The 115,343-nt window shown below is 46.8% G+C and carries 110 protein-coding genes (2 of these 110 cut by a window edge); 46 read left to right on the forward strand and 64 right to left on the reverse strand.

Features of this window, described 5'->3' with window-relative positions:
- The 10 genes from J2W69_RS10780 to glyA all read right to left on the reverse strand — a co-directional run.
- A protein-coding gene (locus J2W69_RS10780) for a ligand-binding sensor domain-containing protein (protein ID WP_310278016.1) crosses the window boundary here: on the reverse strand, positions 1–1,028 show its 5' portion. 2,008 nt of this gene lie to the left of the window's left edge; the window shows 1,028 of its 3,036 coding nt (coding positions 1–1,028); the start codon lies at positions 1,026–1,028; its stop codon lies beyond the left edge, outside the window.
- Between the two features lie 32 nt (positions 1,029–1,060).
- On the reverse strand, positions 1,061–1,555 hold the full coding sequence (locus J2W69_RS10785; RefSeq protein WP_310278019.1) for a phosphatidylglycerophosphatase A family protein: 495 nt from the start codon (positions 1,553–1,555) through the stop codon (positions 1,061–1,063).
- Positions 1,555–2,514 (reverse strand): thiamine-phosphate kinase, encoded by a 960-nt coding sequence (thiL, locus tag J2W69_RS10790; RefSeq protein ID WP_310278022.1) that lies wholly within the window; start codon positions 2,512–2,514, stop codon positions 1,555–1,557. Before thiL ends, J2W69_RS10785 begins: the two co-directional genes overlap by 1 nt.
- A gap of 32 nt (positions 2,515–2,546) precedes the next feature.
- Positions 2,547–2,960, reverse strand: coding sequence for a transcription antitermination factor NusB (gene nusB, locus J2W69_RS10795; RefSeq protein ID WP_008898294.1), 414 nt, complete (start codon positions 2,958–2,960; stop codon positions 2,547–2,549).
- Between the two features lie 9 nt (positions 2,961–2,969).
- Positions 2,970–3,434, reverse strand: coding sequence for a 6,7-dimethyl-8-ribityllumazine synthase (gene ribH / locus J2W69_RS10800; RefSeq protein ID WP_008898293.1), 465 nt, complete (start codon positions 3,432–3,434; stop codon positions 2,970–2,972).
- Positions 3,435–3,571: 137 nt separating this feature from the next.
- Entirely contained in the window at positions 3,572–4,681 is a 1,110-nt protein-coding gene (ribBA, locus tag J2W69_RS10805) for a bifunctional 3,4-dihydroxy-2-butanone-4-phosphate synthase/GTP cyclohydrolase II (RefSeq protein ID WP_310278034.1), read from the reverse strand.
- 30 nt (positions 4,682–4,711) lie between these two features.
- Positions 4,712–5,362 (reverse strand): riboflavin synthase, encoded by a 651-nt coding sequence (locus tag J2W69_RS10810; protein WP_310278037.1) that lies wholly within the window; start codon positions 5,360–5,362, stop codon positions 4,712–4,714.
- Positions 5,347–6,471 (reverse strand): bifunctional diaminohydroxyphosphoribosylaminopyrimidine deaminase/5-amino-6-(5-phosphoribosylamino)uracil reductase RibD, encoded by a 1,125-nt coding sequence (ribD, locus tag J2W69_RS10815; protein ID WP_310278040.1) that lies wholly within the window; start codon positions 6,469–6,471, stop codon positions 5,347–5,349. The genes J2W69_RS10810 and ribD overlap by 16 nt, the downstream gene beginning before the upstream one ends.
- Positions 6,472–6,924, reverse strand: a complete 453-nt coding sequence (gene nrdR, locus J2W69_RS10820) for a transcriptional regulator NrdR (protein ID WP_310278043.1) — start codon at positions 6,922–6,924, stop codon at positions 6,472–6,474.
- 76 nt (positions 6,925–7,000) lie between these two features.
- Positions 7,001–8,254: a serine hydroxymethyltransferase gene (gene glyA / locus J2W69_RS10825; protein ID WP_310278046.1), complete on the reverse strand. Its 1,254-nt coding sequence runs from the start codon at positions 8,252–8,254 to the stop codon at positions 7,001–7,003.
- A gap of 234 nt (positions 8,255–8,488) precedes the next feature.
- Here glyA and dinB point away from each other — a divergent pair, with 234 nt between their 5' ends.
- On the forward strand, positions 8,489–9,541 hold the full coding sequence (gene dinB, locus J2W69_RS10830) for a DNA polymerase IV (protein WP_310278049.1): 1,053 nt from the start codon (positions 8,489–8,491) through the stop codon (positions 9,539–9,541).
- A gap of 117 nt (positions 9,542–9,658) precedes the next feature.
- On the opposite strand, the gene J2W69_RS10835 is transcribed toward dinB, so the two are convergent.
- Positions 9,659–9,871, reverse strand: coding sequence for a cold-shock protein (locus J2W69_RS10835; protein WP_008898286.1), 213 nt, complete (start codon positions 9,869–9,871; stop codon positions 9,659–9,661).
- Positions 9,872–10,160: 289 nt separating this feature from the next.
- Positions 10,161–11,477: a DEAD/DEAH box helicase gene (locus tag J2W69_RS10840; RefSeq protein WP_310278060.1), complete on the reverse strand. Its 1,317-nt coding sequence runs from the start codon at positions 11,475–11,477 to the stop codon at positions 10,161–10,163.
- A gap of 138 nt (positions 11,478–11,615) precedes the next feature.
- Between J2W69_RS10840 and J2W69_RS10845 the strand changes: the two genes are divergently transcribed.
- Genes J2W69_RS10845 through J2W69_RS10865 form a run of 5 tightly spaced genes read left to right on the forward strand, consistent with a single transcriptional unit; the run spans position 11,616 to position 14,425 of the window.
- Positions 11,616–12,158, forward strand: coding sequence for a DUF2058 domain-containing protein (locus tag J2W69_RS10845; protein ID WP_310278063.1), 543 nt, complete (start codon positions 11,616–11,618; stop codon positions 12,156–12,158).
- Positions 12,152–12,580 (forward strand): alternative ribosome rescue aminoacyl-tRNA hydrolase ArfB, encoded by a 429-nt coding sequence (arfB, locus tag J2W69_RS10850; RefSeq protein WP_310278066.1) that lies wholly within the window; start codon positions 12,152–12,154, stop codon positions 12,578–12,580. Before J2W69_RS10845 ends, arfB begins: the two co-directional genes overlap by 7 nt.
- A 30-nt stretch (positions 12,581–12,610) precedes the next feature.
- Positions 12,611–13,471 (forward strand): TraB/GumN family protein, encoded by an 861-nt coding sequence (locus J2W69_RS10855; RefSeq protein WP_310278069.1) that lies wholly within the window; start codon positions 12,611–12,613, stop codon positions 13,469–13,471.
- Positions 13,468–13,986 carry a GNAT family N-acetyltransferase gene (locus tag J2W69_RS10860; protein ID WP_310278072.1) on the forward strand — a complete coding sequence of 173 codons (519 nt, stop codon included), beginning with the start codon at positions 13,468–13,470 and terminating at the stop codon, positions 13,984–13,986. The genes J2W69_RS10855 and J2W69_RS10860 overlap by 4 nt, the downstream gene beginning before the upstream one ends.
- Positions 13,970–14,425 carry a YaiI/YqxD family protein gene (locus J2W69_RS10865; protein WP_310278075.1) on the forward strand — a complete coding sequence of 152 codons (456 nt, stop codon included), beginning with the start codon at positions 13,970–13,972 and terminating at the stop codon, positions 14,423–14,425. Before J2W69_RS10860 ends, J2W69_RS10865 begins: the two co-directional genes overlap by 17 nt.
- Here the strand turns inward: J2W69_RS10865 and J2W69_RS10870 are convergent.
- Entirely contained in the window at positions 14,422–15,162 is a 741-nt protein-coding gene (locus J2W69_RS10870) for a class I SAM-dependent methyltransferase (RefSeq protein ID WP_310278078.1), read from the reverse strand. The genes J2W69_RS10865 and J2W69_RS10870 overlap by 4 nt on opposite strands.
- Before the next feature lie 45 nt (positions 15,163–15,207).
- Here J2W69_RS10870 and gloB point away from each other — a divergent pair, with 45 nt between their 5' ends.
- The 3 genes from gloB (at position 15,208) to J2W69_RS10885 (ending at position 18,138) form a co-directional block, all read left to right on the forward strand.
- Positions 15,208–15,963: a hydroxyacylglutathione hydrolase gene (gloB, locus tag J2W69_RS10875; RefSeq protein WP_310278082.1), complete on the forward strand. Its 756-nt coding sequence runs from the start codon at positions 15,208–15,210 to the stop codon at positions 15,961–15,963.
- 67 nt (positions 15,964–16,030) lie between these two features.
- Positions 16,031–17,614, forward strand: a complete 1,584-nt coding sequence (locus J2W69_RS10880) for a lytic transglycosylase (protein ID WP_310278085.1) — start codon at positions 16,031–16,033, stop codon at positions 17,612–17,614.
- Between the two features lie 35 nt (positions 17,615–17,649).
- Complete coding sequence (locus tag J2W69_RS10885) at positions 17,650–18,138, forward strand: hypothetical protein (RefSeq protein WP_310278087.1); 489 nt, start codon at positions 17,650–17,652, stop codon at positions 18,136–18,138.
- A gap of 4 nt (positions 18,139–18,142) precedes the next feature.
- On the opposite strand, the gene J2W69_RS10890 is transcribed toward J2W69_RS10885, so the two are convergent.
- From J2W69_RS10890 to pspA, 14 genes are all read right to left on the reverse strand, one after another.
- Positions 18,143–18,358, reverse strand: coding sequence for a hypothetical protein (locus J2W69_RS10890; protein ID WP_310278090.1), 216 nt, complete (start codon positions 18,356–18,358; stop codon positions 18,143–18,145).
- Positions 18,359–18,421: 63 nt separating this feature from the next.
- Positions 18,422–19,060, reverse strand: a complete 639-nt coding sequence (gene maiA / locus J2W69_RS10895; RefSeq protein ID WP_310278092.1) for a maleylacetoacetate isomerase — start codon at positions 19,058–19,060, stop codon at positions 18,422–18,424.
- Between the two features lie 84 nt (positions 19,061–19,144).
- Positions 19,145–20,161, reverse strand: coding sequence for a fumarylacetoacetate hydrolase family protein (locus J2W69_RS10900; RefSeq protein ID WP_310278094.1), 1,017 nt, complete (start codon positions 20,159–20,161; stop codon positions 19,145–19,147).
- Between the two features lie 9 nt (positions 20,162–20,170).
- A complete protein-coding gene (locus J2W69_RS10905; RefSeq protein ID WP_310278096.1) occupies positions 20,171–21,313 on the reverse strand; it encodes a homogentisate 1,2-dioxygenase in 1,143 nt (380 codons plus the stop codon).
- 2 nt (positions 21,314–21,315) lie between these two features.
- Complete coding sequence (hppD, locus tag J2W69_RS10910) at positions 21,316–22,380, reverse strand: 4-hydroxyphenylpyruvate dioxygenase (protein ID WP_310278098.1); 1,065 nt, start codon at positions 22,378–22,380, stop codon at positions 21,316–21,318.
- Positions 22,381–22,596: 216 nt separating this feature from the next.
- Positions 22,597–24,159: a transcriptional regulator TyrR gene (gene tyrR / locus J2W69_RS10915; protein WP_310278102.1), complete on the reverse strand. Its 1,563-nt coding sequence runs from the start codon at positions 24,157–24,159 to the stop codon at positions 22,597–22,599.
- A gap of 209 nt (positions 24,160–24,368) precedes the next feature.
- A complete protein-coding gene (locus J2W69_RS10920) occupies positions 24,369–24,710 on the reverse strand; it encodes a 4a-hydroxytetrahydrobiopterin dehydratase (RefSeq protein WP_310278105.1) in 342 nt (113 codons plus the stop codon).
- Between the two features lie 27 nt (positions 24,711–24,737).
- Positions 24,738–25,538 (reverse strand): phenylalanine 4-monooxygenase, encoded by an 801-nt coding sequence (phhA, locus tag J2W69_RS10925; RefSeq protein WP_310278108.1) that lies wholly within the window; start codon positions 25,536–25,538, stop codon positions 24,738–24,740.
- A 132-nt stretch (positions 25,539–25,670) separates the two neighbouring features.
- The gene (gene megL / locus J2W69_RS10930) at positions 25,671–26,891 is read right to left on the reverse strand and encodes a methionine gamma-lyase (RefSeq protein ID WP_310278111.1); all 1,221 of its coding nucleotides are present in this window, start codon (positions 26,889–26,891) and stop codon (positions 25,671–25,673) included.
- 139 nt (positions 26,892–27,030) lie between these two features.
- Positions 27,031–28,044, reverse strand: coding sequence for a TIGR01620 family protein (locus tag J2W69_RS10935; protein WP_310278114.1), 1,014 nt, complete (start codon positions 28,042–28,044; stop codon positions 27,031–27,033).
- Positions 28,041–29,420 carry a YcjX family protein gene (locus J2W69_RS10940; protein ID WP_310278116.1) on the reverse strand — a complete coding sequence of 460 codons (1,380 nt, stop codon included), beginning with the start codon at positions 29,418–29,420 and terminating at the stop codon, positions 28,041–28,043. The genes J2W69_RS10935 and J2W69_RS10940 overlap by 4 nt, the downstream gene beginning before the upstream one ends.
- 35 nt (positions 29,421–29,455) lie before the next feature.
- Entirely contained in the window at positions 29,456–29,866 is a 411-nt protein-coding gene (pspC, locus tag J2W69_RS10945; protein ID WP_300930076.1) for an envelope stress response membrane protein PspC, read from the reverse strand.
- A complete protein-coding gene (pspB, locus tag J2W69_RS10950; protein ID WP_127024275.1) occupies positions 29,859–30,095 on the reverse strand; it encodes an envelope stress response membrane protein PspB in 237 nt (78 codons plus the stop codon). The genes pspC and pspB overlap by 8 nt, the downstream gene beginning before the upstream one ends.
- Before the next feature lie 25 nt (positions 30,096–30,120).
- Entirely contained in the window at positions 30,121–30,789 is a 669-nt protein-coding gene (gene pspA, locus J2W69_RS10955) for a phage shock protein PspA (RefSeq protein ID WP_310278122.1), read from the reverse strand.
- Between the two features lie 182 nt (positions 30,790–30,971).
- On the opposite strand from pspA, the gene pspF reads away from it, so the two are divergent.
- Genes pspF through J2W69_RS10985 form a run of 6 tightly spaced genes read left to right on the forward strand, consistent with a single transcriptional unit; the run spans position 30,972 to position 37,337 of the window.
- Positions 30,972–32,054 carry a phage shock protein operon transcriptional activator gene (pspF, locus tag J2W69_RS10960; RefSeq protein WP_310278125.1) on the forward strand — a complete coding sequence of 361 codons (1,083 nt, stop codon included), beginning with the start codon at positions 30,972–30,974 and terminating at the stop codon, positions 32,052–32,054.
- A complete protein-coding gene (sapA, locus tag J2W69_RS10965) occupies positions 32,051–33,667 on the forward strand; it encodes an ABC transporter substrate-binding protein SapA (RefSeq protein ID WP_310278128.1) in 1,617 nt (538 codons plus the stop codon). The genes pspF and sapA overlap by 4 nt, the downstream gene beginning before the upstream one ends.
- Positions 33,664–34,683 carry an ABC transporter permease gene (locus J2W69_RS10970; RefSeq protein ID WP_310278133.1) on the forward strand — a complete coding sequence of 340 codons (1,020 nt, stop codon included), beginning with the start codon at positions 33,664–33,666 and terminating at the stop codon, positions 34,681–34,683. Before sapA ends, J2W69_RS10970 begins: the two co-directional genes overlap by 4 nt.
- Position 34,684: 1 nt before the next feature.
- On the forward strand, positions 34,685–35,578 hold the full coding sequence (locus tag J2W69_RS10975; protein WP_310278136.1) for an ABC transporter permease subunit: 894 nt from the start codon (positions 34,685–34,687) through the stop codon (positions 35,576–35,578).
- Positions 35,578–36,570, forward strand: a complete 993-nt coding sequence (locus J2W69_RS10980) for a peptide ABC transporter ATP-binding protein (RefSeq protein WP_310278139.1) — start codon at positions 35,578–35,580, stop codon at positions 36,568–36,570. Before J2W69_RS10975 ends, J2W69_RS10980 begins: the two co-directional genes overlap by 1 nt.
- Positions 36,567–37,337: an ATP-binding cassette domain-containing protein gene (locus tag J2W69_RS10985; protein WP_310278142.1), complete on the forward strand. Its 771-nt coding sequence runs from the start codon at positions 36,567–36,569 to the stop codon at positions 37,335–37,337. Before J2W69_RS10980 ends, J2W69_RS10985 begins: the two co-directional genes overlap by 4 nt.
- A gap of 73 nt (positions 37,338–37,410) precedes the next feature.
- On the opposite strand, the gene J2W69_RS10990 is transcribed toward J2W69_RS10985, so the two are convergent.
- The 6 genes from J2W69_RS10990 to tig form a co-directional block, all read right to left on the reverse strand.
- Positions 37,411–39,324, reverse strand: a complete 1,914-nt coding sequence (locus J2W69_RS10990) for a SurA N-terminal domain-containing protein (RefSeq protein WP_310278145.1) — start codon at positions 39,322–39,324, stop codon at positions 37,411–37,413.
- A gap of 190 nt (positions 39,325–39,514) precedes the next feature.
- Positions 39,515–39,787 carry a nucleoid-associated protein HU-beta gene (hupB, locus tag J2W69_RS10995; RefSeq protein ID WP_008898812.1) on the reverse strand — a complete coding sequence of 91 codons (273 nt, stop codon included), beginning with the start codon at positions 39,785–39,787 and terminating at the stop codon, positions 39,515–39,517.
- 209 nt (positions 39,788–39,996) lie between these two features.
- Positions 39,997–42,393: an endopeptidase La gene (gene lon / locus J2W69_RS11000; RefSeq protein WP_310278148.1), complete on the reverse strand. Its 2,397-nt coding sequence runs from the start codon at positions 42,391–42,393 to the stop codon at positions 39,997–39,999.
- Between the two features lie 151 nt (positions 42,394–42,544).
- Positions 42,545–43,819 carry an ATP-dependent protease ATP-binding subunit ClpX gene (clpX, locus tag J2W69_RS11005; protein WP_127024302.1) on the reverse strand — a complete coding sequence of 425 codons (1,275 nt, stop codon included), beginning with the start codon at positions 43,817–43,819 and terminating at the stop codon, positions 42,545–42,547.
- 65 nt (positions 43,820–43,884) lie between these two features.
- The gene (gene clpP / locus J2W69_RS11010) at positions 43,885–44,508 is read right to left on the reverse strand and encodes an ATP-dependent Clp endopeptidase proteolytic subunit ClpP (protein ID WP_008898815.1); all 624 of its coding nucleotides are present in this window, start codon (positions 44,506–44,508) and stop codon (positions 43,885–43,887) included.
- Positions 44,509–44,735: 227 nt separating this feature from the next.
- Positions 44,736–46,046, reverse strand: coding sequence for a trigger factor (tig, locus tag J2W69_RS11015; RefSeq protein ID WP_310278154.1), 1,311 nt, complete (start codon positions 46,044–46,046; stop codon positions 44,736–44,738).
- Positions 46,047–46,379: 333 nt separating this feature from the next.
- On the opposite strand from tig, the gene J2W69_RS11020 reads away from it, so the two are divergent.
- The 4 genes from J2W69_RS11020 to sugE all read left to right on the forward strand — a co-directional run bounded on the left by J2W69_RS11020 (position 46,380) and on the right by sugE (position 49,152).
- Positions 46,380–47,102, forward strand: coding sequence for a DUF969 domain-containing protein (locus J2W69_RS11020; RefSeq protein WP_310278157.1), 723 nt, complete (start codon positions 46,380–46,382; stop codon positions 47,100–47,102).
- Complete coding sequence (locus J2W69_RS11025; protein ID WP_310278160.1) at positions 47,095–48,033, forward strand: DUF979 domain-containing protein; 939 nt, start codon at positions 47,095–47,097, stop codon at positions 48,031–48,033. The genes J2W69_RS11020 and J2W69_RS11025 overlap by 8 nt, the downstream gene beginning before the upstream one ends.
- Positions 48,034–48,043: 10 nt before the next feature.
- The gene (gene pcp, locus J2W69_RS11030; protein WP_310278162.1) at positions 48,044–48,688 is read left to right on the forward strand and encodes a pyroglutamyl-peptidase I; all 645 of its coding nucleotides are present in this window, start codon (positions 48,044–48,046) and stop codon (positions 48,686–48,688) included.
- A 149-nt stretch (positions 48,689–48,837) separates the two neighbouring features.
- Positions 48,838–49,152 (forward strand): quaternary ammonium compound efflux SMR transporter SugE, encoded by a 315-nt coding sequence (gene sugE, locus J2W69_RS11035; RefSeq protein WP_310278165.1) that lies wholly within the window; start codon positions 48,838–48,840, stop codon positions 49,150–49,152.
- A 66-nt stretch (positions 49,153–49,218) separates the two neighbouring features.
- Here sugE and J2W69_RS11040 read toward each other — a convergent pair whose 3' ends face one another.
- The 3 genes from J2W69_RS11040 to J2W69_RS11050 are packed head-to-tail and all read right to left on the reverse strand — an operon-like array spanning position 49,219 to position 51,594.
- Positions 49,219–50,760 (reverse strand): cation:proton antiporter domain-containing protein, encoded by a 1,542-nt coding sequence (locus J2W69_RS11040; protein ID WP_310278168.1) that lies wholly within the window; start codon positions 50,758–50,760, stop codon positions 49,219–49,221.
- A gap of 16 nt (positions 50,761–50,776) precedes the next feature.
- Positions 50,777–51,346, reverse strand: coding sequence for an MgtC/SapB family protein (locus J2W69_RS11045; RefSeq protein WP_310278171.1), 570 nt, complete (start codon positions 51,344–51,346; stop codon positions 50,777–50,779).
- On the reverse strand, positions 51,343–51,594 hold the full coding sequence (locus J2W69_RS11050) for a DUF1289 domain-containing protein (protein ID WP_310278174.1): 252 nt from the start codon (positions 51,592–51,594) through the stop codon (positions 51,343–51,345). Before J2W69_RS11050 ends, J2W69_RS11045 begins: the two co-directional genes overlap by 4 nt.
- Before the next feature lie 184 nt (positions 51,595–51,778).
- On the opposite strand from J2W69_RS11050, the gene J2W69_RS11055 reads away from it, so the two are divergent.
- Together J2W69_RS11055 and J2W69_RS11060 are read left to right on the forward strand one after the other, a co-directional pair.
- Complete coding sequence (locus J2W69_RS11055) at positions 51,779–54,955, forward strand: amidohydrolase family protein (protein ID WP_310278177.1); 3,177 nt, start codon at positions 51,779–51,781, stop codon at positions 54,953–54,955.
- A gap of 324 nt (positions 54,956–55,279) precedes the next feature.
- Positions 55,280–58,252 carry a ligand-binding sensor domain-containing diguanylate cyclase gene (locus J2W69_RS11060; RefSeq protein WP_310278180.1) on the forward strand — a complete coding sequence of 991 codons (2,973 nt, stop codon included), beginning with the start codon at positions 55,280–55,282 and terminating at the stop codon, positions 58,250–58,252.
- A 58-nt stretch (positions 58,253–58,310) separates the two neighbouring features.
- On the opposite strand, the gene J2W69_RS11065 is transcribed toward J2W69_RS11060, so the two are convergent.
- From J2W69_RS11065 to J2W69_RS11095, 7 genes are all read right to left on the reverse strand, one after another.
- Complete coding sequence (locus J2W69_RS11065; protein WP_310278182.1) at positions 58,311–58,544, reverse strand: hypothetical protein; 234 nt, start codon at positions 58,542–58,544, stop codon at positions 58,311–58,313.
- Positions 58,529–59,164, reverse strand: coding sequence for a hypothetical protein (locus J2W69_RS11070; protein WP_310278184.1), 636 nt, complete (start codon positions 59,162–59,164; stop codon positions 58,529–58,531). Before J2W69_RS11070 ends, J2W69_RS11065 begins: the two co-directional genes overlap by 16 nt.
- Positions 59,165–59,227: 63 nt before the next feature.
- Positions 59,228–59,746, reverse strand: a complete 519-nt coding sequence (locus tag J2W69_RS11075) for a GNAT family N-acetyltransferase (RefSeq protein WP_310278187.1) — start codon at positions 59,744–59,746, stop codon at positions 59,228–59,230.
- A 4-nt stretch (positions 59,747–59,750) separates the two neighbouring features.
- Complete coding sequence (locus tag J2W69_RS11080) at positions 59,751–61,958, reverse strand: YgiQ family radical SAM protein (RefSeq protein ID WP_310278426.1); 2,208 nt, start codon at positions 61,956–61,958, stop codon at positions 59,751–59,753.
- A gap of 256 nt (positions 61,959–62,214) precedes the next feature.
- Complete coding sequence (locus J2W69_RS11085; protein WP_310278188.1) at positions 62,215–62,778, reverse strand: TMEM165/GDT1 family protein; 564 nt, start codon at positions 62,776–62,778, stop codon at positions 62,215–62,217.
- Positions 62,779–63,037: 259 nt separating this feature from the next.
- Positions 63,038–63,874, reverse strand: coding sequence for an S-formylglutathione hydrolase (fghA, locus tag J2W69_RS11090; RefSeq protein ID WP_310278191.1), 837 nt, complete (start codon positions 63,872–63,874; stop codon positions 63,038–63,040).
- Between the two features lie 60 nt (positions 63,875–63,934).
- The gene (locus tag J2W69_RS11095; protein WP_473091926.1) at positions 63,935–65,044 is read right to left on the reverse strand and encodes an S-(hydroxymethyl)glutathione dehydrogenase/class III alcohol dehydrogenase; all 1,110 of its coding nucleotides are present in this window, start codon (positions 65,042–65,044) and stop codon (positions 63,935–63,937) included.
- A gap of 106 nt (positions 65,045–65,150) precedes the next feature.
- On the opposite strand from J2W69_RS11095, the gene J2W69_RS11100 reads away from it, so the two are divergent.
- The 4 genes from J2W69_RS11100 to mntA all read left to right on the forward strand — a co-directional run bounded on the left by J2W69_RS11100 (position 65,151) and on the right by mntA (position 68,576).
- Positions 65,151–66,050 (forward strand): LysR substrate-binding domain-containing protein, encoded by a 900-nt coding sequence (locus J2W69_RS11100; RefSeq protein ID WP_310278195.1) that lies wholly within the window; start codon positions 65,151–65,153, stop codon positions 66,048–66,050.
- Positions 66,051–66,293: 243 nt separating this feature from the next.
- On the forward strand, positions 66,294–66,731 hold the full coding sequence (locus J2W69_RS11105) for a substrate-binding domain-containing protein (RefSeq protein WP_310278198.1): 438 nt from the start codon (positions 66,294–66,296) through the stop codon (positions 66,729–66,731).
- A gap of 11 nt (positions 66,732–66,742) precedes the next feature.
- Entirely contained in the window at positions 66,743–67,879 is a 1,137-nt protein-coding gene (locus tag J2W69_RS11110) for a porin (protein WP_310278201.1), read from the forward strand.
- A 295-nt stretch (positions 67,880–68,174) separates the two neighbouring features.
- Positions 68,175–68,576, forward strand: a complete 402-nt coding sequence (mntA, locus tag J2W69_RS11115; protein WP_310278204.1) for a type VII toxin-antitoxin system MntA family adenylyltransferase antitoxin — start codon at positions 68,175–68,177, stop codon at positions 68,574–68,576.
- Positions 68,577–68,678: 102 nt separating this feature from the next.
- Here mntA and J2W69_RS11120 read toward each other — a convergent pair whose 3' ends face one another.
- The 4 genes from J2W69_RS11120 to J2W69_RS11135 all read right to left on the reverse strand — a co-directional run bounded on the left by J2W69_RS11120 (position 68,679) and on the right by J2W69_RS11135 (position 71,056).
- Complete coding sequence (locus tag J2W69_RS11120; RefSeq protein WP_310278206.1) at positions 68,679–68,918, reverse strand: hypothetical protein; 240 nt, start codon at positions 68,916–68,918, stop codon at positions 68,679–68,681.
- Between the two features lie 200 nt (positions 68,919–69,118).
- The gene (locus J2W69_RS11125) at positions 69,119–69,397 is read right to left on the reverse strand and encodes a superinfection immunity protein (RefSeq protein ID WP_310278208.1); all 279 of its coding nucleotides are present in this window, start codon (positions 69,395–69,397) and stop codon (positions 69,119–69,121) included.
- Positions 69,398–69,400: 3 nt separating this feature from the next.
- Positions 69,401–69,541 carry a hypothetical protein gene (locus J2W69_RS11130; RefSeq protein WP_310278211.1) on the reverse strand — a complete coding sequence of 47 codons (141 nt, stop codon included), beginning with the start codon at positions 69,539–69,541 and terminating at the stop codon, positions 69,401–69,403.
- A gap of 48 nt (positions 69,542–69,589) precedes the next feature.
- A complete protein-coding gene (locus J2W69_RS11135; protein WP_310278429.1) occupies positions 69,590–71,056 on the reverse strand; it encodes an amidohydrolase family protein in 1,467 nt (488 codons plus the stop codon).
- A 196-nt stretch (positions 71,057–71,252) separates the two neighbouring features.
- Between J2W69_RS11135 and J2W69_RS11140 the strand changes: the two genes are divergently transcribed.
- From J2W69_RS11140 to J2W69_RS11150, 3 genes are all read left to right on the forward strand, one after another.
- On the forward strand, positions 71,253–71,777 hold the full coding sequence (locus J2W69_RS11140) for an RNA polymerase sigma factor (RefSeq protein ID WP_310278214.1): 525 nt from the start codon (positions 71,253–71,255) through the stop codon (positions 71,775–71,777).
- Positions 71,767–72,360 carry a hypothetical protein gene (locus J2W69_RS11145; RefSeq protein ID WP_310278218.1) on the forward strand — a complete coding sequence of 198 codons (594 nt, stop codon included), beginning with the start codon at positions 71,767–71,769 and terminating at the stop codon, positions 72,358–72,360. The genes J2W69_RS11140 and J2W69_RS11145 overlap by 11 nt, the downstream gene beginning before the upstream one ends.
- A gap of 133 nt (positions 72,361–72,493) precedes the next feature.
- Positions 72,494–72,895 (forward strand): hypothetical protein, encoded by a 402-nt coding sequence (locus J2W69_RS11150; RefSeq protein ID WP_310278221.1) that lies wholly within the window; start codon positions 72,494–72,496, stop codon positions 72,893–72,895.
- 126 nt (positions 72,896–73,021) lie between these two features.
- Here the strand turns inward: J2W69_RS11150 and J2W69_RS11155 are convergent, their stop codons facing one another.
- The 5 genes from J2W69_RS11155 to J2W69_RS11175 form a co-directional block, all read right to left on the reverse strand.
- Positions 73,022–74,803: a cupredoxin domain-containing protein gene (locus J2W69_RS11155; protein ID WP_310278224.1), complete on the reverse strand. Its 1,782-nt coding sequence runs from the start codon at positions 74,801–74,803 to the stop codon at positions 73,022–73,024.
- Between the two features lie 35 nt (positions 74,804–74,838).
- Entirely contained in the window at positions 74,839–76,563 is a 1,725-nt protein-coding gene (locus J2W69_RS11160; protein ID WP_310278227.1) for a methyl-accepting chemotaxis protein, read from the reverse strand.
- Between the two features lie 11 nt (positions 76,564–76,574).
- Entirely contained in the window at positions 76,575–77,312 is a 738-nt protein-coding gene (locus J2W69_RS11165) for a Tll0287-like domain-containing protein (RefSeq protein WP_310278230.1), read from the reverse strand.
- Between the two features lie 219 nt (positions 77,313–77,531).
- A complete protein-coding gene (locus J2W69_RS11170) occupies positions 77,532–78,725 on the reverse strand; it encodes an alginate export family protein (RefSeq protein ID WP_310278232.1) in 1,194 nt (397 codons plus the stop codon).
- 441 nt (positions 78,726–79,166) lie between these two features.
- Positions 79,167–79,703, reverse strand: a complete 537-nt coding sequence (locus tag J2W69_RS11175) for a hypothetical protein (protein WP_310278235.1) — start codon at positions 79,701–79,703, stop codon at positions 79,167–79,169.
- Positions 79,704–79,974: 271 nt separating this feature from the next.
- On the opposite strand from J2W69_RS11175, the gene J2W69_RS11180 reads away from it, so the two are divergent.
- Positions 79,975–81,231 carry a multidrug effflux MFS transporter gene (locus J2W69_RS11180; protein ID WP_310278238.1) on the forward strand — a complete coding sequence of 419 codons (1,257 nt, stop codon included), beginning with the start codon at positions 79,975–79,977 and terminating at the stop codon, positions 81,229–81,231.
- A gap of 106 nt (positions 81,232–81,337) precedes the next feature.
- On the opposite strand, the gene J2W69_RS11185 is transcribed toward J2W69_RS11180, so the two are convergent.
- On the reverse strand, positions 81,338–82,165 hold the full coding sequence (locus tag J2W69_RS11185; RefSeq protein ID WP_310278240.1) for an AraC family transcriptional regulator: 828 nt from the start codon (positions 82,163–82,165) through the stop codon (positions 81,338–81,340).
- A 215-nt stretch (positions 82,166–82,380) separates the two neighbouring features.
- Between J2W69_RS11185 and J2W69_RS11190 the strand changes: the two genes are divergently transcribed.
- From J2W69_RS11190 to J2W69_RS20640, 9 genes are all read left to right on the forward strand, one after another.
- Positions 82,381–83,172: an alpha/beta fold hydrolase gene (locus J2W69_RS11190; protein WP_310278243.1), complete on the forward strand. Its 792-nt coding sequence runs from the start codon at positions 82,381–82,383 to the stop codon at positions 83,170–83,172.
- Positions 83,173–83,316: 144 nt separating this feature from the next.
- Positions 83,317–83,619 carry an ArsR/SmtB family transcription factor gene (locus J2W69_RS11195; protein WP_310278246.1) on the forward strand — a complete coding sequence of 101 codons (303 nt, stop codon included), beginning with the start codon at positions 83,317–83,319 and terminating at the stop codon, positions 83,617–83,619.
- 60 nt (positions 83,620–83,679) lie between these two features.
- Positions 83,680–84,654 carry a zinc-dependent alcohol dehydrogenase family protein gene (locus tag J2W69_RS11200; RefSeq protein WP_310278249.1) on the forward strand — a complete coding sequence of 325 codons (975 nt, stop codon included), beginning with the start codon at positions 83,680–83,682 and terminating at the stop codon, positions 84,652–84,654.
- Positions 84,655–84,701: 47 nt separating this feature from the next.
- A complete protein-coding gene (locus tag J2W69_RS11205; RefSeq protein ID WP_310278250.1) occupies positions 84,702–85,052 on the forward strand; it encodes an antibiotic biosynthesis monooxygenase family protein in 351 nt (116 codons plus the stop codon).
- Positions 85,053–85,180: 128 nt separating this feature from the next.
- Positions 85,181–86,710, forward strand: coding sequence for a Re/Si-specific NAD(P)(+) transhydrogenase subunit alpha (locus tag J2W69_RS11210; protein ID WP_310278254.1), 1,530 nt, complete (start codon positions 85,181–85,183; stop codon positions 86,708–86,710).
- Between the two features lie 5 nt (positions 86,711–86,715).
- Complete coding sequence (gene pntB, locus J2W69_RS11215) at positions 86,716–88,095, forward strand: Re/Si-specific NAD(P)(+) transhydrogenase subunit beta (RefSeq protein ID WP_310278257.1); 1,380 nt, start codon at positions 86,716–86,718, stop codon at positions 88,093–88,095.
- 73 nt (positions 88,096–88,168) lie between these two features.
- Positions 88,169–88,348, forward strand: a complete 180-nt coding sequence (locus tag J2W69_RS11220; protein WP_310278260.1) for a DUF6435 family protein — start codon at positions 88,169–88,171, stop codon at positions 88,346–88,348.
- Between the two features lie 102 nt (positions 88,349–88,450).
- On the forward strand, positions 88,451–88,708 hold the full coding sequence (locus J2W69_RS11225) for a type II toxin-antitoxin system ParD family antitoxin (protein WP_310278263.1): 258 nt from the start codon (positions 88,451–88,453) through the stop codon (positions 88,706–88,708).
- An 81-nt stretch (positions 88,709–88,789) separates the two neighbouring features.
- Positions 88,790–89,011: a type II toxin-antitoxin system RelE/ParE family toxin gene (locus J2W69_RS20640; protein WP_405047883.1), complete on the forward strand. Its 222-nt coding sequence runs from the start codon at positions 88,790–88,792 to the stop codon at positions 89,009–89,011.
- A gap of 169 nt (positions 89,012–89,180) precedes the next feature.
- Here J2W69_RS20640 and J2W69_RS11230 read toward each other — a convergent pair whose 3' ends face one another.
- The 5 genes from J2W69_RS11230 to J2W69_RS11250 form a co-directional block, all read right to left on the reverse strand.
- Positions 89,181–89,630, reverse strand: a complete 450-nt coding sequence (locus tag J2W69_RS11230; protein ID WP_310278266.1) for a YybH family protein — start codon at positions 89,628–89,630, stop codon at positions 89,181–89,183.
- 356 nt (positions 89,631–89,986) lie between these two features.
- On the reverse strand, positions 89,987–90,385 hold the full coding sequence (locus tag J2W69_RS11235) for a hypothetical protein (protein WP_310278269.1): 399 nt from the start codon (positions 90,383–90,385) through the stop codon (positions 89,987–89,989).
- 64 nt (positions 90,386–90,449) lie between these two features.
- The gene (locus tag J2W69_RS11240; protein WP_310278272.1) at positions 90,450–93,515 is read right to left on the reverse strand and encodes an efflux RND transporter permease subunit; all 3,066 of its coding nucleotides are present in this window, start codon (positions 93,513–93,515) and stop codon (positions 90,450–90,452) included.
- Between the two features lie 4 nt (positions 93,516–93,519).
- The gene (locus J2W69_RS11245; protein ID WP_310278275.1) at positions 93,520–96,759 is read right to left on the reverse strand and encodes an efflux RND transporter permease subunit; all 3,240 of its coding nucleotides are present in this window, start codon (positions 96,757–96,759) and stop codon (positions 93,520–93,522) included.
- Positions 96,760–96,830: 71 nt separating this feature from the next.
- Positions 96,831–97,898, reverse strand: coding sequence for an efflux RND transporter periplasmic adaptor subunit (locus J2W69_RS11250; protein WP_310278277.1), 1,068 nt, complete (start codon positions 97,896–97,898; stop codon positions 96,831–96,833).
- 346 nt (positions 97,899–98,244) lie between these two features.
- Here J2W69_RS11250 and J2W69_RS11255 point away from each other — a divergent pair, with 346 nt between their 5' ends.
- From J2W69_RS11255 to J2W69_RS11265, 3 genes are all read left to right on the forward strand, one after another.
- A complete protein-coding gene (locus tag J2W69_RS11255) occupies positions 98,245–99,666 on the forward strand; it encodes an OmpP1/FadL family transporter (protein ID WP_310278280.1) in 1,422 nt (473 codons plus the stop codon).
- 335 nt (positions 99,667–100,001) lie between these two features.
- Complete coding sequence (locus J2W69_RS11260) at positions 100,002–101,810, forward strand: flavin monoamine oxidase family protein (protein WP_310278283.1); 1,809 nt, start codon at positions 100,002–100,004, stop codon at positions 101,808–101,810.
- Positions 101,797–103,530, forward strand: coding sequence for an alpha-keto acid decarboxylase family protein (locus tag J2W69_RS11265; RefSeq protein ID WP_310278286.1), 1,734 nt, complete (start codon positions 101,797–101,799; stop codon positions 103,528–103,530). Before J2W69_RS11260 ends, J2W69_RS11265 begins: the two co-directional genes overlap by 14 nt.
- A 71-nt stretch (positions 103,531–103,601) precedes the next feature.
- On the opposite strand, the gene J2W69_RS11270 is transcribed toward J2W69_RS11265, so the two are convergent.
- From J2W69_RS11270 to J2W69_RS11285, 4 genes are all read right to left on the reverse strand, one after another.
- A complete protein-coding gene (locus tag J2W69_RS11270; protein WP_310278289.1) occupies positions 103,602–104,933 on the reverse strand; it encodes a DUF4397 domain-containing protein in 1,332 nt (443 codons plus the stop codon).
- Positions 104,934–105,137: 204 nt separating this feature from the next.
- Entirely contained in the window at positions 105,138–106,103 is a 966-nt protein-coding gene (locus J2W69_RS11275; RefSeq protein ID WP_310278291.1) for a DUF4097 family beta strand repeat-containing protein, read from the reverse strand.
- An 11-nt stretch (positions 106,104–106,114) separates the two neighbouring features.
- The gene (locus tag J2W69_RS11280) at positions 106,115–106,633 is read right to left on the reverse strand and encodes a hypothetical protein (protein ID WP_310278293.1); all 519 of its coding nucleotides are present in this window, start codon (positions 106,631–106,633) and stop codon (positions 106,115–106,117) included.
- Complete coding sequence (locus J2W69_RS11285) at positions 106,623–107,159, reverse strand: RNA polymerase sigma factor (protein WP_310278295.1); 537 nt, start codon at positions 107,157–107,159, stop codon at positions 106,623–106,625. The genes J2W69_RS11280 and J2W69_RS11285 overlap by 11 nt, the downstream gene beginning before the upstream one ends.
- A 212-nt stretch (positions 107,160–107,371) precedes the next feature.
- On the opposite strand from J2W69_RS11285, the gene J2W69_RS11290 reads away from it, so the two are divergent.
- From J2W69_RS11290 to J2W69_RS11310, 5 genes are all read left to right on the forward strand, one after another.
- A complete protein-coding gene (locus tag J2W69_RS11290; RefSeq protein ID WP_310278299.1) occupies positions 107,372–109,117 on the forward strand; it encodes an esterase/lipase family protein in 1,746 nt (581 codons plus the stop codon).
- Positions 109,118–109,155: 38 nt separating this feature from the next.
- Entirely contained in the window at positions 109,156–110,460 is a 1,305-nt protein-coding gene (yegD, locus tag J2W69_RS11295) for a molecular chaperone (RefSeq protein ID WP_310278303.1), read from the forward strand.
- A 156-nt stretch (positions 110,461–110,616) separates the two neighbouring features.
- Positions 110,617–112,068 (forward strand): DEAD/DEAH box helicase, encoded by a 1,452-nt coding sequence (locus J2W69_RS11300; protein WP_310278306.1) that lies wholly within the window; start codon positions 110,617–110,619, stop codon positions 112,066–112,068.
- 29 nt (positions 112,069–112,097) lie between these two features.
- A complete protein-coding gene (locus J2W69_RS11305) occupies positions 112,098–112,784 on the forward strand; it encodes a pseudouridine synthase (RefSeq protein ID WP_310278311.1) in 687 nt (228 codons plus the stop codon).
- Between the two features lie 70 nt (positions 112,785–112,854).
- Positions 112,855–113,268 carry a hypothetical protein gene (locus J2W69_RS11310; RefSeq protein WP_310278314.1) on the forward strand — a complete coding sequence of 138 codons (414 nt, stop codon included), beginning with the start codon at positions 112,855–112,857 and terminating at the stop codon, positions 113,266–113,268.
- A 36-nt stretch (positions 113,269–113,304) separates the two neighbouring features.
- On the opposite strand, the gene J2W69_RS11315 is transcribed toward J2W69_RS11310, so the two are convergent.
- Both J2W69_RS11315 and J2W69_RS11320 read right to left on the reverse strand, forming a co-directional pair.
- Entirely contained in the window at positions 113,305–114,885 is a 1,581-nt protein-coding gene (locus tag J2W69_RS11315) for an ATP-binding cassette domain-containing protein (protein ID WP_310278316.1), read from the reverse strand.
- Between the two features lie 196 nt (positions 114,886–115,081).
- On the reverse strand, positions 115,082–115,343 hold the 3' portion of the coding sequence (locus tag J2W69_RS11320) for an MFS transporter (RefSeq protein ID WP_310278319.1). It continues 923 nt past the right edge of the window; 262 of the gene's 1,185 nt are visible here — the last part of the coding sequence; its start codon lies beyond the right edge, outside the window; it ends in the stop codon at positions 115,082–115,084.

The raw sequence follows: 115,343 nt of genomic DNA on the forward strand, positions 1-115,343 counted from the left end.
GTTTGGGTTGCCACCAAAAGGCTATTTAAGCGCGCTGAATAACGCACACTGCGCACTACCATGTCCTGCTGGCCAACACCGACCACACGGCGCATTTTGCCGGGAGAAGCACGGTATAGGCCCTCGCTGAAACTCGCCAGCCAGATGTTATGGTCTCTGTCTTCAAAAATATCACTGAACCAGGGCGAGCTGCCCAGTTCTTCAGCACTGATATGTTGCCACTCTTGTCCGGCATGGCGGTGATACAACTTGTTGTAACCAGAGATCCAGTCGTTGCCTGAGCCGTCTTTGAACAACTTATAAATAGCTGAATTATCCACACCGTGAATATCACAACGAACCACCTGCTGCGTTTTATCCAGATGGAAATAACCAGACTCACTGGCGAAATGCAAAGTATCGTTAAACCAGCTTAGATCGTACAAAGGATGTTGTTGTAGCTCATCAGGTAAGGGTATTTGTTGAATTTCGCCCTCTGAGCTTAATTTATATAAATATTTAGTGGTGCTGATTAATACTGAGTCTCCCGCCATTTCAATCTGTACTACAGATTCTTTAATGCTTTGCACCCGGCTGACTTTACCTTGTTTTACCTTAAATAAATTTTCCGCCGCGACCCATATTTCATCCGGCGCCACCTGCACTATCGAGGTCACTTCAGCCAAAATAGGGTAACGATCGAACTTCAGAGTTTGGGGGTTAAAACCAGAAAGGCCGGCTTTGGTGCCCACCCACATATAGCCTTGTTGATCCAACAAGAGTTTATTAATGGAGTTGCTGGCAAGCTGGCGGCTGGTTTTGGTACTGAACTGGGTAAAATGATGGCCGTCAAAACGATTTAGACCATATACAGTGCCAACCCATACATAACCCAATTGGTCCTGACTGATCGCCCGAACAGAATTTGATGACAAACCATCAGCACTGTTCCAGTGCTTAATATCAAAATCATAAATGGAACCAGATGGGCCCTGACTTAAGCTGGCATTAGAGAAAAAGGCTAAAAAAATCAAGAGCGAAAAACGCACACAGATCACCAGGTTGCAGGGAAAAATTTATATTAACTAAAAGCTTGCCACTGCACCAGCGCGAAGAGGATCAGCCAGCTAAAGAAACCAGCCAGCATATCGTCAATCATAATGCCAAAACCACCGTGGATTGTTTTATCCAGCAAGCGAATGGGCCAGGGTTTAACGATATCAAAAAAGCGGAAGAGTAAAAAACCGATCAACAGATACTGCCATTCGAACGGAATGCACCACATGGCCAGGCTATAACCTGCAACTTCATCCCAGACAATAGCGCCGTGATCATGTTCGCCTATATCTTTGGCTGTTTGTCCACAGACATAACAACCCAATACAAAAGCAAACAAAATCCAAACCATGGCCCATTGAGGATTTAATAAGGATTGCAGAAAAATCAGAGGGAGGGCCGCTAGAGTACCAAAAGTACCAGGAGCTTTAGGTGCCAGACCTGAACCAAAACCCAAAGCAAGAAAATGAGTCCATTTTCTTAAGTCAAATTTAGGGGTGGATTTTTGTCTGGATGTCATTAAAAGTGCTCAAAGCCCTGATGCTGATACACAAAGGGCAATTCCCCCTGCTTAAAGTCCAGCTTACCCACAGCACCTGTTATACGACCAATGCAAGTCACAGGCACACCATAAGGAGACAGTAATACTTCTAATGAGCCCCGGCGATTTTCCGGCACAGTGAACAAGAGTTCATAATCCTCACCACCAGACAAGGCATAGTTCAAGGCTTGCTCTGCACTACAGCTGTCTTTTAAAGCTTGCGACATCGGCAGTTTGCAAACATCCACCACAGCCCCTACTTTGGAGCGACGTAAAATATGAGGTAAATCACCGGCAAGGCCATCAGAGATATCCATAGCTGAACTTGCGATGTTCCGCAGCGCCTGACCTAAAGCAACACGGGCTGTTGGATAGTGAAAACGCTGCAGTATATGGGCCCGGTGTTTTTTGCTGATCTCGACTTTGTTTTGCACCAGTTGTAAACCCAAAGCGGCATCACCCAAAGTGCCTGTCACATACAGATAGTCACCGTTCTGAGCTCCTGCACGGGTAATAGCTTTGCCCTTAGGCACTAAACCTTTGGCAATCATGGTTAAACTCAAAGGTCCACGGGTGGTATCACCACCAATCAGCTGGCAATTGTAGTAATCCGCTGTTTCACTTAAACCTTCGGCAAAAGCAAGCAGCCAGTCTTCATCCACTTTAGGTAAAGTTAAAGCTAAAGATAACCAGCAGGGTTCTGCGCCCATAGCGGCTAAATCGCTGACATTCACTGCCACCAATTTATGCCCAAGCGAGCGCGGATCGACGTCCGGAAAAAAATGGATGCCTTGGACCATGCTGTCGGTGGTGATCACCAGATCACAGCCCTCACGCACCTGCAACACAGCTCCGTCGTCACCAATACCAATGGCAACGTCAGTGCGTTTACGGCCCGCTTCGGCAAAACAACGTTGAATTAACTCAAATTCACCCATAAAAAAGCCGACTTACGCCGGCTCTCCATTTTTTATTCGGTTCGCAGGCGTTTAACGGCTTTATCAAGTATGCCGTTGACAAACTTGTGGCTATCATCGGCCGCAAAGGCTTTTGCCAGTTCGATGGCCTCGTTGATCACCACCTTGTAAGGCACATCCAGACGGTATTTCAGCTCGTAAGCCGAGACCCGTAATATGGCTTTTTCGACCAGGTCAATTTCTTCAAAAGGACGGTCTAAAAACGGCTTTACGGCTTCATCCAATACCGGATGATTTACGGCCACACCACGCAAAATATCCTGGAAATAGCCCACGTCCAGATGCTTGGTGTTTTGTTCCAGCAATAGCTGCTGCTCAATATCACCAATAGGGTTCTTGCTGACCTGCCAGCTATAAACTCCCTGAACGGCCAAAGAACGGGCCAAACGACGTGCATTAGGTTTCATCAACAAATCCTACAACTGAGAGAGAACGTTTACCATTTCCAGCGAGGACATCGCTGCTTCCGCGCCTTTATTGCCCATTTTGGTACCAGCACGCTCAACAGCCTGCTCGATACTGTCTACAGTCAATACGCCAAAAGCAACAGGAATACTGTGCTGCATCATCACCTGAGCCAGGCCTTTGGTGCATTCGCCCGCTACGTATTCAAAATGAGGTGTACCACCACGGATCACAGCACCTAAGGCGATGATCGCGTCGTATTTACCGCTGGCTGCTACTTTTTGCACTGCTAATGGCATTTCAAAAGCACCAGGGATACGAACCACAGTGATGTCTTGATCAGCGATGTCACCTACACGCTTTAAAGTATCTACGGCACCGTCTAATAAACTTTCGACAATAAAGCTGTTGAATCTGGCCACAACGATGGCAAATTTTTTACCTTTAGCGGTTAACCCTGCTTCAATCACCTGCATTGGAGGTCCTTATTGCAATTGAGCTGCAAAAAAATGGTTTTAAAAACCAGAATTCAAAAAAACGGGCGCCATGATAACACAAGATTGCCAAATCTCAGCTAGTAAATCTTGGGCTGTGATGGCGCCTGTATACCGCACTATTCAGAAACGTAATCCACTACTTCCAGGCCAAAGCCGGAGAGTGCGTGGTATTTTTTCGGTGCACTTAATAAACGCATTTTTTTTACACCTAAACTGGCCAGAATTTGTGAACCCACCCCAACATTACGTGAGGTACCCTTCCAGGCCGGAGTCTTCGCTTTTTCGCCTTTATCTTCGGCTTCAAAATTCTGCACCATCTGCACCAGCTCTTCACTGCTTTCATTTTTACCTAAAAGCACCAGCACCCCACCTTCGTCGGCAATCCGCTTCATTGCACAGTGCAAAGAGAAGCTGCGATTGGCGCCGCGGTCGGATAACAATAAATCGCTGAAGGTGTTGTGCAGATGCACCCTGACTAAGGTGGCTTGTTCGGCTTCAATTTCACCTTTGACCAAAGCAAAGTGAATTTGATTGTCGATAGTGTCACGGAAAGTGACCAGATTAAATTCGCCAAATTCAGTAGGTAACTGGCAACTCGCCACCTGCTCTATGGTGGTTTCATGCAGGTTACGGTATTCGATTAGATCGGCGATGGTGCCAATTTTAATACTGTGTTTTTTACCAAAAATTTCTAAATCCGGACGACGCGCCATGGTGCCGTCTTCATTTAAAATTTCAACAATCACAGCTGCTGGCTCTAAACCCGCCATCCGGGCTAAATCACAACCCGCTTCGGTATGACCGGCACGCACCAAGACACCGCCGTCCTGTGCCATCAAAGGGAAAATATGACCCGGATACACAATATCAGTCGGCTTGGCATCACGAGCGACTGCAGCTTTTACTGTACGGGCACGATCGGCCGCTGAAATACCGGTAGTCACGCCTTCAGCAGCTTCAATGGATAAGGTAAAAGCAGTAGAAAATGGCGATAAGTTTTTATCCACCATCAGAGGCAGTTTTAATTGTTCACAGCGTTTTTTGGTCAGCGTTAAACAAATTAAACCACGGCCATGAGTAGCCATAAAGTTGACAGCATCAGGCGTGACGTATTCAGCTGCCATCACTAAATCGCCTTCATTTTCGCGGTCTTCGTCATCCATCAGAATAACCATTTTACCCTGACGAATATCTTCAATAATTTCTGCTGGTGTATTCAGTTGCATACTTTACCTCAGGCCCCGGGCCTTACTGCGTTATAAAAAACCACGTTGTTGCAATAAATCCATAGTCACGCCTTTACTGCCCGCCCCTTCGCGGCCTTGCAGCAAACGTTCTAAATAACGCGCTATTAAATCCACTTCCAGATGCACCTGACTGCCCGCTTTGAGGCTCATCAAGGTGGTTTCCCGTGCCGTATGAGGCACTATGGTTAAACGAAAAGCACTAGCACTTAATTCATTGACGGTCAGGCTGATGCCATCCACCGTAATAGAGCCTTTTTCAGCGATGTAATGCGCCAGCTCTTTGGGCATTTTGATCCAGACTTGCCAGGCTTCGCCAAATTTCTCAATTTTTTCAACGCTGCTGATACCATCCACATGACCGCTGACCAAATGTCCACCTAAGCGACCTGTCGCCAACAAGGCTTTTTCCAGGTTTAGTAACTGCCCTGCTTTGTACTTTCCAAATAAAGTGCGTTTGACGGTTTCACCTGACACATCGGCATTAAAACTTTTACCATTGAGTGCAGTGACGGTCAGACAAACGCCATTACTGGCAATACTGTCGCCGAGTTTGACATCAGAAAAATCCAGACTGTCGGATTCAATGGTCAACTTTAAATCCACACCTGACGCTTTAATAGCGCTTACCCGACCTGTCGCTTCGATTATTCCGGTAAACATGGCTTTAACCTTGCTGTTAATTTTAAATCAGGCCCCAGTGTTTCGACTGAAGTCCATACAAAATGCTGGGCTTCTGTGAGCTCAGAGTAGTCAGGTAACTGCAGCATGGCTTTGGCTTTGTCACCTAACAGCACAGGCGCCTGATAGACAATCAATTCATCCACCAACCCCGCTTGCCATAAAGCTCCTGCAAGCACAGCACCGGCTTCAACCCACAGGTCGTTGATATGTTCTTCGGCTAACAGGCTCAGTAAGTCGTTTAAATTCAGTCCTGACTCATCGGCATCCAGTGCAATAAAACGAAGCTGTGGATGCTCAAATGCGGGTTTGAATTGCTTGTCATGCACCAGCACTATGGGGCCATTTTGTGAAAATAAAAGCTCCTGACCTGTTAATTTAAGGCAACGGTCCAAAATCACCCGAATTGGCTGACGCACTGAGCCATCGTCCAAAGACGGTATGGAAAGTCCTTCAGAGCGCACTGTTAAACGAGCATTGTCCGAAAGCACAGTGGTAGCAGTCGATAAAATGGCATGAGCCTGAGCCCGCATCAGCTGCACATCAGAGCGGGATTCAGCCGAGCTTATCCACTGACTTTTGCCGTTCGAGAGCGCTATACGACCATCCAGACTGGTAGCAAGTTTAAGCCGGATATAAGGTTTTTTCCGCTCCATCCGGCTTAAAAAACCTGGATTTAAAGCGCGGGCTTTGTCTTCTAAAAGACCTATCTGCACGTCAATGCCTGCGTCTTTTAACAGTTGAATGCCCTTGCCGGCGACTAAGGGATTGGGGTCAAGCATAGCCACTATAACTTTTTTTACACCAGCGTTTACCAGCGCTAAAGCACAAGGACCAGTGCGGCCATAATGACTGCAGGGTTCTAAAGTGACATAACAGGTAGCACCTGAAGCAAGATGCCCGGCCTGACGCAAGGCAAGCACCTCGGCATGAGGGCCACCGGCCTGACGATGATAACCTTCCCCTATTATCTCTCCATCCCGGACTATGACAGAGCCGACATTAGGATTAGGCGCAGTGGTAAAACGGCCTTTAGAGGCGAGCTCTATGGCTCGGGCCATATAGTGATGATCGAGTTCAGTAAAACTCACTTAGGTGTCTCCAAGCCGGGCAATTTCTTCACCAAACTCACGGATATCTTTAAAAGAGCGGTAAACCGATGCAAAGCGGACATAAGCCACTTTATCCAGTTTCACCAGCTCATCCATAATCAGAGTGCCCAGCAGCTGGCTTGGCACCTCCCGCTCGCCTGTGGCACGTAATAAGCTTTCTACTTTGCTGATCAAAGATTCAATCTGTTCTGTAGGTACTGGGCGTTTTTCCAGTGAACGCATTACGCCACTGCGTAGCTTGGCCTCGTTATAAGGTTCGCGGGAACCGTCACGTTTCACAATACGGGGCATCACCAGTTCGGCAGCTTCAAAAGTAGTAAAACGTTCATGGCAGGCACCACATTCACGTCGCCTTTTTACTTGAGACCCCTCCGCCACTAAGCGGGAGTCTATAACTTTGGTATCGTCGGCACGACAAAAAGGACAAAACACGGAATTTCTCCGAAAAAAATGGCCGCATCAGGCGGCCATCATAACACTCTATCTTTGTTCAGTCATAGCGGGCAAATCAGGCATAGACTGGTAAACGGCCACAGACTTCAGACACCTGAGCACGTACTTTATCAATGACGCCAGCGTCACCGCGGCTGTCCAGCACATCACAGATCAGGCTGGCGACTAAACGGGCTTCTGCTTCTTTAAAACCACGACGGGTAATAGCAGGAGTACCGATACGTAGGCCACTGGTCACAAATGGAGAACGAGGATCATTTGGCACTGAGTTTTTATTTACAGTGATATGAGCCAGACCTAACCAGGCGTCCGCTTCTTTACCCGTGATGTTTTTATCAATTAAATCCATCAGGAATAAATGGTTTTGTGTGCCACCAGATACAATTTTGTAGCCACGTTTGATCATTTCATCACACATAGCCACAGCGTTTTTCAGCACTTGTTGCTGATAGACTTTAAATTCCGGCTCTAATGCTTCTTTGAACGCAACGGCTTTAGCAGCAATAACATGCATCAAAGGACCACCCTGACCACCTGGGAAAACGGCAGAGTTCAGTTTCTTTTCGATCTCTTCGTTTTTGCGGGCCAGAATTAAACCACCACGAGGGCCAGCTAAAGTTTTATGAGTGGTAGTAGTCACTACATCAGCCACTGACACAGGGTTTGGATACAAACCAGCAGCCACTAAACCAGCCACGTGCGCCATATCTACCATCAGGTAAGCGCCCACTTTGTCAGCAATTTCACGGAATTTCTGCCAGTCGATAATGCCTGAATAAGCAGAGAAACCAGCGATGATCAGTTTTGGTTTGTGTTCCAAAGCTAAAGCTTCAGCCTGAGCGTAGTCAATTACACCAGTTTCAGGGTGCAGGCCGTATTGCACAGCTTTGTACAACTTACCAGAAGAGCTGACAGAAGCACCGTGCGTTAAGTGACCACCGTGCGCCAGACTCATACCTAAAATAGTATCGCCTGCGTTTAATAAAGCTAAAAACACCGCTGAGTTGGCCTGAGAGCCTGAGTGCGGCTGCACGTTTGCATAATCAGCACCAAATAATTCTTTGGCACGGGCGATAGCTAAATCTTCAGCCACGTCCACGTACTCACAACCACCGTAATAACGTTTATGCGGGTAACCTTCAGCGTATTTGTTGGTTAACTGAGAACCCTGAGCCTGCAATACACGTGGGCTGGCATAGTTTTCAGAAGCGATCAGCTCGATGTGATCTTCCTGACGTTGGGTTTCGTTGGTAATGGATTGCCATAATTCCGGATCAAAATCGGCAATGTTCATTTCGCGCTTTAACATGCTTGCTCCCAGTGGGCCAAAAGGGCCAGACTATTTACAAAAAACTGCGCAGCATTCTACATGGAATCTACTAAAGATGCAGCTATTAAATAGCCATCTAAACATCCAAACATCAATATCTAGATAGTGGTCGGTTGAGTCAGATGGTCAACTGTAAATATAAACAGTATCCAGCTTTACAAAATGAGAAAACTGGTCAATTATGTAACTGTATAAACCAACAGTGCTTTGTAAATGAAAAAAATCATTCATATCGACATGGACTGTTTTTTCGCTGCAGTAGAAATGCGGGACAGACCAGACTGGCGTACCATTCCGCTGGCGATAGGTGGTAGTCGCACCGAACGAGGCGTGATCAGCACTTGCAACTACCCTGCCCGCGTTTATGGTGTACGTTCTGCTATGCCCACAGGACAAGCCCTAAAGCTCTGCCCTCATCTGCTGTTATTGCCTGGCAATATGGAAAAATACAAAGAAGCCAGTTTGCAAATTCAGGCCATTTTTCATCGGTATACTGACAAAGTCGAGCCACTGTCTTTAGATGAAGCTTATCTGGATGTCAGTGACAGCGCCTTGTTTTCAGGCAGCGCAACCCTTATAGCGGAAGAAATTCGCCGTGTCATTTTTGCAGAAACTGGTTTAACAGCTTCAGCTGGCGTGGCGCCGAATAAGTTTCTCGCAAAAATTGCCAGTGACGAAAATAAGCCTGATGGTTTATTTGTGTTGCCACCAGACAAAGTCAGCGATTTCGTCAAATTCCTGCCTTTGCATAAAATCCCTGGTGTAGGCAAAAAAACCGCTGAACGACTTGCCACTTTAGGCTTGTATAAATGTGTCGATATCCAAAACGCGCCTTTGCATACGCTGGTTAAACACTTCGGCAGTTTTGCAGAAACCTTGATAGAACGCAGTTTTGGCCGCGACAGCCGTGATGTACAAAACGACTACCCACGGAAGTCTGTCGCTGTTGAGCATACTTATACAGAAGATTTACCGGATCTGGACGCCGGTCGGCAAAGTTTATCCGAGTTACTACCAAAACTCCGCCGCCGTATTGAACGCTGTGAAGCTAGTGCTCATATTCAGAAAATTGGCATTAAACTCAAATTTGCCGATTTTCAGCAAACCACAGTAGAGAAACAACAACCCGAATTAGATATGGCCAGTTTAAAGCAATTGCTGGAGCAAGCCTGGCACAGAGGTCATGGCAAAAAAGTGCGGCTAGTGGGAATTCATGTTGGATTAAAAGCGCAGGAAGCTCAGGCTCAGTTGTCGTTAGAACTCTGATCATCACTTCATAACGAAATTAAAATTTCTCAATAAGAACAATTAGTTACAATAAAACCTTCTGGATTTCAGATATAAAAAAAGCCAACTTAAAGTTGGCTCTTTTTCAGAAAACTATTAACCGGTAACAGTTACGTTCTCAGCCTGAGGACCTTTTTGGCCTTCAGTAACTTCGAAAGTTACGCGTTGACCTTCAACTAAAGTTCTGCGGCCTGTGCCATTGATAGCGCGGAAATGTACGAATACGTCTTTGCCGCCTTCACGCTCGATGAAACCAAAACCTTTATCTTCGTTGAACCACTTAACGGTACCGGAAATTAATTGTGACATAACATTCTCTTACTTTAACTAAATTTGCCAATTGTTTGGCGACTTAAATATTACCGGCCGTATTCGAGCTAGTACATATTACGACCCCATTATCAGTGAACCTGACAAAGTGGTCAATAGCTATTACTAATCCAACAGAAAAATAGTTTTTCTGGTTTTGGCCGTTCCAGTTACTCTAAATAATTCTTCAGCAAAAACAATTGCTTGCAATAAAAACTGTCGAACAAATCTACAAAGTAACGACTTGAGTGTAGCACTATTTTTCGAATAAAAAACATACTACTGTAAATTATTTGATCTTTTTCTTCACTGGTGTCATGCCGTCATCGCCAGCCTGATAAAAATTAGGTTTAGGTGCGACCTTTACTGCCGATGTGGTATCCGTTGATTTTGGTTTAGCTTTTCTCACCACTGGCTTGGTTTTCTTCACTGCTTTTACCGGTGCATGCATATCCACACCTTTAAATTTGGCAGGTAAAGATTCTACTTTTTCCATAGGCAAAGGACGGCGTAAGAAACTTTCAATGGCACAAAAAGCGACCCAGTCTTTTGGGCCGACCAGGGAGATAGCTATACCTTTGGCCCCAGCCCTGCCAGTACGACCTATACGGTGTACATACTCTTCAGCATGTTTAGGTAAATCAAAGTTAACTACATGACTGACCTGCAATAAATCCAGTCCACGAGACGCGACATCTGTGGTGACCAGCACCTGATGTTTATTGGCAGAAAAGCCCTGCATTACTGCATTACGCTGGCCTTGGGTTAACTTGCCACTTAAACCTACAGCCGGATAACCTAAAGAGTCACATATTTTGGCCAGACGATCGGTATCTTCACGAGTCGCAGTAAAAATAATCAGCTGGCTGATTTGTTCCTGCTTTAACAAATAAGCCAATAAGGCCTCTTTGTGGGACAAATGATCGGCAAAATAACAACGCTGTTCTATATCTTCATGCTGTTGATAAGACGCGCCCACTGAAACTCTGTGTGGCGATTTTAATAATGACATCGCCAGTTCATTGACTTCAGCGTGATCTAAAGTCGCGGAAAACATCAGGGTTTGGCGCAAGCGGTGATCAGCGGCTTTATTGATTTCATTCAGTTGTGGCATAAAGCCTAAATCCAGCATCCGGTCTGCTTCATCTAAAATCAGCATTTCCAAACCCTGAATAAAGAAGGTCTTGTGCTGCAGGTGATCAATAAAACGGCCAGGTGTTGCCACTATAATAGTTGGCTGACGCTTCAGGATTTTTTCCTGCTCGTTAAAGTTTTCACCACCAACAATCAAAGCGCTGGTTAAAGGCGTATTAGCGACAAACAAACGTAATTTGGCATACACCTGATGCGCCAGTTCACGGGTTGGCACCAGAATTAAAGCCCGGGCATCTTGTTTGGATAAAGGTCTGCTGCGTAATAGGCGCTGCATCATCGGCAGCAAATAAGCCAGAGTTTTTCCTGAACCGGTTTGCGAAGAAACCATTAAGTCTTTGCCAGTCATAGCTGCAGGCACAGCTTCCTGCTGAATTGGCGTTGGTTGTGCAAAGCCAAGGTGCTGGATAGAACGGACTAAACGAGGGTCTAACGCAAGATCGTGAAATAACAAGATAAGGTCCCGGAGAAATTCAATAAAAGTGCCTTATCATAACGCATTTTTGACATAGGCAGTTAGTCTGGCTTTCAGCTCTTTGCAGCGTGGCCGGAACATGAAACAATAGCCTCATCAGATCGACAGGACTTTTTTATGAGTAAATCACTGCAGGAACAATTGCTCAAAGCCGGTTTAGGCAATGAGAAAAAATTAAAAGCCATTAAAAAAGAAAAGCATAAAGAGCGGGTGCAAGCTGGAAAAAATGGCTCAGTCGTCAATGAAGCCTCAGTGCTCGCTGAGCAAAGCCGACAGCAACAACTGCAACGCGATCAGGAATTAAACCGTCAGCGTAAAGCCGAACAGGATAAAAAAGCATTAGCAGCACAGGTTAAACAGCTGGTAGAACTCAATACCATCACGCATAAAGGTGAAACCGCCTTTAACTTTACCGATGGCAGTTTGGTCAAACGTTTGTACGTCAGCAACCGTATTCATGCAGAGCTGACCAAAGGCCAGGCGGCCATAGCAAAACTTGCAGACCAGTATTATGTGATCCCGGTGAAAGTGGCGGAAAAAATCCAGCAACGTTTGGCTGAAACTATCGTAGTACTGCATAACACAGGTCAAAGTGCCGAAGTGCAGGCGGAAGATGATCCGTACGCAGCCTATCAAATTCCGGACGATTTAATGTGGTAACTTTAGTGGAAATCAAAGCGGATCTTGAGCTTGATCTGGATGAACTGGAATTCAGTTTTGTCCGGGCTCAGGGCAGCGGCGGTCAACATGTAAATAAAGTATCTACTGCAGTACAGCTGCGTTTTGATATAGAGCGCAGCAGTTTGCCGGATGAGTTTAAACAAAAACTGCTGCAGTATCCGGATGACAGGATCAGTAAAAGTGGCGTCATAGTGATTAAAGCTCAGGCGCATCGCAGTCAGGATATGAACAAAGAAGATGCGGTGGCTAAATTAATGCAACTGCTGCAAAGTGCCAGTTTTGAAGCCAAAAAGCGGCGTGCAACTAAACCCACTTTTGGTGCTCGAATGGACAGGCTGAAGCAAAAAACTCAGCACAAAGAACGTAAAAAACTGCGGGGCAAAGTAGGCTCTTTTGATTAGTCAGATGTTTTACACCAGAGGTTTTGTGTAGTGACCCGTATTTTTTTCTCTTTTATTCTACTGCTGCTTAGCAGTACTGTATTCGCCGATGGCGTATGGAAAGTAAGTAAAGGCAAACAGCTTTTTTATCTGGCCGGCTCTGTTCATATGCTAAGTGCCAAGGACTATCCTTTACCACCTGAATACCTGCTGGCACTGCAGCAGAGTGAGACTTTGGTGCTGGAAACGGATTTAGAGCAGTTATCAAGCCCCGCGAGCATACAACAGATGATCGCTTTAAACTCTTATCCTTCAGGTGAAAACTTGTTGCAACACCTCTCTGCGCCTTTAGCAAAACAACTGGCTGACTACTGCAGAGTACATAAGATCCCGCTGGAGCAGATCACCCGCTTTAAACCTGCGTTTGCCGCCATTATGCTGACAACAACTCAACTGCAGGCCCAGGGAGCCACCGCGCCGGGAGTCGACGCCTTTTTGCAGGATGAAGCCCAAAAATCCGGCAAAAAGATAGCAGGCCTTGAAACTATGCAACAGCATTTGGATGTGATTACAGAGCTGAATAACAGCGGTGCTGAAACACTGATCAAAAGCACCATGGATGATTTAAAAGACAGTAGCGAAGACTTTGATGCAATGCGAAAAGCCTGGCGCAGCGGCGATCTCGAGCAGTTAGACCACTTATACCTGGACGACTTAAAGAACTACCCAGCTATTTATCAGACCCTGATTGTTAAAAGGAACAATGCATGGGTGAAACAGCTGGTCGCTGAACCTAAGACTAAGCCATTTTTTGTTGTGGTCGGCGCTTTGCATCTGGCCGGGGATCAGGGCTTAATTAAACAATTGACTCAACAGGGATACCAGATCACGCCGCTGAAGGATAAGTTATGAAACATGCCCCTTACCAGTTAAGCCCGGTCACACCTGAGCAATCCGCTTATCTGCATAACTGGTTTGAATCACAACAAAGTCTGGATCAGTGGGGTGGTGAAGGCTTTCAGTTTCCCATCAGAGCCTTACAATTTTTACAGCAGCTGTATTTACCGGGCACACAAAGTTATTGGCTCTATCAGCACAGACAACGAGTTGCCTTTGGTCAGCTTTGTGATCGTTTTGACTGCAATCATCTGGCCCGTTTACTGGTGCATCCGGACAGCAGAGGTCGGGGCCATAGCAAAACGCTGATCAAAGGCTTGATTGCACAGGGTTTACAACAGCAGCCACAACGGGATTTTTCGTTATTTGTTTATCAGAACAACCAAATTGCGGTGCAGTGTTATCGTCAGTTAGGTTTTGTTGAAGCCGAACAACCAGGTATTGCCGACCCACTGCTGTTTTTTATGAAATTAAGCCACAAACAAGCCAGACAACTATTAAAGGAACATCAGGATGCCAATCTGGGTTGATGCAGACTCCTGCCCCAAAGTACTAAAAGAAATTTTATTTAAAGCAGCAGAACGCCGACAAGTCCAGCTCTATCTGGTTGCAAATCACAGCTTTCAAATTCCGCGCAGCCCTTATATCAGAGCAGTGCAGGTTGAACATGGTTTTGACGTGGCCGACCGTTATATCGAAGAACGTATAGAATCAGGTGATTTGCTGATCAGTAATGATATTCCGCTGGCCGCAGCTGTTGTTGCTAAAGGAGCGCTTTGTATTACCAGCAAAGGCAGGCTACTGACGCCAGACAATATCAGCGACAGGCTCACCATGCGTAATTTACAGGAAGAACTGCGCAACAGTGGCGTGCAGCTTTCAGGGCCCGCCCCTTTAGGAGCGCAGGATAAACAACAGTTTGCCAATCAATTGGATCAGTGGCTGCAAAAACAGCCTAAAAGTTCCTAATCGTGATTGACCTCTTGCCGGGCACTGATGCCTTTTACTGCAGTTTGAAAAGCTGGCGCTCTTTGCCATTTTGGTCGTATTGGAGTTAAAGGCAAAACTCTTTTACGTGCAACCAATACATAAGACGCACCAAAATACCCCAGATAAGTTTCACACCATTTCTGCCAGCGGCTGTCAGGTTTGTGCTGCCCAAGTAAACTGGACCAGAAAAAGCGTTGCTCGTACATCACTTCAAAACCTAATAAATGCAACCAGTCTTTCACGCGGGAAGGCGTAAAAAAACGACCAGCCCATGGCAATTGCTGTTTAACTCCGGGCCAGAGTTTCAGTAATCCGGCACTGCTTAACGGATTGTAACCACTTAATAATAAGTAGCCGTCAGGCATCAATACTCGATGTGCTTCACGTACTATATGGTGAGGATCCGGGTAAAATTCCAGACAATGCGCCAGTAATACAGCGTCTATTGATTGTTCCAGAAAAGGCAGAGCATCAGGGTCAGCCACTACAGAAGCTTGCTCCAGATGTTCGTTTAAACAAATTTGGTGCTTGATGTTACAGGCGGATGTGTCTAAGCCACTGCTTAAATTGCCCACTTTGAGCAGATGATAACCAAAAATTTTTGGCCACCACTGACTTAGCTGCTTTTCCAAAGCTTTAGCCATCAGTTCGCCCTGCGGCAATTGCTGCCACTGTCGGGGTACTGTTGTACTGTGGTAACTTAACGCAGGCTTCATCAGGTACACTTCACTTTATCAGAACATCAGCTATGGAAATTATTTATGCCAGACATCACTGCCCTAGCCGCTTTTAAGGATAACTACATTTGGTGCCTGCGCCAAGCAGAGTTGGCTTTGATTGTCGATCCGGGTGATGCCGCCGTAGTGCAGCGCTATCTGCAACAGCAGCAGTTGCAATTAGCGGTGATCCTGATCACCCACCATCATCCGGATCATACAGGGGGCATCAATGAACTAAAACAACTCTGGCCTGATGCTGTGGTTTATGCTCCGGCGTTAGAACAACAAAAAATCCCTTATGCGGATGTCTGGTTGCAAGACAACGATCGGATTGAACTGCCCGATTTCAGTTTAACTTTTCAGGTGATGCAACTTCCTGGTCATACACTGGGTCATATAGCCTACTATTCAGCGCCCGTTCTGTTTTGCGGTGATACCTTATTTAATGCTGGTTGTGGTCGTTTGTTTGAAGGGTCGGCAGCGCAGATGTGGCAAAGTTTGTCACGTATTCTGACCTTGCCGGATCAAACATTAGTGTACGCCACCCACGAATATACCCTGGCTAATCTGGAGTTTGCCCGCTGGGCCGATCCGGACAATACCAAACTTGCAGACTATCAACACTGGTGTCAACAACAAAGGGAACAACAGCAAGCCACCTTGCCTACCCCTTTAGCTGTACAGCGGCAAATCAACCCTTTTTTAAGGGCTGGAGATGCGGCATTACAACACCGCTGGCAACAACACAATGCAGTGGACCTGTTTACTGCGTTACGATCCGCCAAAGATCGATTTTGATCGACAACCTTGCTTTTGAAGGCTGAGCAGGTAACATAAGGCGGATTTTTGATTTTGGGAAAAGCGAATGCTGAAAAAATTATCTGTCGCTGTAGCGGCTGCACTGCTGGCCAGTTGTGCCGTTCCAACCTCACAGGATAAAACAGCAGGCTCTGCTGAGGATCAATACCAGACATCAGCCTCTGATGCTCCGATTCAGGACAAAGCGGCCACTGCGCAGCAAGTCGCCAACGCCTTATTAAGGCATAATTCACCATTAGAACCTGATGCAGAATTAGCTCAATACGATAATTTGTGGCAACGTATCGCTGATCAAATGACGCTAACTGTGCCTGACAACGATGATATTGAAAGCCAAAAGCAGTTTTTTATCCGTAATCAAAAGTTGTTAAAAACTGCTTCGGACAATGCAGAACCCTTTTTGTACCATATAGTCACAGAACTTGAACGACGCAAGATGCCACTTGAACTGGCACTGCTACCTATAGTTGAAAGTACCTATAATCCTAAAGCGGGTTCATTTTCCGGAGTGCTGGGGATTTGGCAATTCACTCAAGGTACGGGCCGTAATTTTGGTTTAAAACAAAATGCCTGGTATGACGGTCGCCGTGATGTGATTGAATCCAGCCGTGCTGCTATGGATTATTTGCAGTATCTGTACAGTAATGTTGATCAGGACTGGCTAAGTGCAGTGGCAGCTTTTAACGCAGGTGAAGGCCGGGTTTTTAAAGCTATTGAACGCAACAGATCCAAAGGAAAACCAACGGATTTCTGGTCATTAAATTTGCCGAAACAAAATACCAGCTATATACCCAAATTACTGGCGTTGGCAGAACTTTTAAAACACCCGGAAAAATACGCTATTCCTATGCCAATGTTGGCGAATCAGCCACAAACCAAAGTGATCCAAATCAACAGAGGTTTGGATTTAGTCAAAGCTGCAGACCTGTTAAACCTGAGGGTCGCGGAACTCAGACGCCTGAATCCGGGTTTTAAAACCACTACAGTACCCAGTGCCAGTTACCCGCTAGTGGTCCCTTTTCGCAGTGCTGATGATATAGATCAGCAAATAGCAGCCTTGCCAAAGGTAAAAGTAGCCCCTGTTGCTTCCACTGGCCGCTACCAGGTTAAATCCGGTGACAGCTTAAGTAAGATTGCAGCGGCTCATAAAACCTCGGTGAAAGCCCTGCAGCGCGCCAACAATTTAAATTCCAGCCAACTAAAAATTGGCCAGCTGTTGACCATCCCAGGCTTAGAACAACCTGACGAACCCGTTGTCACCGCTCGTACTGCTAAAAAATCCAATACCCTGGCTTCAGAGGGGCAAACCTACACAGTTAAAAGTGGCGATAGCTTATGGGAAATAGGCAAAAAGCTAAATGTCAGTACTGAGCAACTGAGCAACTGGAATAAATTGGGCACCACAGCTCAATTGAAACCAGGCCAAAAGCTGACCTACTACAGTGAGTCAAAGCCACAAACAACAGCAGCGGCAAAAAGCATGACCTATAAAGTCAGGCCTGGTGACTCCTTAGCCAGCATAGCTCAACGTTTTAAGGTAAAAGTTGCTGATATCGTGAAATGGAATAATATTAAAACAAATATGTACTTACAGCCTGGTCAAGAACTCACTTTGTATCTGACAAGCTAACTGACTGAAGTCTCACATGGAGTTTGAGGTGTTGTATGGTTAAAACGAGCCTGATGTTGCTCTTTTTGCTATGGGTTCCCACAACATGGGCCTATTTTACTGTGCCAGGACAAGGCCAGCTGACCTTGCTGGACGGAACAAAACAAAGCCTGCAGTTTGGCTTTTCGTTTAAACAACAAAATGGTACTGAAGTATTTCAGGCTGGTATTCAGGCGGTTGAAGTGGCTGAATTGCCATCCAAATATACCTTAGCCCTGGTTTTGCATCAGGATGAACAAATCTGGGTCACGGATTGGATCAACAAACCTTTACAAGGGTTTGACTGGTCGCTGGGAAAACACAGTTTTAAACTCAGTAAAAACACCGATCCTAAATACCAGGATAAAGCCCGTGGTGGCTATGTACTGATGTTTGATGATACACCGTACTTTTTTCACAAAAATATGGCGCAAATCAAATTTCATTTTAATAAAGACGGGGTCAGTGAAGTTCGCATTGAAGGTATGTTTACACCGGGACGCTAACTCACTATGACCGCCTGTCCTGCTGTTCTTTTTGCAATTGCAGTCTGGGGATCAGACCCCACAACAAACAAAGCGTAGGCGCCAGCCAGTGAAACCACCAGTGCCATTCCATGGTACGGCCCTGAGTCAATAAGTAAAAACTAACCAGCACTTGAGTCAACAACCCCAGGGTTCCAACATAAAACAGCACCGCATTAACAGGTTTTTTTGGCAGTTTCATCTTCTACACTCTTCTACTGCATTCAGTCGCGTCAGAGTAGCAAAAATGCAAGGTCGATGCGATTTAAACAGCATCAGCCTGCTGCTCCGGTGCAGCTTTTTGGAACGCCTCCAGTTCATTGCAACGCTGATAAATGGCGCTGATCAAAGGATAGTTTTTCATATCCAGTTGAAACCGCAATGCATTATAAACCTGAGGTACTAAACAAAGATCCGCAATCGTGATCTCATCACCAAAGCAATAACGATCGGCAGTTAACAACAACCGTTTCTCCAGTGCGTCAAAACCCACAGCCAGCCAGTGTTTTATCCACTGCATTTTTTGTAGTTCGGATAATGCCAAAGGCCCGGTCAGATACTGCAGTACTCTCAGGTTATTCAAAGGGTGAATATCGCAGGCAATATCTAACGCAAAAGCCATTACAGCTGCCTTCTGCGCTGGGTCCGCAGGGAATAATGGAACCTGAGGATAGCAGTCTTCCAGATACTGAATAATGGCCAGCGACTGATTCAGACTCAGCCCGCCATCTTCCAGAGTCGGCACCAGTTGTGCCGGATTTAATAGCTGATAACCCGCACTATGCTGCTCTCCGCCATTATTGACCAGATGCACAGGACAATGCTCTGCCTCCAGACCTTTGATATTCAACGCGATACGCACTCTGTAGGCTGCGCTGGAGCGCCAGTAACCATGTAATTTCATTTTATGATTTACCTTGTAAAGCAGATACAAAAAAGCCAGTCGTCCCCTGACGGAGAAATCGACTGGCTTAGTTAATCACGTCAATTAGACGCCGTATTTCACTACTTTTTGCTCAATGGCACCAAATACCGATTGGCCTTTAGCATCCAGCATTTCCAGACGGATACTGTCGCCAAATTTCATAAAAGAGGTTTTAGGCGCACCATCACGAATGGTTTCAATCATACGGATCTCAGCGATACAGCTGTAGCCTAAACCACCTTCATCAATAGAAGTACCGTAATCCGTGCCTTGTTTGTTCGATACTGTACCAGAACCAATGACAGCGCCGGCACCTAAGTTACGGGTTTTAGCTGCATGAGCCACCAGTTGACCAAAATCAAAGGTCATATCAACACCTGCGTTTGGTTTACCAAACAGCTTGCCATTTAAATGCGACACTAAAGGCAGATGCAGTTTGGCATCTAACCAGTCGCCGCCTAACTCATCAGGAGTCACAGCAACAGGGCTAAAGGCCGAAGCAGGTTTAGACTGGAAAAAACCAAAACCCTTCGCCAGTTCATTTGGAATTAAACCGCGCAGAGACACGTCGTTCACCAGCATCACCAGACGGATTTTATGGCGGGCTTCTTCAGCACTGATTGCCATAGGTACATCGTCGGTGATCACTGCCACTTCGCCTTCAAAATCGATGCCGTAGTCTTCGCTGACCACTTCAATCTGATCGCGTGGACCAATGAAATCATCTGAACCGCCCTGATACATCAGAGGATCAGTCCAGAAACTTGGAGGCATTTCTGAATTGCGGGCGCGACGCACCAGCTCCACGTGATTGACATAAGCACTGCCGTCAGCCCATTGATAAGCACGTGGCAAAGGAGATTCACACTGCGCCTGGTCAAAAGGCTGTTCACCGTGCACAGAAGCCGAATTCAGTGCCTGATAGACTTCAGAAAGTTGTGGTGCGGCCACAGACCAGTGATCCAGCGCCTGTTGCATAGTACCGGCAATCGCAGGTACAGCGATACAACGGGATAAGTCCCGGCTAACCACCACTAACTGACCATCACGCTGACCATTTTTTAAACTTGCTAACTTCATTTTTAATCCTTACAAAGTGGCCGGTTTGATTTTCCAGCTATTCACATAGTCCGGGTTTTCAGTGGCTAAAGCCGCATCACCTACAAAAAGTGCATCACGGGTATCCAGCATTACAGCCACCTCATCGGTAAATTTCTTTTTATACTCACGACCGGCCTGAAAAGCTTTAGGATGAGGGCCATGGGTAAAACCTGCAGGGTGAAATGTGACCATGCCACGTTCAATATTATCGCGGCTGAAAAAATCGCCTGCATGGTAAAACAGCACTTCGTCGTAATCGTCGTTGTTGTGATAAAACGGCACTTTTAACGCACCAGGGTCGCTTTCAATAGGACGAGGTACAAAGGTACAAACCACAAAACGCTGCGCGACAAAAGTCGTGTGCGCTGACGGAGGTAAGTGGTATCTGTGGCTCATTAAAGGCCGGATATCCCGCCAGTTAATCCGCATCACTGTTAAATCGCCATGCCAGCCAATCGCATCCAGTGGATTGTATGGATAAGTAATGACCGACACCTGATCGTGACGTTTTACCTGCACCCGACTTTGCTGTTCGCTGTACTGTGCTTTAAAGGCATCATCAATTTTTGGTGTGTCAATCATCGCCGCATCAAAAATAGCATGATTACCCACCAAACCTTTTTCCGGTAACTGAAAAGAGTCGTTGGTGGCTTCAATCAGCAATAAAAACAGCGGCTCTGTGACCTCTAAACGCCATAGGGTGGAACGTGGGATCACCACATAATCACCATCCCGTAAGGTTAAATGGCCATAGTCGCAATACAGTTCTGCAGCACCTTCATGCACAAACAACAGCTCGTCACCGTCGGCATTACGCACCAGGTAATCCATCGACTCTGTTAAACGCCATGTGCGCATTTTACAGTGCGCATTATGCAACAAAGTGGGCACCTGCCAGGGTGAAACGTTTTGATTACCCGCTATATCATTAAAGTTATACAAACGTGGTTTTAATGGCCCTTCCCAGTCACTCCAGCCTGTTGGGGCATGAGTGTGATGGAAATGGGTGGCAGGACCAAAAAAGCCACTGCGGCCCACTTCACGCTCATAAATAGCTCTGTCTGGAAAATCAGCATGAGCCTGACGGGAAATTTCGCCTTCTTTTACCGGAAAAGACGCCCACTTACGCATAGTTACAGTACTCCGCGACGAATTTGATCTTCTTCAATGGATTCAAACAAAGCTTTGAAATTGCCTTCGCCAAAACCTTCATTGCCTTTACGCTGAATGATTTCAAAGAATACAGGGCCAATCACAGTTTTGGTAAAGATCTGCAATAAAATACCGTCTTTCATCGGCGCACCATCAATCAGTACACGCAGCTCTTTTAACTGCTCCAGATCTTCAGTATGGCCTTCAACACGGGCGTTTACACGCTCGTAATAGGTATCTGGCGTTGGCATAAAATCCATACCACGCTGACGCAGTGTACGCACTGTCTGATAAATATCGTCAGTGGTCATGGCGATGTGCTGAATACCTTCACCTTTGTATTCACGGATAAACTCTTCAATCTGAGATTTATCATCAGACGATTCATTGATTGGAATACGGATTTTGCCACAAGGCGCTGTCATGGCTTTAGACACCAGACCTGTCAGCTTGCCTTCGATATCAAAATAACGGATTTCGCGGAAGTTGCCGATACGCTCATAAAAACCAGCCCACAGCGCCATATTGCCACGACGTACATTGTGAGTCAGGTGGTCAACCACCTCTAAACCCACCTGGTTTTTTGCCATTTCAGCTTGCCAGTTGTCGTAGAATTTAAAATCAACGTCATACACAGAATTCTGACCATAACGGTCAACAAAATACAACAAGCTGCTGCCAATGCCGTACACAGCAGGGATATTCAGCTCCATAGGACCAACCTGATTCTGGTAGGCCTTAGCACCGTTGGCCACAGCGTGTTGTAAGGCTTCGGCTGCATCTTTCACCCGGAATGCCATAGCACAGACGCTTGGGCCATGTTCAGCTGCAAACTGTTCAGCCTGAGAATTTGGCTGACCGTTCACAATAAAATTCACATCACCTTGTTTGTATAACCAGGCTTCTTTAGAGCGGTGTTTAGCGACTTCAGTAAAACCTAAAGAACTAAAGAGTTGCTTCAAATCCTCAATACCCTGCTCTGTGGCCGCAGTGTACTCAACAAATTCAAAACCATCGGTACCCAAAGGGTTAATAGGGTCAAACATCAGTATCTCCAGAAAAAAATCAGGCTAATTTGTGCTTATCTTGCGCTTGCCGGAAAAAAATGGAAGAGAGGCTCCACGGATGACTGTCTGACGAAAAAAGGGCATTTTTGTACAGAATAACTGACAAAAATGCCCTTTCGCTTAAATAAGAAACAAAAAGGCCCTAAAACGAGCTTTAGGGCCTGGTCTTTGTAGAGCAAATCACACAAAGCGTATTTAAATTTTTACGCTCTTACGGTTAATGCCGTATTCGCGCAATTTATTCGCGACAGCGGTGTGACTTAAACCGAGTTTTTTCGCCAACTGGCGTGAACTTGGATAAGCCGGGTAGAGTTTTCGTAATAAGTCAGCTTCAAAACTCCGTACTGCTTCATCCAGCGTGCCATCAAAATCTTTTTCCAGATAGCCAAAGTCACTGGTGTAACTTGGCAGTTGCATATGCTCTTTATCCAGCTCATAACCTTCCAGCAAAGTCACAGCCCGGTATAAGGCATTCTCTAACTGACGCACATTGCCGGGCCAGGGGTAATGTTGCAGAAAATGTGCACAAGAATCGGTCAGTTTGGGAGCTTTACGACCCAGGCGGGCAGCAAAACGCGCGATAAAAAACTCGGCCAGAGGCACAACATCCTGTTTACGCTCACGAAGCGGTGGCAAGTTCAGTGTCAGCACGTTTAATCGATAGAATAAATCCTCGCGGAACTTACCTTCCTGCACCATGGCAGGTAAGTCTTTTTGCGTAGTGCAAATTACCCGCACATCCACTTTGACTTCGTTTTCATCCCCGACACGGCGGAAACTGCCATCCTGCAAAAAGCGAATGAGCTTGGTTTGCAGCTCACGCGACATCTCGCCCACTTCATCGAGAAACACAGTGCCTTTGTTGGCCTGTTCAAAAATACCTTTTTTCGCTTCACTGGCCCCTGGAAAAGCGTTAGGGCCATGACCAAAGAGTTCAGATTCTGCGACTAAATCCGGCATAGCTGCCACATTTACCGCTAAAAAGGGCTTGCCTGTTCTGCTGCTGGCGGCATGACAAGCCCGCGCCAATACTTCTTTGCCTGTGCCTGTTTCACCCATAATCAAAATAGGCGCATCCAGTTGAGCCATTTTTTTTGCTTCACGTACAACTTTTCGCATCAAATTACTGTGGGCATGCAAGTTATTAAAGCTTTCCTGATCGCCTTTTTTAAACACCACCATCTGCTCACCCAGACGGCTTTCAGATTTCAGGTTCAGTACAGCCCCAGCCAGAATATCTTTGCCCGCATCACCCGGCACCAACACAGGCAATAAGTCAGCGATAAAGCGTTTATTCTGAATTTCTACCCTGCGGGTTTGGGCCAGCACATCATCACTTTCCAGCCAGCGGCTTAAATTAAAACCTTTGACCATAGCGGTCAGCGACTGTCCTTCAATAGCACTGCGCTCCATGGATAAAGCTTCGAGCGCGGCTTCGTTAATAATGGTCACATTAGCACGGGTGTCTACCGCAATAATGCCATCTGGCAGAGTGCGTAATAAGGTAGTCAGTTCGTTGTGTTCCCGTTCCGACGGCATAAAAGCCGTGGTTTTTACATCGTCGACTCCGGGAATACGGCGAATTTTCACCATCAACTCCTGGAATTTTTCAAACTCAACGGTCGGGAATGACACATAAATCCGGCCAAGGATCGGATCCACTTCAATACCACGTAAATCCAACTGATAGCTGACCAGGATATTTAACACTTCCTGAGTAATACCCAGTCGGTCCTGGCAATGAATTTCTAACCTCATGATAAAAAACCACCTCAAGCTTTTGCTTAGGTTTAATCATACGGTAAAGAGGCTCAGGCAGACCAGTACTATTTGTAAAGAAATATGCACATCCGCTTTGTACGCTATGTGTAGCATGGGGAGTTGCAGCTGGAAGGGATCAAAGTGTGGGGGCTGTGTGTAGCAGAGGAGATGGGATGGGACAAACCCATCCCCTGCAGCAGAAGCGGTTAAGAAACTAACAACGCATCGGTTTTAGCGGCACAAATAAAATCGTTTTTATGCAGGCCTTTGATCGAATGCGACCACCAGGTCACTGTGAGCTTGCCCCACTCCAGCAACAAGGCCGGATGGTGACCTTCATCTTCAGCCAGCTGCGCCACTTGCTGATGAAAAGCCCAGGCCAGTTTAAAGTTTTTAAATTTAAACTCACGTTCCAGTTGTAAAATGCCATCACGGGCCACTGGAGTCCAATCCGGGATTTGGTGCATCAGTTGGGCTAATTCTTCATCCGATACCTTTGGTGCGTCAGCACGGCAGGCTTCACATTTGGCTTGTTTTAATTCAGACATCAGTGTGTTCTCAGTTATGGGCAGAGCTTAGCTCGCCTTTTTTTCTTTAGGCGGAAATTTAGGCGCATGTAAACCCAGGGATCGGGCCTGTTGGACCATAGCCATTAAATCCAGTTGGGATACATCAAATAAATCGTTAATCGAATTAATCATAAAATACACAGGCTGCATAATATCGATACGGTAAGGCGTTCGCAGCACGTCCACCACATCAAACACTTTGCGATCTGGCACATCAGAGCTGATGGCGTATAAAGTTTCGCCTGGTGAAGACAAAATACCGCCGCCATAAATCCGCAAGCCATCTTTGCTGCTTAATAAGCCAAACTCGATAGTAAACCAGTACAAACGCGCCAGATACACACGGTCTTCTTTGCTGGCTGCTAAGCCCAGTTTGCCATAGGTATGGGTAAATTCAGCGAAAGCCGGATGAGTCAGCATAGCGCAGTGGCCAAATATTTCATGAAACACATCAGGCTCTTGCAGGTAATCAAACTCTTCCCTGCTGCGGATAAAAGTGGCAACCGGAAATTCTTTGTTGGCTAACAGCTGAAAAAACCGATCAAAACTAATCAAAGCCGGCACTTCAGTCACTTTCCAGCCTGTGCTTGGCTCTAATACCGCATTAACTTCAGCCAGCTGTGGAATACGATCCACAGGCAAATTCAGCTTCTTCAGGCCATCCAGATATTCGTCGCAGGCTTTGCCTTCAATACAGGAAAGCTGACGCTGCATAAGCTCAGACCAGATTTGGTTTTCTTCAGCCGACCAGTGGATAAAACCATCTTTATCCGACTGATGCGATACATATTTGCTTGATTTACTCATAGAACCCTGTTCAACACTCTTATATGGGCAGAACCCTTTAGTTGCGGCAGATACTAGAGGATTGGACAACAGCTGTTAACCCATTGCAGAGTTGACGTGAACGTCAACTCTGCTGTTTTTGTAAAGCTATGGTTACAACGACAAGGGGGACTTCTGCTGCTTTTGCTGCATTAATGTCAGCGCCTGCTTAAGGTCAGCAATAATATCTTCGACATGCTCAAGCCCCACAGAAATACGGATCAAGCCATCACTAATACCCGCCATTTGGCGTTCTTCTGGCGTATAAGGACTATGAGTCATTGAAGCCGGATGCTGGATCAGTGACTCTGCATCGCCGAGGCTGACGGCAAGGCTCAATAACTGACACTGATTTATAAAATAACGGCCATCATCCAGACTGCCATTGAGCTCAAAGGCCAGGACACCACCAGCAGCTTTCATTTGTTTGCCGATAAATTTGTAACCGGGATGAGATTTTAACCCAGGGTAATACACCTGCCCTATCGCCGGGTGGGCTTCGAGAAATTCAGCAACTTTTTGCGCGTTCTGGCAATGCCGCTCCATCCGCACTGATAAGGTTTTCAGGCCACGGATAATCAGCCAGGCATCATGGGGGCTGATAGTCGCGCCCATATCTTTCAGGGTGGTGAGTTTAATCTGAGTAATGCGTTCAGCACTACCAACAATAATGCCGGCTACTACATCGCCATGGCCGTTCAGGTACTTGGTGGCACTGTGCAAAATCAGGTCTATGCCATAGTCAGCCGGTTTTTGCAGCAAAGGCGTCAGAAAGGTGTTATCAATCACTGAGATTAACTGGTGCTTTTTGGCAAACTGGCCAATAAAGTCTAAATCAAGCACTGTCAGAGTCGGGTTAACAGGTGTTTCCGCAAAAATCATTTTGGTGTTGGCTTTCAGCGCCTGTTTGATGGCGTTATGATCTGTCATATCGACAAAACTGACGTCTATGCCATAACGGGCAAACTGATGATTAAAGAGTGCAAAACTACAACCATAAATCGCTTTGCTGGCAATCAGATGATCACCTTGCTGTAAAAAGGCCATAGTGGCAGCGGCGACTGCGCCCATCCCAGTGGCAGTGGCGGCGGCATCTTCCATGCCTTCCAGTGCTGCTACTTTTAATTCCAGCTCTCTTGTGGTTGGGTTACCCAAACGAGTGTAGATATAACCCGGCTCTTCTCCGGCAAAACGCGCTGCGCCTTGTTCGGCGCTGTCAAATACAAAAGTGGAGGTCTGATACAAAGGAGTGGCTAAAGCGCCGTGTGGATTTAAACCGGTTTTTCCGGCATGAATACATACCGTATCAGGATGACTGTACTGCTGCTTACTCATAAAAACACCTGTCATTACTACTGTTTTATTTTTTATGAGTTTTTTATACCGAGCAGGCAGATCAGCGACAAGGCATATAGACATCTGACGGTCTGAAGCAGCACCGTCAGTTTTAACAAAAACAACAACAAATGTAGCGTTAAGTTGACAAAGGAGCAGCTTTGCCCAGCAGACGCCGCACTAAGGCTTTGCTTAAATCCAGCAAACTTAGCTTTTGGCTTTGCGCCAGGGGCAAAGGCCGTAACAACTGCTGCGCCGCTAAACCTAAGCGGGCGACCAGCATACCTGCTATTAAACCTTGCCCTGCCCGCATCGACAATTTGCTGGTCAGCTCAGCGCCTATCAGATCTGAGCCTAAATCCAGCGCCAGCTCTGAACTGCCCGCCCATAATAAAGCGGCAAACAAATGTTTGATCAACAGCAGGCTACGCAATTGCCCCAAAGAAGCACCATAACTTTCTGCCATCTGGCGTAATAATTTACTGGTGCGCCAGAGCACCAGCAACATATCTGCCAACGCAAAAGGGCTGACAGCCACAGCCATAGCTGTGTCCGCAGAGGCTTGATGGATCTGTTGACGCACACGGGCATCGGCTTTACTCAGCACCTTTAATTCAAACAAATCCAGCAGTTCCTGATCACTGTGTTCTGTTTGTTTTTGGGCTTTCCAGTCTGCCACATCCTGTTGTGTTGATTCAGGTAAAACGGCGGCGATATCCAGACACAGCTGTTCAGCTTCACCATACTGAACACTGGCATGAATACGCTGATGCGCTTGTTGCCACTTTCTGGTTTTTGCTAAACGCCGCCATAAACGCCATTCACGCAGCAGCAGCAGGCTGCCTAAGGTTAATAAAGCGACACAAAATAAGGCTTCCAGCACAGTACTGATACCAGGTGCTGTAAAAGCCTGCTGGATAGTAGTCACGGCGCTGTATAAAGCCACTGTCACTAATAGCACAACACTGCTGATGCCAGCCCATAGCAATGCAGACACAGGCTTGCGTTTTGGTGGTTCTGGTTCGACTTGTGGCTCGAGCACAAAATCCGTCTGTTCAAACTGCACAGCCTTTGCCATAGGCAGTTCTGAAACCATATCTGAACCAATAAAATCGGCCTCTTTAAAGCTTTTCGCTTGTTTTAAATCGCTCATGTCAGTTTATCTCCTAGCAGGTACTCAAGCAGATGATCCAAACGGATATGTTGCAGCACTTGCTGTTTAGGCCATGGCAAAGGTGCCAGAGACTGAAACTCAAAATGATGTTCGGTAAACAGCTGATGATCCGGCCAGTAGCGCGGCACATCACCCGGATAATAAGTCAGCGCCTCTCCTGTTTGTGCGCTAAGTCCGCGTAGACAAGGCTGCTGCAGGCCGTTTTGTTTCACAAAACCTGCTTCGCTGGCCTTAATAGCGGTTATCGCCATTACTTCGTAAGGGCAGAGCTGGAACTTCACACTCTGAAGATGCTGTAACAAGAGCTGCTGCAATAGCAAAGTCAGCGCCTGATGCTGATCCGGAGTGACATGGTCGGCTTTACTGACCGCAAATAACACTTTACTGATACGGGGTTTAAAAATACGCCGCAGCCAATGTTCAGGACCATAATCAAAACTTTGTAAAATCAGCAATAAACTTTGTTTCAGTTCTAAAAGTGCGGATTCACCGGCATTCAGTGCGCCTAAAATATCGACCAGCACCACCTGACGATCTAAGCCGGAAAAGTACTGACGGTAAAATGGTTCAATCACCTGACGTTGGTAGCTGACAAAATGTTTTTGCATCAGATCCACCAAAACCCCACCTTGTGTAAGCTGTTCAGGTAACAAGGGCAATAATTGCAGCAAAGGGGTGCCTTCAAATTCACCAGGCACCAGTAGTCGGCCCGGCTGATTTAAATAAGCCCCTGCAACTTCACGGAATTGCTTTAGTAAGGTGCCGTATTCAGTGCACAGCTCTTGCACAGAAAGCACAGAGGCATCATTTAAATCAATGGCCTCTAGCCGCTGTTTAAAGCCCTCTGCGGTGGCTGCCCTGTGGGATTGAGCAAACAGCAACCAGCTTTGTTCACACCACTGCTGGTAATTCTGTTGCAGCATGGGCAAATCCAGCAACCACTCACCCGGATAATCCACCAGTACCAGTTCGGTTTCCTGATAATCCTGAAAGCGGGCGCGCAAGCTGGATTCGCTCTGATAACGTAATGCTAAGGTCAACTGACTCCAGCCGACAGTAGATGGCGGCCAACAGGCAGGCTGTTGCTGCAGATAACTTAAGTTTTTCTCGAAGCCAAAACGAGGCAGTTGTGGCAATTGATTGTCATCAATACGAGCCCCCAACCAACGTTTTTGCATCACGGAAAAAAAAGGTAAGTGAGAAGAGTGACTTTGAGTTAACTGGTGCACTATTGCAGTTAAGAGCGCAGTTTTTCCTGCGCCGCTTAAGCCGGTCACGCCCAGCCTGAGCTGACGGTGAAAGGCGCGCTGTGTCAGTTGTTCTGAATGCCAGCGCGCCTTTTTAAACCAATCCATGCAGTGTTCCTATATGGCGTCTTTCGACAGACTCACTATAACTTGCTGATTTCTCTGTTCAGTTGAAACTTGGCAGAGGTCACATGAGTTTCCATGTCGCGTAAACGTAATTCCAGACTATTAAATTGATTGACCAGATGATGTAAGGCTGACTTAGGCACTTCACCGCGTTGCCATACCCGGGTTTTTACTTCTACAGGGCGTTCATCGTATGCAGATTCAGTGAAGCCTTTTTTCGCTTCATGCACTGACTTTTTCTCCAGAATAAACCAGGCCGCCACGTACAAAACAGGCAACAAACCACCTAAACCTAATAACACCGAAGTGACCACAATCAACCGAACTAACCACACTTCCCAACCGAAGTAGTCTGCAATACCTGCGCAAACCCCGGCCAGTTTGCCGTTGCGGTCATCCCGCAACAGCTCTTTGCGTATTTTAGTCATGTTTCTCTCTCCACTTAGGTGACTCCGCATCTAAAATCGCTTCCAGCGTTTTGATGCGGTCTGCCATTTTCTCGGCGCGATGAGATAACTCATTCAGTTGAGCCAGTTCACTGTCACCCAAACCCTCACCAATTTTGTTTTTGCTTCTGTAGTGCATAAAAACCCACAGTGGCGCCACAAAAATCATGAATACAATGAGTGGTACACCAATGACCTCAGTAATTTCCATCTTTAGCTCCTATAACGCCTGATAATCAGGCGTTATCTTTTTTAGACATTTTAGCTTTTAATTCAGCCAGTTCGTTATCGATTTTGTCAGATGAGGCCAATTCTGCAAACTCATCTTTTAAGGTTTTTTTACCTAAATCGTACGATTCAACCTGAGCTTCCAGTGAATCGATTTTTTGCTCATAACGTTCAAACTTGTACATAGCGTCGTTTAAACGGTTGCTGTCCAGGCTGCGTTTTACATCTAAACGGGATGACACCGTTTTCTGACGCATCAGCATGGCTTTCTGACGAGCTTTGGCATCAGCTAACTTATCCTGCAACTGACTGACTTCGTCCTGCAATTTGCTGACATGTTCATCTAAATGACTGATGTCGGCGGCTACAGCTGCAGCCTGGTCAGCTGATTTCTGACGTTCAATCAGTGCAGCACGGGCTAAGTCTTCACGTTCTTTACTCAAAGCCAGTTCAGCTTTCGCCTGCCAGTCAGCCACTTCAGCTTCTAATTTAGACACTACACGTTGCAGCTCTTTTTTCTCTGCAATAGTTTTGGCTGAGGTAGAACGTACTTCAACCAGTGTGTCTTCCATTTCCTGAATAATCAGGCGGACCATTTTTTCCGGATCTTCTGCTTTATCTAATAAAGCATTGATGTTGGAGTTTACGATATCTGAAAAGCGAGAGAAGATACCCATACTATTTACCTCTTAATGACTTGTTGGATTCGCTATAACCTATTCAGGTTTCTTGCCAACTTGCCAAACTATTTTAAATCATTGTTTTATATTGATTTTATTTATATCCGAAAAAAGCTATGCCAAGCCTTCGTTATGAAATACACTACTTATTAGTTAAATTCACCACTTCGTGAGCCCTGATGAGCAGAAGTTTTCAGCAAGATAATTTAATAGGTCAGTCCAACAGCTTTTTAAACGTATTGGATCAGGTGTCCCAAATTGCACCTTTGCACAAACCTGTGCTGATCATTGGTGAAAGGGGCACAGGCAAAGAGCTGATTGCAGCCCGTCTACATTACCTGTCCCAGCGCTGGGATCAAAATTATTTAACCTTAAACTGCGCAGCGCTGAACGAAAACCTGCTGGAAAGTGAGCTCTTTGGTCATGAAGCCGGCGCTTTTACCGGTGCAGCCAAACGCCACGAAGGCCGCTTTGAACGGGCCAATGGCGGTACTTTATTTCTGGATGAGTTGGCCAATACACCAGCTATGGTGCAGGAAAAATTACTGCGGGTGATCGAATACGGTGAATTTGAACGGGTGGGGGGCAGTCGCTCTGTCAAAGTAGACGTACGTTTAATTTGCGCCACCAACGAAGATTTGCCTTCCATGGCCGAACAAGGAGAGTTTCGGGCTGACTTGCTCGACCGGCTGGCCTTTGATGTCATCACTTTGCCACCGATGCGCGAGCGGCAGGAAGATATTCTGGTTCTTGCTGAACATTTTGCCGTCAATATGGCACGGGAGCTGGGGTTTGAGTTGTTCAGCGGTTTTAGTGAAAAAGCCAAGCGTATTTTGCTGGAGCATGAATGGCCAGGTAATGTGCGGGAGCTGAAAAACGTCGTAGAGCGTAGTGTCTATCGCACCAACAATCCTTATGTACCAGTGCATCATATTCAGTTGGACCCTTTTGAGTCTCCGTTCCGTCCCCGGAACCGCGTTCGTACTTTAGACCGCAGACCAGCAGTAGAAAACGCAGTGGTAGCTATCAGAGAACAAAGCAGCGATAATCCGCCCGCTTTGGTCAAAGCGGCTCCGTCCTTTGATTTTAATCAGGTGCAGGATTTTAAAGTCTTGTCTGAAAACTTTGAAATGGATCTGATTAAACAAGCACTTGCTGCCAACCAGTTTAATCAGAAGAAAACAGCTGAAGCACTGAATCTGACCTATCATCAGTTACGTGGTTATATGAAAAAGTACAAACTGCTGGACAGCCAACAATGATCAAAGCCTTACTGAGCCTGATGGTCCCCTGTGGCTCTGTGTTGATACTCAGCGCCTGCCAGCCTGATATTCCTGAGACTATTCAGCAAGGTATGGTGTATTGCTCTGAAGGCTCTCCGGAGAGCTTTAACCCACAGCGGGTCACTTCGGGCACCACCATTGATGCCATCAGTCAGCAACTCTACGACCGTCTGCTGGATATAGATCCGGCAAGCGGTGAGCTGTTACCCGCCCTGGCAACCCAATGGCGTTTAAGTGACGATGGTAAAACCTACTGGTTTACCTTGCGCCCTGATGTGCAGTTTCATCACACCGCTTTCTTTTCGCCAGGCAGAACCTTAAACGCCAACGATGTCACTTTTACCTTTAATCGTATCACCCAGACCGATCATCCTTACCATGCCGCTGGTGGAACTGTTTATCCTTATTTTCAGAGTGTCGACTGGAGTTCGCTGGTGAAAGCCGTAGTAGCGGAAAACAGCAGCACAGTACGCTTTGAACTCAGCCGCCCTGACAGCTCATTTTTATCCAATCTTGCCACTGACTTTGCCGCTATTTTATCTGCTGAATATGCTGAACAGTTGTTGCAACAAAACCAGCCGGAATCATTGGATCAAAGACCCATAGGCACAGGTCCGTTTTTTTTTAAAGAATACAAAAAAAATCAGTTTATCCGTTATTACCGCCATCCTGAATACTGGCGCGGCAAAGTAGAACTGACTCAGCTGGTATTTGACTTAGTGCCGGACAACGCCAAACGTATGGCAAAATTACTGACTCATGAATGTGATGTAGTGGCCTACCCACGCAATGCCGAGCTGAAACTCATCGCTGAGCGGCCTGATGTTGAAGTGCAAAGCCAGATCAGCATGAACGTTGGTTTCTGGGCTTTTAATACCCAAAAACCACCTTTTGATAATGTACTGGTGCGCAAAGCTTTAGCTTATGCCATTAATAAAGACGCCATTCTAGACGCAGTGTATTTTGGCTATGCCGACAAAGCGAAGACTTTGCTTCCCCCTACTTCATGGGCTTTTTACCATGACTTACCTGAACAAGAGTACGATCCGATCAAAGCCAAAGAGTTGCTGGCACAAGCCGGTTACCCAAAAGGATTTAGTATGGACATCTGGGCTATGCCGGTGCAACGTTTGTATAACCCGAATGCGCTCAAGATGGCGGAACTGATGCAAGCCGACCTGGCAAAAATTGGCGTCAAAGCCTCTATTGTTTCTTTTGAATGGAACAGTTTCAGGCGCAAACTTTCCGAGTTTGAGCATGATTCAGTGCTGATAGGCTGGGCAGCTGATAATGCAGACCCTGATAACTTTTTCCGGCCGCTATTGAGTTGCAGCGCCGCACAATCTGGCAGTAACAGAGCCAACTGGTGCGACCCGAATTTTGACAATCTGATTAACCAGGCCCTGCTGACAGCAGATATTAAGCAAAGACGCAGTTTTTATTTAACAGCTCAGCTTTATCTTGATGAGCAAATGCCGCTGGTCAGTATTGCGCACTCCAAGCGTTTTCAGGCCAAAAGTGTCAAAATTACCGGGGTTACCATTAACCCTTATGGTGGTATTTCCATGGCAGCAGCGAGAAAGTCCTTATGATGCTGCACTACTTTTTACGCCGTACTTTTTTAATAGGCTTTGTTTTTGTTGCCCTGACGGTGCTGGCCTTCAGTTTAAGTTATTTATTCCCTGGCGAAGTACTGAATAACGTCTCAGGCCTGACCACCATTGATCCTGAGCAGCAGCAAGCGCTTATTCAATACTACGCTTTGGATCAGTCTGTACTTATGCAGTACCTGGCTTATGTCAACCGTATTCTGGCTGGTGAATGGGGCCTGTCTTTTTCCAGCCAACAGCCTGTTTTAGCAGAAATCATTGCCGTGTTTCCAGCCACATTGGAGCTGGCAAGTTATGCGCTGATTTTATCTTTTGTATTGGGAATTCCTTTGGGTTTATTTGCCGCAGTCAAAGCCGACAGTATTTTCGGCAAGCTGATCTCCGGCATTACGCTGGTCGCTTATTCCATTCCTATTTTCTGGTGGGCACTGTTGCTCATCATGATGTTTTCGCTGACCCTTGGCCTGTTACCTACAGCAGGACGCATTAATGTATTGTTTGATATACCTACAACAACAGGTTTTATGCTGCCGGATATCTGGCTCTCAGATATCCCCTATAAAGCAGAAGCCACCCAGGATGCTCTGCGGCACTTGTTGTTACCCGCCATAGTACTGGCCACTTATCCGACCACTGTGATGATCCGCTTTACCCGGGATTCAATGCTGACGGTGCTGGAGCAAAGTTATATTAAAACAGCCCGGGCTAAAGGCTTAAGCCGGGCTCAGGTGCTGTACCACCATGGCTTGCGAAACGCACTGTTACCTGTGATCCGTCAGATTGGTTTGCAGTTCAGCACTTTGATCACGCTGGCGATGATTACCGAAGTCATTTTTTCCTGGCCAGGTATAGGCCAGTGGCTACTGGACAGTATTTATCAGCGTAATTACCCCGCTATTCAGGGGGGGTTATTAGTGGTGTCCTGTTTAGTGATAGTGGTGAATATGCTGACTGAAATACTGCATACCTTGTTTAATCCTCTGGCCAGGAAAGCTTAAGATGAAAAAATTCCGGCTGTATTTTGAGGAACATAACCGCGGACCTTTAACTCAACTCTGGCAGCAGTTTCAACGCCAGCATGTTGCAGTTTTTGGCCTGGTCATGTTTGTATTCTTTTTACTTTTGACGATTTTTGCGCCACTGCTTTCCCCCCATGACCCCTATTTACAAAATTCAGACTTATTGCTGTTACCACCATCATGGAGTGATCAAGGTTTAGTTCATTACCCTTTTGGCACTGATGATTTAGGCCGCGATTTAATGTCACGGCTGATGAAAGGGGCCACTTATACCTTTGGCATCGCTTTGGTCACAGTGATGGGTTCTTTGCTGATGGGTCTGGCTTTAGGCGCTATGGCAGGCATGAGCAAAGGGCTGAAATCCAGTATTTTTAACCATGTACTGGATTTGGCCCTGACTATCCCCTCCCTGCTGCTGGCTATTATCATAGTGGCAGTGTTAGGCCCAGGCCTTTGGAACACCACCTGGGCTATTATGCTGGCGCTGCTGCCACAATTTGTGCATGGCATTCGTAATGCGATACAAGACACCTTAAAACAAGATTATGTCGCGGCCTACCGACTGGACGGCGCCTCCAACTGGCAGGTATTACGTTATGCTGTCTTGCCCAACATTTGGGAACATATCACCGTGATGGCCACTATGGCGTTGTCGACCGCCATCCTTGACGTCGCAGCCCTGGGCTTTTTAGGATTAGGCGCTCAGGCCCCTACCTCTGAATGGGGTGTGATGATCGCTGATGCGCTGGATTTAATTTATCTGGCCCCCTGGGCTATCGCCTTGCCTGGCCTTTTAGTTTTTGCTGCAGTATTGTCGGTGAATCTGGTCGGCGATGGCTTACGCACTGCGATGACAAAGCGGCGGGAAAACTGATGATTTTGCTTGATATTAAAAACATGACGATAGAGCTGGAGACCCCGGAAGGCTTAATTCGTGCCGTCGACAAAGTGAACCTGACCATACGTGAAGGCGAAATTCGTGGTTTAGTGGGCGAATCCGGCTCAGGCAAAAGCTTAATTGCCAAAGCCATAGTGGGTGTACTGAATAAAAGATGGCATATCACAGCAGACAGATTCAGCTGGGCTGGTCAGGATTTATTGCGTTTATCTTATGAAGAACAGCGCAAAATTATTGGCCGCGATATAGCCATGATTTATCAGGAGCCAAGCCGCAGCATGGATCCAACGGCCCCTATTCTGGATCAGTTACTTGAAGCCATACCGGATTCTGAGCTGACTGGCAGTTGGTGGGGCCGGCCTTTTGAACGGCGAAAAAAGGCCATAGCCCTGCTGCACAAAGTGGGGATCAGAGATCACCAGGCTATTTTAAACTCTTACCCTTACCAGTTACCTGAAGGGGTCTGTCAGAAAATCATGATCGCTATGGCCATTGCCAAAAAGCCGAAGCTGCTGATTGCCGATGAACCCACGACAGCGCTGGAAAGTACCACTCAGGCACAGTTGTTTCGCTTATTAGCCAGCTTTAACCAGCTCAAAGGCATGTCGATTTTACTCATTAGCCACGAGCTTGAAACTGTAGCCCGCAATACTCAGACCATAAGTGTGCTCTATTGTGGCCAGTTGGTTGAAGCAGGTGACACTGCGGCTATTTTAAAGTCTCCGTTTCACCCTTATACCGATGCGCTGATCAAAAGTGTGCCTGAATTCCAGCCGCAACTGGCCAGCAAACAACCTTTGTACGCCTTGCATGGCAGCATTCCGACCTTACAACATTTACCTATAGGCTGTCGTTTAGGGCCACGTTGCCCCAATGCCCGCAAGGAATGTGTCAAAACCCCGGTGCCGGAGCGTATGCAAAATCACTACTTCAGTTGCCATTTTCCATTGCAGGGTAAAAAATCATGACAGCTCCCTTACTCGAGATCCGGCAGCTATATAAAAGTTATCAGAAGGCTCAGGGGATTTTTGGCCGCAAAACTATTCAGGCCTTGTCCGATATCAGCTTTAGTCTATATCCTGGCCAGACGCTGGCTATAGTCGGAGAAACAGGCTCAGGTAAAAGTACTCTGGCTAAATTGCTGGTAGGTATAGAAAGCCCGGACAGAGGTGAAATACTGCTGGAAGGTCAGGCCGTTACTATCACCGACCATAAAAAGTATAACCATGTGATCCGCTATATTTTTCAGGACCCTGCCCGCTCGCTGAATCCCCACCATAAAGTAGGGCAGATGCTGGATGATGTGCTGCGCTACAGCACAACACTGGACGAACAACAACGACAGCAAAAAATCCACCAAACCTTGCACCAACTTGGTTTAATGGAAGAGCACGCCGCCTACTACCCTCATATGTTCTCAGGGGGGCAATTACAGCGTGTAGCGCTTGCCAGAGCCCTTATTATGGATCCGAAGCTGTTGATACTGGATGAAGCGTTAACAGCGTTAGACCCGTCATTACGGGCTCAGATTGTCAATCTGCTGCTGGAGCTGCAACAAACTACTGGTTTATCTTATCTGCTGATCACCAACCATCTGCGTCTGGTCCGGCATATCAGCGACAGCATGTTGGTTTTGCATCAGGGTAAAGCGCTGGATTACGGTCCAACCCATCAGGTTTTTGAGCAACCTCAACATGATTACAGCAGAAAACTGATTAACAGCGCACAAAGCTGACTGAAGCTTAACTCCCATAAAAAAACCAACCCGCAGGTTGGTTTTTTTATTTGAACGCTGGTGACTACTAAACTTATTCGTCAGCTGCGGCTTCAGGTAAAGAACGGGTAATTTCAGCCTTGGCTTTTAATGCCGCCAGCAAAGCACCAAAACTACCTTGTGCTTTTTGATCTGCAAACTGTTGTAGCTGTTCAACCGCAGGTTTCTCTGTCACTTCGTTGTCAGTCACTTTAGTCACAGCCACTAAAGCTGCATCACCGCTCGCCAGATTTAACATGGCCACAGTTGCAGGTTGGGCTTCAGTAGGTTTAGCCAGCTCAAAAGCTTTGGTACGGATGTCTGAATCTATATCACCACCAAAACGTGTGACAGCAGCTTTAGTTTCCAGCGTTAATTCTGCTGCTGCAGCTACGTCAGACAAAGATTTTCCTGCCTGGATTTCAGCCAGTAAAGCTTCAGCTTTTGCCTGGGCTAACTCAGAACTTTTAGTCGCCACCACAGCGGCCTGAACCTGCTCTTTCACTTCGTCCAGTTTCTTAGTGGTTTCTGGTTGATGTGTATTCACCCGAACTACCACCACATGTTGTGGTGCAACTTCAATCACATCACTGTTCACACCAGCACTGATAAAGTCTTCTGAAAACAAGGTGGCCAGTACTTTAGGTGCAGTTAATGCAGCAGGAGCAGTGGAACGGCTAAAGGCTGGTACTGAAACTACTTTAGTTCCTACAGCTTGTGCAGCTTCCTGCAAACTATCTGCGATTTCAAAGCTCTTTTCGCCTAACTGCTGCTGCAGATCAATAAATTTTTCCGCGGCTTTATCGTCTTTGACTGTGGCCATAATTTGATCTTTGACTTCATCAAAGGCTTTCACCGAACCAGACTGAACTTCAGTCAACTGAATAATGTGGTAACCAAACTCTGTTTTTACCACAGAGCTGATATCACCGGCTTTGGCCAGAGCATAGGCTGCCTTTTCAAATTCAGCATCCATCACGCCTTTTTCAATAAAATCTAAGTCACCGCCTTTTTCAGCTGAGAAGGTATCAGCAGATTCTTTTTTCGCCAGTTCAGCAAAATCAGCACCTTGCTGCAATTGCAGAGCTAAAGCTTGTGCTTTGGCTTCGATGTCAGCATTGTCGTCAGCCGACTCGAGCAGTATATGTGAAACACGACGGCGCTCTTCTGTCTGATAACGAGCCTGGTTGGCTTCGTAATAAGCTTGTAAATCAGCATCTGTCACTTCCACTGTTGCAGCTATATCAGCAGCTGTTAACTGCACATAGTCCACAGACACTGTTTCAGGTGATACAAACTGATTGGCGTTGGTTTGATAATAGTCCTGCAACAATTGATCATTAATTTCAACTGCAGCGGCAAAATCGGCAGCTTTTAATACAGCGTACTGAATATCACGGCTTTGCATTTGTAACTTAGACAACAATTGCATTTCTGATACGGTCGCAAATTCTGAACCTGCTAAACCAACCACTAGCTGGTTAGCTGACATTTGCGCTCGTAAATAATCACGAAACTGATTTGGCTGATAGCCATTCTGACGCAGCAGCGCAATGTAACGGTCATTGTTGAATACGCCGTCTACCTGAAACTCTGTCATGCTACGAATGGTGTCACGTAACACATCGTCACTGACTATTAAATCCAGTTCTGTGACTAATTGACGTTGTAACTGTTCATCAATCAGTTTTTCCAGCACTGAATTACGGAAATTGCTCATATAGTTGCTGTCAGCAGACAACATGCCAAACATTTCACCAAACTGCTGCTGCATTCTGGCTCTTTCGTTCTGGTAGGCTGTATCAAACTGACTTTTGGTAATTTCATCACCGTTGACTGTAGCAACAGGCATTTCGTTGCTGCTGCCAAGATAACTGCCAACCCCGGCTAAAGCAAAAGTCACGATCACAAAGCCAAGAATGACCTTGGCGATCATACCCTGCGAACCTTCTCTGATCTTCTCTAACATTATATCTACGTCTCTTTTGGCAACTTTTGGTTGTCTTAAAAAAAAAGCGCATCTTAACAGATACGCCTTTTTCATAAAAGCTGTGGCAGCGTCAGGCTGAATGCGTTTTGCTTTTCTCCGCCAGTATCAATGATGACTTTGGCAGAACCATCAGCTTCATAAGCCCGGCTGGATCAGCCAGACGTTCAGCTTAGTTTACGCTGTCTTTCAGCGCTTTACCTGGCTTGAACGAAGGAATTTTCGCAGAAGCGATTTGGATAGTTTCACCCGTTTGTGGGTTGCGGCCTGAACGTGCAGCGCGCTCGCGAACTGCAAATGTACCAAAACCAACTAAGGCTACTGAATCGCCTTCCTTAAGAGCCTCAGTAACAGCGTCGATGAACGCGTCCAGAGAACGACCAGCTGCCGCTTTAGAAATATCTGCACCAGCAGCGATTTTGTCGATAAGTTGAGACTTGTTCACAATATCATCCCCTTCAATTGTTATTATTTTCAACAACTACAGTAAATTTGGTTTGTCGTAGTAGCGCGTTTGTTATATCAAGCCTGATGTAGCCTTGCAAGCACAAAACGACGCACTACAAAATTTTCTGTTAGGCCACAACCCTTGCTGCACAAGGGCTGCGTCGAAACTGCCCATAACTTAACACAGCCAGAGCAATTGAAAAGCCCCTAAGCCGGATTTTTTTGGATTTTTTTGCTTTTTGCTGGAATTTTTTCCACTTCAAGCACCGACATGCCTGTTGGCGGCTCTTGCAGAGCTAATTCCAACACTTCGTCAATCCATTTTACCGCACGAATTTCAATGTCACCTTTGACGTTATCCGGGATATCTTTTAAGTCCCGCACGTTGTCATGAGGGATTAAAACCCGCTTTATACCACCACGGTGTGCAGCTAACAGCTTCTCTTTTAAGCCACCTATAGGCAGGACTTCACCCCGTAAGGTGATTTCACCTGTCATGGCGACATCTGCCCGTACCGGATTCCCTGTTAAGCTGGACACCAGAGCCGTCACCATAGCTATACCTGCGCTTGGACCATCTTTAGGAGTTGCACCTTCAGGTACGTGCACGTGAATATCACGTTTCTCATAAAAATCTTCGTTAATACGCAGCTTCTCAGCACGGCTACGAACCACAGTCATAGCAGCCTGAATCGACTCTTTCATCACATCGCCCAAAGAGCCTGTGTACGTCAGTTTGCCTTTACCTACCACTGCAGCAGCTTCAATCGTCAGTAAATCACCACCTACAGAAGTCCAGGCTAACCCAGTGACCTGACCAATGCGATTACTGTCTTCCGCTTTACCGTAGTCATGGCGTTGTACACCTAAGAAATCTTCCAGATTGTCCTGATTAATCACCACTTTCTGTAAGTTTTTATCCAGCAGAATGTTTTTCACCGCTTTGCGGCATAACTTGGAGATTTCGCGCTCCAAGTTACGCACCCCTGCTTCACGGGTGTAGTAACGAATAATGCCCACAATAGCGCTGTCTTCAATCTCAATTTCGTGAGGTTTTAAGCCATTGCGTTCAATCTGCTTGTTGATCAAATGCTGTTTGGAAATATTCAGCTTCTCATCTTCGGTGTAGCCAGCTAAACGTATCACTTCCATCCGGTCCAATAATGCCGCCGGAATATTTAAGCTGTTGGATGTGGCAAAAAACATCACATCAGATAAGTCGTAGTCCACTTCCAGGTAGTGATCAGAAAAGGCGGTGTTTTGCTCAGGATCTAAGACCTCCAGCAAAGCAGCTGCCGGATCACCCCGGAAATCAGACGCCATTTTGTCAATTTCATCCAGCAGGAATAACGGGTTACGCACCCCAACTTTGGCCATTTTCTGGATGATTTTGCCAGGCATAGAGCCTATGTAAGTTCGTCTGTGACCACGAATTTCCGCTTCGTCACGCACGCCTCCTAAGGCCATACGCACATATTTACGGCCTGTCGCTTTGGCAACAGACTGACCCAGTGAGGTTTTACCTACACCCGGAGGTCCGACTAAACATAAAATCGGGCCTTTTAATTTGTTGACTCGCTGCTGCACTGCCAGATATTCCAGAATGCGTTCTTTGACTTTATCCAGACCATAGTGGTCCGAGTCCAGAATACGTTCTGCGCCAGCCAGGTCTTTTTTCACCTTGCTGCGTTTTTTCCACGGCACATTGGTGAGCCAGTCGATATAACTACGCACCACAGTGGCTTCCGCCGACATAGGTGACATCATTTTTAACTTTTGCAGTTCAGCCGTTGCTTTAGTGCGTGCCTCGTCCGGCATCTGAGCCAGTTCGATTTTTTTCGATAAGGCTTCAAATTCATCCGGTGTATCTTCCAGCTCGCCCAGTTCTCGCTGAATGGCTTTCATTTGCTCATTCAGGTAATACTCGCGCTGGCTTTTTTCCATCTGCTTTTTCACACGGCTGCGAATACGGCGTTCCACCTGCAGAATGTCGATTTCGCTTTCCATCATCGCCATCAGGAACTCTAAACGTTCCGTTACATCAATGATTTCTAAAACTTTTTGCTTGTCGTCCACTTTGAGCGGCATATGCGCTGCCATGGTATCTGCCAGACGGGCAGCATCTTCAATGCCAGACAAGGCTGTCAGCACTTCAGGTGGGATCTTTTTATTCAGTTTGATATAACCTTCAAACTGATTGACGGCAGAGCGCAAAATCACTTCCTGCTCGCGGCTGTCCATTTCCGGTGTCGGAATTAAATCAACATAGGCGGCGAAGGTGTCTTCCGTATCGGTGAATTCAACCAATTGAGCACGCTTGCCTCCTTCCACCAGCACTTTAACCGTGCCATCAGGAAGCTTGAGCAATTGCAAAATAGTGGCGACAGTACCCACCTGATACAAATCAGTATCTTTAGGGTCATCCAGCGTGGCGTCTTTTTGCGCAACTAAAAAGATTTGTTTCTCTTTTTCCATCGCGGCATCCAGGCATTTGATGGATTTAGCCCGGCCAACGAACAGCGGGATCACCATATGCGGATAAACGACCACGTCTCTTAATGCCAATACAGGCATATGCAAACGTTCAGTCTTTGCTACTGTCATGAAATCTCTCTCGAATTATTTACTGCAGGTGACATGATTCAACAGTATATGGGGGCTGTTTATGTCACTTCAATGAGTTAGCAAAAAATTTGGACTGCTAAAACGAGGTCAGATCACATTATTTTTGAATGATGCGATCTGACCTTTTTGCTTACTGCGAAGCAGCAGCTTCCACAGTCTCATAGATCAATATGGGCTGAGACTCTCCGCGGATCACTGTCTCGTCAATGACCACTTTGCTGACATGTTCCATGGACGGTAAATCGTACATGGTATCGAGCAAGACGTTTTCGACAATAGAGCGCAAACCACGGGCACCGGTTTTACGTTCCATGGCTTTTTGCGCTATGGCTTTGAGCGCATCTTCCCGGAACTCCAGTTCTACATCTTCCATCTGGAATAATGCACCAAACTGTTTGACCAGAGCGTTTTTCGGCTCACTTAAGATTTGCATTAATGCAGCTAAATCCAGTTCAGTTAAAGTCGCCACCACAGGCAGACGACCAATAAACTCTGGGATTAAACCGTATTTAACTAAATCTTCAGGTTCCACATCTTTAAAGCTTTCGGTCAGAGTACGGCTTTGTGAGGTGGCGCGCACTTCAGCACCAAAACCTATGCCTGAACCTTTGGCACAACGCTGTTCAATCACTTTGTCCAGACCCGCAAAAGCGCCACCACAGATAAACAGAATTTTCGAGGTATCGACCTGCAAGAACTCCTGTTGTGGATGCTTACGTCCACCCTGAGGCGGAACCGAAGCCACAGTGCCTTCAATCAGCTTTAACAGAGCCTGCTGTACACCTTCACCCGATACGTCACGGGTAATAGATGGGTTGTCAGACTTGCGTGAAATTTTGTCGATTTCATCGATATAGACAATGCCTCGCTGAGCTTTTTCTACATCGTAATCGCATTTCTGCAGTAATTTCTGGATGATATTTTCAACGTCTTCCCCCACATAACCCGCTTCAGTTAATGTAGTGGCGTCGGCCATAGTAAAGGGCACATCCAGCAAACGAGCTAAGGTTTCGGCTAACAAAGTTTTACCGCTACCTGTAGGGCCAATCAACAGAATGTTACTTTTGCTCAGCTCAACGTCCTGTTTATGCTGCATGCTGCGTAAACGTTTGTAGTGGTTGTAGACAGCCACTGCCAGAACTTTTTTCGCGTGGTCCTGACCTATGACGTAGTCATCCAGGTGAGCACGGATCTCTTTTGGCACCGGCAATTTATTGCTGTCGCGTTTTGGCGAAATATCTTTAATTTCTTCGCGAATAATATCGTTGCACAAATCAACACATTCATCACAGATATACACCTGTGGGCCTGCAATCAGTTTGCGCACTTCATGTTGTGATTTGCCGCAAAAAGAGCAATACAACAACTTGCTGCTTTTCTCGCCATCAGAGCGATGATCAGACATGTAACTTCCTCTTCCACTACATAGGGATGGCCAGCTTAGCGCCCTTCTCCACCCCTGAATTAAACTTACTTCGCATCCCTTTGAGTTAATATGGCATCGATTAGGCCATATTCCAAGGCTTGCTGTGCACTTAAGAAGTTATCGCGCTCTGTATCTTTACAAACCTGTTCATAAGTTTTGCCACAATGCTCTGCCATCAAACGGTTTAATTTCTCTTTGATATACAGAATTTCACGGGCATGGATCTCAAAATCTGTGGCCTGGCCCTGGAAACCGCCTAAAGGCTGATGGATCATCACACGGGCATTGGGTAAGCAGTAACGTTTGCCTTTGGTACCACCAGATAACAAAAATGCCCCCATGCTGCAGGCCTGACCTACGCACACTGTTGCAATGTTTGGTTTGATGTACTTCATGGTGTCGTAAATCGACATACCAGCAGTGACAGAACCACCAGGTGAGTTGATATAGATATAAATATCTTTTTCCGGATTTTCAGATTCTAAAAATAACAGCTGAGCGACGATCAGATTGGCCATATGGTCTTCGACCTGGCCCGTCAAAAATATCACCCGTTCTTTTAACAGGCGTGAGTAAATATCAAAAGAACGCTCACCCTTAGCAGTTTGCTCAATAACGATAGGAACTAAGGCATTCACTAACTCATTCATTCTTGGCTCAAATGCCATAATGCGACTTCCTTAATTGAAAAGTGGGGGACCTTACATAGCCTAAGTAATTGATGTTGCAGCGCGGCGACAAGTGCGGGAATCCCCTTGAGCATAGTAGTCCTATGTGATTGGGGTGAGCGCGCGATCAACAATGCTGCAGCTTCAAGTACGACGGCTAAAAATGAAAATGGCCCGAACTATGATGCTCGAGCCATTAAAACTGCCTGACAAACAGATGTCAAATCTTAGTTTGCTGCTTGTGGATTCATGATCTCATCAAACCTGGCTTTTTCTTCTGTTACTTTGGCTTTGGTCAGAACCAGGTCAATGGCCTGCTCTTCTAAAGCCACATTGCGCATGCCTTGTAACAATTCTTTGTTGCTGTTGTAGTACTGGATCACTTCTTGTGGATCTTCGTACGCAGAAGCCACAGTTTCAATCAGAGACTGAACACGGGCATCTTCAACTTGCAGGCTGTTTGTTTTGATCACTTCACCTAATAACAGACCTACTTTCACACGGTCTTTGGCTTGTTCAGTGAACAGAGCAGCAGGTAATTCTGGTAATTGTTTTGGATCCAGGTTGTTGCCAAAACGCTGTAACGCCTGACGACGTAATACATCAATTTCGCTGTCGATCAGAGCTTGTGGCACTTCAATTTCATGAGTGGCTAACAAACCTTTGATCACTTGTTCTTTTACACGGCCTTTGATGCTGTTATTCAGCTCGCGTTCCATGTTCTTTTTCACTTCAACTTTTAACGCGTCAACAGTAGCTTCAGCTAAACCGAACAGCTTAGCGAACTCGTCGTTTACTTCTGGTAACTGTTGAGCTTCAACTGCTTTTACAGTCACAGCAAAACTAGCAGCTTTGCCTTTTAAGTTTTCAGCGTGGTATTCAGCCGGGAAAGTCACATCAATTGTCACTTCTTCACCGGCTTTTTTGCCGATGATACCGTCTTCAAAACCTGGGATCATACGATTCTGGCCTAATTCTAAAGTGAAGTCAGAGGCTTTGCCGCCTTCAAACTCTTCACCATCGATAGAACCAACGAAATCGATGACTACGCGATCAGTTGAAGCTGCAGCAGCCTCAGTTTTAGCCCATGTTGCATGTTGCTTACGCAAAGTGCCTAACATAGTTTCTAAATCATCAGCAGTGATTTCAACTACTGGCTTAGTCACTTCGATTTTGTCCAGGGCGTTCAGTTGAACTTCCGGGTAGACTTCGAAGGTTGCAGCGAATTCCAGGTCTTTGCCTTCAGCCAGTTGGCCAGGAGCAAAAGTAGGAGCGCCAGCAGGAGTTAACTTGTTTGCGATGATGGCCTGATAAAAATGGTTTTGCATCTGACGTGAAGCCACGTCTTGTAATACAGACAGACCAAACATTTTTTTGATCATTGCAACAGGCGCTTTACCTGGACGGAAACCGTCAACACGGCGATTCTTTGCAATCTTTTTTAATTCTTTGTCAACTTCAGTGCTGATTGCAGCAGCTGGTACAGTAATGGTCAAACGGCGTTCTAAACCCTGTGTGGTTTCAACAGAAACTTGCATCTTGTTACCTCAAAATCAAATCGGGCGTCTGACTACGCCATCTCTTCGCTTGTCCGGGTTCTGCCTTCAACTGCACAATCCAGACCTGTTATATAGGACGCGGCATTATAGCGAGGGTTTTTCGCCGAGTCGAGCTTTTGATACAACATCAGATATGGCGCGGCTTAGAGCCCTAATTTCGCTTTATTTTTTTCGTTGCAGGCACTGCCAGAAAGCATAAAAACAGCAGATACGAAGCATCGCTTTTCGTCTGATTTTTAACGTTTTGCTCTCGCCTTCCTATCAAATTATGTGTAGCAATAGACAGAGATAACAAAAACAACAGGATTTTTTATGCCCGATTTCAGCCTTTGGCCTTTGCTTGGTATAGCCGTAGTGATGCTTGGCTTTTTATTAAAATTTAACCCAGTGCTGGTGGTCACAGTAGCGGCTTTTGCCACTGGTATGGCAGTAAAGATGCCCATCTTGATCTGGCTGGAGTCTTTGGGTACTGCCTTTATTAAAACCCGCAACCTGCCTCTTATTTTGTTATTGCCTTTAGCAGTCATTGGTCTCTTAGAGCGTCATGGTCTGCGCGAAAAGGCCCAGAGCTGGATCCAGAACATCAAAGCGGCAACTACAGGGCGTTTGTTGCTGGTTTATCTGGCATTAAGGGAGAGTACAGCAGCTGCGGGCCTGACCAGTTTAGGCGGCCATCCACAAATGGTGCGGCCTTTACTCGCCCCTATGGCTGAAGCCGCCTTTGAACAAAAACATTTAACCTTGCCGGATAAAATCAAATTCAAAATTCGCGCTATGTCAGCTGCAACTGACAATATAGGGCTGTTTTTTGGTGAGGATATTTTTGTCGCTTTTGGCGCCATTATTTTAATGCACACCTTTTTACGTGAATCCGGTATTGAAACCGACCCGTTGCATATAGCGCTCTGGGGTATTCCAACCGCTATCGCTGCTTTTTTAATTCATGGGACCCGTGTACTGCGATTTGACGCTTATCTGGCACGCCAGCTTAAAGATGAGCTGAAGCAAGAGCCGCAGGAGCAGCGCCATGATTAGTATGACCTTGCTTTATTATGTCGCTTCTGTACTGTTTTTTGCTGTGGCCTTTTTTAGTGCTAAAGATAAAAGATACAGTAGCGCGTTGTTCTGGTTGAGTTATGGCCTGATTTTCCTGTTGGGTGACTTTATGCCGCCCGCTCTGGTTGGTGCTTTAGTGGTATTGATGGCTTTAGTGGCTGGTTTTGGTGGTGTAAAAGGTGGCGCCTATCCGACGCTGGAACTACAACAACGGCTGGATTCGGTGAAACGTCTTGGTAACAGGTTATTTATTCCTGCTTTGATGATCCCACTGCTGACGGTATTTTCTGTATTGGTTCTGGTGCATATTCAGGGCGATGGCTGGTCTTTACTTAACCAAAATAATGCCACTTTATCAGCTTTAGGTTTAGCTGCATTTTTAGCCATACTGGCTGCTTTGTATCTGACAAGGGAAAAACCACAGCAAGCATTAAAAGAATCATCACGTTTAATTGAAGCCATAGGCTGGGCCTTCTTATTACCTCAGCTGCTAGCGACTTTGGGCTTGTTGTTTAATCAGGCTGGTGTCGGTGAAACCGTGTCACAACTGACCAGCTTGTATTTAAATTTAAACCATCCTTTGCTGGCAGTGGCTTGTTATGCCATTGGCATGGCCTTATTTACTATTATTATGGGCAACGCTTTTGCCGCTTTCCCGGTGATCACAGCAGGTATAGGTATTCCGCTTTTAGTGATCCAACACGGCGGTAACCCGGCTATTATGGCGGCTATAGGTATGTTTTGTGGCTACTGCGGCACTTTACTCACCCCTATGGCAGCCAACTTTAACATAGTGCCAGCCGCACTTTTGGAGCTTCCGGATAAAAATGCCGTGATTAAAGCTCAGGCTCCCACAGCAGTGCTGTTGCTTGGGGTCAATATTATCCTGATGTATGTCCTTATGTTCTAACGGAGCACAAATGCAGATTATTTTACTGACCGGCTTTGAGCCTTTTGGCTGCGAACAAAGCAATCCGTCCTGGCAAGCCGTGCAGCAACTGGATGGGTATAAACTGGACTATGAAGTGCAGATTGTCAGCCGGCAACTCTCTTGTGTATTTGAAAAAAGCCAACAGGAACTTAAAACGGCGATAGAGGAATTAAAACCTGTACTGGTGTTGGCTCTGGGTCAGGCAGGTGGGCGCACTGAACTTTGTTTTGAGAAAGTCGCTATTAATTTTATCGACGCCCGTATTGCTGATAATGCAGGCCAGCAACCGCTGGATAAGCCTGTGGTCAGTGATGGCCCTACTGCTTATTTCACTACTCTGCCTGTCAAAGCTATGGTCAACAGTCTGAAACAACAAGGCATACCGGCCTCAGTGTCTTACACAGCCGGTACTTATGTCTGCAATACAGTATTTTATGCCCTGATGCACCAGTTGAAAAACAACCCCAAAGTGCGGGCCGGTTTTTTACATATTCCTTATGCACCAGCACAGGCCATAGGCAAAGCCGTGGCTTCAATGCCTGTAGACATGGTGGTGCAGGCATTAAAAATCTGTTTGCCTGTGGCGCTGCAAAGCACCGAAGATTTACAAATAGCAGCAGGGACACTCGACTAAATCTCAGCCCAAAGCTTGCCTTAAAGCGCCCGCATGGTTAAAATTGCGGCGCTTTAAGTTACAAAGCTATAGTCAAAAAGCCTGTTGGGACGACCCAATAGCGCATCAATATCCGGGGACGACCCCAACTTCAAAAACTGGAATACCTTATGAACTGGTTGTTGCTTGTTGTGGCTGGCTTATTGGAAGTCGGCTGGGCCGTGGGTTTGAAATACACTGAAGGTTTTACAAAGTTCTGGCCCTCTGTCTGGACTCTTGGCGCTATGCTGTTAAGCATCACCCTGCTTGGGCTTGCGATGCGGGATTTACCTGTAGGTACAGCTTATGCAATCTGGACTGGTATTGGGGCTGTTGGCACTGTCATCGTCGGTATTTACCTGCTAGGCGACCCTGCTACTGCAGGGCGTTTAATCAGTATTGGTTTGATACTGTTAGGTATTATAGGTTTAAAGCTCAGCTCTTAAACTATTGTGTTTTAATAGTTAATTTGAATAAAAAGGGCCGGAAAACGGCCCTTTCTGATAACAGAACTACAGATGAATATGCTGTCGCACCCTTTCACCTAAACCCACACCAGCTTCTGACATCGTCAGATAGGTATGATCAGCGCCAGCGTCCATAATGGCTGCAGCTTCGTCGTTGTGCATGCTATGTGACACAATCAAACCCGCAAAACCTGCTTGCCGAAGTTTCTTCGTCGCTATCACTTTGGCTTCTACATCATTTAAGCAAAGTACCACAGCTTTAATGCCACCCAGTTTTAAACCTTGCCAGAATACCTGATCTTCTGCATCGGCGAAAAGTACGTTATTGCCTTTTTCCTGATGTTCAGCCACTTTGGACGGATCCGAATCCAGCGCCACCAAATGGCATTTGTGCTCAAGATATTCATAGGCAGCGGATCCTGTGCGGCCCATGCCCATAATCAAGACTTCAGCTTCGCCCAAAGACACAGGTTGCTCATCCGGATGGTGAATATCCCGCTCGTACGGAATAAGCCGGTGCGCCAGACGTTCATACAAAGGGTGTGCAAAACGGTTTAAAGGGGCTGAAACCACAAAAGATAAAGCCACAGTTAAGGCCAGTGGGATCAAAAACTGTGGCATAACACTGGCGGCGACAATCAAGGCAAACTCGCTGTAGTTACTCAGGGCTAAACCCGATAAAAATGCACTACGTGCTCTTAATCTGAACAACACCAATAAGGCAAAAAACAGTACAGCTTTAAAAGGCAATAACACTGTCATCAAAGCGGCAAATAACCAGGCTTGCTGATCCGGTAAACCGCCTAAGCCAATTTTCAGGAAAAACCCCACCAGGAAAAACTCTTTTAAACCCCATAAAGTTTTAGACAGCTCCCCTGCTCTGTTATGGCCAGCCAGCAAAGCACCAAACACCAGAGCGCCTAACTCCGAGCTTAAACCTATGGCATGAAAACCTGAGCCGCCTATAACCACTGCCAGCAGCACACCAAACAAAATTTGTAAGTCATCATGACCTGTTAAATCCATCAGCTTATACAGCATGGGCCTGAGCAGAGGCACCAGCAGCACTAACAAGGCAAAAGGCGATGGCGTAATTCCCTGAGTAAAACTCAAAAGCCCCATCGCAATTAAGTCCTGCATCACCAGAATGCCTATGGCAACCCGGCCGTGAAAAGCCCTAATTTCCCTTTTACCTTCCAGTACTTTAGCGGCCAGTACTGTGCTTGAGAATGCCAGGGCGGCGGCCAGCATCAAGGCGTAATACCAGTCGGGTTCAAAGGTCAGATAAATAATGGGGGTGTATAGCAGCACTGAACTGGCAAAATGCGCCAGACTGCCGCCTAATACTTCGGGTTTGCCCAAACTGCGGATATTAAGTTTTAAACCTACAGTAAACAGCAGCAACAACACACCTAAGTGGGCAACATGGGCGATAATGGCATTGCCTTCTTTGGGCAGATCCAAATCTGTGGCTGTGGCTGTGATCATAAAGCCAGCAGCCAGATAACCAATCAGTGGCGGCAAACCAATTAAGCGCACTAACAAACCTAAACTAAAGGCAAACCCTATCCATACTGCTTCTAACATAACCGTCCTGTATTAATTATTTACTACCTTCATCAGGCTCTGAATCCTGACTTTCGTCCAAATCCTTTGCGGTTTTTCGGGAGATCCAGTCTTTTGTCGTTCTGTGTACACCACGACGCAATGCGCTGCTGGCGTTCTCCAGCGTATCTACCCCGGTTAAAACCCCAACGACCACAACAGACAACCAAATCGCGACCTGATAATGGCCTAAACCTGTAGCCACCCCTATGGCTGCAAGCACCCAAATGGTGGCAGCCGAGGTGACGCCCACTACTATACCTTCACGAGTCAGCATCACACCCGCACCGAGAAACCCTATACCTGTCACTACCTGGCCGATAATACGGCTGGGGTCTGTCACCACTTGCCCAACCAAAGGGCTGGACTCAAGCACTGAATGGCCTAAAGGCAAAGACAAAGCCACAAACAAGTAGGTCCCCATCGTAATCAGAATAGAAGTCCGGATCCCGGCAGGTTTACCTCGTAACTGACGTTCCAAACCAACAATACTGCCGGCCAGCAAGGTAACGCCTATGGCTTGCCAGGATAAAGGGCTGATATCAAACCAGGCTGGATCCAGCATCATAATGCGCCCCCGGCTATTGATTTTGCTGCGTTACGCGCACGGGCAGCTTTCCATTCAGCTTCTGTCATGGGCACTGTTTCACCCAAGCTACGGGCCAGCGCTTTACGCTGCTGAATGTTGCTGGCAATTTGTTGGTACTCTTCTGGCGTTTTTTTGCGCCAGTCGACAATTTCATCCATATGGCGGTAACAACCGACACAAATTTTTTCTTCGTTCAGCCTGCAGCAGGCGACACAAGGAGATTCCACTTCAGCTCCGGCTTTTTATTCTAACTTACTCCAGTGTAACCACTTTTTGATGCAGGCCAAAGTTTTACTCCAAACTAAGGTCATCAGTCGGAAAAGTCCGGCTTTTAACCGCAGTTTTGTTGCAGAGACTTTACCCGGCTTTCGCTTTATGGCAGCGTACGGGCAACCAACACGAGGTCTATTGATGAAAAACTATAACTACAGTCTTATTGCCCTGGCTTTATGCTCCACTCTGGTCATAGCCGATGATAAAAAATCGCTCTGGAATGTGGATAAACCCCAGGGCAAATTTACCGACATCAAGATTGATGTGCAACAAGGCACCTGGATGAATGTCAGTGTCAGTCCTGACGGTAAAACCATTGCTTTTGATTTATTAGGCGATATTTATACGATGCCTATTGGCGGTGGTAAAGCCAAAGCTTTAACTTCAGATATAGGCTGGCAAATGCAGCCGGTATTCAGCCCGGATGGCAAGTACATTGCATTTACCAGCGATCAGGGCGGTGGCGATAATATTTGGGTGATGAAAGCCGATGGTTCAGCGCAAAAAGCCGTAACCGAAGAAACATTCCGTTTATTGAATAGCCCGGCCTGGAGCCCGGACGGCGAATTTATCGTCGCCCGTAAACACTTTACCGCCAGCCGTTCTTTAGGTGCTGGTGAAGTATGGCAATACCATAAATCAGGTGGCGCTGGTGTGATGTTAACAGCCAAAGCCAATGATCAAAAAGATCTGGGTGAACCTGCCTTTTCACCAGACGGTCAATACATTTATTTTTCTCAGGATGATACACCCGGCAAAACCTTCCATTACAGCAAAGACTCAGAACAAGGCATTTATGTTATTAAGCGTTTTGAGCGTGAAACCGGCAAAATTGATGTGCTGTTGCAAGGTGCTGGTGGCGCTATCCGCCCTACTCCGTCCCCTGATGGTAAATATCTGGCCTATATCCGCCGTGTCGATTTCCAGACCAGCTTGTTTTTATACGATTTAGAAAGTGGCGAACATAGGCAACTGGATAACCAGCTTGACCGTGATATGCAGGAAACCTGGGCTATTCATGGGGTTTACCCAACCTTAAGCTGGACACCGGATAATAAAAAGCTGGTGTACTGGGCTGGCGGTAAAATCAACAGTCTGGACATTGCCAGCAAAAGAAAAACCGTTATTCCGTTTTCTGTCGAGCGCAGCAAAACCATACAAACTGCGGTGAAGTTCAAACAGGATTTAGACAAAGATCAGTTGGATGTGAAAGTGCTGGGTAACCTGCATATATCGCCAGATGGTAAAAAAGCTGTGTATTCGGCCTTGGGTCATTTGTATATCAAAGACTTAAAATCAGGTTTAGCCAAACGGCTGACCAGCCAGACTAACCATTTTGAGTTTTACCCTCAATTCTCCCGCGATGGCAGTAAGCTGGTGTATGTCAGTTGGCATGACACAGAACAAGGTCGGGTTAAATTGCTGGATTTAGCTTCAGGCCAAAGCCGGGATTTAACTCCAGAACCAGGTAAATACGTCGAACCTGTGTTCAGCCCGGACGGTCAGACTGTGGTCTATCGCAAGTCTGGTGCAGGCTCTTTGCTGGACAAAAAATGGTCACTGAATACTGGCCTTTATCTGGTCCATGTCAGTGGAGCAGAACAACCCAAATTGATCAGCCGCAATGGTTTTGCCCCTATGTTTGGCAAAGACAATAAAAGAGTGTTTGCGCAGGATTATGGCGAATCACCAACACTATTAAGCATAGATCTAGCCACAGAGCAGCAGCGCACTTTATACACAGCCAAATACGGCACAGAATTTAAACTCTCGCCTGATGGCAAGTACTTAGCTTTTGTTGACCGTTTTAAAGTGTACGTTACTCCATTTACTGAACGTGGCGCAGTCATTGACATAAGCGGCTCAGATAAGCAGTTCCCGGTGAAGCAGCTATCGGTTAAGGCAGGCACTGATATCAGCTGGACCTCTGACAGCAGCAGCTTGTACTGGCACTTAGGGCCAGAGTTGTACCACCACAGCATTGCTGGTTTATTTGACGTCAACAGCAAAGTAAAACTGGACGCTAAAAGCGGCAGCAATATTGGCTTTAGCCTGCCTATGGATAAACCCAAAGGTCAAATCGCTTTTGTCGGCGGTCAGGTCATTACCATGGAAGGCGATACAGTACTGCAGGATGCAGTGGTGCTGGTCGAAGGCAATAAAATCAAAGCTGTTGGCACCAGAGATGATGTGACAGTGCCGGCCGGTGCTGAAGTGATCGACATCAGCGGCAAAACTTTATTGCCAGGCTTATTTGATGCCCATGCGCACGGCGCTCAGGGCGTGAATCAGTTGATCCCACAACAAAACTACAAGAACTACGCCAGCCTGGCTTTAGGTGTTACTTCTATCCATGACCCATCCAATGATACTCAGGAAATATTTACTGCCAGTGAGATGCAAAAAGCCGGTATCACAGTGGGACCACGGATATTTTCCACTGGTACTATTTTGTATGGTGCTTATGGTGCAGGTTATACCTCACATATTGACAGCCTGGACGATGCCAAATTCCATCTGGAACGGCTGAAAAAAGTCGGTGCTTTTTCAGTCAAGAGCTACAACCAGCCACGCCGCGATCAGCGTCAGCAGGTGATTGAAGCAGCTCGTGAACTGGAAATGATGGTTGTACCTGAAGGTGGCTCTTTAATGCAGCATAACCTGAGCATGGTGGTCGACGGTCATACCACGCTGGAGCACTCTTTGGCTGCCGCTGTGCTTTATGATGACGTCAAGCAATTGTGGCAACAAAGCAACACAGCCTATACCCCAACCTTAGTGGTAGCCTACGGCGGTATCTTTGGTGAAAACTACTGGTACGATAAAACCGACGTCTGGAAACACCCTCGTTTAAGCCAGTATGTACCGGCTGATGAGCTGCGCCCACGCAGTATGCGTCGCCCTAAAGCGCCGGACCATCATTACAACCATGTTGCTATCGCTCAAATGGCCAAAGAGTTGTCTGATTTGGGAGTAGTCACTAACATTGGTGCTCATGGTCAGCGCGAAAGCTTAGGCGCACACTGGGAAATCTGGATGTTTGCTCAAGGGGGAATGAGCCCGCTTGAAGCCTTAAAAACTGCGACCATTAACCCAGCGAAAACCTTTGGTATGGATCATCAGCTCGGTTCAATAAAAGCAGGAAAACTGGCTGACTTAATAATCCTGGATGCCGACCCGCTGAAAAACATTATGGACAGCGACAAAGTGAAATACAGCATGGTGAACGGCCGTTTGTATGATGCAGAATCGATGAACCAATTGTACCCGGAGCAAAAACAGCGGGCGCCGTGGTTTTTTAGTCCAAAGAGCTGATAGCTTGTGAAGCCATACTTCGGAAATATGCCCCGGCCATCGCCAGAGGCAATGGCGTGATATCGGCGAAATGCCAAACTGTTGGCATTTCGAAAGACCGATATCACTCTGCATTTCCGACGTACCGTACTTCCTGTACATGCGTCGAAAATATGCTCCTGCATTTCCGACGTACCGTACTTCCTGTACATAAAACCGGCTGTGGCCGGTTTTTCTTTTAACAAATTACCCTCCTGACTTTGCTTCTGTAATTTTGACTGCTAGGCTTTGGAAAGGCATTGGCATTTAAGCCCATTTCTTTGTTTTCCCGAGGCTTTTCCTACTATGCATCCAACTCTGATTTGGTATTTATTGTCTGCTTTGCTGATGCTGCTTCCCTGCTCTTTATTCGCCTCCATGCAATTTTCATCTTTGGCGCAACAACATGCTGACGCCCCTTTAATCAGTTACGACATCAAACAAGATCAGAAAGGTTATATCTGGTTTGCAAGTGAACTGGATGGTCTGCAACGTTTTGATGGCTATGAGCTAAGCCGCAGGAACATTCTGACAGAGACAGAACTTCAGTCCGCTATGGCCAATGTCAACCAATTATTTGTAGACAGCCAGCAGCGACTTTGGGTCAGCACCTGGGGCCAGGGTGTGACCTTGTTGGATCAGCAACTCAGTATCAGCATGCGTTATCACACTAAAGCCAGTCCAGCCCAACAACTGCCCTCAGACAGAGCTCAGAGTTTTTTTGAAGACAAGCAACAACGAATATGGATAGGCACAGTGGAAGGGCTGCGTTATGTTGATGCGGCAGACCCCTCCAGGCTGCATCGGGTTCAACTCTTGCCTGAGTTAAGGGTCTGGCAAGTTACGCAATCTGACGATGGAACCCTTTGGCTGGCCACCTCAAAAGGTTTGTACAGTTTGTCAGATGATTTACAACAGGTAGAGCACAAAGCGCTGCCTACACTCTCAGACGAAGATGCCAATCGGAACCCTGCAGAGATCCGCACCCTGCTGCTGGTGGAGCAAGGGCTTTGGCTTGGTACTCAGCTAGGCTTATTTTTCTTTAGTTTTGAGCTTGGGCAAGCCTCCTCACGTTACCCGGCAGAATTTGGCGTGATCAGTACCCTGTTTCAACCAGAACCGGGTCAGCTCTGGGTCGGCAGCGGTGCTGGTTTGTACAAAATAAACACCGGATTGACGCAACCTCAAACTCCGGAACATTTTTTGCAAACTGCAGACATCCGTAAGTTTTTTAAAGACCAGACCGGGGTCATTTGGGTAGCCAGCCGCAACAGGGGGGTCTTTAAAATGAACCCTTTGCCTGAAAATTTCAAAGCAGTACCGCTGCCCCTGAAACCCGGTATGGCAGAAAAAACCTTAAGACGTATTTACAGTCAAACCATTATCGATGACAGGATATGGCTGGGGGTGGATCATGATCTGGTCAGTTACGATCTCAGGCAACAACGCTGGCACACACACCGTTTACCCACCCGTCGCCCCCACAATCAAATTCAGGCTGTAACCCGGGATCATTATGGGCAGTACTGGGTCGGCACAGATCTGGGGTTGTTTGTATCTGCTGCACCGGACCAGGAGTTCAGCCAACAAAGCTTACCTGACGCCATCAGACAATTGGCTGGGATCACTTCTGTGGCAGCGGACGCTGATGGTTCGTTATGGCTTGGCATATGGGAAAAAGGCCTGGTGAAGTGGCCACAACAAAACCCACAAGGACAGCTTGAACATTACAGTATCACCTCGCAACCCGGTGACGCAGTGATCAGCATTATCAGCGATACCTCGGACAGCATCTGGATGGTCAGCCGCTTCAGTGGTTTGTATAGATTAGAACGCGACACAGGGCTAATCAGCCGTTACCATAGCGGAACCGATAGCCTGATACAACTGCCAACAGACGTCCTGCTTTGCCTGGATAAGGTGAATGAACATCAGTTATGGGTCTGTACCAATCAGGGTTTGTTTTTTATGGATGTAAAACAAAACCACAGTGAACTTTATCAGGTGGATCAAGGACTGCCGGACAACAGAGTGGTTGCCATCAATGCGCAGGAGCCTGGTTCAGTCTGGGTCAGTACCAAAAGAGGTCTGGCTGAACTGAATTTAACCAGTAAAACCTTCAGGCTTTTTGCTGAAAAAGCCAATATCAATGCGTTATTACTGGAAACCAGAGCGCTGAACCGCACCACTTCAGGTCAATTTTGGTTAGGGACTGCTGCGGGTTTGTATCAATTTACTCCACGTCTGATGCAGGATTACAAATTTAACGCCAATATGGTGATCAGCAAACTCAAAGCCGATCAAAAACAGTGGCTGGACCCGCAAAGCACAGCACAAGATCCGCTGGAAGTCCCGGCTCAGACCAAAGAAATCAGCATTTACTTCAGCTTTCTGGAGTATTTTTTTACCGATGGTCATCAGTATCAGTACAGATTCTCAGGCTCAGACCGCGAGTGGCATTACATAGGCCACCAGCATCAGGTCAGCTTCAACAGACTACCACCTGGTCATTACAGTTTTGAAGTCAGAAATAGTCTGGAGCATTCAGAACACAGCACGGCCAGACTGCACTTTGTGATCCCTGCGCCATTGTGGCAAGACAAAAGACTCTGGTTATTTGTTTGTCTGGTTGGATTGTTATCGCTCTGGCTGATGTGGCAAGGCCGCACCCGCAATCTGCATCAACAAAATTCTAAACTTAACGAGCTTGTACGCCAGCGTACTGCGGATCTGGAACAGGCGAACCTGGCGCTGAACCAACAAGCACGCACTGACTTTCTGACCAAACTACCTAACCGGCTGGCGTTTTCTGAACAGTTTGAATTATTGCAACGTCAGGCGATACGGCAAAAGTCGTCTTTTACCCTGGTGTTGCTGGATATAGACCACTTTAAAGCCATTAATGATAGCTATGGTCATGATGCTGGTGACGTAGTGCTGGCAAAAGTAGCCCAAAGTTTAAACCAGCGTCTGCGTCAGCAAGATGTGCTGGCGCGCTGGGGCGGCGAAGAGTTTATTTTGTTGTTACCTGACACTTCAGTGCAGGGTGCTTTGGTGGTGTGCGAAGAGCTACGCCAATGCCTGATGCTGATGGATATAGTCTATGACGAACACCAAATTTTAGTGACGGCGACTTTTGGTGTGGCTCAGTTAGACAATTTGCAACTGGACCTTGTCCGCTGGCAATCGGCCGCGGATATAGCCTTGTATCAGGGCAAAAAAACCGGGCGCAATAAAGTCGTAGTTTATCAGGATGACACTGCAGACAGCGCTGAATAAATGAAGCCTTGTTCAGCGCTGCTCTGTAGCGAGGCATATGGAGTAAAAAGCAGCGGTTTTATTCGAGGTAACGCTTCTTCTGCTGTTGCAGATCATTAATTGCCTGCGACAATTCAGCCCCGGTCAGATGGTGCTGCTGCATCAACTGCTGCATAGCTTCAGACAGTTCAGCACTGCTGTGCTCTGTCGCCGGAATTTTTGCCTGACGGTAATAAGTAGTACCAAAATCAATCAAAGCACAAAGCAGATACACCAGCAGAAAAACTGCCGGATACTTTATTTTTTGTACCATGCTTTCAGCTCCTGTTCCCATTGCGTTCTCTCGTCTGGCCATAAATCTTTGCTAGTCGCTTCGTCAAACTTGTAGCGCTTATTGGCTTTGAGTTTTAATAACACAGCACCGGGTAAGGTTTCCAGATCAGCATATTCCAGCTCACCCGCTTTTAATACTTTGGCGTAATCCAGAATTTTAGCGGTGAATTCTTTCGTCAAAGGTGCAGGTGCCATCAATTTAACCTGACACAAGGTATTACGGCATTCACTGGCCAAAATACGCAACTGGTTATTGGTGGTGGTGACAGCTAAATGGGCTAACAGGTATTCAGTCGCATCTGCCCAGCCTTCATCCCTGTCCTGCTCGTCCCAGCTTGCATGGTGTTCCAACAAAACTTTTTCCCTGGCGATGAAAGCACGGACGCCTAAATAAGCGTGCAGCACCACAGACGCTTCAGGATTTTTTGCTTCAAAGTCATTGGCTTGATTTAATTGAGATTGAGTCATAGGTTCAGGCAACAGCACAAATGCCAACCAGGGTTTGGCCTGATAAGCACAAATAGCAGCACCAGCCAACAGCAGGCAGATCAGCGTCTGTGCTAAGGCGGATTGTAAATTGAGCTGAAACTTTAACGCCATACAAACTCCAATCAAAAGGCGGCAAAGTTTAACAGAGCCTGAATCAGTACTAAAGCGGCTTGTTTAAATGGCGCGGGAAAACAGCAAGGGTTCCATATCGTCAAGCAAAGACAATTGTGTTTTACCTTCCAGACTAAAACCTAGTTTGGTCGCAACCTGTTTAGAACCGTCATTATCCGGATGGATCACTGCCACTAAGCGGCTCAGGCCTAAAGCCTGGGCAAACTCAATCACGGCTGAACCTGCTTCTGTCGCTAAACCTTTGCCCCAGAATTCTGGTAAAAAACGATAACCAAGCTCAGTTTCCTGAATTTCTTCAAGGTACTTAATGCCACTAAAACCTATCACCTGCCCCGTTTCTTTCCAGACACAGGCAAAACGGCCGTAACCATAAACCTGATAATCCCGCAGTGGATGCTGTTGCAGATAAACCAGAGTGTCTTGTTTCGATTGTGCTGGTTTATTGCCGACATAACGGATCACGTCAGGCACTGTCATCAACTGGTACATAGCATCGACATCATCCAGCGTAAAAGAGCGCAAGATTAACCGAGGAGTTTCAAGTACAGCCTGTATCGACATTGCATTAACCCTTAGCTTTTTTGCTAAAAGAAGGTTTGCCGGATGAGCGCTTTATTTTCTCAACAGCCTTAGCCGCAGGATTTACCCCAGTGTGACGGGTTAAGGCCACCTGACCTGGTTTTTTACCTGGTACTTTAGTGCCACGCAGGAATAGATCTTCTTTGCCTTCTTCCGGCACCAGACAACCTTTGCTTCTGCCAATCAGGTGTTTTAAGCCCATTTTGACTAAAGCTTCGCGGATCATAGGCCAGCCTTTCGGGTCATGGTACCGCAGCAAAGCTTTATGTAAGCGGCGCTGACGTTCACCTTTAGGCACAGGCACCACTTCGGTATTACCTTTGATATTTTTCAGCGAGTTCATCTCTGTGTGATAGATGGTAGTCGCGTTGGCCATAGGGCTTGGGTAGAAGTTCTGCACCTGATCCAGTTTAAAGTCACGTTCTTTCAGCCAGAGCGCTAAATTCACCATGTCTTTATCCGTAGTGCCAGGATGGGCTGAAATAAAATACGGGATCAAATACTGCTCTTTACCCGCTTCACGGCTGAAGCGGTCGAACATTTCTTTAAACTTGTCATAGGCGCCCATACCGGGTTTCATCATCTTCGACAATGGGCCAGTTTCAGTATGCTCAGGGGCTATTTTTAAATAACCACCTACATGGTGCTGCACCAATTCTTTGACGTAGTTTGGATCTTCAACCGCTAAGTCGTAACGAACACCGGACGCCACCAGAATCTTTTTAATACCATCCACTTTACGGGCAGCACGGTATAAATCCACAGTCGGGCTTTGATCCGTATCCATATGCTCACAAATGGTCGGATAAACACAAGAAGGCCGGCGACAGGTTTGCTCAGCTTTTGGATTTTTACAACGTAAGCGATACATATTGGCGGTTGGGCCACCTAAATCCGAGATCACGCCGGTAAAACCCGGAACTTTGTCACGAATTTGCTTAATTTCATTTAAAATCGATTCCTGCGAACGGCTTTGGATCACGCGGCCTTCGTGTTCTGTAATAGAACAGAATGAACAGCCACCAAAACAGCCACGCATAATATTGACCGAAGTTTTGATCATCTCATAGGCAGGAATTTTGGCTTTACCATACACAGGATGCGGCACACGTTGATAAGGCAAACCAAAAACGCCATCCATCTCTTCAGTGGTCAGCGGGAAAGCCGGAGGATTCACCCATAAATGCCGGTCGCCATGGCGCTGATAAATAGCGCGGGCACAACCTGGGTTAGTTTCCTGGTGCAAAATACGAGAAGCATGGGCATACAAGGGTTTATTCACACTGACCTGCTCAAAAGCCGGCAGTTTGACATAAGTTTTTTCCCAGGGCTTTTGGCGTGGCGACTGCACCAGTATCGGCTTAGCTTCGACTTCAGGCGCTTTGCTTAGGTCTATACCTTGCTGAGCAAATTCAGAAAAAGTGCCACAACCCACGTCATCTGCACCATAAGGATTAGGCACAGGGTCAATTTTACCGACTTTATCAATAGCGGTGGAATCGACACCACGCCAGCCCGGTAAAGGCTCTTTGCGGATCACAGCAGTGCCACGAATATCGTGCAACGTATTGATATCTTCGCCATTGGCAATACGATGCGCTACTTCGACCAGCGGACGCTCGGCGTTGCCGTAGATCAACATCTCGGCTTTGGCATCAAAAATAATGGAGCGACGAACTTTTTCCTGCCAGTAGTCATAGTGGGCGATACGGCGCAGGCTGGCCTCAATACCACCTATGATCACAGGCACATCTTTGTAGGCTTCTTTACAGCGCTGCGAATACACCAGCACAGCGCGGTCAGGTCGCTTGCCGCCTTCATTGCCGGGTGTGTAAGCATCGTCGTGACGTAATTTTTTATCCGCTGTGTAGCGATTAATCATTGAATCCATATTGCCGGCAGAGACGCCAAAAAACAGATTGGGTTTGCCAAGCGTCATAAAGGCATCTTTGGACGACCAGTCTGGCTGCGCAATCATACCAACACGAAAGCCCTGACTTTCCAGCATACGGCCAACAACGGCCATACCAAAACTTGGGTGATCGACATAAGCGTCGCCCACCACCAGAATAATATCGCAGCTGTCCCAGCCCAGTTGTTTCATCTCGGCCCGGCTCATTGGCAAAAATGGTGCAGTACCAAAGGACTCAGCCCAGTATTTAGGATAAGAAAATAATCCCCGCTCGGCCGACATGCGGTCCACTGCTGCGGATTTTCTTAAAGGGACCTGATTCATTTGCATCTGTTGCTTCACTCGGTTTTGCCTGCCAAAAATGGCCGCGCATTATACTTGTTTAAGTTAAGGATTACTAACATTAAGGCAGAGTTGAGTTGTTCACAAATTAAACAACAAAGAATATCAGGCCTGGTTGAGGTTTCAGCACGCTGTTATCGCCAGATTTTCGGTAAAAACTGAGTCTGGCGATCCAGTGAAAGCATGCAGAGTTAAACTAATACATCAGAATAGTCAGCACACCCAGCAGCATAAAGATGGCGCAGGCCACACGGCGCGCCCAGTCTAACGAAATACGTTCCAGCAGCCAGCTGCCTGCATAAACCACAGGCACATTGGCTGCCAGCATGCCGATGGTAGTACCAAAAATCACCTGCCAGGTTTCTGGGTAAGTAGCGGCTAAAAGCACAGTGGCCACCTGAGTTTTATCGCCAATTTCTGCCAGGAAAAATAAAATACAGCTGGCAAAAAAAGCACCGTATTTTAAAACGCTGACTTCTTCGCTGTCGTCTTTATCCGGAATAAGTAACCAAAGCGCCACGGCAATAAAAGAGCCGCCTAACAACCAGGCATGCCAGCCTTCTGGAATAAACTGCGCCACCCAGGCACCAAACCAGGCCGATGCGGCGTGATTTAATAAGGTTGCCACCAAAATACCGGCAATAATAGCGCCACGGGAGCGAAAGCGGGCTGCGAGGAATAAAGACAAAAGCTGAGTTTTATCGCCGATCTCTGCAACAGCAACAGAAGCGAAGGAGGCAACAAAGGCATCAAAAAACATAAACTGCACCTGGCGGGAAAACTAAACATAAGACAATAAACCAACTCCCGCCTGGGGTTAGTGCATTGTCTTAGGTCTCATTAGTACCTGATCAGTGATGATCAAACGGGACGTTGTTGCCATGTACAGTGAGGTACAAGTATGTTGACAACAACACAAAACCTGGCGGTTTTGTAAATTACTCCCCTAAGCGCGGGCAGAAGTATAACCGCGCCATCAAAGTTCAGGCAACCAGAAAATCACAGCAGTGTTGCGCGCTCTAACCTTTTAAGTGCCTTGCATGAAAACGCAGATGTTCTTCTATAAAGCTGCTGATAAAAAAGTAGCTGTGATCATAACCTGCTTGCAGACGAATTTGCGCGCCGCTTTGGCTGCGCTGATTGGCTTCGATTAAAGATTCAGTGCGAAGCTGTGAAGGGTAAAACTGGTCGGCCTCGCCCTGATCAATCAGCATTGGCAAACTGTTTTGTTTTTGCGCCAGTAAAAAACTCGCGTCGTACTGCAACCACTGGCTTTGCTCCTTGCCAAGATAAGCAGTAAAGGCTTTTTTGCCCCAGTCACATTCTGAAGGCTGACAAATAGGTGAAAAAGCCGACACTGAGCGATAAGCCCCTGCTTCACGTAAAGCAATCACCAAAGCACCATGGCCGCCCATCGAATGACCGCTGATAGCTTTAGCGGCGCTGACAGGTAAATGCGCTTCCACCAAAGCAGGCAGTTCACTGCTGATGTAGTGGTACATCTGATAATGGGCTGCCCATGGCTCTTGAGTTGCATTGACATAAAAACCTGCCCCCTGACCTAAATCGTAAGCGGCATCGTCTGCCACATGCTCACCTCGGGGGCTGGTATCCGGGATCACTAAAGCGATGCCCAGTTCAGCCGCAACACGCTGCGCTCCGGCTTTGACCGAAAAGTTTTCATCTGTGCAGGTTAAACCAGATAACCAATACAATACCGGCACTTTTTGTTTTTCGGCCGCTGGCGGTAAATAAACAGAAAAGTGCATCACACCTTTAACGGAGTCTGAGTGATGCTGATATTTAATCTGGCGGCCAGCAAACAACTTATGTTCGGACAACTGAATTAACGTCATTGCTTTATCCTTGTGCTAAGCCCGGCGAACCGGGCTTTAATAAATGACTAATTACTCTGGTTAGAAATGTATTACAGTGCGAATTGACTTGCCTTCATGCATCAAATCAAAAGCTTCGTTGATTTGCTCCAGTGGCATGGTATGGGTGATAAAAGTATCGAGTTCAAACTCACCTTTTAAATAACGCTCTACGTAATCAGGTAATTCAGTGCGGCCTTTGACACCACCAAAAGCAGTACCACGCCATACACGGCCTGTGACCAACTGAAATGGTCGGGTAGATATTTCAGCACCGGCAGGCGCCACACCAATAATCACCGACTCGCCCCAGCCTTTATGACAGCACTCTAAAGCCGAACGCATTACGTTGACATTACCAATACATTCAAAAGAGAAATCCACACCACCGTCCGTCATTTCAACAATCACATCCTGAATGGGTTTGTCGAAATCCTTTGGGTTAATGACATCAGTCGCCCCCAACTGACGGGCTATATCAAACTTAGACTCGTTGATATCGATGGCAATAATGCGGCTGGCTTTGGCCATCACAGCACCAATAATGGCGGATAAACCTATGCCACCTAAACCAAACACAGCAACAGTATCGCCCTCTTTGACTTTGGCGGTATTCATTACAGCGCCCATGCCAGTGGTGACACCACAACCTAATAAACAGACCTTTTCCAAAGGCGCAGCTTTATTGATTTTGGCTAACGAAATTTCTGGCAGTACAGTGTATTCAGAAAAAGTAGAAGTACCCATGTAGTGATAAATAGGCTGACCATCTTTGGAAAAACGTGTGGTGCCATCCGGCATTAAACCCTGGCCCTGGGTGGCACGAATGGCCTGACACAGGTTAGTTTTACCAGATAAACAGAATTTACATTTACCGCATTCAGGGGTGTATAAAGGGATCACATGATCGCCCACAGCCACGCTGGTGACGCCCTCGCCTATAGCTTCAACCACACCACCACCTTCATGGCCCAGAATACAAGGGAATTTGCCTTCAGAATCCTGACCCGACAAGGTATAAGCGTCGGTATGGCACACACCTGTCGCCACAATACGCACCAGCACTTCGCCTTTTTGTGGTGGCATTAAATCCACGTCTTCAATTTTTAACGCTTGACCCGGCCCCCAGGCTACAGCAGCACGTGTTTTGATCATTTTCATTCTTGTTCTCCAAACCAGAGTAGTAGTTACTATAGCTTATTGTAATTTTTTCTTATTAGATGATAATCCCTGCAAATAACAAATGAGTTTTGCATAAATGAAAGAATGGCAAGGCATCAGCGAATTTGTGGCGGTAGCAGAACTTGGCAGTTTTTCTAAAGCGGCCAAAGTCTTAGCAATTTCTGTGGCTCAGGTTAGTCGCACAGTACTGCAATTAGAGCAACGGCTGAACTGCAAACTGGTACTTCGCACCACCCGCCAGGTGCGTTTAACAGAGCAAGGTACTTTGTATTACCAACATTGCCGGGCTTTGGTCAACGGTCTGCAACAAGCCAATCAGCTTTTGACCAGCCTGCAGCATGAACCTTCAGGTGCGATCAAAATTACCGCCCCTGTCTATTATGGCGAGCAGTTTATTGCGCCTTTGCTGCACGAGTTTTTATTACGTTACCCCAAAGTGCAGCTGGATTTACAACTGACCAACGATCAACTGGATTTAGTGCAAGGTGGTTTTGATTGCGCCATCCGCTTAGGAACCCTTACCGATTCCAGCTTACAGGCCAAGGCCTTAGGCAAACGCACTTTGTATTTATGCGCCAGCCCCGACTACTTACAAAAATTTGGCACACCAGAAACAGTAGCCGAACTGCATCAACACCGCTGTTTAGTGGGATCTGTGGATTTCTGGCGCTTTGAACAGCAAGGCCAAAAGCTGCAATTTAAACCCCAGCCTTATTTACGCTGCAATAGCGGTGTGGCTTTAACAGATGCAGTACTTAAAGGTTTAGGCATTACCCAACTGCCGGATTATTATTTACAGCCTTATTTAGAGGATGGCCGTTTAGTGGCCTTGTTAGCAGAGCAGCAGCCCTCTGACGAAGGGATCAGGGCTTTGTATCCACTCAACCGGCATTTACCGGTCAAAGTACGATTGCTGCTCGATTGGTTACAGCAGGGATTGGCACTACCAATAGTAAGAGAAGGCAGCCAGCAATAAAAACCAGACCTGCTTTGTGTTGCACATTAAAGAACCCAAAATGGGGGACATTTAGTGAATTCTTGAATCAATACGCTGCAAAATGAAAGCGCTCCCTCGCCATGCTTAGCTTAAAATCCATATAAAACAAGTATTTATTTTCCCTTAAGGAACATAACGTTCTTATTTTTCTTAGCTATAGTCATAGTGTAAAAGAAGAGAGTACTTACTTCATGCCTACTTTTAATATGCGAGGGATAAGATATGCCTGCTCTAAAATACAGAATATTGCAAAGGGTTGTCCTCACCTGTGTCTCCGTCTTCACAGTCATAAGTGCCTATGGTGATATAGCCGTTGTTGTGCATCCGTCTAATACCACAGCTCTTGATAAAAGTGCTCTCGAGCGCATTTACATGGGCAAAACAAATAATCTCAATAACGGGCGTGCAGCCTTGCCTATCAATGCAACTAAAGGCGCAGCAACACGGGCAGAGTTTAATAAACTGGTGATAGAACGGTCAGACGCCCAGATAAATGCTTATTGGTCAAAGTTACTTTTCACAGGTAAAGGCACTCCTCCGAAAGAGCTTGCTACTGATCAGGAGATTATTGCAACAGTTTCCGCCAATGAAGACGCTGTAGGTTACGTTGATTCATCGGCCGTGACTGATAACGTTAAAGTCGTAGCAACCTTTCAATAAGGAACAAGCAAATGAAATACGTAAAACTAATTTGCATTTTTGTTGGCATGGTCTGCACATTTTCCAGTAATGCAGAAGTGAAGATCAGTGGTTATGGTTCCATTATCGCAGGTAAAACCCTGGGCACTGTCGATGATCCTATTAACCTGGGTGAACGAAGAGATGAGATTTTCACGGCCGATTTTTACGATGTGGGCCAGTACAATAACGATATTACCTTTAAAGCTGAGTCTATTCTGGCGGTACAAGGTGTCTATACAATTAGCCCTGAAATCAGCGTTACCGCACAGCTGGTAGCTAAAGGTGTAGATGATTTTGAACCTGAATTTGACTGGTACTATGTTACCTATCGCCCCACTGCAAACTGGACCTTTATGGCTGGCAGGCGCAATATTCCAATGTACTACTACTCAGAGTTTTCCGAAGTAGGTTATGCCTATCCATGGATGCGGCCACCAGCCAATTTATATTGGTGGCAGATCACCCAGTTTAATGGTTTTCACGCCGCTTATAATTTTCAGCTCGCTGACCTGAACCATACTGTTACTGCGTTTCATGGTGATGAGCGAGATGAAGAAAATAAAGAAATGCAGTATTACGAAGTATTATATGGCAACGATGTCTATCGCGTTGACGAATTCTGGACCAATATTAGCGGCGTAAACTGGGTCATCGAAGGCGACTTTTTTGATATCAGGCTGGTGTATTTTACCAATGACCGGGATCGTACTAAGTTTTTTAACGACAGCAGTATTACACATGCGGCTCCATTCTCCCAGCGTTTTATGGGCATAGGAGGTGCAGTGAATCTGGCATCCTTTACGCTGCTGTTTGACTGGAACCATGTTAAATATGATGATCCACGCGGCACCGAGTTTCCTACTTATCTGCTTTCAGTAGTCTATAACTGGGACAATATTCAGCCCTTTATTGCCTATTCCAAAGCAGACCACGAAAGAACCAAAGTACCAACAGACGATTTGGAAGAACATAAACTGTGGAGTGTTGGTTTCCGCTACGATTTTCATAGCAATGTGGCGTTCAAATTCCAGTATGATCATTTCACCGATCAGGGCTATGCCCCTTCACAGTGGAATTATCATGGTGATGCCAGAGCTATTACGGCAGGCATAGACTTTATTTTCTGATGCAATCAACACACCTTCAGTCAAACTGACCGGCTGAAGGTGTGTTGTTTTTGCCTGTAAAGATAAGGAGCAAAATCAGTAGAGTTTTTTACTTTGTTCCTTAAAAACTGCATGTTCAGAGCTCATCCAACACCTTCATGATAAAGGTCGACTATTTCAGGTTTTCAACTGACCTCACTCCTGTTCCCGAAAGTGTGGCACCGCTCAGACCTGTCTCTGGTCAAACTGAACTTTGTTTGTCGTACCTGGGTTTAAAAGTTACTATGATTGCGGGAACAAATGCAGCAAACAAGTGATGATGTTGAACTTTCCTCTTATCGTTAAACTATTGCAACAGCGCTTGCCCACTCTGATGGCTGTGTATACTTTTGGCAGTCAGGTCGAAGGCACTGCAGACAAAAACAGCGATTTGGATTTAGCCGTATTAGTACAAGGTTATGCCGATGTGATTGATTTATGGGATATCAGTAGCGATCTCGCAGAGCTGCTGCACTGTGAAGTGGACTTACTGGATTTTCGTGCCGCCTCCACAGTAATGCAATACCAAATTTTGACCAAAGGACAGCGGCTTTACGCCGTCGATCAAGAGGTTGGCAGTTATGAAGCTACGCTGCTGTCAGCAATGACCACACTAAACGAAGCCCGCGCTGGACTCTTAGCTGACATTAAAAAGGATGGGTCTGTTTATGGCAGTTGATAACAAAAAAAGCTGCCACTATTGAGCGCTGCAATAACAAAAAACCGCCATCGGGGGCAAATCTTACGACTTGCCCCTGAACACCACCTCTTCGCAATAAAACTATCTGTTCGCCACCAACTGCCGTGGTTTGGCTGTTAACTGCTGTGCCAGATCATCAACTTGTTCCTGCAGCTCAGCCGATTTTCCGTTGAGTTGTTCAAGCTGAGTGCTTAACTTTTCGACCTGCAGGCTTAGCTGTTTATTGGAGTTGGCCTGCTGCAGGTTGGCGTAGCCCATCAGTAACAAAGCGGCTATGGCTGAGATGGCGATCAGTGCTGTTTTATCTTTCAGAATATTCATGATCTGTCCTTAATGATGAAATGCAGTGAAATGGTAAAAATGGCCGAACTTTACAAAACTAAGCTCAAAGTTCATGCCTAACATACGACGCTGTACCTTTAGTTGTAAAGCTGAGTGATGAGATATACAGCAGCAACCGGATAGCCGGATGCTGCTGATGTTAAATAAAGGGAATACTGTAGCTTTGTAAGCTGTGGATATCAGGCGACTGGCTTTAAACTGGCTTTTTCAGCCAGCTTATCGCCCAGCTTGCCAGTTACAGCCCACACCACTAACGCCACCCAGGCTATCCAGGAAAAACCTGCCGGAATGTTGAGTAAGGCAATTTTTGCTGCATGTTGGCGGTTAAATGCCAAAGCCAGCAGGCTTGGTAAAAACCAGACCACCAAAAACAACAGACCAAAAACCACTAAAAAAACCAGATCCGCTTGTTGCCAGGCATCGGTAAAAGCCGCTAAAAATTGTTGTAAAGTTTCCATGTCTTACTCCTCGTTATTGGTTTCAAATTTGTTTTGCAGTACAGAGGCCACCAGCCATAACACGATAAACAGCACCATAAATTCAGCATCACTGGAGTGAAGCTCCGTCGTCAGTGCTGAGACGCAGTAGTTCAAAGTTTCCATCAAATAGTCCTCGTTGGGGTTGATCATCAGGTCAGTTTTTTTACACGCTTAAAGTTTCATACCAGACAGGGATGCGAGCTGAGATTTCAGTTCATCCACTGACCAGGCCTTGCCTTGCTGCACCACTGTATGCAGCGTATTTAGCGCTTTCAGATCGTGCAGTGGGTTGCTTTTCAGCACAATAAAATCGGCGACATAACCAGTTTTGAGCTGACCATGGTCGGTCAGGCCCAGATGATGTGCGCCGCCGCTAGTCGCCAGTTGCAAAACCTGCCAGTTTGTCAGGCCTGCAGCCTGGCTAAGTTGCAATTCGCGCAGGTAAAATGGCCCGCTGGCCACGCTGTCAGTACCAATTGCCAGTGGTACACCAGCGTCATACAGGCGCTTAAACAGTTGCTGTACCTTGGGTATTTGTTGCTGCGCTGTAGCTAATTCCTCCGCTGACCAGTCATAACTGGGGGCAGCCAATGTCGCGCGCCAGCGCTTGCGCATTTGTGGGTGATACACCCACATCTCCTGTTCCGGGTATAAGGTTTCCAACTCGCGGGCGAAGTACATCAGTTCATTCGCGACTAACGTCAGATCAATCCGGGTTTGTTGGCGGGCCAGAGTGTGGATGAGCTGTTGCATAGGTGCGTTGTCATAATCAACATGCTTAAACCAGCTATAAACAAAGCGGGCGCTATGCGGAATTTTACGTTCGGCTACATAAGCAGCTTTGCCCTCACCGGTTAATAGCTCTGCACTGGTAGGCAAAGCATGAGTTAAGGCATCAATCCCCAGATCGGCGGCATATTGCCAGCTCACAGCGTCCAGATGCGCTATGGTTTTCAATCCAGCTGCTTTGGTCAAATCTATCCCCATTGCCACTTCTTCTTTGGTTAAGCCCTGATAGAGTTTGATGTACTCCGCACCCAGCGCCTTTTGTCTGTTGATTTCAGCTCGCCAGCCGGCTTCATCTTTTGGATGCACAGATCCCCCTAAAATGGGAGTAGGTTCAAATACAAAACCGGCATAACTCAACTTTGGACCAGGCCAGTGTCCAGCTCTCTGCTGTTTGGCGTATTCAGCGTTAGCCTCTGGTTCACCTGCTGGGCTAAAAGCGGTAGTCACACCAGTAGCCAGAGTGCTGAGTGCATGATAGCGGGTCAGTTCGCTATGACCTTTTAGCGTCATAACCGGTCTACCATCCTGCATCTCAACTCTGTGTGGCCCTGCGGTCAGATGCAGATGCACATCGATAAGGCCAGGCAACAGATACTGATCCTGTACATCAATCTGCTGAGTCGCTGCAGGTAAGCTGCCATCACCTTGTTGCTGTTGGCCCATTTGCACTATGCGACCATCTTTGACCAACAACCAACCATCATTCAATTGCTGCTCTGTAGCGGGATTTAATAAAGTGGCATTGTGGTACAACACTGTCCCGGCCTGCGCAGCTGGTTTTTCAGCAACGGCCTGTGACAGAGAACAGCTTGCCATCAGACAAAACAGGACTGATTTTTTTAAAGTCATTGTTTTCAAAGTAAGACTCCTTAAAGCCAAGGTAAGTGAACTTATTGTGTTTGCTTAAGAAGTCGTGCTGTTTTTGTAAGCTGTTACAAAAATTTTTTTTTTTATTTTTGTAACACTTTGCCAACAGGGGCAGACTTACTAAGAGCAGAGTGATAACTTTGATAAAAACTATAAGATATTGAACAGGGAGGTTTTTTTGACTCTATCCACCAGCAGCCTTGTAGCGCCTGAGCAGTTTTTACTGGAGCTATGGCAACAAAATCAGGCCGCGATCAGCCGTACCCTGATGGCATCCGAGGCTGATCCGGCAGCACGACAGGATCTAAAGCAGGATATTTTTCTGGCGCTGCATCAATCGGCTGCGCGCATTCAGAGTGCAGAAATGCCACGCGCTTACCTGTTTCGTATTGTGCACAACGTCACTGTGGATCACATAGCCAGGGCAAAACGCCAGCAATGGCAGCCGCTGGATGAAGACCATCAACAGCTGCTAGTTCAGGATTGTCCTTCGGCCGAAGTTGATGAGCAACAGCAAAGCCAGCAGTTAATGCTGGCAGTGCGGCGCTTATCCGCAGCCAACCGCCAGGTTATTTTGCTGGCGATGGAAGATTTGGATGCCCCTGAGATTGCAGAAATTCTGCAGTTAAGCCAGGGGGCAGTACGGGTGCGGTTAAATCGCGCTAAAACAGAACTGATGGAGATCATGCAAAATGGCAGATAACTTTGATTTTGCCGCCCTGACAAAAAGCTGGCAACAACAGAAAACCCCAACCGAACAGTTGCCCAACGAGACGGATCTGGCACAAGCCACAAAGCGTCAACGCCAACAAAAATGGCTGATGTACGGCGAATGGCTTAGTGCAGTAGTGATGCTGACCTCAGCTTGCTGGTTAGCCTTTACTATGCCGGGATGGCTGGGGTATCTGGCTGCTGTGTTCCTCACATTCGGGGCCCTTAGCACAGCTTATATCGGCTGGACAGTGCACAGACCTATACTGGCTTATGACAACTGGAGCAGCAGTGGTTTAGTGCAATTTCGCGCCCGGGCCTGTCAGCTCACACTGCGTTACTACCTCTATACCCAGTTGTCCTGTGTTGCCTTGATGTTATTTTCCGGTTTGTTGTGGCTGCTAGAGTGGCGGAAACTTGCAGAGATCCCCACAGACTTGCTGCTGTTTTACAGTCTGGTGGTATGCCCACTTTGTCTGCTGATGATGTTGCGTTTGCAGCAAAAAAAACGGCAAAAAGTAACAGAGCTGGATCAGCTCAGCAACTTAGTTGATGACTTTCAGCGCAGCGAATAGTTGCGCTCAGTCAGGGATGCAACACATTTAACGGGCGCGAACACAGCGTTCAAAAGTATCGCCAGTGATTGGCAAAGGTGTACAAATCAGCTAATGTAACTTTTTTGCAACTTTTGTATCTTTTGAGGTAGTGATGAATAAGTGGTTGTTGTTGGCCTTGCTGAGTACCAGTGTGCATGCCTATGAGCCGGACAGAGATCAGGTACTGCGGTTTGAACCTTCGCCATTTAAAGATGTGCAGCTTAATTGCCAGCGTGACAAAAACATCGTGCCCAGACGCAGTGACCTGATCCTGGATAACTATGCTTTGCTGGCCGCTGATAACGGCGAGCGTGTTGCTATTATCACTGTGACCAATGGCGCTGGCGGTCAGCGTATGTTTAATCAGGAACATTTAGTGGCTTTGATGGCAGACTGCAACCGTATTTATCCACAAGCCTTTGAGCTTAGTCTGGCGGCTGGTCAGCAAACCACAATACAAATTTATTTTGGTCGTCGGGTACAACCTGTGCTGCAGTTAATCAGCAGCAACTAATGCGTGTTTGCAGCTAACTCAGTGCCAGCAGGCTGCAGCCTGAGTTAGCCTCTGAAATAGCAACAGCCTTAGAACACCATATAGTTAGCGGCCATCAATGCATGCCAAAATAACCCAAAGCCGCTTTTACTGAGGAAAACGTTTGATTCGGATTTGTCCTTGCAACTGCTGGCCCCGATATAAATCAAAGCGTTGCTCTTCGCCAACACGGATCCGGGTATCTATTGGCGTAAATTTGGGAAGCCAGATTTTAACCTGGTCGAAGTCCTCAGGGTAACCTTGCATTTCCACTCGTTTGTACGATTCAGCCGGGCCGAATTTGCTGATAGTATGGTAGCGGCTGCTGATCGATCCGACCCATGCACTCATGTATAAATGCAGCCGGCAGCGCATTTCTACGAAAACATCGTTGTCCCAGAACAGCTCCTGCTCAAACTCCGAGCCTGGTGGCATATACTGTAATTGCCACTTGATGTCATGTTGCTTGTCATTCACGTAGATCGTATGGCCAACGTCGTCGGAATTGCGCAGGCTCAACTGATCGCCCCTGTTCCCCAGGATCAGCGTATCGGTAAAATCACCATCCTCATGATCCATGATCGGGGTAGCCTGCAGGCTAGTATCCTGCGGTAAGTACATCACCATTGCCGGTGGCACAAAAACATCATTGAAAAACTGCACTTCCAGTTGTAAACCCTTGCCTGTCAAAGGACTGGAGCGGTCACTATAGGTCTTGTCAGAGCCAGCCACTTCTTCCTGCTTGCCTGTTTTATTAAATTCCACTTCATCTGGTGTCGGGACGCTCAGCAGCCAGCGATGCAACAGATCCAGAGCTTTGTAATCAACTTTTTCCCGTGCCAGCATCGGCATCCGGTAATTTTCATCTGTGCTGTTCACCCGCACAAAGATAGCACTCTGGTACAGTGCCAGTTCGTCTCGCCTGGCACCCAGAGCAATATAAGGAACTGCGGTGAAATTTTTGCTCGGCTGGTTGACTGCGGTTTGATAGACGTCGGTTTTTTCTATGCTGTCAAAGGCCAACTGATGTTTCAACTTCAGGTGTCCGGCTTCCTGTTCGGCGGCATGCCCCAGCGGATTGTGGCAATTGCCGCAATTGGCGTGCATATAGCCCAGCACCTGCTGCTGCAAATCATCACCTGGCAATACAGGCAGTGGCATCGCATCGGTCAGTTTGCCCTGTCGCATCAATTCCGACAGCAGCCACTCCCCTTCACCACGAGCCGGACCGTGGCCGAAGGCCAGTCTGGCTTGCGCATCACTTAATTGAATGGCATCAAAACCCAGCAGAATATCCTTGCTGCCCTTGTGGCAACTTACACAATCCTGCTCAGAAGGAATATGGTGATCGGTGTTCAGCACATGCCGGGCGCCAGCACTCAGTTTAAAAGCATCTGTTTGCTCAGTGTTCCACTGGTAAGTGCTCAGCAACCAGGAGTCTTCGCCGTAGCCAGGGGTAATTTTTTGCAAGTGGCGGGTTTCCACTTTGATTTCCCGCGGCTGTGGCTCATTAGTGTACTGACGAAACTCCTTGAAGACCTGAGTACCCACCGGAAAAATCCATTGATCGGGATCACTGGTGTCTATTTGGCTGTTCGGCGGCAGGTAAATCCAACGCGACTTAGACGAGCCGTCACTCCACAATTGGTAATTGGGCGTAAACTTGCGCAGTTGAGTCGAAATATGCAGTTTGCTTATATCGCTGTACAAGCAGGATTCAGACAGTTTTTTTGGCGCAGCTCTATAACCAGAGCTGATCTGACAATCCAGAGCGCTGCTGGTGGGCAGTGACCGGTAAACACCAATCCCGGCGACAAAGGCCAGCCCCCCCGCAACATATACCATGAAACGGGGCCAACTAAAGCCTGAAGTGGCGAATAGCTTTAACATGCTCTGCTCCTGATGAATCGCATGTGGCCCCCTGCTCACACTTTAAACTGACTGACCAGCTTTGCCAGTTCATGTGACAGCCGCAACAGCTTTTCACTGGAACTGACAGTCGTCTCCACGGCCTGGGTGGTAGTCGCTGAGGACGTACTAATAGCAATGATATTGCGATTGATCTCGTCAGCTACCGCAGCCTGCTCTTCCGCAGAGCTGGCAATCATCACATTCAAATCATTGATTTCATTAACTTGCTGTTCAATTTCAACCAAGGCAGCTTCGGCGTGCCGGGCCTCTTCGGAGACCTGCCTGGCTTCCTGATTGCCTTGCCCCATGATAGTGACCGCCTTGCCGATCCCGCCTTGCAAGCTGGAAATCATATGATTAATTTCTTCGGTAGATCGCTGAGTGCGCTGAGCCAGAGTTCGTACCTCATCTGCCACCACTGCGAAACCTCGTCCGGCATCCCCGGCCCGTGCCGCCTCAATAGCAGCATTGAGGGCCAGCAAATTCGTCTGCTCAGACACTCCACGGATTACATCCAGCACCTTGCCAATATCACCACTGAATTTTTCAACGTCGCTGATGGCGTGATTAGCATTGTCCAGCAACTTGGATAATTCGTGGGTGCCGGAAGATGACAGCTGCACCACTTTGCGGCCGCTGGCCACAGCGTCCTTGGCTTTTTGCGCAGAAAGGCTTGCCGTCTCGGTGTGAGTTGCGACGTGCTGCACAGTAGTGGCCATCTCGTGGATAGCTGTAGCTACCTGATCGGTGGCGTGTTCTTGTGCTTTAACCCCTTCTCTGGCTTTTTGCATCAATGCCACTAATTCATTCGTGGCATTATCCAGTTCCGAACAAGCAGAGATCACCTCACGAACGATTTGAGCAAAACGTTCCATCATGTCGTTGAAGGAACTACCGGTGATACCGATTTCATCCATGCTACGGACTTCGAAGCGACTGGTAAGATCCGAGCTTTGCTGAATTTTTTCGACAGTAACGCGCAAACGCTCTATCGGCACACAAATCTCCCGCTTCAGCACCACGCTAAAGCCAATACTCAGCAAAATAGCAAGCACCAGAATCACCCAGGTTACATTGTACATCCTGTTGTTTTTGTCCAGTACAGTGTCGGATGACTCCTGCACCTGGCTGGCTGCAACCAACACTGAATGCCCTGCCGCAACGACCGCAGCCTGTTCCGATGTCAGGTTGGCTTCAACAGTGGCCTTGTGCCGCGCTATGATCTGACTTATTTCTTCGGCCAGTACCCGCCCCTCAGCGACCTGCGAATTGCCCTTAACCCGGTTGCCATCCACATAGGCGTCCACAGCCTCCATCATCAGGTCGTAAAATTTAGTGGTTTTTTCGCCGATCATCTGCGATTGAGCCGCATCAATCTGGGAAAATTGTTGCAACAACGTATCCAAACGCAATTTGGAAGCCTCAGCCCTGTGCTCTGCTTCGTTCAGCCAACTCACCGAAAGATCCAGCAACCATAGTCGTGTATCCCGAAACTCCACGTCCAGTGCCATGATCAATACCTGCTTTTTCCTCTCCTGAGCCTGAGCATCCAATTGCAGGCTCTGCTCCGTAATAGCGGCCGATTGCTGGGCAACCAGCTGTTGCTGATCATCAATATGCTGAGAAATCTGCCCCAGCGTGAGCAAAATGTAGACAAAAGCGACAGTCACCAGTGACGAAAAACCGATACTGGCGACATTCAGTTTGGTGGCAATGGTCAGGTATTTCAATTGGCTCATGGCTAATCCCGTTAATCCTGATAAATGGTCAGGCTGATAGCGCCTCCAAGCTCATTCAACGCGGCACCTTCTTTTAATCCGCCCGTGATGTCCCGCTCCCCCTTAGGCGTCCCATGACAACTCAGGCAGGAAGGGCCGTAGTATTCAGGCAAGATAAAACGGAACGCTTTTTTGCCCCCGACTTCACCTTCCTCATAAAAAGCTTTACCTGTCTGGTAATCCGGTTTTTTAAACATGGTTTCAATAACATTGTGTTCCCACTTGTCAGGGCGGTTGGCGCGATTACGCACATATTCTTTAGGCGCCGTGAGTTTTATTTCCATGGACTGGTTCATGGTTTTGGTAAAGTTAGTCGCCACCTGGCGGCCAAAAACGGCAGGCAGAAATCCCTTGAATCCGGTACCTTTCTCATTAATCAGATCCTGGTTTTCATCCATGGCCTGACGTACCGCATCCAGCATCGCTTTTTGCGCTTTGCTCAGATTGGTGGTATCCAAAGTTTTGTTGGTTGCTTTTTGATAGTTTTCCAGCGTCTTGCTGACAACAGCATCGGCCGACAAACCTTTATTGCCGAGATCCGGGTTGTTGATATGCGCCTGATTGTCGGAGACCACCTGGCGCGCAGCCATATACAGAGTAGTAAGTTCATCACTTATTTTTGCGAGATCGGCAGCCCATACCGAACCGCAGAAACACAGCGGCAGGGCTATCAAAGCACAGCCTACTATTTGCCCAAGTTTGCTCATCATCGTTCTCCTGTTGTATACCCGTCGTACCTGAAGCTGCAGCTTTGTCAGCTGCGTGCTTTTATGTCGAACGATCCCCCTGTTACATAGGACCACTATGCTCCCGGGTCTCACGATCTTGTCGCCTCCCTGCAACATCAATTACTTAGGGTATATAGAGTTTAAGGAAGACTAGTCTTCCGTTTATTACTACTGCGCGACAACGAATACAAAACGTTGGCGCTAAAAAGATACTGTTACCATTGTCCAGAATTTGCTGGTATCAGTGGCGAAGCTATCGGAGCTGTAGTGGGCATATTTCACCATAAGCCCGATCTGATCCGCCAAAGGGTAAGCCGCTATCAAATCTAATTCTGTGCCGTAATCCAACCCTCCGGTATCGGCACTGAGGTCGTGCCAGATTGCTGTCCATGCCATCTTGCCAACCTTGGTGCCCAACTTGACATAAAGATCACGTATTCCGGTGCCAGGTGTGGCCAGAAATTGATCCACAAACCCCTGGAACTTATGCAAAGTAGCCAGTGGCGTGATAAACCCCTTGCCGTTGTCGCTGCCAAGCACCTCATACCCTGCGCCCAGATTGAATGCGGCAAGCTGGGTACCGATCTCCAGGTTCCAATAATCGGCGCTATAGCTGTCAGGATTATTACCGGTATCGGATTGCCGGGCATATGCTGTATGTAGTTTCACCTTGTCAAAGGTTCCGTCGTAGGAAAATCCAAGCGTCCGGTTCGACAGTGCAGCTGCACTGTCAAAGTCCATATCGTAGCCATAGAAGGCAAACTGGTGCGCTTTGTCCAGTTTAAGCAGCGCATTAAACAGATGGAGGCCGCCATTTAAATTGGCTGTTGGCCCTGTTGGCCCAAAAATGCGGTTCACATTGTAGATATAGCTGTAGTCCAGTGACACAGCCTGGTTGATCTCGTATTGCAGCCGGTAGCCATCGAATGTCTGTTCATTCTGGCGCCAGCCTACACCGCCGACAAAACGTTCATCATTGTGGTTTATCCGCTGGCGGCCCAGGATCATTAACCAGTTACCATATTTGTAACCAAGGTAGGCCTGATTCAGATCCGTTCCCTTAGGATCGGCGACCACCGGGTAGTCTGCCCGGCCATTGCGGGTATTGTTGAACTTGTCATCGCCCAGCTCAGCCACATTATCAAGTTCCCACTGCACGAAAAAGCCGTTGGCTGAGCCACTTTTCCAGCTCAGTCGGCTTCGCAACGTAGAAGCTAAAGCATCCTCAGGACGGCCGTCCTGATCAACCCATTCAAAGCGATAACGCAAATTCAGACTGGTTTTGCTATCGGCTACTGCCTGCTGGACACTCTGCCAGTCAGCTTGAGCTAAAGTAGAAAAAAGTGAAGTAAAGAACGTTGTAAAACAGACGATACTCAAGTTAAGTGCTTTCATAAAATTAACATCCTTAATTCGGTTAGAATTTAAGAATACTTAACGGGAGAGTCCTTTCGTACCTGAAGCTGCAGCCTTGTTGGCTGCCTGATCCCCTGAAGCGCCATCCCGTCCAACCACATAAGACGGCTATGCTCCGTAGGTGTCAGTCACTTATAGCCTCCCTGCAACACCTGTTACTTTGTGTATAAGTTCAGTATAGAAGTGTTTCCACTTTCGTATGTTTTTTTTAAGGAAAACACTGGCTTGGCAATTGCAACGCCGAATCTGTTTTTTTAAGCGATCCGTAAGAGCTAGTTCTGAATGACTGTAACCGTATTTTCCACAGGAATTCGAGCTTAGTCTGACGTCAGGTCAGCAAACCACAGTACAAATTTATTTTGGTCGTAGGGTGCAACCTGTACTGCAGTTAATCAGCAATAACTGACAGGGCACCAGAGCTTATTGTAAAAACCGCTCTTTATCCTCGATAGTGCATTGGGCTACTGGTATTGGGTTATTAGCGCGGTTTACCATCCAGCATTCGTCATAAATCGAGCAATAACAAAGCTCTATCTGTAAGTTGTCTTGATCTGCAAGTAACTTCGCCACTTCGGCATCACGCAGTTCCATGGGCTTAGTGGATTCTCCCGCCGAAAGCACTAGAGAACCTATCTGTGATTGCACATGACCTACGGTACGACCACTGCGCAGTTGCAGATAATCTGGCCAGCTTTTTACCGCTTTATTGTCATAGCTTAGCCTGGCATGCTTAACAACCGCAGGTCCTGTTCCTTTGTTACTGACCATATAATAAAAAAAGGAACGGCTATCGTTGTAACTACGTTGAATTTCCACTCTTGGCCATACCGAAGCTCTGGCATAGGCTCTGTCAATAGAGGCCGAATAAGTGCTGACAAAGGCGGTAATTAAACTGACGATCAGTGCTGAACCAGCGATAATCATTTCCGGGTTCTTAAAGCTGTAACCTGTTGTCACCTCTTGATAATTCCCTTTACCTTTACTAATGCCACTTACTGTAAAACATTTGTGACTGCAACAAGAGGCAACAGGAAAGCGGCTTGATTTGGTACCTGGCAGTCCATCTTTGGACAAAGCCAGGCTAACTCTATCCGCTATCTCTGTCGATTAGCCTTATCTACAACCGACTAGCCTCAAATTTGTTTACATTTGCCGACACTTTTAGTCAGGTAAAAGCGTTAAACTGGCAACGCCTTTTTCGGGCCGTTTTAAACAAGGAATGCTGTGAATGTCTGATTACTCTACTCATGCGCCGAAGTCGCGTATTTCTACCGGCGAATTCACCTTGCTGGTGGCGCTGTTGATGTCTATTGTTGCCATCTCTATTGATGCCTTATTGCCAGCGCTGGATGCTATTCGTGCTGATATTGCCATGAGTCACCCGAATCAGGCGCAACTGGTGATCAGTGCTTTGTTTTTTGGTATGGCTATAGGCCAGCTGATTTGTGGGCCTTTATCCGACGCCACTGGCCGTAAAAAAGTATTAAACGGCGGTATAGCACTGTTTTTAGTCGGCACCGTGATTTGTTATTTCGCTACGGATATTAACACCTTGTTGTTTGGCCGTTTTGTCCAGGGTTTAGGGGTATCTGGCCCTTATGTGTCGGCCATCTCTATAGTACGTGACAAATACTCAGGCAATGATATGGCACGTATTATGTCGCTGGTGATGATGATTTTTGTCATGGTGCCGGCCTTAGCACCAAGCTTAGGTCAGGCGGTATTATGGATAGGTTCGTGGCGCGATATTTTTGTGCTTTATGTGTTTTATGCACTGCTTATTGTGGTGTGGATTTTTATGCGCTTAGAGGAAACCTTGCCAAAAGAGCACCGTATTGCCATGAGCACAGAGGGCTTTTCTGAAGGCTTTAAAGAAGTGATCAGCAATGTGCCCACTGTGTGCTACATGATTTGTATGGGGTTATTTTTTGGCAGCTTTATTGGTTATCTGAACTCATCACAACAAATATTTCAGGACTTATTTAAAACAGGTGAGTTGTTTACTTTGTACTTTGGTTTACTGGCTATTGTGTTTGGTGCGGCCTCTCTGGTGAACTCCCGTCTGGTGCAAAAATGGGGTATGCAGCATTTATCTAACCGCGCTGTATGGGGCATTATTAGTAGCTCAGCCTTATTTTTAGCACTTCATTTAGTGATTGAAATACAGCTGTGGAGCTTTGTGATTTACGCTTCAGTGCTGTTTTTCTGCTTTGGTCTGGTGTTTGGCAATATCAACGCTATGGCGATGGAACCTATGGGCCATGTGGCGGGAATAGCAGCAGCTATTATTGGCTCAACCTCCTCTATTATGTCGATGAGCATAGGCACAGTGATAGGTCAGATGTATAACGGCACTGTGATCCCTGTGACCGCTGGTTTCTTAATTTTTAGCTGCATCAGTATGGCTATTTTAACTTATGCGCAAAAGTACAAAGAGAAACACAAAGAGCAAGAAGAAGCAGCAGTCTGCTCAGAATCAATCTGATCGCTGCCCTTTCGCTTTTTGAACAGGCGTAATCATAAAGCAAAGCCCATGATCAACATGGGCTAATTCATAGCTATGAATTGGCACCTTCCCGGTTGCCACTAAATTAATGGGTCTGCGACTGCAGCCACTCTCTTGGGCTGCTGCCGGTTTTTCGTCTGAAAGTGCGGGCCAGAGCTGACGGGCTTTCATAACCTACTTCATCTGCAATCAGAGCTATAGGGCGACCTTCACGCAACAGTTTTTGTGCCAGGCTGACCCGCCAGCTCACCAGATAATCGGCTGGAGTTATGCCCACCACTTTATGAAACTTGGCAGCAAAACTTGCTCTGGACATGCTGGCGGCAGTGGCCAGTTCAGCAACTGTCCAGGCCTTAGCGGGCTGGTCATGCATTAAAGTCACAGCTTTTGACAGCCGCAAATCTGCCAGCCCAGCCATCATACCGGTAGACACACTGCTGTTGGCCATCATATAGCGCAGCAACTGGATCACCACCAGCTCAAACAGTCGGTTGAGCACGGCATTTTTGCCACAATGCTGTGCAAAAGCTTCATCAAACAACCAATCCAGATTGCCACTAAGCATAGAAATTTCAGCCAAAGGCATCAGCACATAAGCAGGCAAAGCCGTGGTCAGCGGATTATCCAGCCCACCATCAAAACTCAGTGCAGCCGACACCAGTTGAAGCTGCCGCTGCCCCAGAGCAGCATTCAGACTATGCCGACAAGGCCTGGGAATAAACAACAAACTGGGCTCCGTGATCTGCACACCCTTTTGCTGCCCCAGTTGCAATACCGCATCACCAGAGCGCAGCAAATGCAATTTGGCCGTTCTGTCCGTGGCGTCAAAACCAATTTCAGTAGTTAACACGCCAGCAAAGATAGTGGTGGCGTGCATACCAAATTGGGCTAACAAGGTTGATAAACGGTCCACAAACATCCTTTGTGTTAATAAATGAAATTAGACGATCTGTTGCATAAGTTAGACTATTTGAACCCAAAAAGAAAGCAAGGCGGCTTACTATAATCACAGCCGCGAACAAGGGGAAACAGCAACTCCACCTGAAGCGAGCGAAAAATCAAACAACTGAGTGCGACCAAAAGATCGCAACTCATTCACTAAGCTTGCAAACCCAGAAGGAAACTAATATGAATTACTTTAAATCACCTTTATTAACCACTGCTATAGCAACACTAGGCCTGACCTTTGGCGCCGCTGCTTTTGCCGCAGAAAAACCGACGGTTTTATTGGTACACGGTGCTTTTGCTGAATCATCCAGCTGGAATGGTGTAGTGGCTGAACTGCAGGAACAAGGTTACCCGGTGATCGCAGTAGGTAATTCACTACGCAGTGTAAAAAGCGATGCGGCATTTTTGGCAGATGTTGTGGCAAACACCAAAGGTCCGGTCGTTTTAGTAGGCCATTCTTATGGCGGCGCAGTGATCAGCAATCAGATTGCCGATCAGGAAAAAATTAAAGCTTTAGTCTACGTCGCAGCTTTTGCACCAGAACAAGGCGAAAACATTTTCGAATTATCAGGACATTACCCTGGTAGCACTTTAGGCCCATCTCTGGCTTCCCCTGTGGTATTAAAAGATGGCAATAAAGACTTGTATATTCAGCAGGATAAATTTCATGCTCAGTTCGCGGCAGATGTGCCTGCAGCTGAAGCAGCTTTAATGGCTGCCACTCAACGCCCAGTCACTGAAGCAGCACTGCAAGAACCTTCAGAGCTTCCTGCCTGGAAAAAAATTCCATCCTGGGCCATTTACGGTACTGCCGATAAGAATATCCCGACCGCTGCCATGAAATTTATGGCCGAGCGCGCTGGTGCCAAAAAGATTGTTGAAGTAAAAGATGCTTCTCATGTGGTGATGACATCAAACCCACAGCAAGTTGCAAAGCTGATTGTTGAAGCGGCAGAAGCAACAACTGAATAACTACCCAGCCACCTTAAGTAAAAAGCCACCTTTAATAGCAGGTGGCTTTGTTTTGGCCCGCAGAAAAGTAGGCCTTTAATATATTTAAATTTTTAATTGCTATCTTACCATTGACATATCGGCAAATACCGATATGATATCGACATGGAACTACTAGATATATTCAAAGCCCTCTCAAATCGTACACGACTCGACATCGTGAAAGGTTTGAAGGACCCCGCAAAAAACTTTCCTCCTCAGGATGAAGGTGATGTAAATATTGTGGGTGTTTGTGTAAGTAGTATTCAGGAAGGTGTTGGTCTGTCACAGTCAACCGTATCTGACTATCTTGCCACTTTGCAACGTGCAGGTCTGGTTGAAGTCAGACGTATTGGCCAGTGGACCTATTACAAACGAAACGAAGCAACCATTAGTGCTCTTGCCGAGCTTATAGGCAGAGAACTGTAATTTTTTACAAAAATATATCGATAAATATCGATATCCCTTTTTTCCGAATCGAGGTGTAATATGAAAGCGATAGTACTTAAATCATTTGGTGGCCCGGACGCATTTGAACTTTGTGATCTGGCTAAACCAGTACCGCAAGAAGGACAAGTGTTGGTTAAGGTGTATGCAACCTCTATCAATCCGTTGGATTATCAAGTCCGCCGTGGGGATTATCCTGATCTGGTGCCACTACCAGCCATTACCGGTCACGACATTTCAGGAGTAGTCGAAGCCGTTGGCCCAGGCGTAACAAACTTCGCCCCTGGCGATGAAGTTTGGTATACCGCACAGATATTTGCCGGACAAGGCAGTTATGCTGAATATCACGTTGCTGATGAAAAAATTATCGGAAAAAAACCTGCGGCATTAAACCATCTGGAGGCAGCGAGTCTATCCCTGGTGGGCGGAACTGTATGGGAAGCACTGGTAGAGCGAGCCGGGCTAAAAGTGGGTGAAAGCATTCTGATCCACGGTGGTGCCGGAGGGGTTGGACATATTGCTATTCAGCTCGCAAAGGCAATGGGGGCCAGAGTATTCACAACAGTACGCAAAACGAACTTTGAGTTCGCAAAAAGTTTGGGAGCAGATGTAACTATCGACTACAAAAACGAGGATTATGCCGACATCATTATGCGCGAAACTGCTGGCCTGGGGGTTGATGTAGTGCTCGACACCATTGGTGGAGATACCTTGTCGCATAGCCCGCATACGCTAGCTCAGCTGGGTCGGGTTGTGAGCATAGTAGACATCGCTAAACCTCAGAATTTAATTGAAGCCTGGGGGAAAAATGCGAGTTATCACTTTGTATTCACAAGACAAAATCGCGGAAAGCTTGATGAATTGAGCCGTTTAGTAGAACGCGGTCAGTTAAAACCCTATGTTGGTGCGACTTATTCGCTTGAGGATATCCCACTCGCCCATGCGCTATTGGAGACTCCTAACAACGGTCTTAAAGGCAAAATTGCGATCGCTGTTGATCCGACGCTGATTCCATAACAGAAATTCAAATTATTGATTTTTAGCTCTATTGTTGGGAGACGACTATGATTTACGAGATTGCTTTACTTCCTGTTCACAGTGAACGGGTTGCAATGTTCCGCAGTGCCTTTGCGAAAGTTGCGCCTTTACTCAGACGCGCTAAAGGTTACCGAGGTCATTTCCTCGCTCAGGGAATTGAAACACCTCACATGTTTAACCTTATAGTGCGATGGCAATCATTGGAAGACCACAGACCTGGGTTCGAGGCAAGTGAAGACCACCAGGTATTTATGGAAGGCTTACAGGATTATTTCGCGGAAGATCCAAGGGTTTATCATATTGAAGGGCCAGCTTTTGCTGCAACTGAAGATGATGACTTAAGCAGTGACATGATCGAATTAATGACTGCAGGTTAGTGTGTTTTTTAACGCAAACTAACGCGAATAAAATTGCTTAATGCAGGTACGATAAGCAAATGTGCGCAAAATCAAAACCATAAGGGGCCGGAAAACTACTGGCCCGACAAAAAAAGGACGAGGTCAGGATGTTTATTGCGATCCCCAAAGAGACACTTCAAGACGAAACCAGAGTGGCAGCTACCCCAGCCACCACAGAGCAACTGCGTAAATTAGGTTTTACTGTGCTGGTAGAAACTGGTGCAGGCACTGGCGCAGGTTTTACCGATGAAGCTTATAGTCAGGCCGGTGCCAGCATAGCCGATGGCGCGAAGCTCTGGGCCAGTGAGCTGATTTATAAGGTCAATGCCCCTACAGAGCAGGAAATCAGTTTGCTTTCAAAAGGCAGCACCTTAGTAAGTTTTATCTGGCCGGCACAAAACCCGGATTTAGTGGCACGCCTTGCCGCCCAGGGTATTAATGTACTGGCGATGGATATGGTGCCCCGTATTTCACGGGCTCAGTCGCTGGATGCCTTGTCCTCTATGTCCAATATTGCCGGTTACCGCGCTGTGATTGAAGCGGCTCATAGTTTTGGCCGTTTTTTAAGTGGCCAAATTACAGCTGCAGGTAAGGTACAACCCGCCAAAGTGCTGGTAATTGGCGCTGGTGTGGCAGGCCTTGCAGCTATTGGCGCTGCACGTTCTTTAGGCTCTATAGTGCGGGCTTTTGATACCCGGCTTGAAGTGGCAGAACAAATTGAGTCGTTGGGCGGTGAATTTTTAAAACTCGAATTTGCCGAAGATGGCTCGTCGTCCAGTGGTTATGCCAAAGTGATGTCAGATGAATTTATTGCCGCTGAAATGGCGCTGTTTGCAGCTCAGGCCAAAGAAGTCGACATTATTATCACTACTGCGCTTATCCCGGGAAGGCCTGCTCCTAAGCTGATCACTAAAGCCATGGTCGATTCGATGAAACCAGGCTCAGTCATTGTCGATTTAGCAGCGGCTACAGGAGGCAATTGTGAATACACTCAGGCGGGTGAGATTTTCCAAACCAGTTCAGGGGTTAAAGTCATTGGCTATACCGATTTACCTGGCCGCTTGGCAGCTCAGTCCTCACAGCTGTATGGCACTAACCTGGTGAACTTAGCCAAACTGTTATGCAAAACCAAAGATGGTCAAATTCTGCTGGATATGCAGGATGTGATTATTCGTAATATGTCTGTGGTGCATCAGGGCGAAGTCACTTTCCCGCCGCCAGCTATCAGTGTGACCGCAGCTAAACCTGCGATTACCAGTACAACAGCAGCGGTAGCAGCACCGAAAAAATCCATGAACACCAACTGGTTTATAGGCTTTACTGCCTTGTTATTACTTTGGATTGGTTACTCAGCACCCAGTGATTTCTTAGCGCACTTTACGGTGTTTTTATTATCCTGCGTGGTGGGTTTTTATCTGGTCTGGAACGTCACTCATGCTTTGCATACGCCTTTGATGTCGGTCACCAATGCCATCTCCGGCATTATCATTTTGGGGGCTTTGCTACAAATCAGCAGCGACTCACTGCTGGTGCAGGTACTGGCATTTTTTGCCGTGCTCATTGCCAGCATCAATATAGTGGGTGGTTTTACCGTCACGCAGCGCATGCTGAAAATGTTTAGTAAAGGCGGGGAGTAACAGCCATGACACAAGGATTAATCACAGCATCTTATATAGTGGCAGCCGCTTTTTTTATAGCGAGTTTAGCCGGTTTATCTAAACAGGAAACTGCCCGTCGTGGTAACTGGCTGGGTATTCTGGGTATGACCATTGCCCTGTTCGCCACTATTGCAGGCGTCAGCATGGATGCGATGCTGCCGTTATTTATCGCTTTGGCGATAGGTGCTGCCATAGGCCTTCGACTGGCGCTGAAAGTTGAAATGACGCAAATGCCGGAGCTGGTGGCTATTTTGCACAGTTTTGTTGGTTTGGCCGCAGTTCTGGTTGGTTACAACAGCTTTTTTGAGTTTGCCACCACTACAGGTGCAGAACTTACCGTACATTTAACTGAAGTGTTTTTAGGGGTATTTATCGGCGCTGTCACCTTTTCAGGCTCAGTGGTGGCTTTTGCCAAGCTTCGGGGTATAGCCAGCTCAAAACCTTTAAATATTCCGCATAAACATAAACTGAATTTACTGGCGCTAATCGCATCTGCTGTATTGCTGGTTTATTTTGTCAGTTTTGATGGCGCAGAACCTGCCCTGTTGATCATGACGCTGATTGCTTTGATATTTGGTCTGCATCTGGTTGCCTCCATTGGTGGCGCTGATATGCCGGTGGTGGTGTCTATGCTGAACTCTTACTCAGGCTGGGCCGCTGCTGCTGCCGGTTTTATGCTGTCCAACGACTTGCTGATCGTCACAGGGGCTTTGGTGGGGTCTTCCGGCGCTATCTTGTCTTACATTATGTGTAAGGCCATGAACCGCTCTTTTATCTCCGTTATAGCCGGAGGTTTTGGTCAGGTGGATGCAAAACAAAGTTCGGGCGACGAAGAGCAAGGAGAATACCGTGAAATCAGTCCGGAAGATGTGGCGGATTTACTTAGAAATTCCAGCTCTGTGGTGATCACCCCTGGTTATGGTATGGCGGTGGCACAGGCGCAGTATCCGGTGGCGGAGATTTGCCAAAAGCTGAAAGCCCGTGGCATCAAAGTGCGCTTTGGTATTCACCCTGTGGCCGGTCGTATGCCCGGTCATATGAATGTGCTGCTGGCTGAAGCCAAAGTGCCTTATGACATAGTGCTGGAAATGGATGAAATTAATGAAGATTTGTCCGACACAGATACGGTGCTGGTGATTGGCGCCAACGATACAGTCAACCCTGCTGCGGCAGAAGACCCAACCAGTCCTATTGCTGGTATGCCAGTGCTGGAAGTATGGAAAGCTCACAACGTGATAGTGTTTAAGCGTTCGATGAACACTGGCTACTCTGGCGTAAGCAACCCTTTGTTTTATAAAGACAATACTCAGATGTGTTTTGGTGATGCCAAAGCCACAGTGGATGCGATTTTAAAAGCACTGTAGTTTTTAGTGGGCTAAACGGCTGGACTGGGCGTACTACACTGCATCCAGTTCAGCCTCACCCCAAGAGCCATCTATGTTTAGTTTTTTAAAGCGCGACCCGGTCAAAAAATTACGCCAACAATACGATGCCAAAGCAGAACAAGCCATGCTGGCGCAGCGAAAAGGTGATATGCGTTTATTTGCCGATTTAACAGCTGAAGCGGAAGAATTGTGGCTGCAATTGGAAAAATTGCAGGCTGAAGCAACAAAGTAGCGCTTAAAACAGAGAGATCCCACTGACACCGCTACACAGATTGACAATCTTTGTAGCCATATCTAGCATGTTAGATAGTCATTTTTACCTTTTGAGATCATCATGCATATATCTCTGACGCCCGAATTAGAGTCCCGGATCAAAGCCAAAGTTGAAAGTGGGTTGTACAATAATGCCAGCGAAGTGATCCGCGAAGCATTACGTTTTATGGATACTCACGAAGACTGGATCCATCAGGTGAAACTCGCGTTGCTGCGCGATCAACTGAAAGTTGGCACTGATCAATTGGACAGAGGTGAAGATATTGCGATTGAATCCAAAGCTATGCTGGATTCACTATTTGACGACATAAAAGGCTAAACATATGGCAGCTTACAAGCTCATTATTGCGCCTGCTGCTAAAAATGACCTAAAAGATATCTACAAGTACGGAATTAGAGAATGGGGACAAGCTCAATCAGAAAGCTACTGTCTACCATTAAAAATCAACTGTGGTTGCTTACTGAACAACCATTCATTGGTGTCGAGCGTGCGGAAATTTTATCTGATATCAGAAGTTTAGCCATTCAAAGCCATACCTTGTTTTATCGACTGACTGCCGGACAGATTGAAATTATTAGAGTGCTGCATGGCCGCCAGGATGCTCTGCGTCACTTCAAATAGTTTGTAAGCTAAAGCAGTAGCTCATGACATGATCCTGCAGGTCGGAAACTCAAATTCTAACAGTAACTGTTGAGCTATAAACGTGAACGCAACTGTATTATTGGTTGTAGCAGCGCTATCAAACACAACAACAAGCCACTTCATCCGAGCAACAATGATGATGGTTTTTTTACGTCTTTTTATCACAGTGACACAGAGCACAACCTTTATCAAACACCACTTTCCAGACCCCGGGTTGTTCCTGCCGCCAGACGGATGAAAAGGTCGCTATTACTTTGCCGGACGGATCTTTGACAGGTCCGCTGCTTAATGCCAGAGTCCCATCCTCCAGCACTTCAACCTGTGTTGGCTCCCACGAAAAAGGCGCATCCTTTCCTTGATAAAAGGCTTTCCAGCCTTCAACAACAGCAGTTTTTCCTTTAAGCACTGCTTCGCCGAAAAAAATGGCTTCATCGGATAAGTGCTGTTCAAACGCCTTTAAATCCCGGTCAGCCATCGACTTGGCAAAAGCGCGTTCGGCAGCAAATACCTGTTGCTGCTGAAGGCTTAATAACTGTTCCGCCTGAATGTGCCAACACCAAAAACTGAGCAGCCAGGCTACTGTTGTGAATAGTTTCATACCACGCCCCCAATAAAAAAGGGCGGTTAAATACCGCCCAACACTAACAATATGCCTGGTTAATCATCGTGCAACCGGAAGTAAACACCAGGCAGTTAGCCTGCGCTATCAGACTGGGATAAAAGGACGGAAAAATGGCCTGAGCAAGGGCGACATTTGCTCTTGGTCAGCAATCACTGCTGGTCTTGCACTACTTTGAACTTAGCTAACCGAGTCAGGCATTGCATTTTACAAGGCACATGCATTTATGAATTTTTTTATAAATAATTCAACTCAATCCACGCAACATTCAAGACCTGACTCTGTTGGTTCTCCTCTGTGAGTTTCTCGTCTAATCTGATGACCCCAAAGGCGTGTTAGTTTTCAACTGCTGATACCAAGTTACCGCCTATTGAAAGACTTCCATCGTGAATTAAAATATCCCCAAACAAAATCGTGCCGTAAAACTTGCCATCCAGATAAAGCTCTTTGCTGTAGCGGCCAACTATTTCCAATTTATGCTGATTTGTTTGCGTGCCAAACAAGACCGTATGCCGCAAAGGTGATGGTGACGTTTTTCCTACAGTCGAAATTGGTATGAGATTTTCACTGTATGGCTCAATGATTTGGATAGTCAGGCCCGGATGATTAATATTATATTCAACCCAACCACCAACTCTCTTACCCGTATCTGCGCCAGTAAAACCAATCATATTGGCGCAACCTGATACAAAAAACACAAGGCTTAACATGCTCAATTTAAAAAACTTGTTCATAGAGTCCTCTTAAAAACTACCAATCTTAATAATGCCTAGGTTACTCCTGTGTCCACCTCGCTAACTAAGGCGCTGTAATCACCTTATTCGCCAGCCCCCTGGCTTTGCCTAAAAAGCCAGACCAGCGGATGGTAAAGCGGATTAAACCCCAGTAAGTTAATGGCACCAGCAATAAACTGGTTAAGGTAGAAAACACCAAACCACCAATAATAGCGATAGCCATAGGCGCATAACTTGGGCCGTCACCACCTATAGCGGCATCGCCAAATGCCAGAGGTAATAAACCCAATACAGTGGTAGATACCGTCATCAGAATAGGACGTAACCGTGCTTCACAGGCTTCGATAATCAAAGGCACCAGCTCTGCATCCGGGCTTTCGTGGCGTAATTGATTGATACGGTCCACCAGTACTATGCCGTTATTCACCACTATGCCCATCAGCACCAGCATACCTATCATGCCCATAATGCCCATAGAAGTACCGGTGAATAAAAAGGCCCAGAACACACCAACAAAAGAGAACAGCAATGAGCCAATCACCGCAGTTGGCATAATTAAAGATTCAAACAAAGCCGCCATCACCAGATAAATCATAGCCACAGCCAGCAACATATTAATTTGCATTATGCCCTGAGCTTCATCCTGATACTGGAAGCTGCCTTCAAAAGACCAGGCATAACCAGCTGGTAATTGCAGCTGATTTAAACGGGTTTTCAGCTCTTCTTTGGCTTTGTCCATCGTCAGCTCTTTGCCCATATTCATACCTATGGCAAGGGTGGTCTGACGGTTAAAACGGCGGATTTCCGAAAGCAGCGGCGCTACTTTCAGTTCAGCCACCTGAGCTAAAGTGATCACCACATTGTCTTTCACCAGCACAGGAATAGCGGCCAACTCTGCAGGTGAATGACTGACTTTTTCGTCATACAAGACCCGAAGCTGCACTTCGCCCTGATCTTCAGAACGGAAGGTGCGTAAGTTGGTGCCACGCAGCGCCAAACTCACAGCCTGAGCCACTGAGCTCGCATCTAACCCCTGACGTTGTAACTCTTCATTGTTCAGCAGAATTTGCATTTCAAACTGACCATCTGATATCTCAGAGCGCACATCTTCCAGGCCTTTGATTTGCGAAATAACAGGCACTATATCAGCGGCTAATTTAGTCAGCATTTCAGTGGATGGGCCAGATAAGTGCACCTGCATGCCACCACCACTGTCACTCCAGCCAAAGGTAGGTTGAGAGCGCACCAGTTGCGGCCAGTTTTTACGGATCTTTTCTTTAATTTCAGCCACAGGTTTGATCAGCGGATCGTTAAACATAATGATAGAAATCGCATGATTGGCTCTGTAATAGCTGTACACAGACTCAATTTCATACTCTTCTTTATGCTGATACAAATAGGCTTCCATTCGATCCACTTCCTGCTCTACCTCAGCCAGACTGTAATTGCCTTGCACGTTGTAATTCAGGAATGCTCGGTTGCTGTCACCTCCATCGTCATCACCACCTGACACCTGGCTGATAGGAACAGCAATGCTGGCCAACAATAGAAAAGCGATGAAAGTGGCGGCTTTAGGTGAGCGCATCACCCAACGTAAACAGCGGCCATAAAATAGTTCCAGCTTACTTGGCGCTGCATTGTCACTGCTGTGAATTTGCTTAATTTTGGTGGTCAAAAATGGAATTAAGGTTAACGCCATTAATAAAGACACACCAAGCGCTATGGTAATGGCAATAGCCACATGTTCTAAAAATACAGTCACATCCACTTTTTGCCCTATGATATTAGGCAAAAATACGATAGCTGTAGTGGCAGTGCCAGCCAGCACAGCCAGGCTGACGCGGTGCACACCCAGTTCAGTGGCTTTTTTAATGTCAGGATTTGCAGCTCGTTCACGGAAGATACTTTCGGTCACTACTACCGAGTTATCCACCAGCATACCTACGGCCAGCATCAAGCCCATCATACTCAGTATATTTAAGCTGTAACCGAGGAAATACATAGCGCCCAGCGTAATAACCAAAGAGACAGGTACAGACAACACCACCACTAAAGTGGTTGGGATATGACGCAAAAACAAATACAACACGCCAAAAGATAACAAAGCACCAATAGCGCCTGAACTTAACAGGTTAGATAAAGAATCCGTTACCCCTTTGGCGGTATCATCCATCAGGAATAAGTTAATACCGTTAAAGGCCGGATCTTTACCTGCACCATCCACCACTGCTATAGCGGCGCGGGACACATCCACCAGATTGGCATTCGACTCTTTAAATACATTCATACCTACGGCATAGGTCTGATGTAAATGCCGGCCTTCAGTACGTTTTGGTAATTCCAGTACCACATCAGCCACTGCACCCAAAGTTAAACCTGCACGTATAGGCAAAGCACGAATTTCATCCAGACTGGTAAATTCACCTACAGGTTTCACCAGTATGCTTTCATTGGGATTACGCAGCTCTCCTGCAGTCATTGCAAAGTTGCTTTCCTGCAACAGCTGCACTAACTGCGCCGGATCAACCTGTAAATTACGCATACGTTGTGGGTCGAGGCGAATAGTTACCTGACGTTTATCCACACCATAGAGCTCTACTCTGGATACACCAGGCACCCGTTCCAATGGACGCTTAATTACACGTTCAATCAAGTCATAAGCCATGGCTAAGTCGCGGTCACTGGAAATCCGCAACTGGAATATAGGCATATCGGCGGTATTAAACTGATACACCATCACCCGCTCCACATCGCGTGGCAACAAATGGCGCATATTGTCTAAACGTTCGCGCACTTCAATACTTTTGGTATTGATGTCTTCTTCCCAGTTAAATTCCAGCGAAACACCTGCGCTGTCTTCTCTGGAGAAACTACGCATTTTTTTAATACCAGTGACAGTGGCCAGCGCCTCTTCCACTGGTCTGGTGATTAAACGCTCTATTTCACTGGGAGTCGCGTTTGGGTAAGGCACATCCACATAAATTTCAGGGATGTCGATACCAGGGAATTTCTCCAGTGGCAGCATACGGCTGGCGATTAAACCAAACACCAGCAAGGACAAAAACAACATACATAAAGTCACAGGCCGGGTTAAGGCAAAACGGGTAATGGCTAAAGGTTTATGATCCATAGTCTTACTCCTTAGCCGCTTGCACGTCACGCGTAGTCAGGCGATACAACACAGGTATAAATACCAGCGTCAGCAGTGTCGACAAGGTTAAACCACCAATCACAGTAATAGCCATAGGAGAGCGGATTTCTGCGCCATCGCTGCTGCCAAGCACCATAGGTAATAAGCCCAGCACAGTGGTTAAGGTGGTCATTAATACCGGACGTAAACGGGTGGCGCCAGCCTGCACTATGGCGTCATTGAGCGCTATACCTTCAGCACGTAACTGGTTGATACGGTCAATCAGTACTATGGCGTTATTCACCACTATACCGGCCAGCATAATCAGACCAATAAACACGATAACAGACACACGGGTACCGGTCAGCCATAAACCAAGCACAGCGCCAGCACCAGCCAAAGGCACGGTAAATAAAATCAGTAGTGGTTGCAGCAAATTTTCAAACTGTGACGCCATCACCAGATACACCAGAAATACCGCCAGCAACAAGGCCATCATCAGGGAATTAAATGAACGTTCCATTTCTTCACTTTGACCCACTATAGTGGCGCCCACACCAAAAGGCAGAGTCAGCTCTGCCAATACAGCTTTGGCCGCTGCTGTGCCTTGCTCCAAATCACCATAAGCCAGATTCGCGCTGACCAAAGCCACCCGCTGCTGACCAATACGGGTAATTTCGCTTGGGCCAATTTCACGTTTAATATCAGCCACAGCAGATAAAGGCAGTGGGTTTTGGCTATTTGGATTGATGATAATTTGCGACAGTTGCTGCTCTGAATTACGGAAGTTTTCCGCCAGACGCACGCGGATATCCACTTTGCGGTCGTTAATCGAATACTGGCCTGCCACTTCACCCCCAATATAATTGGCCACACGTTTGGACACATCAGCCGCTGTTAAACCCAACTGAGATAATCTGTCGTGGTGGAAATGTAAAGTAAGTTCCGGCTGACCTGAACGTAACGAGCTTTTGATATCAGTAAATCTGTTATTGGCGGCTAACAGCTTTGCCAGTTGATCGGACGTGGCTTTTAAGCTGTTTAAATCATGGCCTGACAATTCAATTTCCATCGGAGTGCTGAAACTGAACAGCTCTGGTCTGTCAATTTTTGCAGTCAGGTCCGGCATCGAACTTACGCTATCACGGAACAGTTGAATAAGGCGTTCTTCATCGGTCTTAGTGGCGCTGTCTTTTAAAATAATATTTAAACGGCCCCAGTGACTGCCCCCCACATTCGGATCCACAGTCATCTGCTGCCCTGTACCTGCCTGAGCATAACTGCGATCAATTTCAGGTTGCAGTGAAGCCACAGCAGCCAGCTGTTTCAATACTCTGTCGGTACGCTCAATGGCGCTGCCCACAGGAAGCTGCACTTCAACATAAAACTCGCCCTGGCTCATACTTGGGATCACATCAAAACCCAAACCCGGGATCAGTGAATAAATCAGTGCTGTGATGCCTATAGTGGCTGCTACCACCACAGCTTTTACTTTCAGAGCAGCCGTTAATACCACACGGTAGCCCGATTCCAGCGCGGCTAAAAAAACCTGCACCAGATGAAGCAGCGGTTTAAACACAAAACTTAAGGCTTTAGCCACCAGACGAAACAAAATGGTCAGCAAGGTAAATACGCCTAAAAATAAAAAACGCACAGCCAGATACAGCAGATGGAAAGGCACCAGCGGCCATAAATACCAACGGGATGGTTTAATAGTTATTTTGCTTGCTTCAGCAGTAGAAGCCACAGTTGAAGCAGAACCAGTGCGCTCACGGGCCGCCATAGCAGGAATAAGTGTTAAAGCCACCAGTAATGAGGCTAACAAGGCATAAGTGACAGTTAAGGCCTGATCTTTAAACAACTGCCCTGCCACACCTTCCACAAACACCAGCGGGAAAAACACTGCAACTGTGGTTAACGTAGAAGCCGTTATCGCCATCGATACTTCGCTGGCACCTTTTTTCGCAGCTTCCATAGGGGCCATGCCCTGCTCTTTGTAACGGGCAATGTTTTCGAGCACCACTATAGCGTTATCCACCAGCATACCTATGGCCAGGGCAATCCCCCCTAAGCTCATAATATTTAAGCTGATATCCTGCGCATACATCAGATTAAAAGTGGCAATCACCGACAACGGAATAGAGATAGAAATAACCAGCGTGGTCCAGACATTCCGCAGGAACAAATACAACACCAGCATAGCCAGTATACCGCCAGCAAAAGCAGCTGATTTCACTTCATCTATGGCTTGTTTAATAAAAGTGGACTGGTCATAGACTAAGGTAAGCTGATAACCGGCAGGCAGATTTTTTTGTAAATCCCCCAGTTTTGCAGTCACTGTTTTTGCCACCTGAACTGTATTGGCATCGCCTTCTTTATAGATAGAAATTTCAATGGCCTCTTTGCCATGCACATAAGTAATGCTCTGACGGTCAACAAAGGAGTCACGCACTTCGGCTATATCTGACAAGCGGATTTGGCTTTCGCCCACTTTGGCGATATACAAATTGCGGATTTCATCTAAATTCGAAAACTGATTAATAGTGCGGACTAAATAATCATGACTGCCGGTTTCTAAACGACCACCTGCCTGATTAATATTTTGCTCTTTTAAACGCTGGTTTACCGTATTGATATCCAGTTTCAGCTGGCTTAGTTTTTCATTGTTAACCAGAATTTGAATTTCCTGAGTTAAACCCCCATCAGGCCGCACTGCAGCCACACCAGGCAAAGACTCTAAACGGCGGCGTAAATCTTCTTCTGCAAAAGTACGTAAGCTCACCAGTTGAGCCGGGGTTAAATCATTTTTTTCATCCCGGCTTAACGCTAAACGAACCACAGGATCTAAATTAGGGTTAAAGCGCAGCAGCAAAGGCTTTTTCACATCTAACGGCAAATAAAGCACGTCGACTTTCTCGCGCACTTCAAGGCCTGCCAGATCCATATCTGAGCCCCATTCAAACTCCATAATCACATCAGAGCGACCCGCTCTGGATACGGAATGCACTTTACGAATACCTTTGACAATGCCAACCGCTTCTTCAATTGGCTTACTGACCAATTGCTCTACTTCAGCCGGAGCTGCCCCCTGGTATTCAGTACGGATGGTTAAAGTTGGGTAAGACAAGTCAGGAAGCAAATTGACGGCCAGCCGCCCCATAGCAACTAAACCAAATAACATAATGCCTAAAGTGAACATCCACATGGTGACAGGACGTGCAACGGCTATATCCACTAGTTTCATAGAAGATCCCTAAATTATTTTTATTTATTCATAACGGTGGGGCTTGCGCCCCACTGCTGAGGGAGAATTGATTAGCTCTTCGCAATGACCTGAACAGGGCTTTGCTCTTTTAAACTTGCCTGACCTGCAGTAACCACCTGATCACCTTCGGCTAAACCTTCCACCACTTCAAACATGCTGTCGGACTCATAGCCAGTCGTGATAGTTTTGCGTTCAACCTTACCGTCTTTATTCACCACAAAGACTGAACTGCTGTTATCCATCGCCATCACAGCACGTTTTGGTACTAATAAAGCAGCATCTTTTGCATCGTATTGCACTTCAACCTGAGCAAACATACCGGCTTTTAATGTCAGATCGCTGTTATCCACACCCACTGTGACCCGGGCTGTACCAGTAGCCGCATCGACCACAGGAGATATACGGATAATTTGGGCCTGTTTAACTGGCATAGCGGCAAAGTGCAAGTGTGCCACCTGGCCCACTTTAGCGTTAGGCAGCTGATGCTCAGGTAAATTGATCACAGCTTCTAAGCGCTCTTGTGACACAATTTCAAACAAAGCTTTGGAAGAAAACTCAGTGATCAACTGACCCACTTTGACATGACGACGGGCAATAACACCACTGATAGGCGCAATGATCTGGGTTTCTTTTAATGCCAGTTCTGACAAAGCCACTGAAGCCGACAACGATTCAACCTGCCATTTTAATTTGTCGTACAAGTCAAAACTGACCAGTTTTTTCTGATACATAGTTTCTAAACGCGCCAGTTCACTTTTCAACTGACCTAATTCAGCTTTGCCTTTGGCTAAATTCAGTTGCTGACGTTCAGTGTCTAAAATCGCCATCACCTGCCCTGCTTTGACCACATCACCTTCTTCCACAAACAACTGCTGCACTATGCCAGTGGACTTGCTGTTTACTTCAGCGTCCTCTTTGGCTTCCAGTGTGCTGGTGGTGCGGTACAAGCTGCTGATCTCACCGCGACTGACTACAGCGGCCTCAACAGGAATGCTAATCACAGTTTCCACTTTAGCAGCATCAGGACTTCCTTCAGCGCTGCCGCATCCGGTTAAGACCAAAGAACTGGCGAATAAGGCAGTGGTTACAGCAGTCGCAAGCAATGAGCGGTTTTTCATAATTAATCCTTGAATAAACAAAATCGAATCAGTTGCAGAAGGAGTGCATCCCCTGTGCCATTTCGAAAAATACGAATAAATCCGTTTAAAAACAACTAGATAAAATAATAAAACATAAAATCAGCCTGAGTTCATTTTTAAATTTTGGCAAATTTCACTACTTTTTAGTCAATGAAAGATCAGACCAGTAGCGGATTTTGCCAGACTTAGAGCATGTACTCTAAGACCTTGTCCCCCTATAATGCCGCGAAATTCATTACAGGGTACAAAAATAATGTTACGAAAAGCTTCATTACCTTTGACAATCATCCCTTTGACAATCATCCCTTTGACAATCAGCCTTGCCTTGGTTAGTCAGTCTGCATTCGCTGAAGGCTACAAACTGTTTGAGCAATCCGTCAGCGCTGCCGGTAACGCTTATGCCGGTCGTGGCGCTCAGATCACCGATGCTTCTTTGCTGTATTCCAACCCTGCTGCATTAACTGAATTAGAAGGCGCGAATTTCTCCGGTGGTGTAAATCTGATCTATGCAACCAGCCGTTACACTGACGCGTCAGCTCAAAGCGCAAATGGTATGGCAGTTTCAGGCCGCGACTCTGGCAAGCTGACCTTAGCTGAGTTAGTGCCTTTTGCATTTTACACTGACCATATCAGCGATAACTTAAGCTGGGGTATTGGTGTCTATGCGCCTTTTGGTCTGTCGTCTGACTACCATGATGACTGGGTTGGCCGTTATTTTGCCGATGAAACCGCCATCAAAGTGGTCGCCATGCAGCCTACTGTGGCTTACAAACTAAATGAAGCCTGGTCTGTTGGCCTGGGTATTAACATCAATTACGCCGAAGGCACTTTATCCAAATACAAAGACCACTCAGGTTTATGTGAACTGGGCACCAATATCAATGCTTTATATGGCGCAGATGTGTACAACGCAGCTTATTGTGACAGCCACTACGAAGTAAGTGGCGATGATGTGGCAGCCGGTTACAATTTTGGTATTCATGCTGACTTAGGTTCAACCAAACTGGCTTTGGTGTACCACTCAGAAGTGAAATACAACTTAAAAGGTGACTCAGAAATCACTAATACGCCTGTTACTGGCGCAAATGTGGCTGGCAATCCTAATTTTATAATCGCTCGTCCAGAGCTGCCTGCCGTCAGTGTAGCTACAGGAAAACTGGCCGCTAACAGCTATCTGTCAGAGCAAAGCAAACTGGATTTAACCACTCCTGCTAATCTGGCCTTTAGTGCAGATCAGAAAATAACCGACCTGTTATCTGTGCAAGCCAGTGTAACCTGGACAGGCTGGAGCAGCTTTGAGTCTATTGATATCGTCAGCGATGACGCCAGCCCCAGTCTTTCATTAAGCACTCAACTGCCACAAAACCTGAATAAAGCAGGTTACATTGGCTATATCCCAGAGCATTGGCATGATACCTGGTCATTTTCTTTAGGTACTACAGTGCACTACAACGACGAGCTGAGGTTAAGAACTGGTCTGGCTTACGATGAAAACCCTATCTCCACCAGCCATAAAACAGCCCGGGTGCCCACAGGGGACCGGATCTGGTGGACCTGGGGTGCAACCTGGGATCTGAGCGCAGCTCAAAGCGTCGATTTTGCATATGGTTATATGTGGATGAATAAAGTCAGCATTGATGAGCATGAATACAACGCCAATGGCGAGCGTATTTATAACTCAGGTGTACAAGCGAACTACCGCAACAATGCCCAGGTTCTGGCGGCGCAGTGGAACTATAAGTTCTAAAGCCAGAACAACCTTAAACCCGCTTCTCAAAACCACCGTAAAAAACGGTGGTTTTTTTATCCGCACGCAACAAGATTCTTCCCGGTTTTATTAAAGTTTTCATCTTTGATAAAAACTGCATAATTTTGTAGTCAATCTAGTGACAAACACTTTAGTCTGAGACATCATACTGTTTACATCAAAGGGACTGGTGTTAGCTGTCGTTTTCCCTGCCCTGATGTACGACTCACCGTTAACTTAAGGAAAACGCAGCTTTACCCGCTGCTAAAGCCAGAGCAGTTGAGTTATACGGCTATTCATCTGCAGCCTTTGGCTGATTACTTAAGGAGAAGCTTATGACTCAACCTATTCAACTGGATATTGCCATTATAGGCGGCGGAGTATCGGGCTGTTACAGCGCCTGGCGTCTGCAACAGGACAGAGGCCACAACAGCGCTATTGCGTTATATGAATACAGCAACAGAATTGGTGGCCGCTTATACAGCCGTAAATTACCTGGTTTGCCCAATGTGGTGGCTGAACTCGGAGGTATGAGGTATATCCCTGGTTCCCATCTGATGGTGAAAAATCTGGTGACAGAGCTGCAACTTCCCACTAAAGAATTCCCTATGGGTTCAACTTTGCCTATCGAACCCGGCGGCAAAGCGGCGGGTGCAGACAACAATTTGTTTTATCTGCGCGGTCAGTACTTCCGTTACCGCGATTTCGCCGAGCACCCGGATCGTATTCCCTATAACCTGAACTGGTCAGAGCGTGGTTATGGTCCGGAAAATATGCAGGTCAAAGTGATGAATTTAATTTGTCCGGGTTTTGCCGATATGAGCCTCAACCAGCAAATGCAGGTGAAATTTTTTGGCAAGGAGATCTGGCGTTATGGTTTCTGGGATTTACTGTACAAAGTACTGAGTAACGAAGGTTACCAGTTTATGAAAGATGCTGGCGGTTACGAAGCGAACGTGGCTAACGCCAACGCCGTGACTCAGTTGCCCGCTACCGAATACAAAGATGACACCGAATTTTTAACCTTAAAAGATGGTTTTCAAAGTTTGCCACTGACGCTGGCACAACAGTTTGCCGATATGCCGGGACAGCTTGCGCCATCAGGCCGGGTGCAAATGAACCAACGTTTGACAGAAATTCGCTACAACCCAGACTCTGACTACCGCTACAGCCTGATCTTTCAGGCTACAGAAACCAATGAAGCAGGAAAAACCACGGATAAGCCTGACTGTGTACCAACAGAAGTACTGGCAAAACAGATCATTCTGGCTATGCCACGACGCTCTCTGGAATTAATTTCATCATCTTTCTTTGATGATCCGTGGCTGAAACAAAACCTTAAATCTGTCCTGATCCAATCTGCCTTTAAAATGTTCTTGGCCTACGAAAAGCCCTGGTGGCGCAGCCTGGGCTTAGTGGCTGGCCGCTCTGTGACTGATTTACCCATACGCCAGACCTACTATATGGGTACTGAATGTGAACAGCCAGGTGGCGAATCCACCCTGCATTCCTTGTTGATGGCCTCTTACAACGACATAGGCACAGTGCCGTTCTGGAAAGGTCTGGAAGCGGGCAAAGCCTTTACCGGTTATGTGCCACAGTCTTTATCCTGTGCTCCGGAACAGGTGGTACTGAAACACGAATTCCAAATCACCGAAGATATGGTCGCAACAGCTCATCAGCAGGTCACAACACTACATAATCAGCAGCAACTGCCACCGCCTTATTCTGCAGTCTATCAGGAATGGGGTGATGACCCTTATGGCGGCGGCTGGCACGAATGGAAAGCGAATTACCGCCTGGATCAAATCATGTGCCGGATGCGCCATCCTGTCGCCGATCAGGAAATTTATATTGTCGGCGAAGCTTATTCCTACGAACAAGGTTGGGTAGAAGGTGCACTCAATACAGCTGAGTCTATGTTGGAACAATTTTTTGGCCTGAGTAAACCCCAGTGGTTGTTAAAGGATCCGGCCTTTGCCAAGATTCTGCAGGACAATCCTGATTACAATTTCCTGCCGACCGCCTGCCCTGCGCCTGATCTTCACTCTAACAGCAACAGCTGTGTCTGCGGCGATTGCTCTGAAGTATTAAATGAAGTGACAGAATTTGCATATGAGGGCATCAACAATGTCGAGCATTAATTCTTTTACTGTCGCCGACTATTTGTTAACCCGCTTGCATCAACTGGGTCTGCGTAAAGTATTTCAGGTGCCTGGCGATTATGTCGCCAACTTTATGGATGCGCTTGAACAGTTTGACGGCGTAGAGGCAGTGGGCGATCTGACTGAACTGGGCGCTGGTTATGCTGCCGATGGGTATGCCCGTTTAACGGGTATTGGCGCCGTGTCTGTGCAGTTTGGCGTTGGCACTTTTAGTGTACTGAACGCTATCGCTGGCTCTTATGTGGAACGCAATCCTGTGGTTGTGATTACAGCAAGCCCCAGCACTGGCAACAGAAAAACCATCAAAGAAACTGGTGTATTGTTTCATCACAGCACAGGTGATTTATTGGCTGACAGCAAGGTATTTGCCAATGTCACAGTAGCAGCAGAAGTACTAAGTGATCCCTCAGATGCCTGGCAGCAAATAGATAAAGCCCTGACTTTGGCTATTACCTTTCGCCGACCCATTTACCTGGAAGCCTGGCAGGACGTCTGGGGCTTAGCCTGCGAAAAACCCGAAGGCGAACTCAAAGCTTTGCCGTTGATCAGTGAAGAAGGAGCACTGAAAGCCATACTTGCTGACACGCTCAAACTGCTGAATTCAGCCAGACAACCGCTGGTTTTGCTGGGGGTGGAAATCAACAGATTTGGCTTGCAGGATGCTGTGCTTGATTTGTTGAAAACCAGTGGTCTGCCCTATAGCACCACCAGCCTGGCTAAAACAGTGATCAGTGAAAACGAAGGCTTTTTTATCGGCACTTATGCTGATGGCGCCTCTTTTCCGGCTACAGTGGACTATGTCGAAAAAGCAGATGCAGTATTGGCGCTGGGGGTTATTTTTACCGATGATTACCTGACAATGTTAAGCACGCAGTTTGACCAGATGATAGTGGTCAATAACGATGAAACCTCACGTCTGGGTCAGGCTTATTATCATCAAGTGTTTCTGGCTGACTTTATTCTGCAGTTAACGGATGAGATTAAAAAATCCTCTTTGTATCCACGACAGAATAGTGTGTTGCCACTGTTACCGCCTCAGCCACAAATCACTCCGGCTTTGTTGCAACAGGATTTAAGCTACCAGAACTTTTTTGACTTGTTCTACGGCTACCTGTTACAGCATCAACTGCAGGACAAAATCACGCTGATCTTAGGAGAAAGCTCGTCACTTTATATGTCAGCCAGGCTTTATGGTTTGCCGCAGGACAGCTTTATCGCTGACGCAGCCTGGGGGTCCCTGGGCCATGAAACAGGTTGTGTGACAGGTATCGCTTATGCCAGTGATAAACGCGCTATGGCCATAGCAGGAGACGGTGGTTTTATGATGATGTGTCAGTGTTTATCGACCATCAGCCGCCACCAGCTAAACTCTGTGGTTTTTGTGATCAGCAACAAGGTTTATGCGATTGAGCAGTCTTTTGTGGATATCTGTGCTTTTGCCAAAGGCGGCCACTTCGCGCCTTTTGACCTGCTGCCGACATGGGATTACCACAGTTTAGCTAAAGCTTTTGCTGTAGAAGGGTACAGAGTTCAAAGCGGCGAAGAATTGCTGCAGGCGTTGGAGCAAATCATGACGCTAAAGGACAAACCAGCTTTAGTCGAAGTGGTTATTCCGTCTCAGGATTTAGCGCCAGCTATGGCAGGACTGGTGAAATCCATTACTGGTCATACTGTAGAGCAGTGCGCCATCCCCACATAAAGAACGAAGATAAAAAAATGGCCACGTCCTGTGGCCATTTTTTGTTCTACAACTTATCACCTACCAGTGAATTATTTTACCAGCGTGATCTTGTAACCACTCGGCGCTGCAGCAGAGGGTTCTGCGGCCAGAATATAGTTTTTACCTGCTTCCAGTTGCAACGTCTCGGTTTTATCCAACAGGCTAATAGTGCCGTTGTCTGCCACCTGAACCAGAGAAATAGAGTAGAAATCTTTTGGCAAGACTAAACTGGCGTACTTTTTAAATTCCAGTGCTTTGACATGAAACTTGGCGCTTTCAATAGTTTCGTTCTGACGGACAAAATAGAAGTGCAGATTTTTGAAATCAGGCACCAGATTCACCACATTGATTTCATGTTCGTGAACTTGTGGCAGATTTTTTTCAGTGAAATTCACTAAACCTACTTTTTGCTCTGCATCACGGAACAACAGCACAGATTTGCTTTGACCTGCATTAATAGTCAGTAACACGTTGTTTAATAACAACTGGTTGTTTTCGTTTAACACTGCGATGCTGTAATCGTTTTTGTCTAACTGGATATAATCTGTCAGCGTATCCTGCACTAAGTCAGCCACAGGTAAGTTGTTGATGGCGATCTGACCTTGCTGGTTGTCCAGGCTGTTGTAAATACGCACCTGTCCTTTGGCCAGACGATGCTCCAACGCTTCAACTGTGCTGGAGTTACCAACCATGTCTAACGACACTTGCTGTTGCATTGGACCTAACTTGTCACGCACCACCATCACATAGCTGGTGGTGTATTGGAAGTTATAAGCTGCAGCTTCAAAAAATGGTGCGTTGCTGCCTGCAGTAGTCAGAAAAAGTTTGTATTTACCCCGTTTCAGCATTTTACCAGTGGTGGTAATTGTCTTAGTGGCCACAGACTCTAACAAGGTCGCTTTGCTGAAATCGTCAGTTTCGGCGGCGGTATAAATATCTACTTTGTCGTAATTCGCCGACAAGTTAGCAACAAAAACCCGGAACTGGTCATCAAACTTTTCTTCACGCTTGTGAGTTAAGGTCAAAATGCTTGGGTTTGCCGCATCACCCGCCATCAATAACAGTGTTTTTTCACCTTTATTCAGTGTGATATCCGCTTCTTTGATCAAAGCGCTGCTGGTTGCGTTTTTCAGCTGATATTTGTAACTACCAGGATCAATCGCAAACATATTAGAAGCATCACCAAAAGTGGCAGAACCCGCAGCTTTGTCGTTTACAGTGAAAGCACTGTTTGCGCTATTGGCCGCGCCATTGTAAAACTGCACATAGCCCTGATTAAAGCCTTCTTCCGCTTTATCATCTGAGCCGCCACCGCAGGCGGCCAAAGCGATCAGCGAAAACAAAGGCAAAGCCAGACGACTGGCGCGCTGTATCATATTCATAAAGCTATCCTGTAACTTGGTTGTTAGTTGGCCAAGAGATTATGTATAGCCCCATGAAAAACCTAGCGCTTTTACCAACACCAACAGTTAATAACAGCCTTTAACAAATCAAATAAAACTGAGCACCCTTGGGCTATTGCAAAGTTATGTAAAGAGAGTGATCTAAATGAAGGCGGCAGGCTCCAGGCCTGCCCCATTGTTGATTTAGTTTGATTGCAGCTTCAATGAACCACTGACAGTACTCATTTCTACACGGCCTTCGCCTTTGCCTGTGCTGAATTCAAGGCTGCGACGTGGGCCATATTTTGCTTTTTCCGCTTTCTGACTGGTCAGCTCATTTTTAATAGAGCCTCCGGCATTAGCGACCAGATTAAATTTAGCGTTGATGCCTTTATCCAGCTTCAGTTTGGCATCACCACTGACAGTGCTGACCTCTATGCGTGGTGTCAGGCTGCCCTTGAGTTCGGCATCCAAAGAACCATTCACCGAACTCATTTCCAGTTGCTGTGCATTGGTCAATTCCAGGTCGGCTTCACCATTCACCACCGAGACTGACACTTCATTCGCTGACGATTTACTGTCAATACTGCCATTCACTGCATCCATGCTCAGCCGGCCTTGGGAGCCACTGTCTTTAATTTCACCATTGACTGTGCTGAGCCTGATACGGCCATTGTTATTGACGCTGGTTACTTCACCGTTGACGGTTTCGAGCTGAATAAACTTTTGTAGTTTTTCGCCATACACAGAACCATTCACAGTACTGATTTTGGTGCTGCCCTGAACACCGGAAACACGTACACTGGAGTTCACGCCCTGGAACTCCAGCTCAGCCCCCAGCGGTACTTCAATTTTTAAACGCGAGCCCTGGTTATCTTTATCGTCCCAGTCCCAGCCACCGTAATTACGCATATTGGGCATTTTTACTTTAAAGCTGGTAAAGCCATTTTTTGATTCCATGCTATAACCATCCGCCTTTTCATCTAAAGTGCCTGATACTTTAAAGCGGTTCTCAGCTGTGGCTATTATTTCAACTTCCCCACGCATATTTTCAATAAAAATCTTTTCATTGTTGGCCACCTGCAGATTTTCGTTTACAGACTCTGCTGCCCACAAAAACTGGCTGAATACAGAGAAGGCGAGGCCTAAAATCAGTTGTTGTTTCATCATGCTACTCCAGATTAAACCAGGCCCGATTGGACCACTTTTTGTAAGTAATTCTGCTGTTGGCTATACAATTGTTTTAATTGTTTTAATAACAGCGCTTCATTCGGATTGTATTTCAACGCCAGTTGCACCAGGGTTATCGCCTGTTGCCACTGGGCCAGTTGTTGCTGCCAGTCGGCATAGGCCGGATCTACTGTTTTCATGCTGGCCAGTTGCTCTGCTTTGGCTTGCTCAAAGCTGTAAACTATAGCGGTTTCTGCATCCAGCATCTGAGGGTTAAACACCAAAGGTTGCACTGGCGCCGCTGGTTGCCAAAACAAAGTCACAGCAAATAAAACCGATGCAGCACTGGCAACATAAGCGCTGGCAAAAGGCACAGACAACCACCGATTTGGTTTTAACTGCACCACTTTTTTCGTCATTGTTTCAGGGGCAGTTAAGCGCTGTTCCAGCTCTGGCCATAAATCGCGGGATGGTTTTAACTCCGCAGATAACCCGGCGATCAAAGCATCCAATTCATGTTCAGTTTTCATCTAACCACTCCCGTAATAACTGCCGTGCTCTGTGGTATTGCGATTTTGAACTGCCTTCAGCTATGCCCAACAATTCTGCAATTTCCTGATGCTGATAGCCTTCTAAGGCAAACAGCACAAACACAGCTCTTGCCTGATGGGGCAAGCGTAAAATTAATTGCTCTAACTCACGACTCTGGCCTAATTCAGCGCCTGTCATCTCGGGCAGCTCTTCCGTAGCCAGTCGCAGCAGTTTGTCCTGACGCCATAAGTCGATTGCGGTGCGACTTGCAATACTATGCAACCAGGTACTGAAACTACTGTCCCCACGAAACACTGGCAGTTGTTGCCAGACCTTTACAAATACCTCCTGGCAGGCATCTTCAGCTTTACTGCGATCGGCCAGCAGCCGCATACAGACCGCATAAACCCGGCCAGAATGCTGCTGATACAACTGCCTGAACGCCACCCGGTCGCCCTGCTGTGATAAGCGCACCAGATCATCCATGGGCAACACTTTCTGTTCCGGACATTCAGACCTTAACATCCTGTTCCTGTTGTTTTATTGCTGTTGTTATCTGTTTAGTCGCACGCACAGTGGCAAAAGGTTTAAATGCACTGATAAAAAACTTTCAAACTACCGGACAAGACTGCCCATACTATAGCTGAGTGACTGATTTTTAATATAAATTTTGTTTGGTATCAGGCAGGAAAATCTGACAGACTAAAGCTATATCGACAGATAAACAGGAGCTGCAGGTGCAGACAAAGCTTCAAAAAAGCAGCTTGCTGTTACTTTGCCTCTTTCTGTTTGCGGGGTGCAGCAGCCCTCACTTTTTAAAACTGTTGCCATCCACGACAAGAGCCTTGGAAGCTAATCAGCTGTTTAGTTACCAATATGCCCGTATGCAACAAATGCAAGCCGCTGAACTTGCCTTGTATTGCCCTGATTTATTGAGCTTGCCGGATGACACAGCCAATAAAAGCCTGTTGCAACTGGGTTGTGCCCAGCTTTGGTTATCCTCATCTCAGCTATCCGGCTCGGAGCTGCAACAAGCCACTACTTTATACAACCAAAGCCTGACTGCCTTTTTACAACTGATGCTACCGAAACAAAAGTATCGTCACCCTGCGCTTCGCATCGTCCTGGAACCTCCTTTAGATGAAACAGACCTGCCTTTTGAACACTTTGTCTTAGCCAGCGAATTTAGGGCTATTAAAAGCCATCATCAAATAACTTCTGGCGCTGGTTTAGGTGTCAGCCTGGTGGGCGCGCGGGAAAATACCGGCAAAGGCTGGGATAAAAATTATCCGCCAGAGGGAGTGTTCCGCTCTGTGACTATCAGCCTCAAAGAGCTGAAATTTACCAAAGAGATGCAGGTTCAACTGACATTGCAGGGCCATCTGATGCAAGGTGCAACACAACTGCAACTGGCTTCAGCTTCTTATCCATTGTTGTATGACGCCGCCAGCAGCTATTTGTGGCTAATGCAGCAATCCAGGCTGGTGGATTTAGAACTGCCGGGTTTGTTTAATGCAGAGCGGGCAGACAATAAACTGGGCATTTACAGTGTGACGCCGCTGCAAAACAACAAACAGCCGCTATTGATGATCCATGGGTTAAATTCCAGCCCACTGATTTGGTATGAGCTGACCATGGCTGTACTGCAAGATGAAGAATTAAAGCAACGTTATCAGATCTGGCATGCTTATTACCCTTCAGGCCCTCCGCCTTTTTATAATTCGATGCGTTTACGTAAAAAACTCGATGAGCTGCATGCCATGCTCAAAACCAATGGCGGCACAACAGAGTTGGATCACCTGCTGGTGGTTGGTCATAGCATGGGTGGTATTGTCAGTAAAACCCTGATCCAAAACACCAACTACCAGCTGTGGGATTTAAGCTTTACAGCGCGGCCGGAGCAACTGGGTTATGCACAGCAAGAACTGGACAAAGTGCAGGATATTTTTATCTTTAATGCCAGACCCTATATCGACAAAGTGGTGTTTCTGGATACTCCTCATGGTGGGTCAGAATCCTCTGAATCAGTGCTGGCCAGAATGGCAGGCTGGTTTATTAACTTACCGAAAAACTTCACTTCATTGATGAGCGACTTTATCCAAAAACTGGGCCCGGATAAGGTCACTTTACCTATGCGTGAATATTTGGGCAGTGGCGGCCCCCATTCAGTGCAAGTGCTGTCGCCCCGTCATCCATTATTGCAGGGCCTAAATAAACTGGATTATCAACGACCTGTATATTCAGTGATTGGCAGCGATGGGGCTTTATCCTGCAAGGATGAAAAAAGCTGCAGTCAAATCAGTGATGGTGTGGTGCCTTTTTTCAGCGCTCACCAAAGTAAAGCAGTGCAGGAAATTATAGTGCAATCGCGCCATAACTCTTATCAATCACCTCAAGCCCTTAAGTTTTTACTGCAGGTGCTCAGGCAACCTGCAGGAGAGGCCAAAATCCTGCCCCTGGCGCCTGACAAGCTTGCTGATTAAAGCTATACTCGCCGCCCTTTTTTCTGACAGGTGATCTTATGTCTGCCCCTTATCTTGCTGTTGATTTTGGCACATCCAACTGTGCCGCCGGTTTTATGCTGGACCAACAGCCGCATTTATTAGCTTTGGAGCAGGACGGCAGCCGTTACTTAAGCTCGGCTTTGTATATCGAACGCCAGCGTGATCCGGAAGACGAAGACGCCTACCTGTCAGCCAGTCTGACCCGCTTATTAGCGCAAAAAAGTACAGTGCTGGTGGGTAAAGCCGCGCACGAACGTTATAGCATGGACCCTTTAGGTGGTGTCTTTATCCGCTCACCTAAGTCGATGCTGGGCAGTCGTTTAACACCAGCTCAAACTGAAATTTATACCCAGGTGGCGACTTTATTGCTGGGCCGGATCAAACAAGGCGCTGAGCAAAAACTGGGGCATCCCGTTGAACGGGTGCTGATTGGCCGCCCTATCCATTTTCAGGGTATAGACCTCGCTTTAGGTGATGAACGGGCTTTGGCAATTTTAAATCAGGCGGCAAGCCGGGTTGGATTTAAAGAAGTCGATTTTGCCTATGAGCCTGTCGCAGCTGCTATTGAATACGAGAGGCATTTAACCCGGGAGCAACTGGTGCTGGTGGTGGATATTGGCGGTGGTACCAGCGATATCAGCCTGATCCGGCTTGGGCCTGAGCATAGCCAGAAATTTGATCGCAGCAGCGATCTCTTAGGCCACAGCGGTAAACGTATAGGTGGCGTGGATATGGATATCAAGCTGACCATTTATGGCTTAATGAAACTCTTTGGCCGTCAAAGTCTGGCACTGGATGGCAAACCTCTGCCAGGCGCTTTGTTCAGCGATGCGGTAAATATTATCGATATTCATGCACAGGAGCGGTTTTACGCTGAAAAAACTTATGATGAACTGCTGGATTTAAAAGACATAGCAGCTGAACCTCTGCTGTTAAATCGCTTTGTGCAGGTGTATCAGCAGCATTTAAGTTATTACCTGAATCAAAAAGCCGAACAAGCCAAAATTGGACTAACCGAAGATGCAGCAGTGGATGTGGTGCTGGAGCGTATTGAACAAAACCTGGTGCAAAACCTGTCGCAACAACAGCTGATGGACGCCTTGTATCAGGAGTTATCTGGTATCAGTAAGCTAATTCAACAGTGCCTGCAAAGCGCTGGCGTGAAACCTGACAGTATTTTTGTCACAGGGGGTGCTTCTGCAGTGCCTGGCGTACAACAAATGCTGCAGCAGTTATTGCCGGATGTACCGGTGATCCGCGGTGATCAGTTTGGCTCTGTTGCTATGGGCTTAAGTAAACTGGCATCGCTTCGATTTGGTTGATGACGTTTTGGCGGCTAAAGCAGCTTTAATTCCACTCAATTCACTAAGCTGCACAAAAAATCAACAATAGCGCTGGTCGCACTGGCGCTTTCCCGTTACAATGCGCGGCTTTTTGCGTGGGCCAATTGGGGTTCGCGCTTTTATTTGAGAAATTTAATGTCATTTTCTGCTTTGGGTTTAAACCCTGCTTTGGTTGAGGCCGTACATCAGGCCGGTTATACCCAACCTACCCCTATTCAACAACAGGCCATTCCTGCTGTGTTACAGCGCCGTGATCTGTTGGCTGCCGCTCAAACCGGCACAGGCAAAACTGCCAGCTTTGTATTACCTATACTGCAAATTTTATCTGCACAGCCCATCCAGAAACCTCGTCCGGTCAAAGCGCTGATTTTAACGCCAACCCGTGAACTGGCGGCGCAGATTGAAGAACAAATTCAGAAATACGGTAAAGAGTTAAGCCCTAAATTAAAACACCATGTGGTCTTTGGTGGCGTTAGCATTAACCCACAAATGATGGCATTACGGGGTGGCGTGGATATTTTAACTGCAACTCCTGGCCGTTTATTGGATCTGTTAAGCCAAAACGCCTTAAAACTGGACCAGGTACAAATGCTGGTACTGGATGAAGCCGACCGTATGCTGGATATGGGCTTTATCCGTGATTTGAAAAAAATTCTGGCTTTGCTGCCAAAGGTTCGCCAAAACCTGCTGTTTTCAGCCACTTTCAGCAATGAAATTAAAGGCTTAACTCAGGGCTTGTTGCAAAACCCGTTGATGATCCAGGTCACACCGGAAAACACCACAGTTGAAAAAATTGAACAGCAGGTGTACTTGCTGGGCAAAGGCCAGAAAACTGCAGCTTTGTGTCAGTTAATTACTGAAAACAAATGGCAACAGGTGCTGGTATTTATGCCAACTAAACACGAAGCCAACCGTTTAAGCGAACAGCTGACTTTTGCCGGTATTCCCTCTGCTGCTTTGCATGGCAATAAAAGCCAGAATGCCCGCACTAAAGCCTTGGCCGATTTTAAAGCCAATGAACTGCAGGTGTTAGTGGCCACTGACGTTGCAGCCCGTGGTATCGATATTTCGCAGCTGCCTTATGTAGTGAACTTTGCCTTACCACGTTCACCAGCAGATTATGTACACCGTATAGGTCGTACTGGTCGTGCCGGTAAATCGGGTTTAGCAGTATCTTTTGTCGCTCCTGATGAAGTGCCACAATTAAGACAAGTCGAGCGTTTAATTGGTATGAAACTGCCAAGCCAAAGCATGAACCCGGATCCATTGCCAGATGCAGTGACTGCTATTGCTAAAGCCCCCCGCCCACCTCGCCCTGTACGTAAGCCACAAGGTGAAAGCGCAAACAGCAATAAAGCACGAGCCAATGGCGGACAAAAACCAGCCTCAGGTCAAAAGCCAGGCCAGGGTCAGGGTCAAAAAACAGCGCAGGCGCCAAAGCCGCCGCGCCGTTTTGAGACTCCAAAAACTCCTGGCATTCAGACTCAGGCCGCCGGTCATATGGCCACACCTGCAGCTGAACACAATAACGGCAACGGTCAGCGTCGTCGTTTTAAACCAAAGCCTAAAGCCGCCACCGCAGCTTAAGTGACTCAGGTGTAGCAGGTAAAAGGCGGATGAAAATTCGTTTAGCTAAATACCTGGCCGACCATGGCCTTTGTTCAAGACGAGCCGCATCGAGGCTGATTGACGAAGGCCGGGTTTTGGTAAATAACAGACCCGCCAATCCTATTGATCATGTAGATGCACAAGACCATATTCTGGTCGATGAGCAACCTTTTGCTGCCGTCACTGAAAAACACTATCTGTTGTACCACAAGCCTGTGGGCATAGACTGCAACCTCAATCCAGATAAAGCCGACAGCCTGTACCATCTACTGCAGCAATTTCCTGTGCGGCTGTTTCCGGTTGGACGGCTGGATAAAGACTCTTGCGGTTTAGTGCTGCTGACCAATGATGGCGAACTGGCACAGCGTCTGTTACATCCTGATTTTTATCATGAAAAAACCTATCAGGTGACAGTGGATAAAGCGCTGACAAACGAAGCTTTAGAGCAACTGGCATCCGGGGTCAGTTGGACTGTCGGCCCTTATAGCTATCAATCCCGCCCTTGTCAGGTGACCCAACTTAGCTCTGACAGCTTTCAAATTGTGCTGACTCAGGGTTTAAACCGCCAAATTCGCTATATGTGCCGCAGCCAGGGTTTCAAAGTGCTGCAGTTAAAACGTATTGCGCTCACCGAATTTATACTTGCCGATTTAGCTGAAGGCTGTTTTAAAGCAGTTTGCCTGAACACTAAATAAAGCAGGTTACCAATTTCTGTTTTGTGTTGTAGAGTAAGCCATTGAAAAAATGACTGAAAAAGGAGACAACATGAAGAACTTAGCACTCTGGATCTTTAGCGCGTTTTGCTGCGTAGCTTTACCCTCACTGGCATCAGAACCTGCAACACTACAAGGCAGCTGGACACTTCAATCGGCGGTTTATACCAAAGCAGATGGCACTGTGATCACCCTTTCAGATGACGATCTGAAGTCCGTCAAAATTTTATCTAAAGGACACTTTAGTTTTGTCACTGTCAATAAAGACGGCAGTTTCAGCAGCGCCTTAACCGGCAGCTATCAACACAAAGGAGAGTCCTACAATGAAACTCCTCTGACAGGTTCAGTGCCTGGTATGCTGAATAAAACCTACGAATTTAAAGCTGAACTGAAAGACAATCTCTGGCTGCATAGCGGTATGGAAGATGGAATGAAAATTGAAGAGGTCTGGCAAAGACTGGATTAATCTGGGAGAGGCTGAATTAGCCTGGCAAAGACTGGACTAATCCAGTCTTACCAAAACAGAGACATCAAGCTGCTGCCATTGTGCTTCCTGATGAGTCACCAGCATAAAACCCGCCGGATACCTCTGTAAAAAGCTTTTGAGCATAGCCAGAGCCTGAAAATCCAGATGATTATCCGGCTCGTCCAACAACAAAAAGGGGGCGTAAGGCTGCAATGCCAGACTAAGCAACAGCAACTTCATCCGCTCTCCTCCGCTGAGTTGCTGCGTAGGTACGGCAAAGCGCTGTGCACTAAAGCCAATACCCGATAACAAGGTGCAGATCTGTGACTCCTGCCGCTGTTCAGTCAGGCCTTTGATAGCCTCTACGCTATTCTGAAAAGCATCCAATAAAGACAAATGCTGATCCAGATACCAGGGCTGTTGTTTAACCTGTACCACGCCTGATTTCGGCTGAATAAAACCCGCCAGTACTTTTAGTAAAGTCGATTTGCCACTGCCATTGGTTCCTGTGACTAAACAGCGCTGCTGCATACTCAACTGAAAAGACAAAGCTGCTTTTGAGCCATAAGGCAACACCAGACCGTTGCAATACAGCACTGGCCCGCTGCAGGCTTTCACTTTGGCAAGATGCGGCAATTTGGGCAATTCCCGGTAATCCAGTTGTCGTTGCAGGAGTTGACGCTGCGCACTCAACGCCTGTTGCTGAACCTGCACCTGTAGCTGCAAACGGCCCTGACTTTGCTCTGCCTGCTGAGCTTTTCTGCCCAGTAAAATCGGCGCCTGATTGGTGTGTGCTTTGTTTTTTTTCGCCTGCTGATGTTTTTGCTGTTGCTGCTCAAGCAAACGCTGTTGCTGCTGTTGCTGGCTTTTTTGTTGTTGTTTTAGCTTGTCATTTTTCTGCTGCAACTGCTGTTGTTGCCTGAGGCTTTGCTGCAAAAAGTCTTGGTAGTTGCCCTGATATTTCTCCAGAGCTAAAGGTGAGAGCTGGTAGATACAGTCAACCGTCGATAACAATTCCACATCATGGCTGACCAGTAAATACCCTGCTTTGTAGCGTTTTAACTGCTGATGCAGCCATAAACGTGTGTGTTGATCCAGATGATTTGATACTTCATCGAGCAGCAAAAATTGCTCTGTTGCAAAAGCCTTTGCCAGCCGCAGCTTCATCAACTGACCTCCACTTAAAGCCCGCAGCGGCAAAGCAGGATCAGTGGGCAAATTTAAGTCGAGCAACCACTGCCGAAGCTCAGCTTTCGCTAACCAACGATCGCCAATGCAATCAAAATCGGCTTGAATCACACCACCGGCCTCCACCCGTTCTAAGGCGTCGAACAACGCCTGTACCCCCAGATAGCCGCTGATTTTTTGACTCAGATCCGGCTCTTGTTGTGACACATAATAAAATGGCTGCTGCCAATGCAGTTCGCCGCTGTAACTCAGCTGGGTTTCCAGACCAGCCAAAGCACGTAAAAATAAGGATTTACCACAGCCATTTAAGCCCACCAACGCCTGAGCTTTCGCTTCCAGTTGCAGATCAATAGCAGGGTGTAATGATTCCAGGCCCGGATGGGTCCACTGGAATTGACGACATAACAATACAGCAGATAATTCAGACATACAGACTCCTGAAATACAGGACGACTGTGTTCACAGACAATAAAACTAAAGCGATAACTACCTGTTAAACAACAGCATTCCTGATTATTTGTAAAAACGGCTACAAATTTTCGGGATCTTAGTTGTTCATTTCAGCGGTACTCATACAGGAAGTGGCCTTATGCTAACAAGCCAGACAAAGTAGTGGCAAGTTATTTTAATGCGCTTTGAACGCACAACGTTTTAACCACAGGCTTAAAAACAAAGTCAGCATAAACATCAGCAAAGAGCCAAACACCACACCATTCCAGCCCCACCGCTGCCAGAAGGGTGATAAATACAAGCCACCAGAACTGGCGCCCAGATAATAAAACACCAGATACAAAGCACTGGCGCTGGCTTTGGCTTTCACCGCCTGCTGATTCACCCAACTGCTGGCGAGCGAATGGCAAAGGAAAAACCCAAAGGCGCTGATAAAA

Origin of the sequence: Rheinheimera soli (assembly GCF_031457405.1) — a bacterium.
Classification (GTDB): Bacteria; Pseudomonadota; Gammaproteobacteria; order Enterobacterales; family Alteromonadaceae; genus Pararheinheimera; species Pararheinheimera soli_A.

What these genes read in the sequence shown, in the direction of transcription:
- J2W69_RS11170 (WP_310278232.1), bottom strand. Translation starts at nt 78,725, where the DNA reads ATGAAAGCACTTAACTTGAGTATCGTCTGTTTTACAACGTTCTTTACT.
- J2W69_RS11210 (WP_310278254.1), top strand. Translation starts at nt 85,181, where the DNA reads ATGTTTATTGCGATCCCCAAAGAGACACTTCAAGACGAAACCAGAGTG.
- J2W69_RS11120 (WP_310278206.1), bottom strand. Translation starts at nt 68,918, where the DNA reads ATGAATATTCTGAAAGATAAAACAGCACTGATCGCCATCTCAGCCATA.
- J2W69_RS10920 (WP_310278105.1), bottom strand. Translation starts at nt 24,710, where the DNA reads ATGTCTGAATTAAAACAAGCCAAATGTGAAGCCTGCCGTGCTGACGCA.
- J2W69_RS11180 (WP_310278238.1), top strand. Translation starts at nt 79,975, where the DNA reads ATGTCTGATTACTCTACTCATGCGCCGAAGTCGCGTATTTCTACCGGC.
- J2W69_RS11275 (WP_310278291.1), bottom strand. Translation starts at nt 106,103, where the DNA reads ATGATGAAACAACAACTGATTTTAGGCCTCGCCTTCTCTGTATTCAGC.
- pntB (WP_310278257.1), top strand. Translation starts at nt 86,716, where the DNA reads ATGACACAAGGATTAATCACAGCATCTTATATAGTGGCAGCCGCTTTT.
- dinB (WP_310278049.1), top strand. Translation starts at nt 8,489, where the DNA reads ATGAAAAAAATCATTCATATCGACATGGACTGTTTTTTCGCTGCAGTA.
- J2W69_RS11285 (WP_310278295.1), bottom strand. Translation starts at nt 107,159, where the DNA reads ATGTTAAGGTCTGAATGTCCGGAACAGAAAGTGTTGCCCATGGATGAT.
- J2W69_RS11165 (WP_310278230.1), bottom strand. Translation starts at nt 77,312, where the DNA reads ATGATGAGCAAACTTGGGCAAATAGTAGGCTGTGCTTTGATAGCCCTG.
- J2W69_RS11240 (WP_310278272.1), bottom strand. Translation starts at nt 93,515, where the DNA reads ATGGATCATAAACCTTTAGCCATTACCCGTTTTGCCTTAACCCGGCCT.
- J2W69_RS10885 (WP_310278087.1), top strand. Translation starts at nt 17,650, where the DNA reads ATGGTTAAAACGAGCCTGATGTTGCTCTTTTTGCTATGGGTTCCCACA.
- J2W69_RS11025 (WP_310278160.1), top strand. Translation starts at nt 47,095, where the DNA reads ATGATTAGTATGACCTTGCTTTATTATGTCGCTTCTGTACTGTTTTTT.
- J2W69_RS10810 (WP_310278037.1), bottom strand. Translation starts at nt 5,362, where the DNA reads ATGTTTACCGGAATAATCGAAGCGACAGGTCGGGTAAGCGCTATTAAA.
- J2W69_RS11160 (WP_310278227.1), bottom strand. Translation starts at nt 76,563, where the DNA reads ATGAGCCAATTGAAATACCTGACCATTGCCACCAAACTGAATGTCGCC.
- J2W69_RS10890 (WP_310278090.1), bottom strand. Translation starts at nt 18,358, where the DNA reads ATGAAACTGCCAAAAAAACCTGTTAATGCGGTGCTGTTTTATGTTGGA.
- J2W69_RS11195 (WP_310278246.1), top strand. Translation starts at nt 83,317, where the DNA reads ATGGAACTACTAGATATATTCAAAGCCCTCTCAAATCGTACACGACTC.
- pspA (WP_310278122.1), bottom strand. Translation starts at nt 30,789, where the DNA reads ATGGGTATCTTCTCTCGCTTTTCAGATATCGTAAACTCCAACATCAAT.
- megL (WP_310278111.1), bottom strand. Translation starts at nt 26,891, where the DNA reads ATGAGTAAGCAGCAGTACAGTCATCCTGATACGGTATGTATTCATGCC.
- J2W69_RS11235 (WP_310278269.1), bottom strand. Translation starts at nt 90,385, where the DNA reads ATGAACAAGTTTTTTAAATTGAGCATGTTAAGCCTTGTGTTTTTTGTA.
- J2W69_RS11315 (WP_310278316.1), bottom strand. Translation starts at nt 114,885, where the DNA reads ATGTCTGAATTATCTGCTGTATTGTTATGTCGTCAATTCCAGTGGACC.
- lon (WP_310278148.1), bottom strand. Translation starts at nt 42,393, where the DNA reads ATGACAGTAGCAAAGACTGAACGTTTGCATATGCCTGTATTGGCATTA.
- J2W69_RS11135 (WP_310278429.1), bottom strand. Translation starts at nt 71,056, where the DNA reads ATGACTTTAAAAAAATCAGTCCTGTTTTGTCTGATGGCAAGCTGTTCT.
- J2W69_RS11070 (WP_310278184.1), bottom strand. Translation starts at nt 59,164, where the DNA reads ATGGCGTTAAAGTTTCAGCTCAATTTACAATCCGCCTTAGCACAGACG.
- maiA (WP_310278092.1), bottom strand. Translation starts at nt 19,060, where the DNA reads ATGAAATTACATGGTTACTGGCGCTCCAGCGCAGCCTACAGAGTGCGT.
- sapA (WP_310278128.1), top strand. Translation starts at nt 32,051, where the DNA reads ATGATCAAAGCCTTACTGAGCCTGATGGTCCCCTGTGGCTCTGTGTTG.
- J2W69_RS11055 (WP_310278177.1), top strand. Translation starts at nt 51,779, where the DNA reads ATGAAAAACTATAACTACAGTCTTATTGCCCTGGCTTTATGCTCCACT.
- J2W69_RS10865 (WP_310278075.1), top strand. Translation starts at nt 13,970, where the DNA reads ATGCCAATCTGGGTTGATGCAGACTCCTGCCCCAAAGTACTAAAAGAA.
- J2W69_RS11130 (WP_310278211.1), bottom strand. Translation starts at nt 69,541, where the DNA reads ATGGAAACTTTGAACTACTGCGTCTCAGCACTGACGACGGAGCTTCAC.
- J2W69_RS10935 (WP_310278114.1), bottom strand. Translation starts at nt 28,044, where the DNA reads ATGAGCGATTTAAAACAAGCGAAAAGCTTTAAAGAGGCCGATTTTATT.
- J2W69_RS11045 (WP_310278171.1), bottom strand. Translation starts at nt 51,346, where the DNA reads ATGATGCTGGATCCAGCCTGGTTTGATATCAGCCCTTTATCCTGGCAA.
- J2W69_RS11250 (WP_310278277.1), bottom strand. Translation starts at nt 97,898, where the DNA reads ATGAAAAACCGCTCATTGCTTGCGACTGCTGTAACCACTGCCTTATTC.
- tyrR (WP_310278102.1), bottom strand. Translation starts at nt 24,159, where the DNA reads ATGAGGTTAGAAATTCATTGCCAGGACCGACTGGGTATTACTCAGGAA.
- thiL (WP_310278022.1), bottom strand. Translation starts at nt 2,514, where the DNA reads ATGGGTGAATTTGAGTTAATTCAACGTTGTTTTGCCGAAGCGGGCCGT.
- J2W69_RS11220 (WP_310278260.1), top strand. Translation starts at nt 88,169, where the DNA reads ATGTTTAGTTTTTTAAAGCGCGACCCGGTCAAAAAATTACGCCAACAA.
- J2W69_RS10900 (WP_310278094.1), bottom strand. Translation starts at nt 20,161, where the DNA reads ATGAAGTTAGCAAGTTTAAAAAATGGTCAGCGTGATGGTCAGTTAGTG.
- J2W69_RS11245 (WP_310278275.1), bottom strand. Translation starts at nt 96,759, where the DNA reads ATGAAACTAGTGGATATAGCCGTTGCACGTCCTGTCACCATGTGGATG.
- J2W69_RS11020 (WP_310278157.1), top strand. Translation starts at nt 46,380, where the DNA reads ATGCCCGATTTCAGCCTTTGGCCTTTGCTTGGTATAGCCGTAGTGATG.
- J2W69_RS10970 (WP_310278133.1), top strand. Translation starts at nt 33,664, where the DNA reads ATGATGCTGCACTACTTTTTACGCCGTACTTTTTTAATAGGCTTTGTT.
- J2W69_RS11280 (WP_310278293.1), bottom strand. Translation starts at nt 106,633, where the DNA reads ATGAAAACTGAACATGAATTGGATGCTTTGATCGCCGGGTTATCTGCG.
- sugE (WP_310278165.1), top strand. Translation starts at nt 48,838, where the DNA reads ATGAACTGGTTGTTGCTTGTTGTGGCTGGCTTATTGGAAGTCGGCTGG.
- phhA (WP_310278108.1), bottom strand. Translation starts at nt 25,538, where the DNA reads ATGAGTAAATCAAGCAAATATGTATCGCATCAGTCGGATAAAGATGGT.
- J2W69_RS10845 (WP_310278063.1), top strand. Translation starts at nt 11,616, where the DNA reads ATGAGTAAATCACTGCAGGAACAATTGCTCAAAGCCGGTTTAGGCAAT.
- J2W69_RS10975 (WP_310278136.1), top strand. Translation starts at nt 34,685, where the DNA reads ATGAAAAAATTCCGGCTGTATTTTGAGGAACATAACCGCGGACCTTTA.
- J2W69_RS11305 (WP_310278311.1), top strand. Translation starts at nt 112,098, where the DNA reads ATGAAAATTCGTTTAGCTAAATACCTGGCCGACCATGGCCTTTGTTCA.
- J2W69_RS11040 (WP_310278168.1), bottom strand. Translation starts at nt 50,760, where the DNA reads ATGTTAGAAGCAGTATGGATAGGGTTTGCCTTTAGTTTAGGTTTGTTA.
- mntA (WP_310278204.1), top strand. Translation starts at nt 68,175, where the DNA reads ATGATGTTGAACTTTCCTCTTATCGTTAAACTATTGCAACAGCGCTTG.
- J2W69_RS11105 (WP_310278198.1), top strand. Translation starts at nt 66,294, where the DNA reads ATGCCTGCTCTAAAATACAGAATATTGCAAAGGGTTGTCCTCACCTGT.
- clpX (WP_127024302.1), bottom strand. Translation starts at nt 43,819, where the DNA reads ATGTCTGATCATCGCTCTGATGGCGAGAAAAGCAGCAAGTTGTTGTAT.
- J2W69_RS10990 (WP_310278145.1), bottom strand. Translation starts at nt 39,324, where the DNA reads ATGTTAGAGAAGATCAGAGAAGGTTCGCAGGGTATGATCGCCAAGGTC.
- J2W69_RS10880 (WP_310278085.1), top strand. Translation starts at nt 16,031, where the DNA reads ATGCTGAAAAAATTATCTGTCGCTGTAGCGGCTGCACTGCTGGCCAGT.
- nusB (WP_008898294.1), bottom strand. Translation starts at nt 2,960, where the DNA reads ATGAAACCTAATGCACGTCGTTTGGCCCGTTCTTTGGCCGTTCAGGGA.
- J2W69_RS11060 (WP_310278180.1), top strand. Translation starts at nt 55,280, where the DNA reads ATGCATCCAACTCTGATTTGGTATTTATTGTCTGCTTTGCTGATGCTG.
- J2W69_RS11080 (WP_310278426.1), bottom strand. Translation starts at nt 61,958, where the DNA reads ATGTCGGCCGAGCGGGGATTATTTTCTTATCCTAAATACTGGGCTGAG.
- J2W69_RS10905 (WP_310278096.1), bottom strand. Translation starts at nt 21,313, where the DNA reads ATGCGTAAGTGGGCGTCTTTTCCGGTAAAAGAAGGCGAAATTTCCCGT.
- J2W69_RS11110 (WP_310278201.1), top strand. Translation starts at nt 66,743, where the DNA reads ATGAAATACGTAAAACTAATTTGCATTTTTGTTGGCATGGTCTGCACA.
- gloB (WP_310278082.1), top strand. Translation starts at nt 15,208, where the DNA reads ATGCCAGACATCACTGCCCTAGCCGCTTTTAAGGATAACTACATTTGG.
- J2W69_RS11100 (WP_310278195.1), top strand. Translation starts at nt 65,151, where the DNA reads ATGAAAGAATGGCAAGGCATCAGCGAATTTGTGGCGGTAGCAGAACTT.
- J2W69_RS10940 (WP_310278116.1), bottom strand. Translation starts at nt 29,420, where the DNA reads ATGGATTGGTTTAAAAAGGCGCGCTGGCATTCAGAACAACTGACACAG.
- J2W69_RS10860 (WP_310278072.1), top strand. Translation starts at nt 13,468, where the DNA reads ATGAAACATGCCCCTTACCAGTTAAGCCCGGTCACACCTGAGCAATCC.
- J2W69_RS20640 (WP_405047883.1), top strand. Translation starts at nt 88,790, where the DNA reads ATGGGGACAAGCTCAATCAGAAAGCTACTGTCTACCATTAAAAATCAA.
- J2W69_RS11205 (WP_310278250.1), top strand. Translation starts at nt 84,702, where the DNA reads ATGATTTACGAGATTGCTTTACTTCCTGTTCACAGTGAACGGGTTGCA.
- clpP (WP_008898815.1), bottom strand. Translation starts at nt 44,508, where the DNA reads ATGGCATTTGAGCCAAGAATGAATGAGTTAGTGAATGCCTTAGTTCCT.
- J2W69_RS11270 (WP_310278289.1), bottom strand. Translation starts at nt 104,933, where the DNA reads ATGAATATGATACAGCGCGCCAGTCGTCTGGCTTTGCCTTTGTTTTCG.
- J2W69_RS11225 (WP_310278263.1), top strand. Translation starts at nt 88,451, where the DNA reads ATGCATATATCTCTGACGCCCGAATTAGAGTCCCGGATCAAAGCCAAA.
- J2W69_RS11125 (WP_310278208.1), bottom strand. Translation starts at nt 69,397, where the DNA reads ATGGAAACTTTACAACAATTTTTAGCGGCTTTTACCGATGCCTGGCAA.
- J2W69_RS11200 (WP_310278249.1), top strand. Translation starts at nt 83,680, where the DNA reads ATGAAAGCGATAGTACTTAAATCATTTGGTGGCCCGGACGCATTTGAA.
- J2W69_RS11190 (WP_310278243.1), top strand. Translation starts at nt 82,381, where the DNA reads ATGAATTACTTTAAATCACCTTTATTAACCACTGCTATAGCAACACTA.
- J2W69_RS10835 (WP_008898286.1), bottom strand. Translation starts at nt 9,871, where the DNA reads ATGTCACAATTAATTTCCGGTACCGTTAAGTGGTTCAACGAAGATAAA.
- pspC (WP_300930076.1), bottom strand. Translation starts at nt 29,866, where the DNA reads ATGACTAAAATACGCAAAGAGCTGTTGCGGGATGACCGCAACGGCAAA.
- pcp (WP_310278162.1), top strand. Translation starts at nt 48,044, where the DNA reads ATGCAGATTATTTTACTGACCGGCTTTGAGCCTTTTGGCTGCGAACAA.
- pspF (WP_310278125.1), top strand. Translation starts at nt 30,972, where the DNA reads ATGAGCAGAAGTTTTCAGCAAGATAATTTAATAGGTCAGTCCAACAGC.
- J2W69_RS11145 (WP_310278218.1), top strand. Translation starts at nt 71,767, where the DNA reads ATGGCAGATAACTTTGATTTTGCCGCCCTGACAAAAAGCTGGCAACAA.
- ribH (WP_008898293.1), bottom strand. Translation starts at nt 3,434, where the DNA reads ATGCAGGTGATTGAAGCAGGGTTAACCGCTAAAGGTAAAAAATTTGCC.
- fghA (WP_310278191.1), bottom strand. Translation starts at nt 63,874, where the DNA reads ATGACGTTAATTCAGTTGTCCGAACATAAGTTGTTTGCTGGCCGCCAG.
- J2W69_RS11155 (WP_310278224.1), bottom strand. Translation starts at nt 74,803, where the DNA reads ATGTTAAAGCTATTCGCCACTTCAGGCTTTAGTTGGCCCCGTTTCATG.
- J2W69_RS10870 (WP_310278078.1), bottom strand. Translation starts at nt 15,162, where the DNA reads ATGAAGCCTGCGTTAAGTTACCACAGTACAACAGTACCCCGACAGTGG.
- J2W69_RS10785 (WP_310278019.1), bottom strand. Translation starts at nt 1,555, where the DNA reads ATGACATCCAGACAAAAATCCACCCCTAAATTTGACTTAAGAAAATGG.
- J2W69_RS11075 (WP_310278187.1), bottom strand. Translation starts at nt 59,746, where the DNA reads ATGTCGATACAGGCTGTACTTGAAACTCCTCGGTTAATCTTGCGCTCT.
- J2W69_RS11230 (WP_310278266.1), bottom strand. Translation starts at nt 89,630, where the DNA reads ATGAAACTATTCACAACAGTAGCCTGGCTGCTCAGTTTTTGGTGTTGG.
- J2W69_RS11300 (WP_310278306.1), top strand. Translation starts at nt 110,617, where the DNA reads ATGTCATTTTCTGCTTTGGGTTTAAACCCTGCTTTGGTTGAGGCCGTA.
- J2W69_RS11260 (WP_310278283.1), top strand. Translation starts at nt 100,002, where the DNA reads ATGACTCAACCTATTCAACTGGATATTGCCATTATAGGCGGCGGAGTA.
- glyA (WP_310278046.1), bottom strand. Translation starts at nt 8,254, where the DNA reads ATGTTAAAGCGCGAAATGAACATTGCCGATTTTGATCCGGAATTATGG.
- J2W69_RS11085 (WP_310278188.1), bottom strand. Translation starts at nt 62,778, where the DNA reads ATGTTTTTTGATGCCTTTGTTGCCTCCTTCGCTTCTGTTGCTGTTGCA.
- yegD (WP_310278303.1), top strand. Translation starts at nt 109,156, where the DNA reads ATGTCTGCCCCTTATCTTGCTGTTGATTTTGGCACATCCAACTGTGCC.
- pspB (WP_127024275.1), bottom strand. Translation starts at nt 30,095, where the DNA reads ATGGAAATTACTGAGGTCATTGGTGTACCACTCATTGTATTCATGATT.
- hppD (WP_310278098.1), bottom strand. Translation starts at nt 22,380, where the DNA reads ATGTTTGACCCTATTAACCCTTTGGGTACCGATGGTTTTGAATTTGTT.
- tig (WP_310278154.1), bottom strand. Translation starts at nt 46,046, where the DNA reads ATGCAAGTTTCTGTTGAAACCACACAGGGTTTAGAACGCCGTTTGACC.
- J2W69_RS10980 (WP_310278139.1), top strand. Translation starts at nt 35,578, where the DNA reads ATGATTTTGCTTGATATTAAAAACATGACGATAGAGCTGGAGACCCCG.
- J2W69_RS11065 (WP_310278182.1), bottom strand. Translation starts at nt 58,544, where the DNA reads ATGGTACAAAAAATAAAGTATCCGGCAGTTTTTCTGCTGGTGTATCTG.
- ribBA (WP_310278034.1), bottom strand. Translation starts at nt 4,681, where the DNA reads ATGCAACTGAATACACCAGCAGAAATTATTGAAGATATTCGTCAGGGT.
- J2W69_RS11310 (WP_310278314.1), top strand. Translation starts at nt 112,855, where the DNA reads ATGAAGAACTTAGCACTCTGGATCTTTAGCGCGTTTTGCTGCGTAGCT.
- J2W69_RS10985 (WP_310278142.1), top strand. Translation starts at nt 36,567, where the DNA reads ATGACAGCTCCCTTACTCGAGATCCGGCAGCTATATAAAAGTTATCAG.
- J2W69_RS11150 (WP_310278221.1), top strand. Translation starts at nt 72,494, where the DNA reads ATGAATAAGTGGTTGTTGTTGGCCTTGCTGAGTACCAGTGTGCATGCC.
- J2W69_RS11265 (WP_310278286.1), top strand. Translation starts at nt 101,797, where the DNA reads ATGTCGAGCATTAATTCTTTTACTGTCGCCGACTATTTGTTAACCCGC.